Source organism: Hyphomonas oceanitis SCH89, assembly GCF_000685295.1.
GTDB classification, from domain to species: domain Bacteria; phylum Pseudomonadota; class Alphaproteobacteria; order Caulobacterales; family Hyphomonadaceae; genus Hyphomonas; species Hyphomonas oceanitis.
In genome coordinates, this window is record NZ_ARYL01000012.1 from 1 (window position 1) to 108777 (window position 108777).

General features: G+C 61.7%; 123 protein-coding genes and 1 pseudogene. 66 read left to right on the top strand and 58 right to left on the bottom strand.

Annotation, left to right across the window (positions count from 1 at the left end):
- Positions 1–124: 124 nt before the first annotated feature.
- Positions 125–1435 (bottom strand): tetratricopeptide repeat protein, encoded by a 1311-nt coding sequence (locus HOC_RS09065; protein ID WP_035537768.1) that lies wholly within the window; start codon positions 1433–1435, stop codon positions 125–127.
- Between the two features lie 204 nt (positions 1436–1639).
- Between HOC_RS09065 and HOC_RS09070 the strand changes: the two genes are divergently transcribed.
- Entirely contained in the window at positions 1640–3325 is a 1686-nt protein-coding gene (locus HOC_RS09070; protein WP_035537769.1) for a bifunctional helix-turn-helix transcriptional regulator/alpha/beta hydrolase, read from the top strand.
- Positions 3326–3388: 63 nt separating this feature from the next.
- Here the strand turns inward: HOC_RS09070 and HOC_RS09075 are convergent, their stop codons facing one another.
- The 3 genes from HOC_RS09075 to HOC_RS09085 form a co-directional block, all read right to left on the bottom strand.
- Positions 3389–4009 (bottom strand): hypothetical protein, encoded by a 621-nt coding sequence (locus HOC_RS09075; RefSeq protein WP_035537779.1) that lies wholly within the window; start codon positions 4007–4009, stop codon positions 3389–3391.
- Positions 4010–4110: 101 nt separating this feature from the next.
- Positions 4111–5310, bottom strand: coding sequence for a helix-turn-helix domain-containing protein (locus HOC_RS09080; RefSeq protein ID WP_035537781.1), 1200 nt, complete (start codon positions 5308–5310; stop codon positions 4111–4113).
- Positions 5311–5319: 9 nt separating this feature from the next.
- On the bottom strand, positions 5320–5967 hold the full coding sequence (locus HOC_RS09085) for a hypothetical protein (protein WP_035537784.1): 648 nt from the start codon (positions 5965–5967) through the stop codon (positions 5320–5322).
- 513 nt (positions 5968–6480) lie between these two features.
- On the opposite strand from HOC_RS09085, the gene rpsJ reads away from it, so the two are divergent.
- From rpsJ to HOC_RS09240, 31 genes are all read left to right on the top strand, one after another.
- The gene (rpsJ, locus tag HOC_RS09090; RefSeq protein ID WP_034738419.1) at positions 6481–6801 is read left to right on the top strand and encodes a 30S ribosomal protein S10; all 321 of its coding nucleotides are present in this window, start codon (positions 6481–6483) and stop codon (positions 6799–6801) included.
- A complete protein-coding gene (rplC, locus tag HOC_RS09095; RefSeq protein WP_035537785.1) occupies positions 6801–7562 on the top strand; it encodes a 50S ribosomal protein L3 in 762 nt (253 codons plus the stop codon). The genes rpsJ and rplC overlap by 1 nt, the downstream gene beginning before the upstream one ends.
- Positions 7562–8224, top strand: coding sequence for a 50S ribosomal protein L4 (gene rplD, locus HOC_RS09100; RefSeq protein ID WP_035537789.1), 663 nt, complete (start codon positions 7562–7564; stop codon positions 8222–8224). Before rplC ends, rplD begins: the two co-directional genes overlap by 1 nt.
- 2 nt (positions 8225–8226) lie before the next feature.
- On the top strand, positions 8227–8526 hold the full coding sequence (locus tag HOC_RS09105) for a 50S ribosomal protein L23 (protein WP_035537792.1): 300 nt from the start codon (positions 8227–8229) through the stop codon (positions 8524–8526).
- Between the two features lie 16 nt (positions 8527–8542).
- The gene (rplB, locus tag HOC_RS09110; RefSeq protein ID WP_035537794.1) at positions 8543–9373 is read left to right on the top strand and encodes a 50S ribosomal protein L2; all 831 of its coding nucleotides are present in this window, start codon (positions 8543–8545) and stop codon (positions 9371–9373) included.
- Between the two features lie 14 nt (positions 9374–9387).
- Positions 9388–9666: a 30S ribosomal protein S19 gene (rpsS, locus tag HOC_RS09115; RefSeq protein ID WP_034738424.1), complete on the top strand. Its 279-nt coding sequence runs from the start codon at positions 9388–9390 to the stop codon at positions 9664–9666.
- A gap of 2 nt (positions 9667–9668) precedes the next feature.
- Positions 9669–10058: a 50S ribosomal protein L22 gene (gene rplV / locus HOC_RS09120; RefSeq protein ID WP_034738426.1), complete on the top strand. Its 390-nt coding sequence runs from the start codon at positions 9669–9671 to the stop codon at positions 10056–10058.
- A complete protein-coding gene (gene rpsC / locus HOC_RS09125; protein WP_035537796.1) occupies positions 10058–10795 on the top strand; it encodes a 30S ribosomal protein S3 in 738 nt (245 codons plus the stop codon). The genes rplV and rpsC overlap by 1 nt, the downstream gene beginning before the upstream one ends.
- Before the next feature lie 3 nt (positions 10796–10798).
- Positions 10799–11215: a 50S ribosomal protein L16 gene (gene rplP / locus HOC_RS09130; protein WP_035537798.1), complete on the top strand. Its 417-nt coding sequence runs from the start codon at positions 10799–10801 to the stop codon at positions 11213–11215.
- Between the two features lie 2 nt (positions 11216–11217).
- Positions 11218–11418, top strand: a complete 201-nt coding sequence (gene rpmC / locus HOC_RS09135) for a 50S ribosomal protein L29 (protein ID WP_034738429.1) — start codon at positions 11218–11220, stop codon at positions 11416–11418.
- Between the two features lie 10 nt (positions 11419–11428).
- Positions 11429–11674: a 30S ribosomal protein S17 gene (gene rpsQ, locus HOC_RS09140; RefSeq protein ID WP_035537799.1), complete on the top strand. Its 246-nt coding sequence runs from the start codon at positions 11429–11431 to the stop codon at positions 11672–11674.
- The gene (gene rplN, locus HOC_RS09145) at positions 11671–12039 is read left to right on the top strand and encodes a 50S ribosomal protein L14 (protein WP_034738431.1); all 369 of its coding nucleotides are present in this window, start codon (positions 11671–11673) and stop codon (positions 12037–12039) included. The genes rpsQ and rplN overlap by 4 nt, the downstream gene beginning before the upstream one ends.
- Positions 12040–12041: 2 nt before the next feature.
- Positions 12042–12359 (top strand): 50S ribosomal protein L24, encoded by a 318-nt coding sequence (rplX, locus tag HOC_RS09150; RefSeq protein ID WP_035537805.1) that lies wholly within the window; start codon positions 12042–12044, stop codon positions 12357–12359.
- Positions 12352–12906, top strand: coding sequence for a 50S ribosomal protein L5 (gene rplE / locus HOC_RS09155; protein ID WP_034738433.1), 555 nt, complete (start codon positions 12352–12354; stop codon positions 12904–12906). Before rplX ends, rplE begins: the two co-directional genes overlap by 8 nt.
- A 19-nt stretch (positions 12907–12925) precedes the next feature.
- Positions 12926–13231: a 30S ribosomal protein S14 gene (gene rpsN, locus HOC_RS09160; protein ID WP_035537806.1), complete on the top strand. Its 306-nt coding sequence runs from the start codon at positions 12926–12928 to the stop codon at positions 13229–13231.
- 14 nt (positions 13232–13245) lie between these two features.
- Positions 13246–13641 carry a 30S ribosomal protein S8 gene (gene rpsH, locus HOC_RS09165; RefSeq protein WP_034738435.1) on the top strand — a complete coding sequence of 132 codons (396 nt, stop codon included), beginning with the start codon at positions 13246–13248 and terminating at the stop codon, positions 13639–13641.
- Between the two features lie 10 nt (positions 13642–13651).
- On the top strand, positions 13652–14263 hold the full coding sequence (gene rplF / locus HOC_RS09170) for a 50S ribosomal protein L6 (protein WP_035537807.1): 612 nt from the start codon (positions 13652–13654) through the stop codon (positions 14261–14263).
- 4 nt (positions 14264–14267) lie between these two features.
- Positions 14268–14630, top strand: a complete 363-nt coding sequence (rplR, locus tag HOC_RS09175) for a 50S ribosomal protein L18 (protein ID WP_034738437.1) — start codon at positions 14268–14270, stop codon at positions 14628–14630.
- A gap of 11 nt (positions 14631–14641) precedes the next feature.
- Positions 14642–15220, top strand: a complete 579-nt coding sequence (gene rpsE, locus HOC_RS09180) for a 30S ribosomal protein S5 (protein ID WP_034738438.1) — start codon at positions 14642–14644, stop codon at positions 15218–15220.
- Positions 15221–15233: 13 nt separating this feature from the next.
- A complete protein-coding gene (gene rpmD / locus HOC_RS09185; protein ID WP_034738439.1) occupies positions 15234–15419 on the top strand; it encodes a 50S ribosomal protein L30 in 186 nt (61 codons plus the stop codon).
- A gap of 53 nt (positions 15420–15472) precedes the next feature.
- The gene (rplO, locus tag HOC_RS09190; protein ID WP_035537809.1) at positions 15473–15952 is read left to right on the top strand and encodes a 50S ribosomal protein L15; all 480 of its coding nucleotides are present in this window, start codon (positions 15473–15475) and stop codon (positions 15950–15952) included.
- An 89-nt stretch (positions 15953–16041) separates the two neighbouring features.
- Positions 16042–17388 carry a preprotein translocase subunit SecY gene (gene secY, locus HOC_RS09195; protein WP_035537811.1) on the top strand — a complete coding sequence of 449 codons (1347 nt, stop codon included), beginning with the start codon at positions 16042–16044 and terminating at the stop codon, positions 17386–17388.
- Positions 17385–17954, top strand: coding sequence for an adenylate kinase (locus tag HOC_RS09200; protein WP_034738442.1), 570 nt, complete (start codon positions 17385–17387; stop codon positions 17952–17954). The genes secY and HOC_RS09200 overlap by 4 nt, the downstream gene beginning before the upstream one ends.
- 145 nt (positions 17955–18099) lie before the next feature.
- Complete coding sequence (gene rpsM / locus HOC_RS09205; protein ID WP_034738443.1) at positions 18100–18468, top strand: 30S ribosomal protein S13; 369 nt, start codon at positions 18100–18102, stop codon at positions 18466–18468.
- A 15-nt stretch (positions 18469–18483) separates the two neighbouring features.
- Positions 18484–18876: a 30S ribosomal protein S11 gene (gene rpsK / locus HOC_RS09210; RefSeq protein ID WP_034738444.1), complete on the top strand. Its 393-nt coding sequence runs from the start codon at positions 18484–18486 to the stop codon at positions 18874–18876.
- A gap of 57 nt (positions 18877–18933) precedes the next feature.
- Positions 18934–19977 carry a DNA-directed RNA polymerase subunit alpha gene (locus HOC_RS09215; protein WP_035537813.1) on the top strand — a complete coding sequence of 348 codons (1044 nt, stop codon included), beginning with the start codon at positions 18934–18936 and terminating at the stop codon, positions 19975–19977.
- Positions 19978–20029: 52 nt separating this feature from the next.
- Positions 20030–20452, top strand: a complete 423-nt coding sequence (gene rplQ / locus HOC_RS09220) for a 50S ribosomal protein L17 (protein WP_035537814.1) — start codon at positions 20030–20032, stop codon at positions 20450–20452.
- A 161-nt stretch (positions 20453–20613) separates the two neighbouring features.
- On the top strand, positions 20614–21975 hold the full coding sequence (locus tag HOC_RS09225) for a metallophosphoesterase family protein (RefSeq protein WP_422120050.1): 1362 nt from the start codon (positions 20614–20616) through the stop codon (positions 21973–21975).
- Positions 21976–22349: 374 nt separating this feature from the next.
- Entirely contained in the window at positions 22350–23561 is a 1212-nt protein-coding gene (locus tag HOC_RS09230) for an RtcB family protein (protein WP_035537820.1), read from the top strand.
- Between the two features lie 255 nt (positions 23562–23816).
- Positions 23817–24884, top strand: coding sequence for a hypothetical protein (locus HOC_RS09235; RefSeq protein WP_035537822.1), 1068 nt, complete (start codon positions 23817–23819; stop codon positions 24882–24884).
- Between the two features lie 386 nt (positions 24885–25270).
- Entirely contained in the window at positions 25271–26119 is an 849-nt protein-coding gene (locus HOC_RS09240) for an alpha/beta hydrolase (protein ID WP_051624683.1), read from the top strand.
- Between the two features lie 68 nt (positions 26120–26187).
- Here the strand turns inward: HOC_RS09240 and HOC_RS09245 are convergent, their stop codons facing one another.
- A complete protein-coding gene (locus tag HOC_RS09245; RefSeq protein ID WP_035537829.1) occupies positions 26188–27174 on the bottom strand; it encodes an aspartyl protease family protein in 987 nt (328 codons plus the stop codon).
- Between the two features lie 137 nt (positions 27175–27311).
- Between HOC_RS09245 and HOC_RS09250 the strand changes: the two genes are divergently transcribed.
- Entirely contained in the window at positions 27312–27908 is a 597-nt protein-coding gene (locus HOC_RS09250; RefSeq protein WP_035537830.1) for an HD domain-containing protein, read from the top strand.
- Positions 27909–27944: 36 nt separating this feature from the next.
- On the opposite strand, the gene HOC_RS09255 is transcribed toward HOC_RS09250, so the two are convergent.
- The gene (locus HOC_RS09255; RefSeq protein WP_035537831.1) at positions 27945–28307 is read right to left on the bottom strand and encodes a Kazal-type serine protease inhibitor domain-containing protein; all 363 of its coding nucleotides are present in this window, start codon (positions 28305–28307) and stop codon (positions 27945–27947) included.
- 59 nt (positions 28308–28366) lie between these two features.
- Positions 28367–29287 (bottom strand): SDR family NAD(P)-dependent oxidoreductase, encoded by a 921-nt coding sequence (locus HOC_RS09260; protein ID WP_035537832.1) that lies wholly within the window; start codon positions 29285–29287, stop codon positions 28367–28369.
- A 155-nt stretch (positions 29288–29442) separates the two neighbouring features.
- On the opposite strand from HOC_RS09260, the gene HOC_RS09265 reads away from it, so the two are divergent.
- Positions 29443–29811 (top strand): VOC family protein, encoded by a 369-nt coding sequence (locus HOC_RS09265; RefSeq protein ID WP_035537834.1) that lies wholly within the window; start codon positions 29443–29445, stop codon positions 29809–29811.
- A gap of 337 nt (positions 29812–30148) precedes the next feature.
- On the opposite strand, the gene HOC_RS09270 is transcribed toward HOC_RS09265, so the two are convergent.
- The 13 genes from HOC_RS09270 to ruvX all read right to left on the bottom strand — a co-directional run bounded on the left by HOC_RS09270 (position 30149) and on the right by ruvX (position 43595).
- Positions 30149–30745, bottom strand: a complete 597-nt coding sequence (locus HOC_RS09270) for a hypothetical protein (RefSeq protein WP_035537835.1) — start codon at positions 30743–30745, stop codon at positions 30149–30151.
- A 153-nt stretch (positions 30746–30898) separates the two neighbouring features.
- Positions 30899–31111, bottom strand: coding sequence for a hypothetical protein (locus tag HOC_RS09275; RefSeq protein WP_035537836.1), 213 nt, complete (start codon positions 31109–31111; stop codon positions 30899–30901).
- A 251-nt stretch (positions 31112–31362) separates the two neighbouring features.
- Positions 31363–32196 carry a 16S rRNA (adenine(1518)-N(6)/adenine(1519)-N(6))-dimethyltransferase RsmA gene (gene rsmA / locus HOC_RS09280; RefSeq protein ID WP_035537838.1) on the bottom strand — a complete coding sequence of 278 codons (834 nt, stop codon included), beginning with the start codon at positions 32194–32196 and terminating at the stop codon, positions 31363–31365.
- On the bottom strand, positions 32193–33182 hold the full coding sequence (gene pdxA / locus HOC_RS09285) for a 4-hydroxythreonine-4-phosphate dehydrogenase PdxA (protein WP_422120049.1): 990 nt from the start codon (positions 33180–33182) through the stop codon (positions 32193–32195). The genes rsmA and pdxA overlap by 4 nt, the downstream gene beginning before the upstream one ends.
- A 60-nt stretch (positions 33183–33242) precedes the next feature.
- The gene (locus HOC_RS09290) at positions 33243–34487 is read right to left on the bottom strand and encodes a peptidylprolyl isomerase (RefSeq protein WP_035537839.1); all 1245 of its coding nucleotides are present in this window, start codon (positions 34485–34487) and stop codon (positions 33243–33245) included.
- A 166-nt stretch (positions 34488–34653) separates the two neighbouring features.
- Complete coding sequence (locus tag HOC_RS09295; RefSeq protein WP_051624684.1) at positions 34654–36759, bottom strand: LPS-assembly protein LptD; 2106 nt, start codon at positions 36757–36759, stop codon at positions 34654–34656.
- A gap of 256 nt (positions 36760–37015) precedes the next feature.
- The gene (gene dprA / locus HOC_RS09300; RefSeq protein WP_035537844.1) at positions 37016–38128 is read right to left on the bottom strand and encodes a DNA-processing protein DprA; all 1113 of its coding nucleotides are present in this window, start codon (positions 38126–38128) and stop codon (positions 37016–37018) included.
- Positions 38125–38742 carry a glycerol-3-phosphate 1-O-acyltransferase PlsY gene (gene plsY / locus HOC_RS09305; protein WP_035537847.1) on the bottom strand — a complete coding sequence of 206 codons (618 nt, stop codon included), beginning with the start codon at positions 38740–38742 and terminating at the stop codon, positions 38125–38127. The genes dprA and plsY overlap by 4 nt, the downstream gene beginning before the upstream one ends.
- A 69-nt stretch (positions 38743–38811) precedes the next feature.
- Entirely contained in the window at positions 38812–39834 is a 1023-nt protein-coding gene (locus tag HOC_RS09310) for a glycoside hydrolase family 5 protein (RefSeq protein ID WP_162174820.1), read from the bottom strand.
- Between the two features lie 88 nt (positions 39835–39922).
- Positions 39923–41215 (bottom strand): dihydroorotase, encoded by a 1293-nt coding sequence (gene pyrC, locus HOC_RS09315; protein ID WP_035537849.1) that lies wholly within the window; start codon positions 41213–41215, stop codon positions 39923–39925.
- Positions 41212–42159 (bottom strand): aspartate carbamoyltransferase catalytic subunit, encoded by a 948-nt coding sequence (locus HOC_RS09320; protein ID WP_035537851.1) that lies wholly within the window; start codon positions 42157–42159, stop codon positions 41212–41214. Before HOC_RS09320 ends, pyrC begins: the two co-directional genes overlap by 4 nt.
- 54 nt (positions 42160–42213) lie before the next feature.
- Positions 42214–43140 carry an AEC family transporter gene (locus HOC_RS09325; protein WP_035537854.1) on the bottom strand — a complete coding sequence of 309 codons (927 nt, stop codon included), beginning with the start codon at positions 43138–43140 and terminating at the stop codon, positions 42214–42216.
- Complete coding sequence (gene ruvX, locus HOC_RS09330) at positions 43137–43595, bottom strand: Holliday junction resolvase RuvX (protein ID WP_035537857.1); 459 nt, start codon at positions 43593–43595, stop codon at positions 43137–43139. Before ruvX ends, HOC_RS09325 begins: the two co-directional genes overlap by 4 nt.
- An 83-nt stretch (positions 43596–43678) precedes the next feature.
- On the opposite strand from ruvX, the gene gatC reads away from it, so the two are divergent.
- The 6 genes from gatC to HOC_RS09355 all read left to right on the top strand — a co-directional run bounded on the left by gatC (position 43679) and on the right by HOC_RS09355 (position 49438).
- Positions 43679–43966 (top strand): Asp-tRNA(Asn)/Glu-tRNA(Gln) amidotransferase subunit GatC, encoded by a 288-nt coding sequence (gene gatC / locus HOC_RS09335; RefSeq protein WP_035537860.1) that lies wholly within the window; start codon positions 43679–43681, stop codon positions 43964–43966.
- 112 nt (positions 43967–44078) lie between these two features.
- Positions 44079–44207, top strand: coding sequence for a hypothetical protein (locus HOC_RS22820; protein ID WP_277812963.1), 129 nt, complete (start codon positions 44079–44081; stop codon positions 44205–44207).
- 83 nt (positions 44208–44290) lie between these two features.
- Positions 44291–44737 carry a hypothetical protein gene (locus HOC_RS09340; protein WP_156950440.1) on the top strand — a complete coding sequence of 149 codons (447 nt, stop codon included), beginning with the start codon at positions 44291–44293 and terminating at the stop codon, positions 44735–44737.
- A 77-nt stretch (positions 44738–44814) separates the two neighbouring features.
- Positions 44815–45594, top strand: a complete 780-nt coding sequence (locus tag HOC_RS09345; RefSeq protein ID WP_035537863.1) for an enoyl-CoA hydratase/isomerase family protein — start codon at positions 44815–44817, stop codon at positions 45592–45594.
- A 227-nt stretch (positions 45595–45821) separates the two neighbouring features.
- A complete protein-coding gene (locus HOC_RS09350) occupies positions 45822–47549 on the top strand; it encodes a M61 metallopeptidase family protein (protein ID WP_241766960.1) in 1728 nt (575 codons plus the stop codon).
- Between the two features lie 149 nt (positions 47550–47698).
- Positions 47699–49438: an AMP-binding protein gene (locus HOC_RS09355; RefSeq protein ID WP_051624685.1), complete on the top strand. Its 1740-nt coding sequence runs from the start codon at positions 47699–47701 to the stop codon at positions 49436–49438.
- Positions 49439–49441: 3 nt separating this feature from the next.
- Here the strand turns inward: HOC_RS09355 and HOC_RS09360 are convergent, their stop codons facing one another.
- Positions 49442–49825 (bottom strand): SET domain-containing protein, encoded by a 384-nt coding sequence (locus tag HOC_RS09360; RefSeq protein ID WP_035537865.1) that lies wholly within the window; start codon positions 49823–49825, stop codon positions 49442–49444.
- A 32-nt stretch (positions 49826–49857) separates the two neighbouring features.
- Positions 49858–50295 (bottom strand): DUF6491 family protein, encoded by a 438-nt coding sequence (locus tag HOC_RS09365; protein WP_035537866.1) that lies wholly within the window; start codon positions 50293–50295, stop codon positions 49858–49860.
- A 169-nt stretch (positions 50296–50464) separates the two neighbouring features.
- Here HOC_RS09365 and gatA point away from each other — a divergent pair, with 169 nt between their 5' ends.
- Positions 50465–51937 carry an Asp-tRNA(Asn)/Glu-tRNA(Gln) amidotransferase subunit GatA gene (gene gatA, locus HOC_RS09370; RefSeq protein ID WP_035537869.1) on the top strand — a complete coding sequence of 491 codons (1473 nt, stop codon included), beginning with the start codon at positions 50465–50467 and terminating at the stop codon, positions 51935–51937.
- A 10-nt stretch (positions 51938–51947) separates the two neighbouring features.
- Positions 51948–52421, top strand: coding sequence for a hypothetical protein (locus HOC_RS09375; protein WP_035537870.1), 474 nt, complete (start codon positions 51948–51950; stop codon positions 52419–52421).
- On the opposite strand, the gene HOC_RS09380 is transcribed toward HOC_RS09375, so the two are convergent.
- Entirely contained in the window at positions 52418–52786 is a 369-nt protein-coding gene (locus tag HOC_RS09380) for a hypothetical protein (RefSeq protein ID WP_035537871.1), read from the bottom strand. The two genes, HOC_RS09375 and HOC_RS09380, sit on opposite strands and share 4 nt — an antisense overlap.
- A 157-nt stretch (positions 52787–52943) precedes the next feature.
- On the opposite strand from HOC_RS09380, the gene gatB reads away from it, so the two are divergent.
- Entirely contained in the window at positions 52944–54455 is a 1512-nt protein-coding gene (gene gatB, locus HOC_RS09385; RefSeq protein ID WP_035537872.1) for an Asp-tRNA(Asn)/Glu-tRNA(Gln) amidotransferase subunit GatB, read from the top strand.
- A gap of 4 nt (positions 54456–54459) precedes the next feature.
- Here the strand turns inward: gatB and HOC_RS09390 are convergent, their stop codons facing one another.
- Positions 54460–55335, bottom strand: a complete 876-nt coding sequence (locus tag HOC_RS09390; protein WP_035537874.1) for a LysR family transcriptional regulator — start codon at positions 55333–55335, stop codon at positions 54460–54462.
- Positions 55336–55499: 164 nt separating this feature from the next.
- Here HOC_RS09390 and HOC_RS09395 point away from each other — a divergent pair, with 164 nt between their 5' ends.
- On the top strand, positions 55500–55871 hold the full coding sequence (locus tag HOC_RS09395; RefSeq protein WP_035537876.1) for a group I truncated hemoglobin: 372 nt from the start codon (positions 55500–55502) through the stop codon (positions 55869–55871).
- Positions 55872–55914: 43 nt separating this feature from the next.
- Entirely contained in the window at positions 55915–56421 is a 507-nt protein-coding gene (locus tag HOC_RS09400; RefSeq protein ID WP_035537879.1) for a GFA family protein, read from the top strand.
- A gap of 9 nt (positions 56422–56430) precedes the next feature.
- Here the strand turns inward: HOC_RS09400 and HOC_RS09405 are convergent, their stop codons facing one another.
- The 5 genes from HOC_RS09405 to HOC_RS09425 form a co-directional block, all read right to left on the bottom strand.
- Entirely contained in the window at positions 56431–56865 is a 435-nt protein-coding gene (locus tag HOC_RS09405; protein ID WP_035537881.1) for an HIT family protein, read from the bottom strand.
- A complete protein-coding gene (locus HOC_RS09410; RefSeq protein WP_035537960.1) occupies positions 56862–58025 on the bottom strand; it encodes a GNAT family N-acetyltransferase in 1164 nt (387 codons plus the stop codon). The genes HOC_RS09405 and HOC_RS09410 overlap by 4 nt, the downstream gene beginning before the upstream one ends.
- A gap of 25 nt (positions 58026–58050) precedes the next feature.
- Complete coding sequence (locus HOC_RS09415) at positions 58051–58767, bottom strand: glycerophosphodiester phosphodiesterase family protein (RefSeq protein ID WP_051624686.1); 717 nt, start codon at positions 58765–58767, stop codon at positions 58051–58053.
- A gap of 6 nt (positions 58768–58773) precedes the next feature.
- Positions 58774–59235 (bottom strand): RidA family protein, encoded by a 462-nt coding sequence (locus HOC_RS09420; protein WP_035537884.1) that lies wholly within the window; start codon positions 59233–59235, stop codon positions 58774–58776.
- Between the two features lie 69 nt (positions 59236–59304).
- Positions 59305–60600, bottom strand: coding sequence for a DNA polymerase IV (locus HOC_RS09425; protein WP_241766961.1), 1296 nt, complete (start codon positions 60598–60600; stop codon positions 59305–59307).
- Positions 60601–60724: 124 nt separating this feature from the next.
- Here HOC_RS09425 and HOC_RS09430 point away from each other — a divergent pair, with 124 nt between their 5' ends.
- The 3 genes from HOC_RS09430 (at position 60725) to HOC_RS09440 (ending at position 63768) form a co-directional block, all read left to right on the top strand.
- The gene (locus tag HOC_RS09430) at positions 60725–61114 is read left to right on the top strand and encodes a response regulator (RefSeq protein ID WP_034738512.1); all 390 of its coding nucleotides are present in this window, start codon (positions 60725–60727) and stop codon (positions 61112–61114) included.
- Positions 61111–62478 (top strand): PleD family two-component system response regulator, encoded by a 1368-nt coding sequence (locus HOC_RS09435; RefSeq protein WP_035537887.1) that lies wholly within the window; start codon positions 61111–61113, stop codon positions 62476–62478. Before HOC_RS09430 ends, HOC_RS09435 begins: the two co-directional genes overlap by 4 nt.
- Positions 62479–62541: 63 nt before the next feature.
- Positions 62542–63768: an MFS transporter gene (locus HOC_RS09440; protein ID WP_035537888.1), complete on the top strand. Its 1227-nt coding sequence runs from the start codon at positions 62542–62544 to the stop codon at positions 63766–63768.
- A 66-nt stretch (positions 63769–63834) separates the two neighbouring features.
- Here HOC_RS09440 and rpmG read toward each other — a convergent pair whose 3' ends face one another.
- From rpmG to HOC_RS09480, 9 genes are all read right to left on the bottom strand, one after another.
- Positions 63835–64002 carry a 50S ribosomal protein L33 gene (gene rpmG / locus HOC_RS09445; RefSeq protein ID WP_034738520.1) on the bottom strand — a complete coding sequence of 56 codons (168 nt, stop codon included), beginning with the start codon at positions 64000–64002 and terminating at the stop codon, positions 63835–63837.
- 86 nt (positions 64003–64088) lie between these two features.
- Entirely contained in the window at positions 64089–64823 is a 735-nt protein-coding gene (locus tag HOC_RS09450; RefSeq protein WP_035537891.1) for an NUDIX hydrolase, read from the bottom strand.
- Positions 64820–67108, bottom strand: a complete 2289-nt coding sequence (rnr, locus tag HOC_RS09455) for a ribonuclease R (RefSeq protein WP_051624687.1) — start codon at positions 67106–67108, stop codon at positions 64820–64822. The genes HOC_RS09450 and rnr overlap by 4 nt, the downstream gene beginning before the upstream one ends.
- A gap of 69 nt (positions 67109–67177) precedes the next feature.
- Positions 67178–67654, bottom strand: a complete 477-nt coding sequence (locus HOC_RS22135) for a hypothetical protein (RefSeq protein ID WP_156950442.1) — start codon at positions 67652–67654, stop codon at positions 67178–67180.
- Between the two features lie 74 nt (positions 67655–67728).
- Positions 67729–68397: a M90 family metallopeptidase gene (locus tag HOC_RS09460; protein WP_084146235.1), complete on the bottom strand. Its 669-nt coding sequence runs from the start codon at positions 68395–68397 to the stop codon at positions 67729–67731.
- A 54-nt stretch (positions 68398–68451) separates the two neighbouring features.
- Positions 68452–69132, bottom strand: coding sequence for a M23 family metallopeptidase (locus HOC_RS09465; protein ID WP_051624688.1), 681 nt, complete (start codon positions 69130–69132; stop codon positions 68452–68454).
- A 42-nt stretch (positions 69133–69174) separates the two neighbouring features.
- Entirely contained in the window at positions 69175–71775 is a 2601-nt protein-coding gene (gene topA / locus HOC_RS09470; RefSeq protein ID WP_035537897.1) for a type I DNA topoisomerase, read from the bottom strand.
- Positions 71776–71841: 66 nt separating this feature from the next.
- Positions 71842–72966, bottom strand: coding sequence for an LPS export ABC transporter permease LptG (lptG, locus tag HOC_RS09475; protein ID WP_035537899.1), 1125 nt, complete (start codon positions 72964–72966; stop codon positions 71842–71844).
- A complete protein-coding gene (locus HOC_RS09480; RefSeq protein ID WP_051624689.1) occupies positions 72963–74105 on the bottom strand; it encodes an LptF/LptG family permease in 1143 nt (380 codons plus the stop codon). Before HOC_RS09480 ends, lptG begins: the two co-directional genes overlap by 4 nt.
- 122 nt (positions 74106–74227) lie before the next feature.
- On the opposite strand from HOC_RS09480, the gene HOC_RS09485 reads away from it, so the two are divergent.
- Entirely contained in the window at positions 74228–75694 is a 1467-nt protein-coding gene (locus HOC_RS09485) for a leucyl aminopeptidase (RefSeq protein WP_035537901.1), read from the top strand.
- A gap of 155 nt (positions 75695–75849) precedes the next feature.
- Positions 75850–76326: a DNA polymerase III subunit chi gene (locus tag HOC_RS09490; protein ID WP_035537903.1), complete on the top strand. Its 477-nt coding sequence runs from the start codon at positions 75850–75852 to the stop codon at positions 76324–76326.
- On the opposite strand, the gene HOC_RS09495 is transcribed toward HOC_RS09490, so the two are convergent.
- Positions 76323–76658 carry a zinc ribbon domain-containing protein YjdM gene (locus tag HOC_RS09495; protein WP_035537905.1) on the bottom strand — a complete coding sequence of 112 codons (336 nt, stop codon included), beginning with the start codon at positions 76656–76658 and terminating at the stop codon, positions 76323–76325. The genes HOC_RS09490 and HOC_RS09495 overlap by 4 nt on opposite strands.
- Positions 76659–76803: 145 nt before the next feature.
- Between HOC_RS09495 and ndk the strand changes: the two genes are divergently transcribed.
- Positions 76804–77226: a nucleoside-diphosphate kinase gene (ndk, locus tag HOC_RS09500; RefSeq protein WP_035537906.1), complete on the top strand. Its 423-nt coding sequence runs from the start codon at positions 76804–76806 to the stop codon at positions 77224–77226.
- Between the two features lie 103 nt (positions 77227–77329).
- Here the strand turns inward: ndk and HOC_RS09505 are convergent, their stop codons facing one another.
- The 6 genes from HOC_RS09505 to HOC_RS09530 form a co-directional block, all read right to left on the bottom strand.
- Positions 77330–77710, bottom strand: a complete 381-nt coding sequence (locus tag HOC_RS09505; RefSeq protein ID WP_035537908.1) for a DUF7668 domain-containing protein — start codon at positions 77708–77710, stop codon at positions 77330–77332.
- A gap of 110 nt (positions 77711–77820) precedes the next feature.
- On the bottom strand, positions 77821–78267 hold the full coding sequence (locus HOC_RS22140) for an alpha/beta fold hydrolase (protein ID WP_156950443.1): 447 nt from the start codon (positions 78265–78267) through the stop codon (positions 77821–77823).
- On the bottom strand, positions 78210–78761 hold the full coding sequence (locus HOC_RS09515; protein WP_051624690.1) for an alpha/beta fold hydrolase: 552 nt from the start codon (positions 78759–78761) through the stop codon (positions 78210–78212). The genes HOC_RS22140 and HOC_RS09515 overlap by 58 nt, the downstream gene beginning before the upstream one ends.
- Before the next feature lie 112 nt (positions 78762–78873).
- Positions 78874–79728, bottom strand: a complete 855-nt coding sequence (locus HOC_RS09520; protein WP_035537912.1) for a formate/nitrite transporter family protein — start codon at positions 79726–79728, stop codon at positions 78874–78876.
- A 61-nt stretch (positions 79729–79789) separates the two neighbouring features.
- Positions 79790–80431 carry a glutathione S-transferase family protein gene (locus HOC_RS09525; protein ID WP_035537913.1) on the bottom strand — a complete coding sequence of 214 codons (642 nt, stop codon included), beginning with the start codon at positions 80429–80431 and terminating at the stop codon, positions 79790–79792.
- A 383-nt stretch (positions 80432–80814) separates the two neighbouring features.
- A complete protein-coding gene (locus HOC_RS09530; protein WP_035537915.1) occupies positions 80815–81249 on the bottom strand; it encodes a GNAT family N-acetyltransferase in 435 nt (144 codons plus the stop codon).
- A 280-nt stretch (positions 81250–81529) separates the two neighbouring features.
- On the opposite strand from HOC_RS09530, the gene HOC_RS09535 reads away from it, so the two are divergent.
- Positions 81530–81751 (top strand): hypothetical protein, encoded by a 222-nt coding sequence (locus HOC_RS09535; RefSeq protein ID WP_162174821.1) that lies wholly within the window; start codon positions 81530–81532, stop codon positions 81749–81751.
- On the opposite strand, the gene purN is transcribed toward HOC_RS09535, so the two are convergent.
- Together purN and purM are read right to left on the bottom strand one after the other, a co-directional pair.
- Positions 81748–82338 (bottom strand): phosphoribosylglycinamide formyltransferase, encoded by a 591-nt coding sequence (gene purN, locus HOC_RS09540; RefSeq protein ID WP_035537919.1) that lies wholly within the window; start codon positions 82336–82338, stop codon positions 81748–81750. The two genes, HOC_RS09535 and purN, sit on opposite strands and share 4 nt — an antisense overlap.
- On the bottom strand, positions 82335–83360 hold the full coding sequence (gene purM, locus HOC_RS09545) for a phosphoribosylformylglycinamidine cyclo-ligase (RefSeq protein WP_035537922.1): 1026 nt from the start codon (positions 83358–83360) through the stop codon (positions 82335–82337). The genes purN and purM overlap by 4 nt, the downstream gene beginning before the upstream one ends.
- 107 nt (positions 83361–83467) lie before the next feature.
- Between purM and HOC_RS09550 the strand changes: the two genes are divergently transcribed.
- From HOC_RS09550 to HOC_RS09565, 4 genes are read left to right on the top strand one after another with little or no spacing between them, the layout of a single operon-like run.
- Positions 83468–84496: a hypothetical protein gene (locus tag HOC_RS09550; protein ID WP_035537924.1), complete on the top strand. Its 1029-nt coding sequence runs from the start codon at positions 83468–83470 to the stop codon at positions 84494–84496.
- Positions 84497–84521: 25 nt separating this feature from the next.
- A complete protein-coding gene (locus tag HOC_RS09555; protein ID WP_035537927.1) occupies positions 84522–85205 on the top strand; it encodes a P-loop NTPase family protein in 684 nt (227 codons plus the stop codon).
- A 35-nt stretch (positions 85206–85240) separates the two neighbouring features.
- On the top strand, positions 85241–87415 hold the full coding sequence (locus HOC_RS09560) for an RNA degradosome polyphosphate kinase (protein WP_035537929.1): 2175 nt from the start codon (positions 85241–85243) through the stop codon (positions 87413–87415).
- On the top strand, positions 87412–88893 hold the full coding sequence (locus HOC_RS09565; protein WP_035537932.1) for a Ppx/GppA family phosphatase: 1482 nt from the start codon (positions 87412–87414) through the stop codon (positions 88891–88893). The genes HOC_RS09560 and HOC_RS09565 overlap by 4 nt, the downstream gene beginning before the upstream one ends.
- An 8-nt stretch (positions 88894–88901) precedes the next feature.
- On the opposite strand, the gene rnd is transcribed toward HOC_RS09565, so the two are convergent.
- Complete coding sequence (gene rnd / locus HOC_RS09570; RefSeq protein WP_035537934.1) at positions 88902–90068, bottom strand: ribonuclease D; 1167 nt, start codon at positions 90066–90068, stop codon at positions 88902–88904.
- A gap of 97 nt (positions 90069–90165) precedes the next feature.
- Between rnd and aspS the strand changes: the two genes are divergently transcribed.
- Positions 90166–91998, top strand: a complete 1833-nt coding sequence (gene aspS, locus HOC_RS09575; protein ID WP_035537937.1) for an aspartate--tRNA ligase — start codon at positions 90166–90168, stop codon at positions 91996–91998.
- Positions 91999–92129: 131 nt separating this feature from the next.
- Here the strand turns inward: aspS and HOC_RS21175 are convergent, their stop codons facing one another.
- The 3 genes from HOC_RS21175 to HOC_RS09590 form a co-directional block, all read right to left on the bottom strand.
- A complete protein-coding gene (locus HOC_RS21175) occupies positions 92130–92873 on the bottom strand; it encodes a pentapeptide repeat-containing protein (RefSeq protein WP_084146237.1) in 744 nt (247 codons plus the stop codon).
- Positions 92874–93014: 141 nt separating this feature from the next.
- Complete coding sequence (locus HOC_RS21180) at positions 93015–95255, bottom strand: TSCPD domain-containing protein (RefSeq protein WP_051624692.1); 2241 nt, start codon at positions 95253–95255, stop codon at positions 93015–93017.
- A 104-nt stretch (positions 95256–95359) separates the two neighbouring features.
- A complete protein-coding gene (locus tag HOC_RS09590; protein WP_035537940.1) occupies positions 95360–96508 on the bottom strand; it encodes an FG-GAP repeat domain-containing protein in 1149 nt (382 codons plus the stop codon).
- A 185-nt stretch (positions 96509–96693) separates the two neighbouring features.
- Between HOC_RS09590 and HOC_RS09595 the strand changes: the two genes are divergently transcribed.
- The 3 genes and pseudogenes from HOC_RS09595 to HOC_RS22680 form a co-directional block, all read left to right on the top strand.
- Positions 96694–97086 (top strand): NADH:ubiquinone oxidoreductase subunit NDUFA12, encoded by a 393-nt coding sequence (locus HOC_RS09595; protein WP_034739614.1) that lies wholly within the window; start codon positions 96694–96696, stop codon positions 97084–97086.
- Positions 97079–97789, top strand: coding sequence for an outer membrane lipid asymmetry maintenance protein MlaD (gene mlaD / locus HOC_RS21185; RefSeq protein ID WP_051624693.1), 711 nt, complete (start codon positions 97079–97081; stop codon positions 97787–97789). Before HOC_RS09595 ends, mlaD begins: the two co-directional genes overlap by 8 nt.
- Positions 97786–98139 (top strand): annotated as a pseudogene (locus HOC_RS22680) (DUF2155 domain-containing protein); the annotation flags it as partial. The gene mlaD and the pseudogene HOC_RS22680, both read left to right, overlap by 4 nt.
- A 35-nt stretch (positions 98140–98174) precedes the next feature.
- On the opposite strand, the gene aat reads toward HOC_RS22680, so the two are convergent.
- The 4 genes from aat to HOC_RS09625 form a co-directional block, all read right to left on the bottom strand.
- Positions 98175–98897 (bottom strand): leucyl/phenylalanyl-tRNA--protein transferase, encoded by a 723-nt coding sequence (gene aat / locus HOC_RS09610; protein ID WP_035537942.1) that lies wholly within the window; start codon positions 98895–98897, stop codon positions 98175–98177.
- 73 nt (positions 98898–98970) lie between these two features.
- The gene (gene accC, locus HOC_RS09615; RefSeq protein ID WP_035537943.1) at positions 98971–100341 is read right to left on the bottom strand and encodes an acetyl-CoA carboxylase biotin carboxylase subunit; all 1371 of its coding nucleotides are present in this window, start codon (positions 100339–100341) and stop codon (positions 98971–98973) included.
- A 1-nt stretch (position 100342) separates the two neighbouring features.
- Positions 100343–100819 carry an acetyl-CoA carboxylase biotin carboxyl carrier protein gene (accB, locus tag HOC_RS09620; protein ID WP_035537944.1) on the bottom strand — a complete coding sequence of 159 codons (477 nt, stop codon included), beginning with the start codon at positions 100817–100819 and terminating at the stop codon, positions 100343–100345.
- Positions 100820–100825: 6 nt separating this feature from the next.
- On the bottom strand, positions 100826–101269 hold the full coding sequence (locus tag HOC_RS09625) for a type II 3-dehydroquinate dehydratase (protein ID WP_035537945.1): 444 nt from the start codon (positions 101267–101269) through the stop codon (positions 100826–100828).
- A 63-nt stretch (positions 101270–101332) separates the two neighbouring features.
- On the opposite strand from HOC_RS09625, the gene thiS reads away from it, so the two are divergent.
- From thiS to HOC_RS09640, 3 genes are read left to right on the top strand one after another with little or no spacing between them, the layout of a single operon-like run.
- Entirely contained in the window at positions 101333–101545 is a 213-nt protein-coding gene (thiS, locus tag HOC_RS09630; protein WP_035537946.1) for a sulfur carrier protein ThiS, read from the top strand.
- Positions 101546–101600: 55 nt separating this feature from the next.
- Entirely contained in the window at positions 101601–102371 is a 771-nt protein-coding gene (locus tag HOC_RS09635) for a thiazole synthase (RefSeq protein WP_034739626.1), read from the top strand.
- The gene (locus tag HOC_RS09640; protein ID WP_035537948.1) at positions 102372–103583 is read left to right on the top strand and encodes a TIGR03862 family flavoprotein; all 1212 of its coding nucleotides are present in this window, start codon (positions 102372–102374) and stop codon (positions 103581–103583) included. It begins immediately after the preceding gene.
- On the opposite strand, the gene HOC_RS09645 is transcribed toward HOC_RS09640, so the two are convergent.
- The 3 genes from HOC_RS09645 to HOC_RS09655 all read right to left on the bottom strand — a co-directional run bounded on the left by HOC_RS09645 (position 103562) and on the right by HOC_RS09655 (position 105829).
- The gene (locus tag HOC_RS09645; protein ID WP_035537950.1) at positions 103562–104563 is read right to left on the bottom strand and encodes an amidohydrolase family protein; all 1002 of its coding nucleotides are present in this window, start codon (positions 104561–104563) and stop codon (positions 103562–103564) included. The genes HOC_RS09640 and HOC_RS09645 overlap by 22 nt on opposite strands.
- Positions 104564–104652: 89 nt before the next feature.
- On the bottom strand, positions 104653–104883 hold the full coding sequence (locus HOC_RS09650; RefSeq protein ID WP_035537951.1) for a hypothetical protein: 231 nt from the start codon (positions 104881–104883) through the stop codon (positions 104653–104655).
- Between the two features lie 4 nt (positions 104884–104887).
- Positions 104888–105829 carry an isopenicillin N synthase family dioxygenase gene (locus HOC_RS09655; protein ID WP_035537952.1) on the bottom strand — a complete coding sequence of 314 codons (942 nt, stop codon included), beginning with the start codon at positions 105827–105829 and terminating at the stop codon, positions 104888–104890.
- A 361-nt stretch (positions 105830–106190) separates the two neighbouring features.
- Between HOC_RS09655 and HOC_RS09660 the strand changes: the two genes are divergently transcribed.
- The 3 genes from HOC_RS09660 (at position 106191) to HOC_RS09670 (ending at position 108766) form a co-directional block, all read left to right on the top strand.
- Positions 106191–106460, top strand: a complete 270-nt coding sequence (locus HOC_RS09660) for an SEL1-like repeat protein (protein WP_035537954.1) — start codon at positions 106191–106193, stop codon at positions 106458–106460.
- Between the two features lie 119 nt (positions 106461–106579).
- A complete protein-coding gene (locus tag HOC_RS09665; protein ID WP_035537955.1) occupies positions 106580–108037 on the top strand; it encodes a GumC domain-containing protein in 1458 nt (485 codons plus the stop codon).
- Between the two features lie 6 nt (positions 108038–108043).
- On the top strand, positions 108044–108766 hold the full coding sequence (locus HOC_RS09670) for a P-loop NTPase family protein (protein ID WP_199285882.1): 723 nt from the start codon (positions 108044–108046) through the stop codon (positions 108764–108766).
- The last annotated feature ends 11 nt before the right edge of the window (positions 108767–108777 follow it).

Below are 108777 nucleotides of genomic sequence, written 5' to 3' on the forward strand. Positions count from 1 at the left end.
GCCGGCGTCGTCTCCGCAATCAAGAAATAAGTCCTGATCCTTTCAGGAACTGACATAAGAAAAGGCCGCCCGGATGGGCGGCCTTTTTTGCATTTGGATGAGGTTTTTCTGATGCAGGGATGGCCTAATTGCAGAGGTAGCGATTGGCGTTGTTGTTCATCGTGCAGTGGGCGTCGCGGTATTTCTCGCGTGTCTGCGCCCGTGCCTCACCCGAACTCATACCCCCGGTGGCCTGCGGTGCCGGGCCCTGCTCGATGGGGCGATAGGTCGAGGTCGACCTTGCCGCGTTGAAGCGGGCATTGGCGGACTTGATCATCTTCATGTCATTGGCCCAGGAATTGTCCTCGCCGGAGATGGCCATGCCGCGGCCGCGCAATTCCGCTCGCACGATTGAGGCGATCTGGCCGGATTGGAACCAGTGCTCCAGCACTTGCAGGTCATAATCATCGACAGCCGACATGCGGCCAGCGGCCGAGGCTGCGCGGACCGCCTGTTCGGCATAGACCGTGGAGCTGTAGACCGAGACGGCGGTGGCCACCGCACCATTATAGTCGCCAGCATTCAGCAGCGAGGCCATTTCGGCGCGGCGGGCTTCCTGCTTGGCATTCCACGCGGCCAGTTCATCAACATAGCGGCGCACGTCCTTGGCATAGTCGCAGATCTTTTCATTGCCGAGCTGGCAGGACTTTTCGTACGGCCCGACCGCGAAATCAAAGTCTTCGACAATCGCGTAGATCCGACCAAGGTTCGCGCAGGATTCCTTGACGTTCGCATCGCAGTTTATCTGTGTGAGTTTCAGCGCCTGGGTGGCATCGAAAGCCGGGGAGGATGGATCGGCATACATATGCTCTGCCGTGGCGCAAAAATAAGGGTCGACCTGCTCACACGCCTTTGCCGCGAGTGGCGCGCCGCGAACGAAATCGATGACGGTCGGGTATTTTCCTTTCAGGCCATCATAAAAGAATGACGCGCCCCAGCTGCACGCTTTCAGCGATTCGTTAGCGCAGCCCTTTTCAAAAGCCGTGAGCAGGCGGGGAATGTCCTTCTCGCCCTTCTCATCGGAACCAAGGATGGCATAGGTCGCGTTGCAGGCATCCTCATGCCCCATCGCGCAGGCTTTCTCGTAAAGGACTATGCCGCGGGCCGGATCAGCCGCGATTCCTTCAACACCATGGCGATACATTGTGCCGGTATAGAAGCAGCCATCAGGAACGCCGAGGTCGCAGGCCTTGATGAAAAGCTCGGCGGCTTTGGGCTTGCTCAGGGGCATGCTGTTGTCGCCGTTTGCATAGTCGGCAGCTGCGTAGAAGCAGGCTTCCGCGCCGCCTTTGGCACACGCGATTTCATTGGTCGAGACTGGATCTGCGCTGGCGCTTGGCGCGGCGAGGAGGGTGATAAGCGCGAGTCCGAGGGACGTCAGCGGTATGGTCTTCATCTTTCATATCCTTTGGTGTTTGGCCGGATCCCCACCCAGCCCGCAGGTCTGCAGGCATTCTCGTAGCGCGTAGCGGGATGGGGCTCATGGCCCGTAGGGGGGATAAACCCTACTTTTCTGCCTGTGACTGAAACGGGCGCTTGTGATGGGAGCGACGCAATCTAGACTAGAGGCTCGTCCAGACTTTTCTTTGCCCGAGAGCCCATGTCCCTGAACAAGCGCTATTTCGACATGCTGGGAGCCGCTTATGACGTGCCAAACGAGACGGCGCGGTTTGAAGGCTTTCTCGATGCCGCAATGGCCTACTTCTTTGATGGGGCCGAAGATGGCTTTTTGGCGGGCGATGTGCCGCGTCACGAGGGCGATGATGATACGCTTGATACGCATGGCCAGAGGGTTGGCGCGCTGGTGGATGCGGCCTCGCGGCGGGACGCTTCCAATGCGGATCGGTTCCACGCGATACTGGATGTTTCGGCCCGCAATGGGCTGGTTTCAGGCAATGCTGCGGCCGCGCAGCTGACAGGGCGGACCTTTCCGTGTCCGTTCGACGAGTTGCCGCTGGACCCGGGCGCGCTGAGTGAAATCCGCCGGGCCCTCAGGGCGACAACGGCGCAGGCGCAGGATCGGATCATCCTCGCGAATATCGAGACCGGCCCCTCAAGGGCCTGCCTCGCGCTGATCCAGCGGCCGAAGGATAGCGCCGATCTGCTGCATGTTTCGCTGTCCTATATCGACTGGTCGCCGGCCTTGATGACGCGGCTGGGCGAGGCGTTTGGGCTGACCTCCAGCGAGACGGAAATCCTTGAGGGCTATCTCGGCAATCTCAGCCAGAAGGAAATCGCGCGCGAGCGTGACCGGGCGCTGGATACGATCAAGGGGCAGTCGAAGAGCATCCTGAGGAAGACTGGCTGCGCGCGGATGTCGGATGTCGTGCAGCTTTCCGCCAGCATTGCCTATCTGATGCGGCAATTGCCGGAGCAGGCCAATCCGCCGAGCGCCGAGACCTGGGTGACGCCGAAATGCGGCCTTTCCATGCTGGCGCGGCCGGGCGGGCGGGAGCTGGCCTGGTACAAGGCGGGGGCGGGTGAAAAGCCCGTTCTGTTCATTCATGGCTATCTTCAGGGGCCGTTCTTTACCGCAGAGATGCTGGCGGGACTGGCCGGGGCGAATGTCCATTTCATTGCGCCGTCGCGGCCGGGTTTTGGCTATACGAGCCAGAGCCGTTCGCGGGCGGATTTCGACAAGACGGTCGTGGAAGATGCGGTGGCGCTGGTTGATCATCTTGGCCTGTCGAAGATCAGCCTTTGTATTCATCAGGGCGGCTCTTCGCATGGCTTCCGAATCGCAAGGGCACTGGGTGATCGGCTGGGGGATATGCTGGTGCTGGGCGGTGGAATTCCGATCGATGAGGACAGGCACCTGGCCCATATGGACCGGCAGACGCGGTTTGCGGCGATGGCCACGCGGCATGCGCCTTCGGTGATGAAGATGGTGATGTCGGTGGGCCTGCCGGTCTATCGGCGGCGGGGGACGAAGGCCTTCCTGAAGGCGCAATATGTGCGCTCGCCGGGAGACCTCGCCACGCTGGAGGTTCCGGCGCTGATGAAGGTTCAGGCCGAGGGGCTTTATCATGCGGTGGAGCAGGGGGCCGAGGCCTGGCTGCGCGATGGCGGGGCGGCGATGGCCGACTGGAGCGATGATCTTGAGGCCGTGACGGCCAAGCAGACCTGGCTTCAGGCGGAAGACTGCACGATCATTTCAGCGACTGATGTGGCCGAGCATATGGGGCCCCGCGCCAACGTGGATTTCCAGATTCTGCCGGGCCATGGCTCGAATATTCTTCACACTGCGACGGACACGATCTGCGCGCATCTGGCGAAGCTCGCCTGAGCCTGCGCCAGCGACCGGCACGCATGGCTGCGCCCGGCAAAAAGCGTGGAAAGCGGGGCGGATTCAGCCCGAGCTTTCCCATGTTTCAAGGCGCGCATTGATCATGCCGGGCAGGGCCGTGGCGACGAGGCCAAGCTCTGCGCGCAGGCGATAGGCGCCGCTGGCCGGCATGCAGACGGGGCGGGCCTCGCCCTTGCGGCGGATGCGTTCGAGGCTGCGCGCGAGGCGTTTGGCATAAGCCTCCGGCGCCGAGAGCAGGCCGTGCAGGGCGATGATGCAGGCGAAAATGGGCGCGGCAGGCACCGGGCCGGATGCCCGAACAGTCTCCGGAAAATGCCCGGAGCCTTCGGTCAGCGTCATGTCCATGGCCCGGCCCGCGAGATTGATGCGGCAGGCGGGCACGGAGGGGAAGGATTGCGTCACGTCCTCCACGCCTTGCGCAAGGGGCGTGGGCCCCGTGGCGGCGCGGGGCCGCACGGGCGCGAGCGTAAGGCCGAGCGCGATCAGCCAGAGCAGCCGCCGCACGATGGTCTCCAGGATTTTGAGCTTGGCCCGCGCCCGCTGCGCCGTGCCCCGCCGCAACGTGACCGGCGCGCGCACCATGTCGGTCAGGTTGCGCACATTGAACAGCACATAGCGCGCCTGCTCGAGGCCATGGGCAATGAAGGCGTCAGAGACTTGCATGAAGGCAAGTATGGCACGGGTGGGTTTAGGGTTGGATTGGGAGGGGGAGAGAGTTCGCTGCAGGTAACGCACTACTTAACCAGCGGCGTAGGTCAGGTGAACTACTTAAGGTCAATCGTAAGGTCATCGGATGGCGTATCGGCGAGCGATCCGTTAGGCAAACCTAAGAGAAGCTCAGCAATGCTAGGACTAAATCCAAGGCGACAGAGCAGTTCATCGCGTCGCATACGATTTTCGGCAAATACTAGTTCCGCAACTCGTCGAAGCAAAAGTGGTTCTTCCAACGGTAATCCATCTGGACCATCGAAGGGCTCCTTAGTACGCCAATTCTTGGCCGAAATTTGTTTGTAAAGATTCACACACTGGTCTTCGTCGAAGATGCCCAAGCTCTTGCAACGATATACCATCGCTTGGATCGAAACCTTCCACCGAAGTTTCAAATCCAAAAAGCTAGATAGCCGAGGAGAAAGAACCTCGGCTGGGAAGGAGCGCCGAGGAAGTAAGAATGCACCGGCGAAGTAGTCGGCCTCCTTCTCTATTTCTTTCAAGCGCGTCTTGTCGTCAATTTCATCCTGAGTAACCCAGCGATGAAGAACCAGATGCGCCAACTCATGGCATGCGTCGAAGCGTGCGCGTGCAGAACTTTCTTTGTCTGAAGCCAAGAATATAAAAGGCCGATCTCCGCTCCAGAATGAAAACGCGCTTACATTCTCACCTTTCAATATGAGCCTTCCTACCGTGACCCCATGAGTTTCGACGAGCCGAACGACATTAGAAATCGGGCCCAAGCCAAGTCCCAGATGTTCACGCGTCTTGCCAGCCAATTCTTCGATTTCGTCCCATGTATAACGGTTAGGATCGTCGTGCTCGCCGGATGGCTCAAAACTGGGGAGAGTGACCTCTGGAAGGTTTACGAAATCTGTTAGCGCAAATGTGACTTGAGAAAACCATTCTGCATACTGATCACTGGCGGCGTTCCGCCGTTTCGTATCAGGGCCATGCTTACGGAAAAAATTCGCCGTTCGCTTTCCGAATTTCGGAGCGCTAGGCGTTGCAAAATATGCCATCGGCTGTTTCAAAGCGTCAGCAATCATTCTGAGCGTTTCTGGGTCGGGATTCCTTTCGCCGCTCTCGAAGTACGAGATAGACTGCCGCTTCACGCCAACGAGCCGTGAGAGGTCGGTCTGGCTCAGCTTCTCTACTATTCGGGCTTCTGTGATTCGCTCAGGAATCAGATGCCGCCCGGAAGCTGTTTCTCGAGCGGCACTTGGAAATGGTAATATCTTCGAATTACGGTTCATGCGCTACCACTACTGATCTTTTCTCCAGCGATCGATGTCTTCTTTAAGCAACTCGATCGCGTCGAAATCGCCATCCGGTCCTTCGGGAGGTGGACCGGCTTCGGAACTAGCATGGGGAAGGTTAAAGAGATTCTCAGTTCTGTAACTAAAGTCGTAATTACAGTCAGCGCGGGGAATCGCCAAGTGCGCAAATCCATCATTCCAATAACCATGCAGCAGCAGGATATGGGGCAATCCCGTGATTTCATGATCCTCGTCTTGCATATCGACCCAGTCGAGTTGGCAATTTAGTCTTTTCGCCTGCTCGCGAAAAACCACAGTCCGAGGCTGCTTGGTCGGAGTACTGGTGAGACTAATGGTTACAACCGAATGACTTGGTCGGATTGCAAGAAACTTTCCTGTGGGTCGGTCGAAGTCTTCCCAGCTATAATCGAAGGGCAACGCTCCGTTCTCGATAGCCTGTTCAAAGCCCCGGTCCACACTCCACGACATCATACGACCCAAATTCTGCCTTGCACTGGTCGTCTGGAATATCGGCTCGTCTGATACGATGCGCCGGACTGCCTTGTAGGCGGTACTGAGTACGGTTGGCACGACCTGCTGCAAGGACACGGGGACCTGGTCGAATAGAAAATTACGAGGATGGACGTAGCGCATTCACAACTCCGATTCGGATGCCAACCGTTATATGCAACTAAATCCGATTTTTATGTAATTTTGTCAACTGGTGTAATTAGGGCCTCTGCGCATCACAGAATGTGCGCGCCCCCTTCGCACTTGGGATAAGGGATGGCAGGGCGGCATAGTGGATTGAGGATTCTCGCGACGGGGTTGGGTGGCCCCTCACCCCAACCCCTTGCTCGGGCAATCGCAGTGCGATTGCTTTTCCTCGCAAGCCCGAGAGGAGAGGGGCTTTTAAGGGGTTTGCGGCTGGGGTAGGGGTAGAGGCTTGATGCGTCCCGGCCCCTGTGCGGATTTGGTCTGCAGATTCCCTGTTTCGGCTGTTGACCTGTGCGATTCCTTCCCATAGAAGCACCAATTCGCCGGGAAGGCCGCGCTTAATTAGCGAACGCTCCCTCGAAACTGACAATTTAACCCTACCCAACCCGGGCGCTCGATGCTGACGAGCCATCGCCCTGGGCTTAAGTGTTTTGTGTGGACGGACGAACGATGGAACGACAAAATATCCGGATCAGGCTCAAAGCCTTCGATCACCGTGCGCTCGACATGTCGGCGAAAGAGATCGTGAATACTGCCAAGCGTACCGGTGCTGAAGTGAAGGGTCCAATCCCGCTTCCAACCCGTATCGAGCGTTTCACCGTGAACCGTTCGCCGCACGTCGACAAAAAATCCCGTGAGCAATTCGAGATTCGCACCCACAAGCGCATCCTCGACATTGTTGACCCGACCCCACAGACCGTTGACGCGCTGATGAAGCTCGACCTGTCTTCCGGCGTTGGTATTGAAATCAAGCTTGAGGGAGCACGCTAATGGCTCTTCCAGCCCCCCGTTCCGGCGTGCTGGCCCGCAAACTGGGCATGACACGCATTTTTGACGAAGATGGCCGCCACATCCCGGTGACCGTCCTGTCGCTTGATGGTTGTCAGGTCGTTGGCCTGCGCACCGAAGAAGAGCGCGCCGTCACCACCAAGAAGGGTGGCGAAGTCACCCGCACCGACGGCTACAAGGCTGTCATCCTCGGCACTGGCGAAAAGAAAGCCAAGCGCACGAACAAGGCTCTGCGCGGCCAGTTCGCGAAAGCCGGCGTTGCGCCCAAGTCGAAACTCCGCGAATTCCGCGTTTCGGGCGACCTGCCTGAAATCGGCGCCGAAGTTCAGGCTGACCACTATGTGCCAGGCCAGAAGGTTGACGTTTCCAGCTACGCGATCGGTAAAGGTTTTGCCGGCGCGATGAAGCGCTGGAACTTCGGCGGCCTTCGCGCCACGCACGGTGTGTCGCTCTCGCACCGTTCGCACGGTTCGACGGGTATGAACCAGGATCCGGGCCGCGTGTTCAAGAACAAGAAAATGGCCGGCCACCTCGGTACCGACCGTATCACCACACAGAACCTGACGGTTGTGCGCACAGACGTTGAGCGCGGCCTGATCCTCGTGAAGGGCGCCGTGTCCGGTCATGACGGTTCGTTCGTGGAAATCCGCGATGCCGTGAAGAAAGCCCTGCATGCCGACGCGCCTGCAGCCGGTTCCTTCAAGTCGGCAAACGCTCCTGCCCAGACAGAGGGTGCTGAATAATGGAACTCGCAGTCAAAACCCTTGCCGGTAAAGCGGCTGGCAACATCACGCTTGATGATGCCATCTTCGGCATTGCCGAAATCCGCAAGGACCTGCTTCACCGCACGGTCCGCTGGCAGCTGGCCAAGCGCCAGGCTGGCACGCACAAGACCCAGACGCGGTCTGAAGTGTCGGTCACGACCAAGAAGTCGATCCGCCAAAAAGGTTCGGGCGGCGCTCGCCACGGTTCGCGCAACGCACCTATCTTTGTCGGCGGCGGTGTGGCCCACGGCCCGCGCGTTCGCAGCCACGCCCACGATCTTCCCAAGAAGGTCCGCAAGCTGGCGCTCGCACATGCCCTGTCGTCGAAAGTTGTCGCTGACTCGATCCTGGTGATCGACGCTGCAACGCTGACCGCGCCGAAGACCAAGGAACTGGCAGCTCACTTCGCCAGCCTCGGCATCGAGAACGCGCTGATCATTTCCGGCATCACGGTTGACGAAAACTTCGCCAAGGCCGCTCGCAACATCCCGAACGTGGATGTGCTGCCTGTCGCCGGCCTCAACGTGTATGACATCCTGCGCCGCAAGACGCTCGTCATCACGAAGGAAGCCGCTGAAGGCATTCAGGCGCGCTTCGACGGCACGCTGGCCCAACCCGCAATCGCAGCAGAGGCTGAATAGTCATGGCTGATCCGAAGCAACATCACTACGACATCATTCGCAAGCCGATCATCACCGAGAAATCGACGCTGGTCGCTGAAGAGAACAAGATCGTTTTCGAAGTCGCGCTCACCGCTGACAAGAAGTCGATCAAAGAGGCCATCGAGTCCCTCTTCAAGGTTGATGTCACGGCCGTGAACACTGTGCTCCAAAAGGGCAAAACGAAGCGTTTCAAAGGTCACCTTGGTCGTCGTAACGACATCAAGAAAGCCTATGTCACGCTCGCTGAAGGCCAATCTGTCGACATTTCGACGGGCCTGTAGGGGAAGGACGTAGACCATGGCACTTAAGACATTCAATCCAACGTCCCCAGGCCGTCGCCAGCTCGTGCTGGTCGACCGTTCGGACCTGCACAAGGGCAAGCCCGTCAAGGCGCTGACCGAAGGCCTGTCCAAAAAGGGCGGACGTAACAACCGTGGCCGTATCACGGCACGCCGCATCGGTGGTGGCGCCAAGAAGCTGTACCGTATGGTCGACTTCAAGCGTAACCGCTGGGACATGCCGGCTGTTGTCGAACGTCTGGAGTATGACCCGAACCGCACGGCCTTCATTGCGCTGATCAAGTACGAAGACGGCATGCTGTCCTACATCATCGCGCCACAGCGCCTTGAAGTTGGTGACACGGTCGTCACGTCGACAACGGCTGATATCAAGCCGGGCAACACGCTGCCGCTGAAGAACATTCCTGTCGGTACGATCATCCACAATATCGAGCTGAAGCCCCAGAAGGGCGCCCAGATGGTGCGTTCGGCTGGTACGTATGCCCAGCTCGTTGGCCGTGACGGTGGTTATGCCCAGATCAAGCTGACGTCCGGCGAGCTTCGCATGGTGCTCGACACCTGCCTCGCAACGATCGGCGCCGTGTCCAACCCGGACAATATGAACCAGGTCCTGTCGAAGGCCGGTCGCAAGCGTCACATGGGCAAGCGCCCATCTGTTCGCGGCGTGGTCATGAACCCGGTCGACCACCCACACGGTGGTGGTGAAGGCAAGTCGTCCGGCGGTCGTCACCCAGTGACGCCATGGGGCAAGAAAACCCGCGGTCCGAAGACCCGTTCAAACAAAGCGACGGATCGTCTGATCATCCGCCGCCGTAACGCGAAACGCTAGAGGAGCCGCGAGACATGTCACGTTCTGTCTGGAAAGGCCCATTTGTTGACGGCTATCTGCTGAAGAAAGCCGAAGAGGCTCGCGCCTCCGAGAAGCGGACGGTCATCAAGACCTGGTCGCGTCGTTCGACAATCCTGCCCAATTTTATCGGCCTGAACTTCCAGGTCCATAACGGCAACAAATTCATCCCGGTCACGGTCTCGGAAGAGATGGTCGGCCACAAGTTTGGCGAGTTTGCTCCAACCCGTACGTTCTACGGCCACGGTGCAGACAAGAAAGCGAAGCGGAAGTAGTCATGGGTAAGACCAAGAATCCTCCGAAGCAGGCTTCCAACGAGTCGCGCGCTGTCCTGCGCATGTACCGTTCGAGCCCACAGAAGCTGAACCTGCTGGCCCAGCAGATCCGCGGCCTTCCGGTCGAGCGGGCACTGGCTGAGCTGCAGTTCTCGCCGAAGCGTCCTGCCAAGGACGTTCGCAAGCTTCTGCAGAGCGCGATCGCCAACGCAGAAAACAATCACGGTCTCGACATTGACAGCCTTGTCGTTGCCGAAGCCCACGTGGGCAAGAACCTCGTGATGAAACGTATTCGGGCCCGCGCCCGCGGCCGTGCCGCTCGCGTCCTGAAGCCGTTCGCGCAGGTTACCATTGTCCTTCGTGACACAAGCATGGAAGCGGAGGCCGCCTGATGGGTCAGAAAGTCAATCCAATTGGTTTTCGTCTGGGTATCAACCGGACGGCAGACAGCCGCTGGTATGCAGACAGCGCCGACTTCGGTCGCCTGCTGCATGAGGACCTTGCCATCCGCAAGGCCATCCGCGCGAAACTGAAGCAAGCCGGCATCTCGAAGATCATCATCGAGCGCCCGCACAAGAAATGCCTCATCACGATCCACACGGCCCGTCCGGGCCTGGTGATCGGCAAGAAGGGTGGCGACATCGAAGTGCTCCGCAAAGAGCTCGGCAAGATGACGACGGACGAAGTTCGCGTGAACCTCGTTGAAATCCGCAAGCCGGAAATCGACGCCACGCTGATCGCTGACGACATTGCACGCCAACTCGAGCGCCGGGCTTCTTTCCGCCGCACGATGAAGCGCTCGATCCAGTCCGCCATGCGTCTTGGCGCTGAAGGTATCCGTATCATGGTTGCAGGCCGTCTTGGCGGTGCTGAAATCGCGCGGACCGAGCAGTATGCAGAAGGCTCCGTGCCGCTGCACACGCTGCGCGCCGACATCGACTACGGCACAGCGGAAGCTGCGACCACCTACGGCATCATCGGCATCAAGGTCTGGGTCTACAAAGGCGAGATCATGGAGCACGATCCGATGGCGCAGGACAAGCGCCTCGAGTCTTCGGGCCAATCGCGCGCTCGTGCCAATGCTAACCAACGCGGACCGGCTACCGGTGCGCAAGCCTCCGGAGCGTAAGAGATGCGTCAGCCGAAGCGAACCAAATTCAGGAAGGCCTTCAAGGGCCGGATCAACGGCACGGCGAAAGGCGGCTTCACGCTGGCTTTCGGCGAGTTCGGCCTCAAGGCTCTCGAGCCTGAGCGTGTTACGGCACGCCAGATCGAAGCCACCCGCCGGGCTGTGACGCGTTACATGAAGCGTCAGGGCAAAGTGTGGATCCGCGTATTCCCGGATGTGCCTGTATCGGCAAAGCCGATCGAAGTGCGGATGGGTAAAGGTAAGGGTTCGGTCGACCGTTGGGTCGCCCGCGTCTCGCCCGGTCGCATCATGTTCGAGATCGACGGTGTGCCGGAAGATATCGCCCGCGAAGCCCTGCGCCTTGGCGCAGCCAAGCTTCCGATCAAGACGAAAGTCGTCAAGCGGATTGAGGGGATCTGATCATGAAAGCCTCTGATGTAAGAACCAAAAGCGCCGACCAGCTCAAAGACGAGCTGATCAAGCTGAAAAAAGAACAGTTCAACCTGCGCTTCCAGGCGGCCACCGGCCAGCTTGAGAAGACGGCCCGCGCCAAGGAGATCCGTCGCGACATTGCTCGCGTCAAGACGATCCTTCGCGAAAAGGCCGTGGCAGGTCAGGCCTAGGAGAGAGAACATGCCTAAACGTATTATGGAAGGTGTCGTTGTCTCGACGAAGCAGGACAAGACAGCCATCGTTCGCGTCGAACGGACCTTCACCCACCCGGTGATGAAAAAGATCGTTCGTCGTTCGAAAAAGTATCACGCCCACGACGAAGCCAATGTGGCTGTCGAGGGACAGATTGTAACCATCCAGGAATGCCCACCGCATTCCAAGCTGAAGCGTTGGGAACTGGTTTCCGGCGAAGGGAGTGACGCATGATCCAGATGCAATCAAATCTCCGCGTCGCCGATAACTCCGGCGCTCGCCGGGTCCAGTGCATCAAGGTGCTGGGTGGTGCTGGTCGCCGGTACGCTTCTGTGGGCGACGTTATCGTCGTCTCCATCAAGGAAGCGATCCCGACCGGCCGCGTGAAGAAGGGTGATGTCCGCAAGGCCGTCGTCGTTCGCGTCGCGAAAGACATCAATCGTGCAGACGGTTCGACCATCCGGTTCGACTCCAATGCTGCCGTGCTCATCAACAACAATGGTGAGCCAATCGGAACCCGCGTTTTTGGTCCGGTCCCGCGTGAACTTCGCGGCAAGAACCAGGTCAAGATCGCCAACATGGCGCCGGAGGTTTTGTAGTCATGGCTGCGAAGATCAAAAAAGGCGACACGGTGCTGATCATTGCTGGTCGCAACAAGGGCTCGAAAGGTGAAGTGCTTAAAGTACTCGTCGACGAGAACCGTGTTGTGGTTCGCGGCGTCAACGTCGTGAAGCGCCATCAGAAGCCAACACAGATGGATCCGGGCGGCATCAAGAATTTTGAAGCGCCGATCCACGTGTCCAATGTTGCACACGTTGACCCACGCGACGGCAAGCCCGTTCGCGTCGGCTTCAAGACAGACGAGCATGGCCGCAAAACGCGGTTTGCCAAGCGTTCAGGGGAATCCATCGATGTCTAAGGCATACGAACCCCGTCTCAAGACGAAGTACCGCGATGAGATCCGGGGCAAACTGCAAGAGCAGTTCAGCTACACGAACCCAATGCAGGTTCCGAAACTCGACAAGGTCGTGATCAACATGGGCGTAGGCGAAGCCGTCTCCGACTCCAAGAAGATCAAAGCCGCTCTTGCCGAGCTGGAACTGATCGCGGGCCAAAAGCCTGTGGCCACCAAGGCCCGCAAGTCCATCGCCGGCTTCAAGCTGCGCGAAGGCATGCTGATCGGCTGCAAGGTCACGCTCCGTCGTGATCGCATGTTCGAGTTTCTTGACCGCCTGACCAACATTGCGCTTCCGCGCGTGAAGGACTTCCGCGGCCTGAATGGCAAGAGCTTCGATGGCATGGGCAACTATGCCATGGGCCTCAAAGAACACATCGTTTTCCCGGAGATCGCTTACGATCAGGTGGAAGAGATTCGCGGTATGGACATCATCGTCTGCACCACCGCCTCAACCAACGAAGAAGCCAAGGCACTCCTCGCCGAGTGTGGCTTCCCGTTCCGGAACTAGCGCCAGGAGATCTGCTGATATGGCAAAGAAGAGCGCAATCGAGAAGAACAAGCGGCGCCAGAAGCTCGTTGACCGTTATGCGGCCAAACGTGCTGAACTGAAGGCAATCGCGATGGACGAGAACCTGACCCTTGAGGAGCGCTTCAAGGCGCGTCTCAAGCTGGCGGAACTTCCACGCAACTCGGCGCCGAACCGTGTTCGTAATCGCTGTGAAGTAACCGGGCGTCCGCGCGGCTACTATCGCAAACTTAAAATGTCGCGGATCGCGCTGCGGGACCTTGGTTCCACTGGCATGATCCCCGGTCTCGTGAAATCCAGCTGGTAAGGAGGGAGAGCTAAATGAACCTTTCAGATCCCCTCGGTGATATGCTGACACGCATCCGGAACGCCCAGATGCGCGGCATGTCTAAAGTTGTCACCCCGGCGTCGAAAGTCCGCGCCCGTGTCCTCGATGTCCTCGCTGATGAGGGTTACATCCGTGGCTACGCGGAAGTGGAAAAAGACGGCCACAAAAATCTTGAAATCGAGCTTAAGTATTACGAAGGCCAACCGGTCATCTCGGAGATCAAACGTATCTCCAAGCCGGGTCGCCGCGTGTACTCTTCGGTCTCTGACATTCCGCTCGTGCGCAATGGCCTTGGCATTTCAATCCTGTCGACTTCGCAGGGTGTTATGTCGGACAATGCTGCCCGGACGAAAAATGTCGGTGGCGAAGTGCTCTGTCGGGTATTCTAGGAGAGCGCTGATGTCACGTATTGGAAAACTCGCAATCCCGGTCCCGAATGGCACGACGGTTTCCGTCGAAGGCCAGACGATCAAGGCCAAGGGCCCCAAAGGCGAAATGACGTTCACGGTCGCGGAAGTGATCACACCGAAGTTCGAAAACGGTGAACTGTCCGTCATGCCACGCGCCGACCTGGTGAAGGCTGCCGAAGATCGCATCGCGCAAGAGAAAGCACGCGGACGCCGCCTGCCGACTTTCGCCGAAGCGCTCGACTCGACCGCTCGTACCCAGTGGGGCACGGCTCGCGCTCGCGCCGCCAACATGGTGCAAGGCGTGTCGGAAGGCTACACCAAGTCACTTGAACTCGTCGGCGTGGGTTACCGCGCGCAGATGCAGGGCAATGACCTGAAACTGGCCCTCGGCTTCTCGCATGATGTCGTTTACAAGGCTCCTCAAGGTATCACGCTGGCTTCATCGAAGCCGACAGAAGTTGTGATCACGGGCGCGGACAAGCAGTCGGTTGGCCAGGTTGCCGCCGAAATCCGCAAGTACCGTCCGCCAGAGCCGTATAAAGGCAAGGGTATTCGCTACGTCGGCGAATATGTGCGCCGCAAGGAAGGCAAGAAGAAGTAAGCCGATGAAAAGTCCACGCGAAAAAATGCAGCGCCGCGCACAGCGGGTCCGCACCAAACTCCGGAAGGTCGCCGAAGGGCGCCCGCGTCTGTCGGTTGCTCGCAGCCACAAGAACATTTCGGCCCAGATCATCGACGACGAGAAGGGCATCACGCTCGCCTCGGCGTCGACCCTGGAAAAGGATGTGCTGGGCAAGGCTAAGACCGGTGCAGATTCTGCTGCTGCCGCCCTGGTTGGCAAGACGCTCGCTGAGCGCGCCAAGAAGGCCGGTGTCGAGGACGTCGTGTTTGATCGCGGCGGCTACATGTTCCACGGCCGGGTGAAAGCCCTGGCAGACGCCGCCCGTGAGGGCGGTCTCAAATTCTAAGGAGAGGCCCTATGGCTGAAGAAAGAGGAAGAGGCCGTCGTCGCGATCGTGAGGAAGAAGTTTCCGAGATCGTCGACAAGCTCGTCGGCATCAACCGCGTTGCGAAAACGGTGAAGGGCGGCAAGAACTTCGGTTTCGCTGCACTCGTCGTCGTCGGTGACCAGAAGGGCCGCGCAGGCTTCGGCAAGGGCAAAGCCCGCGAAGTGCCTGAGGCGATCCGCAAGGCAACCGAAGAAGCAAAGCGCAACATGGTTCGCGTGCCACTTCGCGAAGGCCGCACACTGCACCATGATGGCAAGGGCCGTCACGGCGCTGGTAAAGTTGTGCTCCGCGCAGCGCCTCCCGGTACTGGCGTTATCGCCGGTGGTCCGATGCGCGCCGTGATGGAAGTGCTCGGCGTGCAGGACGTTGTCGGCAAGTCGATCGGTTCGTCGAACCCTTACAACATGGTTCGCGCCACGTTCGACGCTCTGAAAGAGCAGGCGAGCCCGCGTACCGTCGCTTCCAAGCGTGGCCTGAAGGTTCAGGACGTTGTCGGTCGTCGTACCGATGGCGCTTCCGAAGCCGGCATGGCTGACATCGTAAGCTAGAAGGACAGGCGACATGGCGAAGAAAATGCTCACCGTCCGTCAGAAGGGCAGCCCGATCGGCCGCGATCCCAGCCAGCGCAAGACGCTGATTGGCCTCGGTCTCAACAAGGTTGGCCGGACGAAGGAACTCGAAGACACTGCGCCGGTTCGCGGCATGATCCGCAAAGTGGCTCACTTGGTAGAGGTGGTTGGCGAGTAGCGCAGGTTTGCGCAGTCGGCCCTCTCACAGAATAAATATCGGAAGATAAAGCGATGAAACTCAACGATTTGTCCCCAGCAGAGGGCGCCACCAAGAACCGCATGCGCGTTGGTCGCGGCGTGGGTTCGGGCAAAGGCAAGACAGCCGGTCGCGGCGTCAAGGGTCAGAAGGCCCGTTCCGGCGTTGCCGTGAACGGCTTCGAAGGCGGCCAGATGCCAATCTACATGCGTCTTCCAAAACGCGGCTTCACGGCCCGCAACTCGAAGTCGCACGCCTGGATCAACCTCAGCCGTCTGGCCAAGGCCATTGAAGAAGGCAAACTCGACGCCAAAAACGTGACAGAGGAAACCCTCGTCGCGGCTGGCGTGGTCAACAAGCTGGGCGACGGTGTTCGCCTGCTGGCCAAGGGTGATGCCCCCAAGAACGTGACCATTACGGTGACCGGCGCCTCGAAAGCTGCGATTGAAGCAATCGAGAAAGCTGGCGGATCCGTCACGGTGACCGGGCCCAAGAAAGACACAGCTGAAGTTTAATCAGCGGTTTTTTCCTTATACCCCTTCACAAATACTGTTTCGCCGCCGATTTTGGCGGCGAACGCTTTTTCAGGGAGGCTGAACGGCCGATGGCGAATGCTGCAGAACAAATGGCCCGCAACGTCAATTTTGCGAGCTTTGGAAAAGCGAAGGATCTGCAAAACCGGATCCTGTTCACGCTTGTAATTCTGGTCCTCTACCGCCTCGGCACGTACATCCCCATTCCCGGCCTCGACCCGGAACAGTATCGCAGCCTCTTTGCCGGCCAGTCGAACGGCATTCTGGGTTCTATGAACCTGTTCGCCGGCGGCGCGGTTGAGCGTATGGGCGTCTTCGCGCTCAACGTGATGCCCTACATCACCGCTTCCATCATCATCCAGATGATGACGTCGGCCTCACCCACGCTTGAGAAACTCAAGAAGGAAGGCGAAGCGGGCCGCAAGCAGATCAACCAGTACACCCGTTACCTGACGCTGGCCTTCGCGCTGGTCCAGTCGTTCGCAATTGCCGGTGGCCTGTCGGCTGTGCGCATTGAGGGCATTGCGCCCTGGTTCTTCATCCTGACCGGCGTTGTCACGCTGACCGGCGGCACAATGCTGCTGATGTGGATGGGCGAGCAGATCACCGCGCGCGGTATCGGCAACGGTATTTCGCTGATCATCTTCGCCGGCATCGTTGCGGAACTTCCGAAGGCAATCTTCAACCTGATTACGCAGGCGCGCACGACCTCGGTCAATATTGTGTTTGTTCTTGCGATTGCGGTCATGGTTATCGCGCTGGTCGTCTTCATCGTGTTCATGGAGCGATCACAGCGAAGGCTGCTGATTCAGTATCCGAAGCGCCAGCAGTCCCATGGCTTTGCACAGGGCCAGCGCAGCTTCCTGCCGCTCAAGATCAACACGTCGGGCGTTATCCCGCCAATCTTCGCCTCGGCGCTGCTGATGCTGCCAATGACGGCAATCGGCTTCCTCGGTGGCGGCGCGGCAGATGCTGGCGGTAGCGGCATTCTCGGCTTCCTCGCGACTCACTTCTCGCCGGGCTCGTGGACCTACATCATCACCCAGGCTGGCCTGATCATCTTCTTCTGCTTTTTCTACACGTCGATCATGTTCAATCCGGAAGAGACGGCTGATAACCTGCGCAAGTATGGCGGCTTCATTCCCGGTATTCGCCCAGGCTCCAATACAGCAGCCTATATCGACTATGTTCTAACCCGCCTGACGACGATTGGTTCTTTCTATCTCGTCTTTGTCTGTATTCTTCCCGAGCTCCTGCGTCGTTATTTCCCGGAAATTCCGTTCTATATCGGTGGCACATCGCTTCTGATCGTGGTTTCTGTAACTATGGATACGGTGACGCAGATTCAATCGCATTTGATCGCGCACCAGTATGAAGGCATGATCAAGAAGTCGAAGCTCGGGGGCCGTAAGAAATGAATTTGATACTGTTCGGGCCGCCTGCGGCCGGAAAAGGCACGCAAGCCAAACGTCTCGTCGAAGAACGTGGATACGTCCAGCTCTCGACCGGCGACATGCTGCGTGCAGCGCGGGCCTCGGGTTCCGAGCTGGGCCAGCGGGTTGCGCAAATCATGGATGAAGGCGGCTTGGTCTCCGACGAGATCGTGATCGCCCTGATTGATGAGCAGCTGGAAGTGCAGGCGGGTGCGCCTGGTTTCATTTTCGACGGCTTCCCACGCACTGTGGGCCAGTCTGAGGCACTTGATACGCTACTTGAGTCGCGCGGCACCTCTGTGGATCTCGTGATCCGCATGCTGGTCGACGATGACAAGCTGCTGAGCCGTGTCACGAAACGATTCGAGGAGCAGGGGCGTAAGGACGACAATCCAACGACTTTCTCGCGCCGTCTCGAAAAATACTATGAAGATACAGCACCCTTGCTGCCGATCTATGCCGAACGAGGTGTCCTCGTTGAGATCGACGGAATGGGTGGAATTGATGAGGTCGCGTCCCAAATCGACACGGCCTTGAAACAGACCGCCTAAAGCTGGGATTCCGCTGTTGACGCGGGAATTTGTGGGGTTATAAGCCTCATCTCTTAGCTTAAGGCTTAATCGCCAGTGCGCGACGGGGCGGCATCCGCCCCTTTGCGCTCTTTATGTTTGAACAGTCGCTTCAGGAGTAACGGCTTTGGCCCGTATTGCAGGCGTTAACATCCCGACCAACAAGCGCGTCGAAATCGCGCTGCGCTATATTCATGGCATTGGCCCGGCGATGGCACGCGAAATTATTGAAAAAGTGGGCGTCGAGCCTGCACGCCGCGTCGCAGACCTGTCGGACGCCGAAGTTATCCGCATCCGCGAAGCGATTGATGCCGACTATCTCGTGGAGGGTGACCTTCGCCGCGATACGTCGATGAACATCAAGCGCCTTATGGACCTTGGTTGCTACCGTGGCCTTCGCCACCGTCGCAAGCTGCCGGTCCGCGGCCAGCGTACACACACCAACGCCCGCACCCGCAAGGGTCCGGCCAAGCCGATCGCCGGCAAGAAGAAATAATAGGATCACACCGAGATGGCCCGCGATACAACGACACGAGTCCGCCGCAGAGAGCGCAAGAACATCACTTCCGGTGTTGTTCACGTCAACTCGAGCTTCAACAACACGATGGTCACGATCACCGACGCGCAGGGAAATGCTATTTCCTGGTCGTCCTCGGGCGTCGTTGGCTTCAAGGGCTCGCGCAAGTCGACCCCTTATGCTGCCCAGATGGCTGCTGAGGACGCTGCGAAAAAAGCTCAGGAGCACGGCCTTCAGACTGTTGAAGTGAACGTGCGCGGTCCCGGTTCGGGTCGTGAGAGCGCGCTGCGTGCGCTCCAGGCCGTGGGTCTGACCGTCACGTCGATCAACGACACGACGCCGATCCCGCACAATGGATGCCGCCCGCCGAAGCGCCGCCGCGTCTAATCAAACCTCTCCAGCGGCGCACTTTGCGCCGCTTGCCGCTTTCAAGGAAAGTCGCCCATGGCTGACAAAGAACTTATCTCCGTCAACGACCGTAACTGGAAAGAACTCATCCGTCCGAACCGCCCTGTGGTTCAGGCTGGATATGACACGAAGCGTAAAGCGAAGCTGGTGATTGAACCGCTTGAGCGCGGCTACGGCACGACGCTCGGAAACGCCCTGCGCCGCGTGCTGCTGTCATCGCTTCAGGGTGCCGCCATCATTGGCGTCCAGATCGACGGCGTTGTTCACGAGTTTTCGGCAATCCCAGGCGTCCGTGAGGATGTTACGACGATCGTGCTGAACCTGAAGCAGGTCGCGATCTTCATGGAATCCGACACGCCGAAGCGCATGGTGCTGAAGGCGAAAGGCCCAGGCGAAGTCAAAGCCGGTCAGATCGAAACGCCAGCTGACGCCAAGATCCTGAACCCTGACCTCGTCATCTGTACGCTCGACGACGGCGCAGAAGTTCGCATGGAATTCACTGTTGCCACCGGCAAAGGCTACGTGCCTGCTGATGCGCACCGTCCGGAAGATGCCCCAATCGGCTATATTCCGATTGACGCGATCTACAGCCCAGTTCGCCGCGTTGGCTATCTGGTTGAAGATACGCGTGAAGGCACTGTGCTGGACTATGACAAGCTGACGCTCGACATTGAGACGGACGGTTCTGTAACGCCCGAGGATTCGGTCGCTTATGCTGCCCGCATCCTGCAGGACCAGCTTCAGCTGTTCATCAATTTCGAAGAGCCAACCCTCGAAGTGGGCCAGGCTCAGGAAGAAACCGACCTCGGCTTCAATCCCGTCCTCCTCAAGAAGGTCGACGAGCTGGAACTGTCCGTGCGTTCGGCAAACTGCCTGAAGAACGACAATATCGTCTATATCGGCGACCTCATCCAGAAATCGGAAGCAGAGATGCTGCGCACGCCGAACTTCGGCCGCAAGTCTCTCAACGAAATCAAGGAAGTTCTCGCTGGCATGGGCCTGCACCTCGGCATGGAAGTGCCGGATTGGCCGCCAGAAGATATTGAAGGCCTTGCCAAGAAATACGACGACCACCTATAGGACCCGATCAATCTGATTACCGGGGGCCTGATCACCTCCAGAGGACACGACAATGCGCCACGGACTAGCCCACCGCAAACTGAACAAAACGACCTCGCACCGTAAGGCGATGTTCGCCAACATGGCGGCGAGCCTCATCACGCATGAGCAGATCGTTACGACCCTGCCCAAGGCCAAGGAAATGGCGCCGCTCATGGACAAGCTTATCACGCTTGCCAAGAAGGGTGACCTTGCGGCCCGCCGTCAGGCAATCGCGAAAGTTCGTGACGAGGACGCTGTTCGCAAGCTGTTCGACGTGATGGGCGACCGTTACAAGGACCGCAACGGCGGTTACACCCGCGTTCTGAAAGCTGGCTTCCGCCATGGCGACAACGCACCTGTTGCTGTCCTGGAACTGGTTGATCGTGACGAAACGGCTCGCGGCGCTGCCGACAAGGCGCGTCACGCTGCTGAACTGGAAGCGATGGACGACTAGTCCTTCCGCGCCTTCACTGAAATACTCAAAGCCCCGGACGGAAACGTCCGGGGTTTTTCGTTTGGGGCAAAGGAATTCGTTGCAACAGGGGGTGGCCGAAAGAAAGTGTCATGCTGGTTTGCTAACGCCTGTCAGGCAATAGCGAGGAGGCTGCATCCATGATTCCATTCCCTTACAGTTCGGGCCGCACGACAGCGACGGCGATTTTGCTGGCTGCGTCGCTGATCAGTGCCTGTACAACACCGGCAAGTGAAACCGCTACGATAGTTATGAAAGCCGAGGCGCCGGTTGCTGATTCGGAATTCACCATTGCGGTTCTGCCCGATACGCAGAACTATCTTGATTACACGCACCAGGCCGCCGAAGGCTTTCCGTTTGAGGCCAGCGAGCTGTTCCTCAAACAGATGCAATATGTTGCCGACAATCTGGAGAGCGCTGGCGGAGAGATCGCCTTCGTTACGTCCCTCGGCGATGTCTGGCAGCACCAGACGCTGGTGATGGACGAAGACCACAAGGCGCGTGGATTCAAGGCCGTGCCAAATCCGATCATGGACAGTTTCTTTGCGCCGACGGAAAAGACGAAGACCGTCGAGATGCCAAAGGCCCATGAAGGCTTCTCGCTGATCGCCGGCAAGACGCCCTTCTCGGTCGTGCCGGGCAATCACGACTATGATTCCATGTTTACGGACTCCAAGTTCCCACCCAAGGCCACGCGTCCGCAGGAGGTGGACCCGAACGAACTGAAGAGCTCACTTGGGATTGTCCATCCGGGGGGGCTCGACAATTTCCGCTCCGTTTTCGGCGCGGATACGGCCTTCTTCAGGGACAAACCCTGGTATGTCGCCAGCCATGATGGCGGCGCGGACAGCGCGCAGATTTTCGAGGCGGGCGGCTATCGCTTCCTGCACATCGGTCTGCAATTCGATCCGCCGAACAGCTCGCTGGATTGGGCCAAGGCCGTGATGGTGAAATATCCCGGCGTGCCGACCATTGTTTCCACCCATGACTACATGGACAAGGAAGGCGCGCGCGTGCCGAACCCTATCGTCGATGGGCATGCCGTGGACCCGCAGAACAACAACCCGCAAATGGTGTGGGACAAGCTGATCAGCCAGAATGACCAGATTTTCCTCGTCCTGTGCGGCCATGAGCATGGTCAGGCCTACCGCGTCGATGACAACGCATTCGGCAACAAGGTGTGGCAGGTGCTGGCCGACTATCAGGACCGCGGGCAGACGGCCATTGATGCGGGCGTCAAATCGGCTTGGCCTGTGGGCATTGGCGATGGGTGGATGCGCCTGATGCGTTTCGACATGGCTGAGGCCGCGCCGGTCATGAGGGTGAAGACTTATTCGACCCATTACGAGAAGATGAGCCGCGATACGGCCGAGTATGCGGCCTGGTACAAGGCGGGCGAGAAGCCGAATCTCTCGGACGATGCCTTCCATGACGAAGACGACTATACCGTCACACTGACCGATTTTCGCGCACGTTTCGAAAAAATGGGACACGCGACGGAATAGACGCAAGCCCTTGGGCGATAAAGCAGTTTTGGAAAACACATCAGACCCCGGACCAATGTGTCCGGGGTTTTCTTTCTCAGGCAGGCTTGACGACGGAATCTGATTCCATCATACGGCGCATCCATTCAGCAACGGAGATACCAATGAACTGGTATACCAACCAACCAAGGGCGAAGTTTGACGCGCAGGATCTGCGCGGCGAATGCGTTCGCATGGAGGAAGCTGGATAGGGCTGATTGTCAGCCTGCAGATCGGGAAACCGGTTTTTGTCCGCCCTCCGCGCCTATCGCCCGGAGGGTTTTTTATGTCTTTCACCCAAAGGGAACCGCGGAGGGCTTGTCAGGAGGAGTTTGGAAGCACCAGACTTTGGAACGATGAGTGAATTTGACGTTTTCGAAACCAGCGCCGGTGGGCGCATCAAGGCCTGGGTAAAAGGTGTTCCCGTTGAGGAGAGCGCCCGGCACCAGCTTGAGAATGTAGCGGGCCTGCCGTTCATTCACTCGCACCTTGCCGTGATGCCGGACGTGCACTTCGGGCGCGGCGCCACCGTTGGTTCGGTCATCCCCACGAAGGGGGCGATCATTCCCGCTGCTGTCGGTGTCGACATCGGTTGCGGCATGATGGCGATTGGCACGAGCCTCACAGCGAACGACCTGCCGGACAGCCTTGCGGCCATCCGCAGTGAGATCGAGCGCAAGGTGCCGGTCGGCAACGGGCGCGCTGGCAGCCATAAGGAAGCGCCCGCACGGGCAGCCACGGCGCTGCGTAATTCCGGGCTGGTGGATCGTCTTGAGGCCATCACCAGAAAGCACAAGCGTATCCAGCGCACGGCCTTTGCCAAGCAGCTGGGCTCGCTTGGCGGCGGGAACCATTTCATCGAGCTTTGCCTCGATGAAGCGGACCATGTCTGGGTGATGTTGCATTCCGGGTCTCGCGGCACCGGGAACGTGATAGGCACCTACTTCATCCAGGAAGCCCGTGAGGCCCTGGAGAAGCGCGTGCTCGGCTATCATGTGCCCGACCGTGACCTCGCTTTCCTTGTGGAAGGAGAGGAGCTGTTTGCGGACTATATTGATGCCGTCGGCTGGGCGCAGGACTATGCGCGCCTCAACCGCGAAGTGATGATGGACCGGGTGCTGATCGCAATGCGTGAGATGCTGCCGCCTTTCACCTTGGCCAAGCAGGCGGTGAACTGCCACCACAATTATGTGCAACGGGAGCATCATTTCGGCGCCGATGTCTGGGTCACCCGCAAAGGCGCCGTGCGCGCAGGTGAGGGTGAGCTGGGCATCATTCCGGGTTCGATGGGGGCGAAGTCCTTCATCGTGCGCGGGAAGGGCAATGCGGAGTCGTTCTGTTCGTGTTCGCACGGGGCAGGGCGGGCCATGTCGCGCACGGAAGCGAAGCGCCGGTTCACGCTGGAGGACCATATCGCAGCAACAGCCGCCGTGGAATGTCGCAAGGACGCGGGCGTGATTGATGAAACGCCGATGGCCTACAAGGACATCGACGCCGTCATGGCCGCGCAGTCTGATCTGGTGGAGGTGGTGCACACGCTTCGTCAGGTCGTCTGTGTAAAGGGTTGACAGTTAACCATGTCTGGCCTTATACGCCGCACCTCACTGCTGGGCCGTCCGCTCAAGGATGGTCCGGCAGACCTAACCCGAAGAGATTTGAGATGAAGCTGAGTTGTAAAAACACAATCAGCTCCTCGCGACTGCGGGGGGCATTGTCGGCCTCCCCCGTGCTTTGGCCGGTGGACGCCTGACCTCGTATTGAACACCTGATCCGCTCGCGCTGAGGTAATGCCTCGGCGGCTGCGATTTGAAAGGAGGTGGATCATGGGCACGCCCATGACCCTGATGCATGTGCGTCCGAAAGGGCGTGCAGGCATCCAGACGCCATTGCTCGGCTTCCTGGCCGGGCCTCATGCTGACCTGATCGCTCATGCCTGGCCTGCGCCGCACAGCGGGTTCTTCACCCTGCCAACGGCCCGTCGCCATGCTGCCGCGATCCTGCTCGGTCGTGCGCCGGAGATGCGAATGGGCGAGATCATCCACGCGGTAGAGCGTGGGCGAGATCGTGACGTTGCGTGCCTCCTGATGCGGGGCGAAGCGCCGGGCGGCCTGATGAAGGCGCTCGGCCGTCTCGGCGAAGTGCTGTGGGAGGCGGGTGACTATACCCGTTTCCTCAGCCTGTTTGCTGAGGAGGAAGCGGCACGTGTGCTGCGGCACATGAAGGCCATCGGAGCTGATCGGCTCGCGCTGATCGGTAAATTGCCGATACAGCTGCGTCAGGCGGGGATCATTTCCCGGTTGCCAGCTTTGCCGGTCGCCGTGGATGACCTTGCCGAAGCGTTCCGTCTGGCCTTGCGCATTCATAGGGCAGGCGAGGCGATCGCCATGGCCAGCCGCTGGAACCGGGCGCGCGATACGCTCGCCTTGTTCGACATGGCAGCCGAGGCACTTCAGCTGGTTCGGTTCGGCAGCGTGATGGCGCTGCCGCGCCTGCCGGAGGCCTTCGTGCCGGTCAATGACCGCAAGGCACTAGTCAGTGTCGCGCTCGAGTTTCGCAATTGTTTGCGGGACTTTGCGGGCGATCTGTCCGCCGGGCGGATGGCGGTCTACACCGTGCGCGTTGCGGGTGAGCACTTGGCTGTTGCCCTGCGGCAGGATCCTGCCGGCTGGCGCTTGGCCGAGGCGCTCGGTGTGCAGAACGCGGACGCAAGTGACGCCGCGCTCCGGCACATCGTCGCTGTCCTCGACGCGGCTGGCGTTCGCACCGGGCAGTCGACGTGGGCGCTCGCCCGCCAGCTGCACGACCATGCGTGCGACAGATGCGGTCCGGCCCATATCGGCCCGCGTGAAACCTGGCGTGACCGGCTTGCACTGGGCTCGCTCTGGGATTGAGGCGTCTGATGGAATGCCCCTTCTTCCGCAAGGAAGGAGGGGCATTTTGCATATGCCATCAGGAAAGCGGACAACTGCCCGTTATTCGCCCCCGTGATGAGCGCGACAAAAGGATTACAAATCCGAAATTGTCATTGTCCCAATAAGTGCCGTAGAAGTTTACCATGTCGATTTGGAAAGCCGCGGTCATTGTTGCCGCATCTGTCAGTCTTGCGGGTTGCGGTGGTGGGGGCTCCGGCTCTTCATCAGGGCCTGTCGTTGTGCCCCCTTCGCCACCGGCGTCGCCTGCGCCCGTTTCACCAGCACCTCCGCCGCCACCCCCGCCTGCTTCACCGCCGGTGTCCCCGCCACCGCCGCCACCTCCGGCACCCGGCCCCCAGCGCTACATGGACGAGGTGTTCGCCAGCACGAACCGGACGTCCGATGTGGTGTTTGGTGAGGCGGACCGGAATGCCGGCACCCAGACGCTCCGCATGGATATCTACACGCCTGTGGGCGACACAGAGACGGATCGCCCCGTATTCGTGCTTGCTTTCGGTGGCGGATTTACGGAGGGCAGTCGCCGGAACCCCCTCATTGTCTCCGTTGCTCAGAATCTTGCGCGGCGTGGCTATGTGGCAGCCTCCATCGATTATCGATTTTTTGAAAACACACCGGCTACGGAAGATGATGCGAATATCGCAATCATTGAAGCCATGTATGACATGCGAGCCGCTGTGCGTTTTCTCCGACAGGATGCGGAAGGCGCCGATATCTATGGCACGCGAGATGATGCGGTATTTGTCGGCGGCGTTTCCTCCGGGGGCATCATGGCGTCCTTCGCTGGTGCCCTGGACCTTGGCGACGGCCTGTCGACGAATGTGCGTAATTTCCTGACGGCGCATAACGGCACAGCGGGCGACAGCAGCACGAATACGGGCATTTCCTCGGATATTCAGGGTGTCTTCAGCATTTCGGGCGGGCTGACGGATTTTCTCTGGATTGATGCGAACACGGCGCCGATCTACGCGGCGCATGAAGAGTTCGACCCAACCGTTCCGTGCCGGTATGCCATGGGCGATGCAGGCTTCAGCTTGGCGGGTGGGTGCGACATGGTGCAGATCGCGCAATCCTATGGTGTCGATGCCGAGCTCTACCTTGTGCCGGGAGCGAACACACACGTCGGCTACAGCAATGCCCAGATCGAGGAATTTATTGACGAGGCTGCAGCCTTCTTCGCGGCGCAACTTCCTTGAAGTTTAGAGGCTTCTTAGCTGATTGCATTGCCCCGATCGCAGATCGCGAATGCCAGCGCGTGAGCCGCTCAATCACCGCGAATATTCGTGCCGGTCGCATTACGGTGGATCGGCACCGTGCCACGTTTTCCATCCTGCAGAGTCAGGACAAGATAGCCCCTGCGGCGGTCAAGCTGGACCCTGAAAGCGGACAGATAGTCCAGCCCCATCACCATGGCAGGTGCATCGACAAGCCCCAGGTGCTCGAATAGGAGCGGATCAGCGACGATCATGTCGGGCCGGGAGACCGTGTGCTTGCCGAGCCGGATTTTTCGCCCCGTCGCCACCCGGACATCAATACCATTCCCGGTGATTCCTTGCAGGATATGGGTCTTCTGGAGATTGGGCGTCATGTCGGCGTCTTCAGCAAACCGGCTGTTGATATATGAGACGCTGGACCCGGTGTCGATGAGCGCCAGACCTTTGCGTCCATTGAGCTTTACCTCCGTGAACCAGAGCCCGCTGATCTGGCGCATCGGCAGGCGACTTGTTATCTGTGCCGTGTGCGTATCGGGGCGTCCATTATAGACAAGGACGCGGCCCTCTGCGAAGTCAAAGTCCACTACATCGCCCTCAAGAACCGTCAGCGGGACGATGTTCTTCACACCGGTCACCTCGATCCGCTGGTTCAGTGCGGCGGCCACATCAATAAACCGGCAATTTCCTGCTGCGATACTGTCCAGGTATACGATGGGATAGGCGCGCGTGCCCTCAAGGCCGAGGATAGTTACCATAGAGGAATCGGGTGGTTCCACGCCTGCGCGTTTGGCCGTTGCCATACCGATCATCGCATATGTTGCTGCCGTATCGATCACCCCGATGGCGGGCGTCTCGTCGTTCAAGGTCAGTTGCACGACGATATTGCCATTCATGTCTACATTGAACGGAATAGATTGGCGTTCGGTGGCATGCGCGGCAACGGAACCGACGACGCAAAAGGCAGCCAAGGCGGCCTGACGAAAGCGGCGCAGCCATTTTTCTGTCGGACTGCGTGTCGACTTTTTCCTCCCGTGCATCGCGTATCCTCGCTCTTGCACTTGCCAGAATGACACGATTTTGGCTGGTGGCCAAACGGCGGCCTCCCGCAGTCGCGCTTTCCTGTTTCCGTCGTGTGGTATATTGTAAGCCCAACGAGACATGGAGGAGACACAACATGGCCGACGGACACGACATCGAAGAGCGTGCAAAATTCCGCGAAATGCTGGAGGGCACGCAGGAAGACTGGGGTATCATCGCCACGCATGCCAAGCAGTTCAACAAGGGACTAGCCAAGCGCGTACTGGACCATTTGAGGCTGCTTGACGGTGACTATGGTGGCTTCCCTGTCGACCGTCTGACCCATTCGCTGCAGACTGCAACGCGCGCTCACCGCGACGGGCGTGACGAGGAATATGTCGTGTGCGCTCTGCTGCACGATATCGGCGATACGCTGGGCAGCATGAACCACCCGGACGTGGCTGCGGCGATCCTCAAGCCGTTCGTATCAGAGGCCAACCTGTTCATGGTGGCCAATCACGGTGCGTTCCAGGGCTATTACTTCTTTGAGTATCTTGGCCTCGACAAGAACATGCGCGAGCAGTTCAAGGACAGCCCGCACTATGAATACTGCGCGCAGTTCTGCCATCTGTACGATCAGGCCGCATTCGACCCTGATTATCAGAGCGAGCCGCTGGAATTCTTCGCGCCGATGGTTGAGCGCGTCTTTTCCAAGCCGAAGAACTCAATGTATCTGAAAGCCATGCAAGACTAGAGCGAACGGCCTCCCCTCGGGGGGGCCGTTACAGCTTCAGCCTGTGCAGGCGCCCTTCGTGGCAACACTCGTGCCGTCGGCATGGGCTTCACACGTATTCGGATAGGTCTTGCCGTTGCAGCCGCAGACGGGTGCATATTCGCGTGTGCAGGCGGGCTTAATCTTCTGGCAGGTGCCAGCATAGTCAGCCGTGCTGACGCACATGCCATCCTGCACAAGACAGAAATAGCCATCTTCGCATTGCAGGGCAGCGATGCCGCCGCAGGTCTCGCCTTCGGCGCTAATGGGTAACGCGACTGATTCTGAAGCGGGCTCGGCAGGCTCAGCGGGAGCAGGGGCGCTACACGCCGTGGCAATCAGGAAGGCTGAAAATAGAAATGTAATGGCAGTAAAACGCATGGATTCCCCTCAATAGCGTGTGAGGAGAATCCTGCGCTTAAAACTCGCCTGAAGCAACCTTAGGCCTTCACACCACCAGCTGCGACCGCGAACATGTGCTGGCCGTGTTCACCACCGGCCTTGAAGGCTGGAAGCGTTTTGGACGTATCGGTGATCTGGTCCCACTTGGCGGCAACCGCCTCAGCCGTGAGGTCGTCACCGACGCCGACGAATGCACCTTCGGTTTCAACGATGCGCGCGATGGAGAATGCGCCTGCGGCAGCCGACAGGATCACGCCGGTAGGGGCATCTTCCTTGACGAGGTTCATTACGCCGGGCGACACGTATTCAGGCTTCAGCTGTTCCAGAACGGCAGGCGGCATCAGGCCTTCCGTCATCTGCGTTGCAGCCACCGGGCAGACGGCGTTGATCTTGATGTTGTTCTTTGCGCCTTCGATCTTCAGCGTGTTCATCATGCCGACGAGGCCGAGCTTGGCGGCGCCGTAATTGGCCTGGCCGAAGTTGCCATAGAGGCCAGTCGAGGAAGTCGTTACGACGATACGGCCGTAATTCTGCTCTTTCATGATGTCCCAGGCGGCGTGGATCGGCATGAACGAGCCGCGCAGGTGAACGTCGATGACGAGGTCGATGTCGGTTTGCGTCATCTTGGAGAAAGACTTGTCGCGCAGGATGCCGGCATTGGCGATCAGGATGTCGATGCGGCCCCATTTGGCCATTGTGTCATCGATCACTTTTTTCACGCCAGCGGCGTCAGCAACCGAGGAGCCGTTGGCGATCGCTTCGCCGCCCAGGGCTTCGATTTCCTTCACGACGCCTTCAGCTGCTGCGGAGCTGCCACCCGATCCGTCCATGCTGGAGCCCAGATCGTTGACGACGACCTTGGCGCCGCGGCGGGCAAGTTCGAGGGCGTGGCAACGACCAAGGCCGCCGCCGGCGCCGGTGACGATGGCAACTTTGCCGTCAAAACGGATATCGGACATGGGAAAACTCCTGCAATTGCTACAAACGGTTCTGGTCGGTGTCACACCAGACGTTCACGTAAACGTCAAGCCGCGTCCCTGCGTCATATCTTGCCGCAAGCGCATGCCCGTGGTCAGAGTCCCAAAACGAAACGCATGAAATGGGAGGAACCGACATGCTGGCTTACGTAACCCTTGGAACGAACAACAAGGAAAAAGCCCTGACTTTCTATGACGCCGTCCTCGGTGAAATGGGCGCGAAACGCTTCTTCGCGAACGATCGCCTGCAATTCTATGGCGTCGGCCCCGGCCAGCCCATGCTGGCGATTGGTGACCCCTATGACAAGGATTCTGCCAGCTGCGGCAATGGTGTGATGCCGGCGCTGGCCTGCGCGGACAATGCAACGGTCGACAAGGTCTACAACAAGGCCATCGAACTTGGCGCCGTTGACGAAGGCGCGCCGGGCAACCGCATGCCGACCTTCTATGGCGCCTATTTCCGCGACCCCGACGGCAACAAGATCTGCGTCTGCAAGCTCGGATAGGCCTTGTTGTCGGCTGAAACGGCCCTTATTCCCGGCGCAGGCCGGGGTCTCTTGCCTTTCTTCAATTGCCTGAGGTCCCGGCGTTCGCCGGGAGCACGGCGTGTGGGGTGATCCTGAATGAGCCCCTTTGAGAGCCCCACTCACCTCCCGGGGATACCTGCGGAGGCAGGTATCCATGGACCGGGTTTTCCCGAAGCGCTGTGAGGCCCGGCCAGTCCATGGGCCCCTGCCTGCGCAGGGGCCACCGGGGGGATAGGTGGGTGTGCGAATTTGAGGATGCAGGGGCGACCGGAAACGCCTTAAAGCGCCCGGCAAAATGGTCTGATTGTGGGGGGATTTAGCCCGAACTTTCCCAGCTTTTGAACGCCGCACGCAGCAATTCCGGCAGGGCCGTGGCGATGGCGCCAAGCTCTGGCGGCATGCGGTGGGTGCGGGTCATGGGCAGCGCCATGGGGGCCGCTTCACCGGCCCTGCGCTGGCGTTCCAGCGTACGGGCGAGGCGTTTGGCGTGGGCTTCCGGGGCGGCGAGCAGTTCCTGCAGCGCCGCGAGGCGGGCGAGGATCGGGGCGGCCTGAACGGGCCCGCAGGCCCGTGTCGCGGTCGCTAACCCGTCCCCGACCATGTCCGGGCCCATGACGCGGGGCGACAGGCCGGTGAGGCGGCCCGAGGCTTTGGTTTCGACGCGCTCGGCATCCGGATGATGCCCGGACGATGCCCGAATAGTAACCGGAGGCAGCACGAGACCAAGCGCCATCAAAGTGAGAAGCCGCCGGATGATGATTTCTAGGCGCGCGAGTTCGGCCCGGGCGCGTTGGGCGAGGGTGCGTTTCAGTGTGGTGGGGTTGAGGTGCGCGTTCGTGATAACGGCGACGTTCGCCAAGGCACGCTGAGCCTGGGCGATGCCATGGGTGACGAAGGCGGACGGTTTGCTCATGGCGGCCAGTATAGGCCGGGCGGGATTGGGGTTGGATAAGGTGGGGGAGCAAAGTCCGCATCCACGGAGAAGGTCGGGACTGCGGCTGAAAAAGAAATGCGTTCCCCTCACGTGTGAGGAGAGGGGAACGCATCAATTCGGTTCAGGCCTGGATCACTCCGGGTCGGACGCCTCATCGGCGGCGTCGTCGACGGCTTCGCCTGCATTTTCAAGAGGGCCATCGGTGCGATCGACTTCACCCGTGGTGGCTTCCTCGATGGCGGAATCCATCTTCTCGCCCTGCTTCTCGGCACTCGAATTGTCGCCACATGCGGCCAGCATGAGAAGGCCGGCCAGCATGAGGCCTGTCGTTTTCAATTTCCGCATTTTACTGCTCCTGTCGTTTTGATCAGATAGTCGGACAGGGACGCATGCCCCCGGAGCCCGGTCCTGCCTGCATTGGCGAGCGTGGACTGGCACCAGCATGGTCGCATCGCCGTCGATTCGCAATGTTTGTGCGATTGTGAGGAGAAGCATGACCGTATCCCCGGCGAAGGCCGGGGTCTCCTGCGGGTGGCTTTGGTCTTCAATGGCATGAGATCCCGGCGTTCGCCGGGACTGCGGGTATGGGAGTGCGTTCAGGCCAGACTTGCCGCCAACCGCCTGAAGTCGTCCTGCGTCAGGGTTTCCGCCCGCGCTGTGGGGTCGATGTCGACGCTCTGGAGCCATTCTTCGGCTTTCATACCACGCTTCTTGGCGAAGGGTTTCAGGGCCGCGCGCATCATTTTGCGGCGCTGGCCAAAGGCGGCGCCGGTGATCTGTTCGAGCTGGTCGATATGCTGGAAGCGCTGGTCGGCGGGCAGGGGCTCCAGCACGGCGACGGCGCTGTCGACCTTGGGCGGCGGCGAGAAGGCGCCGGGCGGCAGCGTGAAGGAGATGTAGGGGCGCGTGGCCGACTGGGCGAGCACGGCGAGGCGGCCGTAATGGTCTGTGTCCGGCGCAGCGCAGATGCGCTCGGCGACTTCCTTCTGGAACATCAGCGCCATCTCGCCGCGCCAGTCACCGGCCTTGAGCCAGCCGACGAGCAAAGGCGTGCCGACATTGTACGGAAGGTTGGCGATGATCATGGCGGGCTGTGTGGCGCCGGCCTCGTTGACCAGTTTCTCGAAATTGACCTTGCGGGCATCTTTCTGGACGACGATGAGACGGCCGTCGCGGGCCGCAGGCCAGAGCGTCAACGCCTCGGCAAAGCGCGGGTCTGTCTCCACGGCGATGACGGTGCCTGCGCCTTCGTCGAGCAGGGCGCGGGTCAGGCCGCCGGGGCCGGGGCCGACTTCGATGACGACGCGGTCTTTCACCGGGCCCGCAGCGAGGGCGGCGCGGTGGAGGATGCTGGGGTCGAACAGGAAGTGTTGTCCGAGCGCCTTGCGGGCCGGCGCGTCTGTCAGTTCGGGGCGTTCAATGTCGCTCATGAGGCGTTCGCCCTTGTTTTGGCCATGGCGGCGGCGAGGCGGATGGCGGCGATGAGGCTGTCGGGGCGTGTGGTGCCTGCGGCAGCGGCGTCATAGGCGGTGCCATGGTCCGGGCTGGTGCGCACGACAGGCAGGCCGAGCGTGACGTTCACGCCGCCCCACATGTCCAGCGTCTTCACCGGGATCAGGCCCTGGTCGTGCGTCATGGCGATGACGGCGTCATAGGCGCCGCTGAGGGCTTCGGCGAAGACCGTGTCGCCGGGGCGGGCATCTGACATGTCCACGCCGGAAAGGCGCAGGGCATGGGCAGCAGGGTTGATGACGGAGATTTCTTCCTTGCCGATGGTGCCGTCTTCACCCGCATGCGGGTTGAGGCCGGTAAAGGCGATGCGCGGCGCGGCAACACCGAAATCGCGCCGAAGCGAGGCGGCAACGATCTGGCCGATCTGCACGAGGCCCGGCACTGTCAGCGCATAGCCAACGGTCATCAGCGGAATGTGGATCGTGGCGAGCGCCACACGCAGGCCGCCGCCGACGAGCATCATCACCGGCTTGGGCGGCGGGCTGTTCGGGTCGGCGCAAAGGTGCGCGACGTATTCCGTGTGGCCGGGATAGGCAAAGCCTGCGCCGTAGAGCAGGGCCTTGTTGATCGGATTGGTGACTAGTCCGGCAGCTGCGCCATCCAGGGCGTGGGACGTGGCCAGCGCGATGGATCGGATGATGGCGGGTGCGGCTTCAGCGTTTGGCTTGCCGGGCTGGATGTCCGGCACGTCGTTGAGGGCGAGCACCGGGAGGGCATCTGGGAACACCGCTGCGGCCTCTTCCGGCGAGGCAATTTCGCGGACGGGCAGGTCGGACGGATAGAGAGCCGGGGCGCTGATGGCGTAGAAGGCAAGGCTCGGGTCGGTGCGAAGCTGGCGCCAGGCCTCTGCCGTGATGGCAGGACCGCACCCGGCCGGGTCCCCCATGGTCAGAGCCAGGGGCAAAAAGGAGACATCTTCGCTCACGTGCGGAGGTGTGGTTCCAAACGCGGGATCGTGCAAGCCCTAACGATAGATGATCGTGGCTTCGCGGCGCAGGTTACGCAGCTCGCGCTCGGAAATCATGCCGAGTTCGCGGTTCTTGAGGCTGCCTTTCAGGTCGTCGCGCGAGGGCAGGGCCTCGGCGCCGTCATTGCGGGCGCAGACATACATGGTGGCAAGGCCGCCGGACGCCGCGAAGATGGCCGTGGGCTGGCCCACATCGACCTGCATGACCAGATCCTTGCCCTCGGGGCCGAGTTCATCGACATTTATCTCGTCTAGATCGGCGGCCCGCAAATTGGTCTTGGAATTGGCGACGCTCTGGACGTCATCACAGGTCTTGATCTGGTCCATGGCGGCCTGGAGGTCTTCCTCCTTGCCGTCCGTAACGAAGAGGCGCTTGAGGTTTACCTTGGTCACGGCCTGGCTCGGTTCACGCTTGTTGGCGACGAGGAGGATGTAGACGCCGTTCTCGACGGGAATGGGCTCAAGCAGGCCGGGCTTGTCGATGCCGGAGACAGCTGCGGCCAGTTCCGGCGCGAGGTCTTCCGTGGAAACCCAGCCCATGTCGCCGCCCGTTGCCGCGGTGGGCGCCGACGAGATGCGTTGCGCGGCGACGCGGAAGTCTGCGCCTTGTTTCAGCTGGTCAAGCACGGTGTTTGCGGCGGCAAGCGCCTGCGTCTTGGTTTCCTCGTCCGGGGCGAACAGGAAGATTTCCGACACGCGATACTGGGTTTTCTTTGAGGCGGAGCGCATGCGCTCCAACTGGTCGTCGACCTGGTTTTCCGAGACGCGGATACGGGAGCCATAGAGGCCGCTCATGACGCGGTTCCAGGCGATCTCGGCGCGCATCTGTTCTTCGAGGCTGGCCGGGTTGACGCCGGACTCCAGGAGCTGGGCTTTCAGCTGGTCGCCGGTTGTGCCCCCCTGACGGGCCATGTCTTCGACCGCGCCGGCAATCTCGCGGGGGTCGATCTCCATGTCGAATTCGGAGGCCTTCTCAAGCTGCAGGCTTTCGTCGATCAGCTGTTCGAGGGCCTGGCCGGTGATCTGCTGGATCTGCTCCTGGCTGGGCTGCTGGCCGCCAAGGCTGAGCAGGAGCAGACGGGCGCGCTGGCGCACGTCCGAATAGGAGATCGGCTTGTCATTGACGACGGCGGCGATGCCTTCCAGCGCGAGACGTCCGGAATCCGTGGAATCCTGCGCATTGGCGACGCCTGCGGCAGACAATGCGAACAGGGAGGCAGCGACAAGTAACTGACGGACCATGTATTTTCTCCGTTGAGCCCCCAGCCGGGCCCAAATCATTAACTGATGCGGACCATACAAGTCCTGTCGCAAGGCGCAACGGATCAGGACAGTCATGCCTGAATCGTTACAGAAAAATCAGGTTAGGCGCGATGTCTGCGGCGGGGGCGCCAACGGGCTTTCCGAATCAGTCGAACTCGCTTGAACCGAACTCCCCGATAGATTTGAGCGAGAAGCGAAACTGGATGCTCTCCGACGGGCCCAGCGTGCGGTCTATCAATTCCGACCGTTGGTAGACAAGTTCAAATCGTGAGCAGTCGTCTTCATAGGCAATGCCATATTCTTTTTGGGCATTCAGGTTTTGCACAATGTCGCGCAATTGCCCGAAAATGATGGAATAGCTTTTGGTTACCTTGAACTCGCCGCGCAGGAAGATGCCCTCATCCGGTCTATTCAGCGGGCTGACTCGCTCGTTGATATTGTAGTATTGAGCGACCGCGCGCAGGCGCTTGTAGTTCGTGCTGAGGCGCGCATCGATCCGGTTCAGCTTGTAACCATCATCATCAAGACGCATGCGCGTATCGAGGCGTAGGGCATTGCCAAAATCGGCCGAGGCAGATGCCACCCAATCCGATGATGTGCCGTCGAGGTTGCTGGCAACGTCAAAATTCGGATCAGTTCGTGAGCGCCACCGGCGTCCGAACGTGGTGGCAAACTCCGGGCCATTCCTGAAGACTGCACGCGCGGTAAGTCCCGCTGCGACTTTACCGTCACCTTCATAGAGGTCGTAATTGCCAAACCCGTTGGCCTCGAACAGGTCGCCCTCATCGAATTCGAAGAGAAGGCTGTCCTCGATCGGGATCGCTGTGCCATTCACATTCGAGAACCCCCAGGCGGCCATGACGGTGGGCTCAACCATGATGTCCACGATCTTGCCGGGACGCACCAGAGGATAGGAAACCCTCGCACCTGCATTGCCGACCGCGCGGCTGACATCGGGTTCACCCGAGACATCTTCATTCAGCGCATAATAGTCTGCGCGCATCTCTGCGAAGGGCTCGAATGTGAAACCGCCTGGCAGTACGTTGAGGTCTGACCAGTCCCCACCGACGCTGAGACGTTGGCTGTTCAGACCGTTTTCGCGCGTCAGCATTGCGGACGAGGCATTGACGGCGGCAAAACCATAATCGCCAAGATCCCAGTATTTTTCACTGAACAAGACAGGTGCAACAGTCGGCAGTGTCCGGGAATCGTCGGCGCCACGCAGGCCCTGAAAATCGAGTACAGCCACATCCGTATAGTAGCTGTCACCCTGACCCACGGCGAAGATCTGCGACAGGAGACGGCGTGGCTGGCTGGTGTACAGGCCGCGGCGTTCGCCCTGACCGTCAAGGTCATAACGGCGGTCGTAAAGGTCGTCGGACTGGGTTTCGACACCGAAGCCCCATTTCCATTCGGGACTGATGGCGAACAGGCCCTTCCCGTAAATATGTCCGCGCCACTTCTCGTCGCCAAACCTGACGCCGTCGCTATCGAAATCGGTTTCGCGGGTGATGCTTGTATTGATCTTGACGCCGCCGGAATAGAACCGCTTGCGGTAATCGAGTTCCACCATCGGGTTAACGTTCGCGCTCACCATCGGCGAGATGGTCAGGTCCTGGGACTGCGAAATGGCCCAGTAATAGGGTTGCTGGTAAAAAGCACCGAGCTTGGAGGACAGGCCTCCCGATGGCACGAGAAAGCCGGAGCGCCGCTCGGATGTGGGATCCGGGTGGGACAGATAAGGCAGGTAGAAGACCGGAATGCCGGCAACCTCGATGATCGCATCCCGGTAGGAGATCATCTGGCTTTCCTGATCAAGCACGGCGCGGCGGGCGCGTAGCGACCAGGTCGGGGTCGTGTCGTCACCGCAGAGCTGACAGGACGTATAGATGACCTGTTCAAGGGCGTTCACGCCGTTCTTCTTGCGGATTGCGGAATTGGCAACGATCGTGGCCCCTTCCGGCAGGCGGGCCGAGAAGCCGATGGCATAGCCGTCCGCGAGGTCGGAATTCACTTCGACTTCGTCGGCGAACTGCTGGGAACCATCCGTATCGACGATGACGACATTGCCCGTGGCGCGGACGCGATCCGTGGTCCTGTTGTAGATGATGCGGTCGGCGCGCAGCACGCGGCCCTCATACAGCGCCTCGACATTGCCCTCGGCAACGACGCTGTTCTCTTCGCGGATTTCATAAATATAGTCGGCTTCGAGAACGACGTGTTCCGTTGGCGCGTCAGCGGGCACGGCCACTTCCGAGGTTTCCTGTGCGTACGCAGAAAAGGGCCCGGATGACACCAGACCCAATGCCGCGGCGTAGAGAAGCCAATTCGCCAAGTCCGGATTACCTCAGTCACGTCTGCGCATTTGAATGGGCATTAAATGCCTGCGCCGGATTGTTGATCAGACAGGAGGCTTAGAGGTGATGGCGAAGGCCGTCCAGCCATAGGCGGCTTATGGCGGCATTTTCCTGCAGGACGCGGTGCTTTCGGAACACAGCCACGAGTCCTCAGACGGCGCGTGCCGCCAGCCCGCCGGGTAGCGTCAGGGCCAGGCCGGAAAGCTCCAGTTCGACAAGAATGGCTGCACATCGCGCGGCGCCAAGGCCGCAGGCGCGGGCGATTTCGTCAATCGGCATGGGATGCGGCGAGAGGGCTTCGAGAACCCGTTCGAGCTGGCCTTCCGGAAGGGAATCGCCATCCATTTCCGCGTCGTACGGTCCGTTCTCGGGATCGGAGACGTGGCCAAAGCGCAACGAGGACAGGATTTCAAGCACGTCATCGGCATGCCGTACGAGGGAGGCGCCTTGATAAATAAGGGCATTTGTTCCCGATGCCCGTGGATCGAGGGGGGAGCCCGGTACGGCCATCACTTCACGCCCCTGCTCGCCAGCCATGCGCGCGGAAATGAGCGATCCGGACCGTTCTGCGGCCTCGACGACGACCACCCCACGGGACATTCCGGTGATGATACGGTTGCGGCGGGGGAAATCCTGGGCCTTTGCGCGGTAGCCAAAGGGGCTCTCGGAGACGATGAGCCCTTCAGCGGCAATCTCGGCATAAAGGCGCTCATGCTGGGGTGGGTAGACATGGTCGACGCCGCCACCGAGCACGGCGATCGTACCCGTGCGCAATGTGGCCGCATGGGCCTCCCCGTCGATTCCGAGCGCGAGGCCGGAGACAACAACGAATCCCGCCGCGCCGAGGCCTGCTGATATGTCCCGGGCGAGCTTGCGACCGGCCGCTGAGGCATTGCGGGCGCCGACGATCGCGACTGTGGGCTGGGCCGCAAGGTCAGCGCGGCCGAGCAGTGTCAGCGTGGGTGGGGGCGGTGCCAGCGCTCGAAGCAGAGGCGGAAAGTCCGCCTCGCAACTGGCGATAATGCGGGCGCCATATTTGCGCGCTGCGGCGATCTCGTCCTCAACCGCGTCAACGGATGGCGCGATGATGGGGCGGCCACGGCCTGCCCGCCGTGCGATCTCCGGCAGGGCATCGAGCGCAGCGCCGGGCGTGCCGAAGCGTTTGACCAGCTGGGAAAAGGTGACCGGGCCGACATTCTGCGTACGGGCGAGGCGGACCCAATTACGACGCTCAGTGTCGGACAGGGGCCGCGCCGGACTCATGCTTCAGGTTTGGCCTTGGGCGTGCCGAACTTGGGTTCGGTGCCTTTGAGCAGGCGGCTCACATTGGTTCGATGCGTCCAGAACACAAGGAGCGAGAGGAGCGTCAGGCCGACCAGCACGACCGAATTATGCTCACCCAGGAGGTAAGCGCCGGGCGGCACGAGAACGGCGGCTGCGAGAGCCGCGAGTGAGGAGATGCGCGTGATGCCGAAAAGGAGGAACCAGACCGGCGCGGCGACAAGAAACCCGGGCAGCGTCGTGAACAACAGAAGGCCGGCATAAGTCGCAATGCCTTTCCCACCCTTGAAGCCCAGCCAGACAGGATAGCAATGGCCGACAAAGGCCATGGCACCGGCGACGAAGCCGACCTCGCGGCCGAAGAAATAGGAGAAGGCAAAAGCGACGAGGCCCGCCTTGAGGCTGTCGAGCAGGAGCGTTGCAAGGGCGAGGTCCTTGCGACCGGTGCGCAGCACATTGGTGGCGCCGATATTGCCGGACCCGATGCTACGGATATCACCGAGGCCAGCGGCCTTGGTGATCAGCAGGCCAAAGGGAATCGAGCCCGCGAGATAACCGCAGGCAGCCGCCGCGCCATATCCCATCCATGCCTGCATGCCGTTCTCTCCTGACGCATCCTGACAGACGGTCTACGAACCCTGCCAGCCTGCGGCAAGGGTTTCAGATCAATCGCCCAGCAGAGCGGCGCGGATCGGCTCGATCCAGGCTTCCTTCTCGGGATCGTAGACCCGGAAATTTGATGAGAATGACCAGTGGCACCAGCCGAACTCATTTGACTCAGCCAGTTCGCGGACCGCACGGGTCCACCGCGCGCGGTCTTCCATGGGCGCCGCATCATAGACCCCGAATTCGCCGAGGAGGAGCGGCTGGTGGTGCAAGTCGCGGAAGGCGGCTGCGCGGTCGAAGTCGGCTTTGGCCCGGTCCATATCGGCCTTCGTGCCCCAGTGGGTTCCGACTGGCGGCGTGGGCTTGAAGAAGTCTGCGCCCTGATGGGTAAAGCTGAACGGGTCGTAATAGTGCCAGGACAGAATGACGCGCGAATCGGCTGGCGGTGCGCTTTCCAGGAGGCCGGTGAGCGAGCCCCATTCCGCCGTTGCAAGGATGATCCAGCGATGAGGCTGGGACTGCCTGATCTGGCGGACGATGCGCTTGTTCAGGGCATCGGTCCGTTTCGCCGTCATGTTCGTGTTCGGCTCGTTGAGCACTTCGAAGATCAGCGTGTCAGGATAGGACTCGTAGTGACTTGCGAGCTGTTTCCAGATGCTTTCAAGACGGCGCTCATGCTTGGCCGGTTCCATGTTCAGATCGTAATAATGATGAACGTCGAGGATGACTTTCAGATCCTGCGACAGGGCGTAGTTGATGACCTCGTCGGTGCGGTCCAGGAGGTGGTCTTCAATCTGGTAACCGCCCCATGTTCCTGCATGGGCAGACCATTGGACGGGCAGTCGGATCGTGTCGAAGCCTGCCGCCTTTATGCGGTCTATGTCTTCCATGCGGATCGTGTAGCCCCATTCTCCCTCGTTCGGGGCTTCCAGCGCGCCACCCATATTGATGCAGCGCTGAACAGGGGAGGATGGACGCCGCAAACTGGCGGTCTCGCTGCAAGCCGCCAGCACGCTTGACGCGAGCACGAGGAAGGCGAGCGCCGATACGCTTCGCTTCATTACATGTTGTACATTATTCATGAAATGCATCTGACAGGATGTGGAAATGCGGTCAATCAGAAGTGGCTTCTGCATCCCTTTCCGCCCCCTGACGCCGCATTATCAGGCGTCAGCCCGCAGGTGCGTATTCGAATACGGTTTCACCCCCGACGAGCGTGCGGATAACGCGGCCCTGCAGGCGTCGGCCATCGAAGGGCGAGTTGGTCGAGCGTGAACGCAGATCTTCCCGCACGCACAGCCACGGCTTGCCTGGATCGAAGAGGATCAGGTCGGCCGGTGCGCCAGTTTTGAGGCGGCCCTGGGGCAGGCCGAGCAGGTCGGCCGGGCGGCAGGTGACCGGGGCGAGGGCATCCAGCAGCGGCAGGTCCGCATCGTTGACGAGGCTCATCAGCGCCGAGAGTGTGGTCTCAAGGCCGGCCGCGCCAAAGGCTGCTTCGCCGAAGGGCAGGCGTTTTTCTTCCGGGGGTTGGGGATCATGCGCGGAGACGACCGCGTCGATCTCGCCACGCTTCAGGGCGGCGATCAGGCCCTGCCGTGTGTCCTCGTCCCGGAAGGGAGGGTTGACCTTGCAATAGGTGAGATAGTCGCCGACGTCGCGCTCGTTGAAGAACAGCGTGTGGGCAGCGACAGTGGCGTGGATCTTGGCGCCACGGCCACGTGCGGCGGCGATGATCTGCAATGTGCGCTCGGTGGAGACCTGATCGACCACGAGGCGGCAGCCGGTCGCTTCGGCCAGCATCACGTCGCGGGCCGCGCCGATCCATTCGGCTTCGGGCGGAATGCCGGAGAGGCCGATGCGTGCAGCCAAGGCGCCCGCATTCATCACTCCAGATCCGGACAGCGCCCGCTCGTCCGGCCGTGACATGACAAGCGCGTTGCGGCTGGCGGCATAGGTCATCACGCGCTTCATGATCGAGGCGTTGGCGATGGGCATATCGCCATTGGTGAAGATGATCGCATCGGCATCAGCCATCAGACCGATCTCGGCCATCTGCTCGCCCTTGAGGCCGACCGTCAGGGCGCCGGAGGGATAGATGCGGGCCTTGGCGGTCTTGCGGGCCTGCTCGATGATAAAGCGCACGAGGGCGACATCATCCACAACAGGGCGCGTGTCGGGCATGACGACGAAGCTGGTGACACCGCCGGCAATGGCTGCGCGCGAGGCGGTGGCGAGCGTTTCCTTCTGCTCGTCGCCCGGCTCGCCGGTCTTGACGCGCAGGTCGATCAGGCCAGGGGCGAGGCAGAGCCCGCCCGCGTCGAGGCTTTCCTTGGCATCGCCGTGCGGACCGGACTGGCCCTTGGCGACATCCTTGATCTTGCCCTTGTCGATGAAGATCGCGCCGGGTTCGTCCAGGCCGGTGGCCGGGTCGAGCAGGCGGGCATTGTGGATCGAGAGGCTCATGGGCGTGTCCCCGCGAGAAGGTCCAGAACGGCTTCGCGTACGGCGACACCCATTTCGACCTGTTCTGTGATGACGGAGCGCGGCCCGTCGGCAATGGCGCTTTCGATCTCGATGCCGCGGTTCATCGGGCCGGGGTGCATGACCGTCGCATCCGGCAGGGCCAGCGCGAGGCGTTCTTGAGTGAGGCCGAAATAGCGGAAATATTCGCGGCGGCTTGGCAGGAAGGCGCCGTCCATGCGCTCCATCTGCAGGCGCAGCATCATGACCACGTCGGCGCCTTTGAGCGCGGCGTCGAAGTCTGTCGTCGCGCTGGCGGCGCCCCATGTATCGGTGCCGGGCGGTAGTAGGGTTTTCGGGCCGCAGAGATGGACTTCGGCTCCCAGCAGGTGCAGCGCCATCGTGGTCGAGCGGGCGACACGACTGTGAGCGATGTCGCCGCAGATGACCACTTTGAGGCCCTCGATACGGCCCTTGTGGCGGCGGATGGTGAGTGTGTCGAGCAGGCCCTGGGTGGGGTGTTCGTGGGTACCGTCACCGGCATTGATGACCGCGCAGTCGACCTTGCGGGAGAGCAGCTTGGCACCGCCGGAGGCCGAGTGGCGGATGACCAGCACGTCCGGCTTCATGGCGTTCAGCGTCATGGCCGTGTCGATCAGGGTCTCGCCCTTTTTCACGCTGGAATTGGCGACCGGCATGTTGATGACATCGGCGCCGAGGCGTTTCGCGGCGATCTCAAAACTGCTCATCGTGCGGGTGGAATTCTCGAAGAAGAGGTTCACCACCGTACGCCCGGTGAGGACCGGATCGGCGCGCTGGCCTGCGCGCGTGGCATCCGCATAGCGGTCGGCGAGATCCAGAATGTGGGTGATATCCAGAGGGTGAAGGCCTTCGATTCCCAGCAAGTGCGCGTGATCGAAGCTGTAAGTGTATCCCGCCATCGGCATGGAAGCCCTTTCGATTTGGGGCGGTTTAGGCGCGATTCCGGTCGGCGGCAAGCCTCAGGCGAGGCCGAAATGTATCGCGGTGAACCAGATCAGCGGCAGGGTGATCATGGCGAGCACGGTTTCCACAGCGATCAGGTTGGCTGAAAGCGGGCCGTCGCCGCCAAGCTGGCGGGCCAGGATATAGCCGTTGGTGGCGGTCGGCACGCTGGCACAGATGAGCATGATGGCGAGGGGCGTGCCGCTGAGGCCAATGGCGAGGCCTGCTGCCAGCGCTGCAGCCGGCAGGCCGAGGAGACGCACGAGCGCCCATGTGAAGGTACGTACGCCCGCGCGGCGCAGGGCGGCGAGGTCAACCCCGGCACCGGCGCTCAGCAGGCCGAGCGCGATTGTGCCCTGACCGAGGATGCGGAGCGTGTCGTCAAGCACTTTGGGGCTCTGGAAATGGGTGGCGGCGACGATGCCGCCAATGACGCAAGCAATGATCAGAGGGTTGGTCATCAGCGCGCGGAAGGGGCGCGGCTTGGTGCCGGGCGCGTGTTCGGCGTTCAGGATGAGGCCGTAGACCGAAAGCACATTGGCGGTCGGGATCATGGCGGCGGCGGCGATGGTGACAAGCGCCAGCCCTTCGTCACCGAAAAGGATCGAACCGAGCGAGAGCGCAACGAATGTGTTCCAGCGGACATTGGACTGGATGATCGAGCCGACAGCCGGGCGCTCCATGCCGGGCCAGAGGCGGGCGCCGAAGCCGATAGCGGCCAGCACGAGCTGGGCGATGATCAGCGCAGCAGCGAGCTTCCATGGCGCGGTGTCGAACGGGGCATTGCCGAGCGAGCGGATGATAAGCGCCGGGAAGAGGAGGATATAAGAGATGCGCTCGATGGCGCGCCAGCCTTCGGGCGTGATCCAGTTCTTCGCCGCGATCAGGCGTCCGATGGCGACGATGATGATGACGGGCAGGAGCGCGAAAATGAAGGATGTCATGGGCGGCGCTCCAGAAGGTCAAGCGTGGATTTGAGGATGATGGCGGCGGCCTGCGCGTCGATACGGTCGTCGCGGCGCTTGCGGGAAACTTCCGCTTCCCACATGGCGCTTTCGGCTTCGGCGCTGGAGAGGCGCTCGTCCTGGAAGTAGATCGGTACATCGCGCTTCTGCAGGATGTTCCAGGCGAGCGCGCGGGTAGACTGGGCGCGGCGGCCCTCGCTGCCATCCATGTTGAGCGGCAGGCCGATGATGAGAGCGACGGCCTTGCGGTCGTCGTAAATCTCGAAGAGGCGGGCGATCATGGGCCCCAGCGCCTTGCCGCGATGGATGGTCTCGACCGGGCTCGCGAGCATGCGAATGCCGTCTGTTGCGGCGACTCCCATTGTCTTGGTGCCGGGATCGATGCCGAGGAGGACGCCGGTGCGCGGCAGGGAATCGAGATCTGTAACGGCCATTGGCCGCTCACATAGCGCCTTGAAGCCTTGTTGCCTATCGCGTATTCGGGCGGGAACGAAGCCAAGCCACCGGAGCCCATAAAATGAGCGTTACCAAGGAAGACGTCCGCAAGGTTGCCCGCCTGTCGCGCATTGCGGTGCCCGAAGAGCGCCTCGAAGAGATGGCCGGCGAGTTGAATGGCATCCTCGGCTGGATCGACCAGCTGAACGAAGTCGACATTGAGGGCGTGGAGCCGATGACGTCTGTTGTGGCGACCAGGCTGCCCATGCGCGAAGACGTGGTGACTGACGGTAATATCCAGGACCAGGTTCTGGCCAATGCCCCGAGCAGCCAGGACGGGTTCTTCGTCGTGCCGAAGGCCGTCGAGTAGGACGCCCGGCGGCGCGCGCAAAACATAAGTGCGCGACCGCCTTATTTAAGCACCGGATCACCCCCACCTGTGAGACTGGACCCGTTTGGGGCCCAAACACAGGGACACGATCATGGCCAAAGGTCAGAAGAAAACGAACAAGGAAGTCCGCAAGCCCAAGGCGGAGAAGGTGAAGACCAACGCGTCGAACCCATCGGTGAAGCCGGGCACTATCAAGGGCCTTGAGCACCTCAAGCGCTAGACCCCCTCAATTTTGTCACGTGCATTGCGCCGCGAGTCCTGATGGGATTGGCGGCGCAAACGTATCGCAAGGGATGAATGGACATGATGTTTCGATCATTACTCGCCGGCGCCGCGCTCGCCGCCCTGGCCGCCTGTAATCCGGGGCCGAAGGACGCGCCGGCGGAACCTGTCGCAGAGCCAGTCGCTGCCGAGCCGGACCCGGCGGTACAGATGGAGGAAGAGCCGAAACTGCTGGAAATGATGCAGGGCACCTGGCAATCGCTGGAAGACCCGATGAATGTTTTCACGATCAGCGGTGACCAGATGAGCAGCGTCTATAATGACGAGCCCCTGGGCAACGAAACAATTACGGTCGTTGCTGACTGCACGGCGATGACGCCGGATGCGGATGGCATGTCGTTCACGCTGAAAGCGGATGGCGACGACGAAGCACGCTGTTTCAGCATCATCGATGCCGGCGCTGACAGGCTCGACTACAGCTACAGCGCACGCGGCAACACGCTGGCGCACAAGCGCATGACGCCCTGAGCCCTTACCCGACGTCGTCGCTTGTTCAGGCTGGGGTAGGGCCCGCATAGTCTCCCAAAATAACAAGGGAGGCCGCCATGACGGTAATAACCATCGAGATGAAGGACCATGTCGCGCTGCTGACGCTGCGGCGTCCGCAGGTGATGAATGCGCTGAACTATGAGCTGTACATGGCGCTGGAAGATGCCGTGCGCGACAGCGAGGCGCGGGTGATCGTGATCACGGGCGAAGGGCGCGGCTTCTGCACCGGCGACGATGTCAAAGAGATACTGAGCCAGAAAGCCAAGGGCCCTGCCGAGATGAAGGCGCGCGGGCGCCGCACGGGCGGGCTGACCCCCGCGGCGGATGCCTTGCTCTATACGGACATTCCGGTGATTGCCGCGGTCAATGGCTTTGCGCTCGGCTGGGGCATGGAGCTGGCCCTGATGGCAGATATCCGCGTGGCATCTGAGGCGGCAAAGTTCGGCGAGCTGTTCGTGCAGCGCGGGCTCTGCTGTGACGCGCCGGGCCTCGGGCGACTGGCGCAGGTCGTGGGACGCGAACGTGCGGCGGAACTTTTGTTCACGGGCGATATCATTGACGCGCACACGGCGAAGGAGATGGGCCTTGTATCGCGGGTCGTCGCTCCGGATGATCTTGTGTCGACGGCGATGGAAATTGCAGGCAGGATTGCGGCCAACCCGCCGCGCGCTGTGCAGTCGATCAAGGCAGGCCTGCGGCGCACACTGGACCCGGACTGGCGCGACGTCGGCAATTGGGCGATCAAGGAAATCCGGTCCCTGATGGAGACCGAAGATGCCGCCGAGAGTGCTGCGGCCTTCCTCGAGAAGCGAAAGCCGGTGTTTACGGGCAGATAGGGTTGGCCCAATTCGTGCCGACATAGATTATTCGTATTACCGGGCTGATATCGCCAAATGGGATGAAAATAGCCGGAGGCATCCCTTAGGCTTTCAGATGCAGGCCCCATTGGGCAATGTGTGCTGTGGTGATGTTATGCCATGTGTTGGCGTCTGGAGGTCAAATGTTTGGTCAGAACGTGTGTGCTGTCATAGGCAGAGCTTTACTGGCGACAGCGATCGGGGGATTGGTTTCGGGCTGTGCCACGACGGCCGACTCCGGGGACAAGGCAACGGAGCTGGCTATCACGCTGAAGCCGCACGCAGATCCGGATCATGGCGAGACGATTGATACGGTAGCGGTGACCCTGCACTTCTCGGGGCTGGAAACCGGGGACATAATGAAACCCGTGCTGCTGATGCCGCTCGTCGTGAGCAATGTGGACAGCGTTGCCACGACGCTGACCGACATGAAGGCAAGCGACGAGCGTGGCCCCCTCACGCTCCGCGTCAGTGATATTGACGCCCCTCTTGAGGCGGCCGGTGATGCGGAGAGCGGCGGTCCCTCCCGGGCCTGGCTGGCTGATCGGCCCATTGTGGGGCCCGTGACGGTCAGCTTCGTTGTTCCTGCGGAAGCCACTTTGCCACCGCGTGGGCCGGCCCCGCCCTTTTCCTTCAGCGCAGACGGTGGCGGCGTTTCCGCTTCCGGGCATGTCTTTCTTCCTTTGCCGCCTGGTGATGCAACATATCGCGCGAGCTTTGACTGGGATCTGACTGCGCTTCCGGCTGGGGCGCGCGGCGTCACGACCTTTGGTGAAGGGCATGTGATTGCGCCTGAGCCGCTGACATCCTCCGAACTCCGTATGACCTTCTATATGGCTGGCCAGATTGGCGCGTACCCAACCGTGGTGCCAGCAACAGGTTTCTTCGGCGCATGGCAGGGGGAGCCCGCCTTTGATGCTGCCAAGCTGCTGGCATGGACGAGCAATCTGTACGGCCATTATTCAAAGTTCTTTGGCCAGGAAACGCCTCCGCCCTATGGTGTATTCCTGCGTTATAATCCGATCAATGCGGGAGGTGGGGTCGGGCTCTATCATTCCTTCGTGACGACCTTCGGTGCGGGCGACGGGGCGGATGTTGAAAAGATCCGGATCACGCTGGCGCATGAGATGTTCCATACGTTCCAGCCTTACATCGAGTCACCGCCGGGCCTGGAATCCTCATGGTTCGGCGAGGGGCTCGCAGTCCTGTATGCGCGCCGTCTGGCCCTGCGGTTCGACAGTATCACGCCGGATGCATTCCTCGACGATCTGAACAGTGGGGCAGGGCGTTACTATACGAGCCTCATGGCAACTGAGCCGAACAGCGAGGTGCCCAAGCGCTTCTGGGCTGATACGCGCATCCGGACGCTGCCCTATGATCGCGGCATGCTGTATTTTGCGACCGTCGACGATGCGGTTCGCAAGGCGTCAAACGGGACGCGCTCGCTGGACGACCTGATGCTGGCCATGCTTGCGCTTGAGAAGAGCGGCAAGGTGACGACGAACGCTGACTGGGAGGCGCTGCTGACAGACGCGCTTGGTCCGGATGCGGTTACGGCGTTTCGCGGCTTCCTCAATGGCGACATGCCGATCCCGGCTTCGGATGCTTTCGGACCGTGCTTTGAACGAACGACCAAGCCCATGCGCCGGTATGAACTTGGCTTCGACACGGCGGTATTGGCAGAGCCCAAACGTATTGTTCGCGGCCTCGTCGCAGGATCTGCTGCGGAGCAGGCGGGTCTGCAGAATGGCGACGAGATTGTTGTTCCGGTTCCGCAGGATGGCATTCAGGGCAACCAGACAGAGATGCTGAAACTGAAAATCCGCCGCAACGGCGAGACTAGCGACATCACCTACCTGCCTCGCGGCGAGACGGTGGAGGCTTATCAGTGGCAGCGCAAGGCCGGCACGGACGATCTGGACTGCGCACTCTAAGCCGTTTTCTGCGAGCGCACCGGGTATCCTGGGCACTGACCGTCATCTATCTTCCCGATCGGTGAAATTTCATCGATCGGGTTCAGCATGTTTCAAACGCATTGTGTCAGGTTGGGACGATCCCGATTTGCCACGGGGCTGGAGAAGACATGTCTGCCGTTTTGCCAATCAGTGCCGTTCCGTATCAGGACCAGCCGGTCCCGAGATTCTATAACCGGGAAGCGGCCACCTTCCAGACACAACTGGGCGCCTATGTGCCGGGCCGCATTGAAGCCCTCATGGAGGCTGCGGCCCGCGACCATGGGCATGAGCCTTTCCTTTCCACCGCCCTGCCGAACGGCGCCAGCGCGACACTGAGCTTTGCTGATGTCGAGACGCATTCGGCGAACCTTGCACGCTACCTGCGCGACGAGCTGCGCCTGTCGAAGGGCGATGTCGTGGCGATCCAGTCGCCCAATTGCATGTCCTATGTTGTCGCCATGCTGGGCGTCCTGCGCGCCGGCCTTGTGCTGACCAATGTAAACCCGCTCTACACAGCGCATGAGACACGTCGTCAGCTGCGTGACGCGAAAGCCTGTGTGCTGATCACATCGAGCCTGTTTCCCGAAATGACGGAAGAGGCGCTGACCGGCACGCGCATTCATACCGTCGTGTCGCTGTCGCTGACCGACTTCTTCTCGCCAGTCAAAAAGGCCGCGATGGATTTCGTGCTGCAGCACGTCAAGAAAATGGGCCGGCCACTGATCGTGGATCATGTGCCCATGGCCGAGGCGCTGAAGCTCGGCGCGGCACACACGACGCCGATCGCTGACTACGCGCCAGACCGCGAGGCCGATGAGGACGCGATCTACCAGTATTCCGGCGGCACAACTGGCATCTCCAAGGGCGTGCGCCTGACCGAAGCGGGCCTCGTCACCAATGTTGACCAGTTTGCCAGCCTCTCGCCGCACATGATCGACAAGCCGGGGCAGACCATGTTGCTGGTCCTGCCGGTCTACCATGTGTTCGGCCTGTTCGCGTCTGTGATCGCGCTGCGCAATGCGGCCCACCTGGTGCTTGTGCCGAGCCCCAAGCCGCTGTCGAACCTGAAGGCGGCGTTCAAGAAATTCCGCCCGGATGTGTTTCCGGGTGTCAGCACGCTGTTTGCCAAGCTGATGGAAGAGAAATGGTTCTATGAGAACCCACCCAAGCTAACCCTGACGATTTCCGGTGCCATGGCGCTGAGCCCACAGGTCCGCTCCGAGTGGACCGGCCTTACAGGCTCCAGCGTCATTGAAGGCTATGGTATGACGGAAGCGACGACGCTGATCAGCGTCAACCCGCCTGACGCGCGCACCAAGGTCGGTTCGGCCGGCCTGCCGCTGCCCGGCACGGGCGTCGCGATCCTGCGCGAGGATGGGGGCTTTGCCAAAGCGGGCGAAGTTGGCGAGATTGCCGTGGCGGGTCCGCAGGTCATGGCGGGTTATCTCGGTCGGCCGGAGACGACGGCAGCGGCCTATCAGGCTGGCATGCTGAAGACAGGCGATGTCGGCTATCTCGATGACGAGGGCTATCTCTTCATTGTTGATCGCAGCAAGGACATGTTGCTGGTTGGCGGGTTCAACGTATTCCCAAGCGAAGTCGACGCGGTGCTGGCCGAACATAAGGGCATTGCCGAGGCCGCCGTTGCAGGCGTGACCGATGGCGATATGGGCGATGTGATGCATGCCTTCGTGGTACGTCGCCACCCGGAGCTGACAGCACAGGACGTGCTGGCGCACTGCGCCCGGCAGCTGACCGCCTACAAGCGGCCCCGGCAGGTGCATTTTGTCGATGAGCTACCGAAGTCGCCGATTGGCAAGGTCTTGCGCCGCGAACTGCGCGCGCTGGTGAATTCCGGCCAGGCCTAGGCCTCAGATAATCTCTTCGGCGAATTCCTCGTAATCGATGAGGATTTCGTCGCCGGGCTGAAGGGCGTGGCGGGCCGAGAGCGTGACGGTCTGCGCCGCGCCATCGACCACGAAATCGGCATTCGCTTGCGGGCTGTGATTGCACATCGAGATTTCACCGAAGGCGACAGCGGCGCGCATCGTGCCATCCTCGGTCTCGTCCACATAGAACACGTAATGATGCAGCAGCGTGGAGCGCACGGTGGCCGTGTCTTCGTGTGACAGGACAAGTAGTGGGTAAACAGCGATCGTCTGGCCACCTGAAATGGGTGCGACCGCGAAGAGGCCGCGGCCGTGGAAGGGGGAGGTCTTTACCTCGACGAACGAGGCCTGTGCTGGATGGGGCATGGGCACCTGTCTAGCACAGGCCAGATGCGGCGCTATTGGGATTCTTCGGCTTCTGCGGGCGCCTCTGCTTTTGCATCCCATTTATACATCGCCTTGATGGTGCAGCGCTGCACGCCGAAGCCGGTGTCACTATGTCCCGAGATGGAATCGGAGGTGATGATATGGTCACCCTTGCCGAGGCAGCCGGTTGTGGAATCCACGCCCAAGCGCTGGGCCTGGTCCAGGTTGAAGCAGCCGCCAAAGGTTTCAATGAGATAGTCGTCGCGGCCTTTTGAGAGCACGACCGTGTCATCGGTGGCATCGTGGAAGCCATCGATTGTCGAGGCGAAGCAGACCTTGTTGACCTCTTCCCCGAGCCGCGCGTCGCCGGCGAACTGGGCGACGCCCTTGGCTTTGGCTGGTGTCGGTGTGTGGCTGGCGCAGGCGGCGAGGAGGGCCGTTGAGAGGGCGAGAGTGATCAAACGCATCATGATGTCCTTTATCGGGTGTGCTGCCCTTCAAAAAAGCGGGATTCGGGGCAAATGTTCCGAAATCCATTGATGCGCCGGGCCGTCGGAACTGACAAGCACGGTCACGGAGACTTGAACTTTCCCCCCAAGCCGTCATAGCAGGCGGGCAGATTTCTTCGCGGGATTATACATGACCGATTTGACCAAACTCACCCTTGCCGCAGCGCTTGATGGCCTGAAGGCCAAGCAGTTTTCGTCGCGCGAGATTACGCAGGACTTCGTGAGTGCCATCGAGGGCGCCCGGGTGCTGAATGCCTATGTCGTGGAAACGCCGGAAAAGGCGCTGGCCATGGCGGATGCGTCGGACGCGAAACTGGCCAAGGGCGAGGGCGGGCGTCTTGAAGGCGCGCCGCTGGGCATCAAGGACCTTTATTGCACCAAGGGCGTGCGCACGACGGCGTGCAGCGGCATCCTCGGCGAGTTCACCCCGACCTATGAATCCACCGTCACGCAGAACCTGTGGGACGAAGGCGCTGTCATGCTGGGCAAGCTCAACATGGACGAGTTCGCCATGGGCTCGTCGAACGAGACCTCGCATTTCGGCAACGTGATCAACCCCTGGCGCCGTGATGGCGACAATCAAAGCCTCACGCCGGGCGGTTCATCGGGCGGCTCTGCGGCCTCCGTGGCGGCGAACCTCTGCCTCGCGGCGACGGCTTCCGACACAGGCGGCTCGATCCGCCAGCCAGCGGCCTTCACGGGCACAGTGGGTATCAAGCCGACCTATGGCCGGGCCAGCCGCTACGGCATGGTGGCGTTCGCCTCCTCGCTTGATCAGGCCGGGCCGATTGCCAAGACCGTCGAAGACAGCGCCATCCTTCTGGAAGTGATGTGCAGCCATGACGCGAAGGATTCCACTTCGCTGGACATCCCGACGCCGGACTGGCGCAGCGATGTGTCCAAGGGCGTGAAGGGCATGCGGATCGGCATTCCAAAGGAATACCGCATTGACGGCCTCTCGGACGAAATGAATGCGCTCTGGGATCAGGGCATTGCCTGGCTGAAAGAGGCTGGCGCCGAGATTGTCGAGATCAGCTTGCCGCACACGAAATACGCGCTGCCTGCGTATTATATCGTGGCGCCAGCGGAAGCCTCGTCCAACCTCGCCCGCTATGACGGCATGCGCTACGGCGCCCGCATCGAGGGCAACAACCTCGCGCAGACCTATGAAGGCACGCGCGCCGGTGGCTTTGGCGCGGAAGTGCAGCGCCGCCTGCTGATCGGCACCTATGTGCTCTCCAGCGGCTATTACGACGCCTATTACCTGCGTGCCCAGAAAGTGCGGACCAAGATCCTCAACGACTTTGTTTCCGCTTTCGAAGGCTGTGACGCGGTGCTGACGCCAACCTGCCCGAGCCCTGCCTTTGCCTTTGGCGAGAAGAGCGGCGACCCGGTGGAAATGTACCTCAACGACGTGTTCACGGTGACGGCGAACCTCGCCGGCCTGCCGGGCATTTCGGTGCCGACCGGCATGTCCAAGAGCGGCCTGCCGCTCGGCCTACAAGTGATCGGCAAGGCGCTGGACGAAGCGGCCTGCTTCCGCGTCGGCGGCGAACTGGAACGTGCAGCTGGGTTCGTGGCGAAGCCGGAGAAGTGGTGGTAAGCTGCTCCACATGAAACGTTTTCTCATTCTCTTCGCCATCATGCTCGTTGTCTCAGTCGGCCTGATGTGGGCCATGATGGCGCAAAACGGGTATGACCTGTTTGATCCCAGAATGTCCGGCATGATGCTCGTGGCTGTTCTGGTGGCCATGTATGTATCCTTCCGGATTTCGCGGATCCTCGCCAAAAGGGCAGAGCGCGCGGAAGGTGGCTCACCGCTGAAAGGCGCGCAAAAATCCAAACTGTCCGGCCTGTTCAATTCCAAAAGCCAGGCCCAGCAGGCGCGCGAGGCCCGCGTGGCGGCCCGCCGCAAGCAGCTGATCGCCGAGGGCAAGCTGGAAGAAGAGGCGCCAGCCGAGCCTGAAGTGGCGCCGACGCCAGCAGGTGAAGCCCCGACCCGCGTGCCGCAGTCTGCCTCCGTGGCAGACAAGATGGCGGCCCGCCGCGAGCGCTACAAGCGCGCCAAGGAAGAAGGCAAGATCTAGCTGGCGGTCGCGGCCTGAAGCCGTGGCGGCGCCTGATGGGCGCTGGCTGTGGCCTCAACACGCACTTTCGTGCCGCCGCCGGGGCCGTCATCCTCATCCTCCCCGCGCGACCTCTCGGTGATGCGCGACAGATAGATGCCGACGCCAACCAGTCCGCCAATCGGCCCGAATTGCAGCATCATGGCCGCGATGAACAGGATGGGCATGTCGAGCTTGAGGTTGCCGAAGGCGGCGATCACCATGAACAGGCCGACAGCGCCGACCAGAAGCCCCACCGCAAAGCCCGCGATCAGGTGCTTCAGGAAGCCCCTCACAATCGGCCGTTCATCTTCCCCGGACCCGTCGAGGATCATCTTGAACAACATGGCTTCCCTCCCGATGCGCTATTACGCTTGGCCGCATTCTTGACCAGTCCGGCGCAAAAGGGAAGTCAGAGCCCATTGAGCAGCCTTCGCGGCTCGACAGGCCGGGCCGCTTGCCGCTAAAAGAACCCAGATTTTCAACTGGATCAGAAGGCAAGCCATGTCAGCGCGCACACCCTACGTAATCAAAGGCGACACCGGCGACTGGGAAGTCGTCATGGGGCTGGAGATCCACGCGCAGGTGGCCTCGAATGCCAAGCTGTTTTCGGGCGCCTCGACGGAATTTGGCGCCGACCCGAACTGCAACGTGTCGCTGGTCGATGCTGCGATGCCGGGCATGCTGCCAGTGATCAACAGGAAATGCGTCGAACAGGCTGTGCGCACGGGTCTTGGCCTGAAGGCCGAGATCAATCTCTACAGCCGGTTTGACCGCAAGAACTATTTCTATCCTGACCTGCCGCAGGGCTACCAGATCAGCCAGTTTGCCCACCCCATCGTCGGCGAAGGCGAGATCGATGTGGACGTTGAGCCCGCTCATGGCGGCGAGGCCTACAGCTTCCCGTGCCGCATCGAGCGCCTGCACCTGGAGCAGGACGCCGGCAAGTCGATCCACGACATGGACCCGAACTCGACCTATGTGGACCTGAACCGCTCGGGCGTCGCGCTGATGGAAATCGTGTCGAAGCCTGACGTGCGTTCGCCCGCCGAGGCCGCCGCCTATGTGAAGAAGATCCGGGCCATCGTGATCGCGCTCGGCACCTGCGACGGCGACATGGACAAGGGCAATCTGCGCGCCGACGTGAACGTGTCTGTCTGCCGCCCCGGCCAGTACGAGAAATTCCGCGAGACGGGCGATTTCGGCCATCTCGGCACGCGCTGCGAGCTGAAGAACATGAACTCGTTCCGCTTCATCCAGCAGGCGATTGAGTACGAAGCACGCCGCCAGATCGAGATCATCGAAGGCGGCGGCACAGTGGATCAGGAAACGCGCCTGTTCGACCCGGTGAAGGTCGAAACGCGCTCCATGCGCTCGAAGGAAGACGCGCACGATTACCGCTACTTCCCGGACCCGGACCTGCTTCCGCTCGAAATCGAGCAGGCCTGGATCGACGAGATCAAGGCAAGCCTGCCGGAACTGCCGGACCAGAAGCGCGCGCGCTTTGAATCCGAATACGGCATCTCGCACTATGACGCCGGTGTGCTTATCGCGGACGCCGACAAGGCCGCCTATTTCGAGACCGTGGCCAAGGGCCGTGACGCGAAACTGGCTGCCAACTGGGTGACGCAGGAACTGTTCGGCTACCTGAACAAGGAAGGCCTTGAACTCGGCGATAGTCCGGTCTCGGCGGATGCGCTGGGCGGACTGATCGCCCTGATCAGCGACGACACGATCAGCGGCAAGATCGCAAAGGATGTTTTCGCGCGCATGATTGCGGGCGAGGGCGAAGCGGCGGCGATTGTCGAAAAGCACGGCCTGAAACAGGTGACCGATACCGGCGCCATCGAGAAGGTTGTCGACGAGATCATCGCGGCCAACCCCGAGCAGGTCGAGAAGGTCAAAGAGAAGCCTCAGACGCTCGGCTGGTTCGTCGGCCAGGTGATGAAGGCTTCAGGCGGCAAGGCCAACCCGAAAGCCGTGAACGAGATCCTGAAAGCGAAGCTGGGGCTTTAAGAGTCTAGCGGGTTCCGGCCCCCTCGAACAATGGGCTGATGCCAACGATTTCGCGCTGCATGTATTGGCGGAAAAGGGTCACGCGCCTGGTGTTGCGCAGGTCGCGATGATAGAGCAGCCATAGTCCGAGATCATGGTGTTTTTCCGGCTCGTGGAACCTCACCAGATGCGGATCGCTGTCGCCCATGAAGCACGGCAGGTATCCGACACCCATCCCTCCCCGGATGGCGGCGATTGTCAGTGACGTGTCGTCCACGCAGAAGGAATGATCGGCCTGTGGCCTCGCCTGCCTGGTCCAGGTTCGGTGGTATTCGCAGCAATCGACGCCGATCCACTTTTCCGCAACCTTACCGGCCTCGAGGGCGGCGCAGTATTCGGTTGATGCGTATACTGCCGAGGAGACGGTGGTCAGCCGGGTACCGATCAGTGTTTCGCCCGGCGTATTTGTCTGCCTGAGGGCAATATCGGCATCGCGTTCGGCCAGGCGGACGGAATCGTTGGTCACTTCAATATGCAGGTCAATGCCCGGATAGGCGGCGCTGAACCCGGCAAATAGCGGCATCAGTACGGTCGAGGCCATATTGGCGATGGCCGTAACACGAAGTTCCCCCGAGGGCGCGTCGCTTTGGCCTGTGCTGGCTGCCTCGAAGGACAATAACTCCCGCTCTATGCGGGTGGCGGATGTCCTCAGGTTCTCGCCCGCCTCGGTCAGGACATAGCCGGTCGCGCTGCGCTCAACCAGCGGCGTCCCCAGATCTTTTTCCAGCGTATGTATGCGCCGCGAGACGGTGGAGTGCTGGACGCCCAGCCGCTTGGCCGCAGCGCTGAATGAGCCTTCGCGCGCCAGGGCAAGGAACATCCGCGCGTCATCCCATTGCATTTGGCGTCCCCCTCAGCGTGCATTTTTGCACAACCGCTTTCGATTTCTATCGAGTTTCCAGGATCGTGTGAGAATGCGACCCAGTTGGCAACCGAAATCGGGGCGTGGTGCGGCTTCACCAAACCGGCGGAACGTATCTGGACGGTAACGAAAGGACTTCGAGAATGACGGTATCACTTTACGACCGCCTCGGCGGATATGACGCAATCGCATTATTTGCGACACAGCTTGTTGACCAGGCAAAAGCTGACGACTTGCTGGGGCGCATCTGGGCCCATAGCGGCGAAGACAGGGACGCCAGGGCTTTGCAGATGTTGATCAACTATCTCGTGCGGGAAACCGGGGGCCAGATGTATTATACCGGGCGCGACATGGCGCTGGCCCATGCCGGAATGGGGATCACGGACGTTGACTGGACGCGTTTCCTCGAGATTGTGGTTAGCGTGGCGGGCGAACTTGGCGTTGAGGCCCAGGAAGGTGGTGAGGTCATGGCGTTTCTGGACAGTCTCAAGAGCGACATTGTCACCTCATCGTAGCGGGCCGGCTATCGGCACGAAACGCCAATATGGAAGGCAGGCGATGACTGATACACTCTTCTCAGCTGAAGGTGGCTGCACATGTCGCCATGTTCGTTACAGGTTGCTGTCAAAGCCGATGATCGTGCATTGCTGCCATTGCCGCTATTGCCAGAGGCAGACCGGGGCAGCCTTTGCGCTGAATGCGCTTATCGAAGCCGATCAGGTGAAAGTGACTGGCGCCGATGTCGAGGATATCCTCGTCGACACGCCGAGCGGCAGGGGGCAGACGATCGCGCGCTGCCCCAGGTGCCGCGTTGCGGTGTGGAGCCATTATCACATGTCCGGCTTGCGGGAGCGCATAAACTTCATCCGTGTCGGGACGCTCGACAATCCTGACCTCTGCCCGCCCGATGTGCATATCTTCACGTCCGACAAGCAGCCTTGGGTGCGCCTGCCCGACGGCGCACGGGCGGTCGACATCTATTATGAGTATGAGGTCACCTGGTCGCCGGACAGCCTGCGCCGACGGGCCGCGTTGTTCGAGGCGGCGGGAATCCCCATGCCTTAGGGAGTGCTTCTACAGCGCCTCGCGAATCTTCAATGCAAGCTTCTCCAACTCGCCCATATCCGCCATGCCGCCGCTGCCGTGGCGGCCGAGGGCCTGGCCTTCGATGCGGGGGATGATGTGGAAGTGGAGGTGGTAGACGGTCTGCCCGGCGGGGGCGCCGTTGAACTGGGTGACGACGAGGCCGTCCGGCTTCAGCGCGGCTTCGACGGCCTTGGCGACCTTCTGCACGACCAGCATGTAGGGTCCGAGTTTCTCCGGCGGCATTTCGAGCAGGTTGCGTGCTTCAACGTCTTTAGGAATGACCAGCGTGTGGCCTTCGGCTTGCGGAAAAACGTCCATGAAGGCGAGGGCGGTATCGTCCTCGTAGACTTTGACGGCGGGCATCTCGCCACGCAGGATTTTCGCGAAGATGTTGGTGGAATCGTAGGTGTCGTGAAGTGTCATGAGTCTTTCTTAAAGGGTGTGCGCTCTGTGAGATAGTCCATGTCGGATTCAACCGCGTCGCGTTCGCGGGTGAGATAGTCGGCGACGGCGTTGCGCAGGCCCGGATGGGCGATCCAGTGGGCCGAGCGCGTGAGCACCGGCACATAGCCGCGCGCGAGCTTGTGGCCGCCCTGTGCGCCCGCCTCGACGTATTTGAGGCCGCGCGCGATGGCGAAGTCGATGGCCTGATAATAGCAGGTTTCGAAGTGGAGCATCGGGCGCTGGTCGCTGCAGCCCCAGTAGCGTCCATAGAGCGTGTCCGAACCGATCAGGTTCATGGCGCCCGCGATGGGCTCGCCATTCTCCATGGCGAAGACGAAGAGGAGATCATCGGGCATGCGCTCGCGCAGCAGGGAGAAGCTCAGCCGTGTGAGATACGGCGTGCCCCATTTGCGGCTGCCGGTGTCCATGTAGAACTGGAAGAAATGGTCGAGATGGTCCTCGGTGATCGCGTCGCCGGTGAGATGCACGAACTCCACGCCTTCCTGTGCCTTCGCGCGCTCCTTGCGCAGGTTCTTGCGCTTGGCCGATGAGAGCGCGCCCAGGAAGCCATCGAAGTTCTCGTAACCGTCATTCTCCCAGCGAAACTGCTGGTCGGTGCGCGAGAGGAGGCCGGTATTCTCCAGCACGTCAGCGTCGTCATGGTCGATGAAATTGATATGCAGCGAGGAGAGATCATTCTCCTCGGCGATCTGGATCGCGCCAGCGAGAAGCGCAGCCTTGAGCTGGATTTCGTCAGGACCAGGCGGCACGAGGCGGCGGCGGCCCGTAACGGGCGTGAAGGGCACGGCGGCGAGAAGCTTCGGATAATAGGAGCCGCCCGCGCGTTCAAAGGCCTCGGCCCAGCTATGGTCGAACACAAACTCTCCACGCGAATGCATCTTGGCATAGAGCGGCATGGCGGCGCGCAGGCGCCCGTCATCGCCGCGGATCAGCAAGTGGCGCGGCACCCAGCCCGTGCGCGGCGTTGCGGCGCCGCTGCTCTCCATGGCTTCCAGGAATTCCCATGTCAGGAAGGGATCGTAGCGCGCGCCCGGCGGATTGGCGACGGCGTTCCACTCATCGGGCAACACCTCGGCCAGGGCCGGGACGATGGTGATTTTGAGCGCGGTGTCGTCCATGCCCATCAATCTAGGGCGCGCGGCATCATGTTGCCAGCGGAACGGGCAGGTGTTCGAAAATGATGGCGCCGTTCAGCACATGGATGCGGCGGACATCCTCAATCGTGCGCACCGTCCAGACGACAAAGGGCAGCTTTCCGGCGAGCGACACAGCCGCGCGTTCGGCATCGGCGACATTGATCGCGAGATAGTCGACATTGCGCTCAAGCGCGCGGGCGAGCTTGGCGTCAAACTCGGCTTCGCTGGTCCGGCTGATCGGGTGGATCAGCTGGCCGCGCATCACCGCTTCGGGAATGGCGTCGACGGCGGCTTCCGAAAAGCTCATCGCGGCAGCAGGGCCGATATGGCCCGTTAGCATCTCACCCACCTTGCGGGCGAAGGCGGCGGGGTCGGTGTTGCCGTCGATCTTCATTTCGGTGAGCAGAGGCAGGTCGGTCGGCCAGATGTCGAGCAAGGCGTGCAGCGTGGGCACAGGCTGGTCCGTGCCAGCCAGCCGCACGGCCTGAAGGTCATGCGCCGTCATGTCTTCGAATACGGCCTCGACGCCCGTCATGCGGACAAGGGTGGGATCATGAAAGACCATGACCTCGCCGTCCTTCGAGGGCCGCACGTCATATTCGATGCCGAGTCCGGCATCGATGGCGGCCTCGAAGGCGGCAAGAGAATTTTCCGGATGGCCATCGGCGGACCAGAGACCGCGATGTGCATATGTAAATGCTGTCAGGTCAAAGTGCCGGGCCATCGGATACTATCCTTCGATTTCAAACACACCGTCGACTTCAACCGCGACGCCAAGCGGCAGGACCGGGCAGGCCACAGCCGAACGCGCATGCTTGCCGGCATCCCCAAAGACTTCGACCATGAGGTCTGAACAACCATTGATGACCTGCGGGATGTCGGTGAAATCGCCGGCGGCATTGACGAAGCCGCCGAGCTTCACCACGCGCTTGATGCGCGAGAGGTCGCCCACAGCGGCCTTGCACTGCGCGATCAGGTTGATACCGCACTGGCGGGCGGCATGTTGGCCAGCCGAGAGTTCCATGTCTTCGCCGAGGCGGCCCGTGATGCGGCCGGTAGGCGTGGCGCTGACCTGGCCTGAGACGAACAGCATGTTACCGGTGATCACGTAGGGCACGTAATTGGCGACGGGCACCATGGGGGCGGGCAGTTCAATGCCGAGGGCGTCGAGGCGGGCTTCTGGGGTGGTCATGTGGGGCGTGCTCCGGTGCGTGAATGACGGTGTGGGCCCTGCATGCCGTAGGTTGCGGAAGGGGGCAAGTCAGCCATCTGACTCGCGCAGTTTCGCAATGCGGGCAGCGCGGCCAGTGACGACGGCATCCGTGCCGAAGCGCGCCCGGGCGGCGTCCGAGGCGCGCTCGGCGGCGGCGCGCTTGGCAATGCTCGGGTCAAGCAGGTCGACCGTATCGGCGCGATGGTCGTCAAGGCCTGAGAGGCCAATGCCAATGAGGCGATAGCGTTCGCGGCCATTGGCTTCACGGGCCAGAAGCGGCCGACCGGCGCGGAAAATTTCCTGGGCGAGTTGTGTGGGTTCCGGCAGTGAAATGCGCCGGGTAAGCGCGCGGAAGTTCGCGGTCTTCAGTTTCAGTGTCACGACGACGCCGACAACGCCCACGGCTTTGGCGCGGTCGGCGGTTTTTACACACAGCTGCCAGAGCTCGTCTTCAAGCGCGGCGGGATCGGAGATGTCTGTCCGGAACGTGGTCTCGCTGGAAACGGATTTGCGCTCCTCGTCATTGCGCACAGGGCGGTTGTCGAGGCCGTGGGCGCGTTGCTTCAGCCACATGCCTGTCTCGCCGTAGCGCTGGATCAGTGGCTTCAGCTCGGCCTGCTGGATATCGTGGACGGTATCGAAACCGTCGGCGGCGAGTTTCTGGGCGAATTTCGGGCCGACGCCGTGCAGGAAGTCGATGGGTTTAGGGCCGAGCAGGGCTTCTGCCTCTTCCGGCGCGATGACGGCGAAGCCGCGCGGCTTGTCGAGTTCACTGGCCGTCTTGGCGAGGAACTTGTTGGACGAGAGTCCGATCGAGACAGTGATGCCGATATCACGCTCTATCTCGAAGGCGAGGCGTGCCAGGCTGACGGCAGGCGGAGCGTGATGGGTGGTCTCAGTGCCGGAAAGGTCCATATAGGCCTCGTCAATGGAGACCGGCTGGACCAGTGGCGTCAGCGCGTCCATCTTTTCGCGCATCATCGTTGCGGCTTCGCGGTACTTCCCGAAATTGGAGCTGATCACCACGGCGTCCGGGCAGAGTTTCAGCGCCTTGAACATGGGCATGGCGGACCGCACGCCATAGAGGCGGGCAATGTAACAGCAGGTGGAGACGACACCGCGCTGACCGCCGCCTACGATCACCGGCTTGTCCTTGAGACTGGGGTCGTCCCGCTTCTCGATGGCGGCGAAGAAGGCGTCGCAGTCGAGATGCGCAATGCTGAGTTGCGTCAGCGCGGGATGCGCAATGATCCGGCCCCGTCCGCAGCGCGTACAGGCTGAAACGGCACCGTTTTCCAGATGCAGGCAATCACGGCAAAGGGCGTACATGACAAGAATGTTCATGCCATGTTCCGCGACTCGCGGCAATGAGATGTGTACGCTAGTGTAAAGCCAAATTAAGTATTTGGGGTATAGCTAAAATAGATTGAATAGAATTCGGCCGAATCATTAGTCGTTACGGGGAATTATGGCGGAAAAGCGCACCAGAAAAGTGCTGGTTGTTGAGGACAATGAACTCAACATGCGCCTCTTTTGCGACCTGTTGGACGCCTACGGCTTTGCAACCTATCAGTGCCGCGATGGCGCCAAGGCGGTCGAAATTGCCCGACGCGAGCTGCCTGATCTCATCATCATGGACATCCAGCTGCCCGAAGTCTCGGGCCTCGATATCACGCGTTGGTTGAAAGATGATGACAAGGTCGCGCATATCCCTGTCCTGGCTGTAACGGCATTTGCCATGCGGGCCGACGAGCAGCGCGTTCGCGAAGCCGGCTGTGAGGGATACCTCTCGAAGCCGATCCAGATCATGACCTTCATCAAAGCGGTGGAGGCGCTGATGCCCAAGGAGCCTGCATGAGCGCCAGGATCCTTGTCGTCGACGATATTGAAGCTAACCGCCGCCTGCTGCAGGCCAAGCTGGAGGCGCAGTACTTCAACGTGCTGCATGCCGAGAATGGCAGGCAGGCGCTGGATCTCGCTCGCGCTCAAATGCCGGATATCATCCTGCTCGACGTGATGATGCCGGGCATGGATGGCTATGAAGTCTGCCAGCGCCTGAAAGCAGACCCCCGCACTTCCTTTATTCCCGTGGTTATGGTGACTGCGCTCAGCGACACTGAAGACCGTATCCGCGGGCTCGAAGTCGGCGCGGAAGATTTCCTCACGAAGCCGGTAGATGATTTCGCGCTGATGTCGCGTGTGGGCGCGCTGATGCGCTACAATGCGGTTGCCTCGGAACTGCGCCAACGTCAGGCCAGCGGCCTGAAGGCCGGTGCGGTTGAAGCGATCAGCGAAGAAGAACTGAACCGTTCCGCACGCGCTTTCATCATCGACGACAACCCGCGTACGTCGGCCCGTATTGCCACCATGATGCGCGAGGCGGGCCATTCTGCCACGACGCTTCTGGAGGCGGGCGACATGTCCAACCTCTCGGAAATGGGCGTCGACATCTTGATATTGTCGGCTGCATCAAAAGCCTTCGATGCGCTGAAACTCTGTGCCCATTTCCGGATGACCGAAGCGACACGTGCGATCTCGATGCTTCTGGTTTGTGATCAGGCGGATACGTCCAAAGCCGGTCGCGGCTTGCAGATTGGCGCGAATGACGTGATCTTCTCGCCGGTAGACCGGCTGGAGTTGCTGGCGCGTGTGCGCACGCAGACACGCCGTTCCCGCTATATCGACATGCTGCGCAAGCGGGTGGATCGCGGGCTCGAACTCTCGGTCATCGACCAGCTTACCGGCCTCTACAACCGCCGCTACATGGTCGACCAGCTCCAGCAGCTGATGCAGCGCTCGGTTATGGGCGGTAAGCCCGTTTCCGTGGTGATGTGCGATATCGACCATTTCAAATCGGTCAACGACACCTATGGTCACGATGCAGGCGATGAAGTGTTGCAGGAAGTGGCGACCCGTCTCAGGGAAAATGTACGGCCCAGTGATATTGTCTGCCGGCCGGGCGGCGAAGAGTTCATGGTCATCATGCCGAACACGGCTGGAGACCTTGCCTGCGCAGCGGGTGAACGCATCCGCCGCGCCGTTGCGAGCCGGCCCTTCAGTGTCAGCGGCGGACGCCGTGAGATCACCCTTACCATCAGCGCAGGGGTCGCCACGATCAATGGGCCGGACGATACGATGGCAGACCTGATGAAGCGTTCCGATACGGCGCTCTATCAGGCCAAGTCCGGCGGCCGAAACCGCGTTGAAAGCATTGCCGCCTGATTGACTTGGGCCACGACGCGGCGCAACTGCACGTTTTGAGCTTCCAAGGCAGGTTTTAAGGGCATGGCAGATCGTTTCGCGGCGTTCAGGCACTCGTCCTACAGCCGCTATTTCACCTCCCGTTTCATGACCGCCTTTGCGGCCCAGATCGTGTCGGTCTCGGTCGCCTGGCAGATCTATGACGAGACGCAGAACGCGATTTATCTCGGTTGGATCGGGTTGGTACAGTTCCTTCCCGCCCTGCTGCTCGTGTTCGTGACGGGGCTTGCCTCGGACACGTTTGGGCGGCGGCTGGTGATGGGCCTCGCCATCCTCGTCGAGATGAGCTGCACGGCAGGCATCCTGTTCCTGGCGGCAACAAACCAGTTCCATCCGGTCTGGGTGCTGGCCATCCTGACAGCGTTTGGCGTGGCGCGGGCCTTCCTGTCGCCGGCATCTGCCAGCCTCGCGGTGAACGTGGTGCCGCGTGAGGATTTCGCCAATGCCGTTGGCTGGAACGCCTCGGCCTGGCAGATGGCCTCCATTGTCGGGCCTGTCGTGGGCAGCCTCCTCTATGGCGTGTCGCATGTGCTGTCCTATTCCACCGCGACGGTGATGTTTGCCATCGCAGCGGTGCTGATCTTCTCGATCCCCAAGCCGCCCCAGCGCGTCTCCACAGAGCCGAAGACGCTGAGCGTGGTTCTGGGTGGGTTCACCTATGTCTGGAAGCAGAAAGTGGTGCTGGGGGCGATCTCACTCGACCTGTTCGCGGTGCTGCTTGGTGGGGCGGTTGCGCTGATGCCGGTCTATGCGCGCGACATCCTCCAGGTGGGTGAGACGGGCCTTGGCCTGATGCGTGCAGCGCCGGGTATTGGCGCGCTGATCGTAACGGCCGTGATAACGGCTTTCCCGATTCGCGAGCATGCTGGGAAGATCCTGTTCGTCTGCGTGGCGCTGTTTGGCCTGTCGACCGTGGTGTTCGGCTATTCGACGGTGGCGTGGCTGTCGATCCTGGCGCTCGTCTGCGTCGGCGCATTCGATATGGTCTCGGTCTATATTCGCGAGATATTGCTGCAGCTCTGGACGCCGGACCAGGTGCGGGGGCGGGTGAATGCGGTGAATTCCATTTTCCTTGGTGCTTCAAACGAGTTGGGCGAGGCGCGGGCCGGGTTCATGGCGGCGAAGTGGGGGGCGGTGTTTACCGTCGTGGCGGGCGGCTATGCGGCCGTGGGCATTGCGGCGGCGTGGTCGGTGCTGTTCCCGGGCATACGCAAGGCCAGCAACCTGCACGAGGGCAATCCGGACGCCTGAGGCCCATAAGCAAAAAGCCCGCTCTTGCGAACGGGCTTTTGACAAATTGCCTTTAAAAGCAGGATCTTACTTGATCTTGCCTTCTTTGAATTCGACGTGCTTTTTCACGATCGGGTCGTACTTTTTCATCACGAGCTTTTCAGTCTTCGTGCGTGGGTTCTTCTTGGTGACATAGAAGAAACCTGTATCGGCCGTCGAGTTGAGGCGAATCTTGATCGTGGTTGGCTTGGCCATAGTGTTGGCTCGCTTGTGCTAGCGTCTGAAACTGGAAAGCGGCTTAATGACGGGGCCCGAAGGGGAAGTCAAGCAGTGTTCCTGCTCTAAAGCCTGTCCGTTGTGTGACCATTCCGAGTCCATCGGAGGAACGGTGGGCCTTTTGTGGCTTGTTGCTTTGCAATCCGCTCTCCGATTTCGCCCAGCATGAAGCGTGTAACCGAGGGCAGGTCGAGGTCCAGGGCGTCGGCCAGCGTCACCCATTGCAGGTCTGACAGCTCTGCGCCGTCCACAGGGGGGCGTTCGTCAATCAGGGCATCTTCGGCATCGGCCATGAAAAATCGGGCGTCAAAGCGCTTCGGCCGGTAGGGCGGCGTGATCGCGCGGCCGATGAACTCGAAGGATTCGAGGCAGGGCATGACACCCTCGCCATAATAGCGGTGCCAGCCCTGCGGCGGTTTGCCGGTATGCGTGCCGGGGCGGCCAACGATCAGGCCGGTTTCCTCGAATGTCTCGCGGATAGCCGTCAGCGCGAAGGCGTGGGGCGCACGGCGGGTGCCGATGGCGAGCTTGGTGGCCACAGGCTCGGAGAGGGGCGTCAGCGTCGGTGCACGGGCATCGTGGGGGTCCACGCGGCCACCGGGGAAGACATATTTGTCGGGCATGAACGTGTGCCCGCCAGAGCGCTTGCCGAGCAGGACGCGCGGTGTGGCGGCATCCCTGCGGACGAGGATCAGCGTGGCGGCATCCTTGGGCCGCGGACTGCGCTGGTCGGTGACCACAACGTCACCCTCATCTTCCTTGTCGAAGGCTGATTTTATGCCCGGTACGGCCTCGCTCATCTCCTCGGTCCCTTTGACTTGCCTTTGCCCTTCGTCTTCGGAAGGGTCTTCTTGTTGAATCTAGGCTTGCCAGAGCGGGGAGGTCCACCCTTACGGCGGGGAACGTTGCCGATATCCATTTCGCGGCGGTGCTGCTTGCGGCCTTCGGGGGCCGGCTGCGGCTCGGAGAGCATTTCGAGCAGGAGGCCGCCTTGCAGGGGCGTTACTTCCTTCAGCTTCACGCGGACGATCTGGCCGAGGCTGTAGGTCTTGCCGCTGCCACGCGCATAGAGGGCCATGGCGGCCTCGTCCTGTACCCAATAGTCATCCGAGATGGTCGAGATCGGGATGAAGCCGTCGGCGCCTGTGCCGGCGAGGGCAACGAACAAGCCGGAGCCTGTGACGCCGGTGATGCGGCCTTCGAACTCGGCGCCGACCTGATCCTTCAGGAAGAGGGCAAGATAGCGGTCTGTGGCTTCGCGCTCTGCGGCCATCGAGCGGCGCTCAGTGTCGGAGATGTGCTGCGCGGTCTGCTCAAGCTGCGAGGCGGCTTCCTTGGAGAGGCCATCCGGGCCGAGCTTCAGCGACGCGATCAGCGCGCGGTGGACGATGAGGTCTGCGTAGCGGCGGATCGGCGAGGTGAAGTGGGCATAGCGTTCGAGGTTCAGGCCGAAGTGACCGAGATTCTCAGGGGCGTACACGGCCTGCGCCTGTGTGCGCAGGATCATCTGCGTGACCATCTGGTCGAATTCGGTGCCATTAAGCTCGCTGAGGAGCTTGTTGAACTTGTGGGTTTGCGGGCGTTCGCCGACATTCCATTTCAGCTCCAGCGTCTGCAGGAAGTCCGCGAAGGCGGCGATCTTGGCATCGGTCGGCGTGTCGTGGACGCGGTAGATGAGCGGGCTCTTCTGGCGTTCCAGCGTTTCGGCGGCGGCGACGTTGGCCTGGATCATGAACTCTTCGATCAGGCGGTGAGCCTCGAGGCGTTCCTTGGTATAGATGCCGTCAATCTCGCCATCTTCCTTGAACCGGATCCGGCGTTCCGGCAGGTCGAGGTCGAGCGGGCCGCGTTTGTCACGGGCCTTTGCGAGCGCGTGATAGGCGTCCCAGAGCGGGCGCAGCACAGTGTCCAGCATCTCGCCAGCCTTGCCGCCGGGCTTGCCGTCAATGGCAGCCTGCGCCTCTTCATAGGAGAGCTTGGCGGCAGACTTCATCATGCCGCGAATGAAGCGATGCGAACGCTTGTGGCCGTCCGATCCGAAGATCATCTCGACAGCCAGCGTGCGGCGCAGTTCGCCTTCCTTCAGCGAGCATTCGTCAGCCGACAGCTCGAAGGGTAGCATCGGGATGACGCGGTCTGGGAAATAGGTGGAGTTGCCGCGCTTCAGCGCCTCCTTGTCGAGGGGCGAGCCCTCGGTGACATAGGCGGCGACATCGGCGATGGCGACGATCACGCGCCAGCCATCGTCCAGCTTTTCGGCGAAGACGGCATCATCATGGTCGCGGGCATCGGCCGGGTCGATCGTGATGAGGGCGGTCTGCGTCAGGTCTTCGCGTTCGGCGGCGGCCGGTTTCGGGTCGCGGGCCTGCGCGAGGGCGGCCTCGGGGAACTCGGTGGGGATGTCGTGTGCGTGGAGGGCCAGAAGGCTCGCCGAGCGCGGGTCGGTGATATGGCCGATGATCTCGGTGATCTCGCCGAGGGCCGGGCCATGATGGCGGCGGCCCTGGGGCTTCGGCTCGGCGATCACGAGATCGCCATCCTTGGCACCCTTGGTGTCGGCTTCCTGAATCACGAATTCGCGGCGGTCCTTGCGGCTGGACGGGTTGACCCGGCCGCCACGCGCGGTGGTTGAGTAGAGGCCGACGAGACGGTCTGAGATGCGCTTCTCGAGCACCGTGATGGCGCGAGCGCGCCATTCGCCGTCATGCTCGTTGATCTTGCACAGGGCGCGGTCGCCAACGCCAGGGGCCTTGGTCTTGCCGCGTGGCTTGCCCGAGGGGCCGGCATAGGTGATGTCCGGGCCGAAGGGGCCATTGTCGCCGATCGATTTGCCGATCAGGTCACCATTCTTGTCGATCCGGGTGAATTCGACGATGCCGGTGGGCGGCGGGCGATCCGCCTGTGACCAGGCCCGTTTGCCGGTGCGTTCGAGGGCACCATCGGCTTCAAGCTCGCGCAGGATGGCGCGCAGCGTGGCGCGTTCCTCACCCTTGACCTTGAGGCCCTTGGCGATGGCTTGTTTCGTGGTGGCGGTGGGATTGTCCCGAATGTAATCAAGGACAGTTTGCTTATCTGGAAATGTCATAATCCGGCATATAAGGGATTCTTGGCCGAAATGCTTGTGGATAGTTCATGTGGCCGTTTCAGGATCGAATTAATAGTAAATCGGCTTGAAGCGTTTCTTTGTTGGTAGCTTTGATCGGTTGTGGGTGACGATGACTTCACACTCGACAATATTTTCGCCCAACTCATGAACATCAACCGGATGCTCAAATGAATGTGCTGGAGACAACGATTTGTCACAATGAGAGCTTAAAACCCAAACCATTGGTGTCGTGAAACGAGTAAACTTCCTCGCCCCCTTCTCCCTCCAGCGGAAATCTACATCGAACAATTGAATGGGTGCATTGCTGTCGTTCCGAACACGTATCCATTGCCGACCGTCATTATGCTGGTAATTTATCACCTCAATGGTGCAGGGGTTTTGACGGATAGCAATCCAAATTCGGTAGATAAGACCTATTGGATTCGGCGCATTCAAGGCACTCGCCCCCTCGCTTTTTAAGATGGTGCTATCACCAGAGTGACAAGCAATCGGTTGTGACCAATCCGACGATATCTGAAGTGACAACGTATTTCCATTTCTGCATTTGCTGCTGCAATAGAGTGAGTGCGCCCCAAACGCACGCTCAGGGCCAGGCCGCTTCAGCGTCCATCCTCGTAGAAATGCGCCAGACGGTCGTGCACGCGGCGGAAATTGTCGCGCAGCATGTCGGGCTGTTCGAAATAGGCGGTGGTGGTGCAGTTGAAGAAATCGGCCTGGCTGGTCGCGGCCTGCGGCGTCAGCGGCGTCTCGAACCCATTGGCAAGGCGCGTTCGAAGGAAGTCCAGTTCCTCGTCCATGTCGGTGCGCCATGTGTCATGGCATTCGGCGGAGTGGCTGGCGGGAAGGCCTTCCCGGAAAATGTTCCGGTTGTCGAGCCGGTGGGCCAGTTCGTGCATCGCCTTGCAGCAGCCCGGGATGGAGAGCACGCCATCCTTCATGATGCTGGACCAGCAGAGGTCCATCCGGCCCCAGCGCGAATAACGGCCCATCATCTCGGCATCGCTTGGCGGGCCGCTTTCGGTGATCACGATGCGCATGCCGAGGTCAAAACGGTCGCGCGGTCGGTTGAGCAGGAGGAGGCAGGCATAGGTGGCGAGGGTCACGCGCACACGGGAGGTGACATCAAAGCCATCAGCGCCGCGAAATTCAACATCCTGCAGGAACTGATCGACGAGATGGGTAAAACGCGCCCTGCGCCCCGGTGACAGTTTTGCCACTACGGGCGATGCCGCATCGATCATGATTTCGAGTCGGGTCGGTCCAGCCATCGACCGGCGATATACAACCAGAAAGCAAAAAAGTCTCGTAAAAAATGAATAGATTTAGTCGATAGGTGGAACAGCTAGCGCATCATTGGGGGTGAGCGCAAAGGAGCCTGCCTGCGCGCCCCAGTCGCCGGTCAGGATCTCATAGTGGAGGTGGCGCGGCACGAGGTAGCCTGCGGTGTTGCCCATGACGCCGATGATCTGGCCGGACAGGACCACGTCGCCCGCCTTGAAGCCGGAGAAACTGGCCATGTGGGCATAGCGGGTGAAGACGCCATTGCCGTGGTCGATGACCATCATGTTTCCGAAATCGTCCCGGTATTGCGCCTCGCGGATCGTGCCGTCGGCAGCGGCATAGATGGCGACGGGGTCGCGATTGTAGAGATCGACGCCGCTGTGGACCTGACCGTTGCGGGCGCCGAAGCCGGACGACACGCACCCATCCTCGACGGGAGCACGGGCGAGGGTGACGCCGTTGATCGTTATTGTCGCCGTGTAGCCGATGATGTGCAGCCCGGTATCGGTGGCGGGCGCATTGGCGACGTAGAGCTTGGGGCAGAGCGACAGCGTGACCGGGAAATCATAGATGACGGGCAGGGCAGGCTGGGGCGGCGGCAAGGGCTCGACGACTTCCTCAACCAGCGGCTCCAGCGGTGGCAGCCTTTCGATTGTAAATATCCACGTGACGCTCGCCGCGAGCAGGGCAAACGGGAACATGAGGCGGGGCGACAGGCGCATCGCGAGGGGGAGCCAGTCCGGGCCTTGCGGGCCCGGCGCGGCCTAGTCCTCTGTCTTCGCGGCAGGCGTTTTCTTCGCCGCCGGTTTCTTCTTGGCAGCAGCCTTCTTCGGCGCGGCCTTCTTCTTGGGGGCAGCCTTCTTCTTGGCCGGGGCAGCCGCCGCGCGGGTGTTCACCAGTTCCACGGCTTGTTCCAGTGTGATGGCGTCCGGCGCGATCTCTTTCGGGATCGTGGCGTTGACCTTGCCATGCTTCACGTAAGGACCGTAGCGACCGGCAAAAACCTGGATCGGTTCGCCGTCTGCATGGTTGCCGAGTTCCTTCAGCGGCGTGGCGCCACCGCGCCCCCGGCCCGGATTGGCCTTCTTGTCCTCGATCAGCGCCACGGCGCGGTTGAGGCCGATATTGAAGACGTCTGCCGGGTCTTTCAGGTTCGCATATGTCTTGCCATGCTGAACGTAGGGACCGAAACGGCCGAAATTGGCCAGGATCGGCTCATTGTCTTCCGGGTGGCGGCCGACTTCACGCGGCAGCAGCAGCAGTTCCACGGCGCGTTCGAGCGTCAGCTCCTGCGGCTTTTCTTTCTCGGCCTTGGTGAGGGAGGCGCGTTTTGGCTTCTCGCCGTTCGCCATCTCGACATAGGGGCCGAAGCGACCGGTCTTGAGATAGATCATCTCGCCGGTTTCCGGGTGGAGGCCGATCTCGTTGCCGTCCGGGTTGATCGCGGCAGCGGCATCGCCATCGGCGCTGAACTGGCGGGTGAATTTGCACTCAGGGTGGCGCGAGCAGCCGACAAAGGCGCCGAACCGGCCAAGCTTCATCGACAGTTCGCCCTCCTTGCAGAGCGGGCACTGGCGCGGGTTTTCGATCGGGTTGCCTTCGGCATCCTGACGCGGGAACACGTAAGCGCCGAGCGTTTCGTTGAGGGCGTCGAGCACGGCGGAAACGCGCAGTTCCTTTGTGCCGTCAATGTCGGCAGCGAACTGTTTCCAGAACTCGTGCAGGAACGCTTTCCAGTCGAGCTTGCCGTCGGAGATGACATCGAGCTTCTCTTCGAGACCGGCGGTGAAGTCATATTCCACATAGCGCGAGAAGAAGTTCTCGAGGAAGGCCGTCACGAGGCGGCCCTTGTCTTCGGGGATCAGCGCCTTGCCTTCGATGCGGACATAGCCCCGGTCTTCCAGCGTCGACATGGTGGACGCATAGGTCGACGGGCGGCCAATGCCGAGTTCTTCGAGGCGCTTGACGAGGCTGGCCTCGGTATAGCGCGGCGGCGGGGCGGTGAAGGACTGGTTCGCGAGTGCGTTCAGGAGGTCCGCGTGCTGGCCGGCTTCCATCTTCGGCAGGCGGCCTTCGGCGTCGTCTTCATCGTCCCCCGCGTCATGGCCTTCGGTGTAGAGCTTTATGAAGCCATCAAACACGAGGACCTGACCGGTGGCGCGCAGCGTGGCGCGCTTATCCTTGGAGGCAAGGTCGATCGTGGTGCGCTCGAACAGGGCGGTTTCCATCTGGCTGGCCACGGCGCGGCGCCAGATAAGGGTGTAGAGTTTCTTCAGGTCACCGTCGCCGTGATAGTCCTCAGGGCGCAGGTTGAAGTCGGTCGGTCGGACGGCTTCGTGGGCTTCCTGCGCGTTCTTGGCTTTGGAGGAATAACGACGCGTGTTTTCCGGCAGGTAGCGGGCGCCATAGTTCGACTGGATCATGGTGCGGGCCGCGGCATAGGCTTCTTCGGCCATGTTGACGCCGTCGGTACGCATATAGGTGATGCGGCCCTCTTCGTAGAGTTTCTGGGCGGCCTGCATGGTGCGCTTGGCGCCGAAACCGAGCTTGCGGGAGGCTTCCTGCTGCAACGTAGAAGTAATGAAGGGCGGCGGCGGGTTGCGCTTGACGGGCTTCGCCTCGACGCTGGAGACCGAATAGCCGCCGGTCTGGACGATTTCGAGTGCCTTGTCGGCGTCGCCCTTGTTGCCGAGTGTGAACTTCTTCAGCGTGTCGCCATCAAGAGCATGCAGGCGGGCTTCGAAGTCGGTCCCGTCGGGGGCACGCAGTGTGGCGGCGATGTTCCAGTATTCCTGCGGGCGGAACAGCTCGATCTCGTTCTCGCGGTCACAGACAATGCGCAGGGCAACGGACTGAACGCGGCCGGCCGAGCGGCTGCCGGGAAGCTTGCGCCAGAGGACGGGTGAGAGGTTGAAGCCGACCAGATAGTCCAGCGCGCGGCGCGCAAGGTAGGCATCAACAAGTTCCTGGTCGATCTGGCGCGGGTGTTCCATGGCCGTTGTAACGGCGCTTTTGGTGATCGCGTTGAACACGACGCGCTCGACGTGGATGTCCTTCTTGAGCGCACGACGCTTCTTCAGGGCTTCGACGAGGTGCCAGGAAATGGCTTCCCCTTCACGATCAGGGTCGGTCGCGAGAATGAGGGTGTCGGCGTCTTTCAGCGAGTTCGCAATGTCGGAGATGCGCTTGGCCGACTTGGAGTCAGCTTCCCATATCATGTCGAAATCATTGTCCGGATCGACCGAGCCATTCTTCGATGGCAGGTCGCGGATGTGACCGTACGAGGCGAGAACCTTGTAGTCCTTGCCGAGGTATTTGTTGATCGTTTTGGCCTTTGCGGGCGATTCGACGACGACAAGTTTCATGGAGGCACCTCTTCAAGGGCGGGAGTGATGGGGGGCACAAGCGCCGTATGTCAAGGCCGCAACTGGTCAGCCATCTTCCCGATAGGCGAGCCATGTGAGGGTACAGAAGAGCACAAACAAGGGGGGGCTCCATGCTGCAATTACAGCGGGAGCTGCACCCGTGGCACCGAGGCTGGACGAGAATTGGGTGAAGAAATAGAGGCCGACGGCCAGCAGTGAGCCTATGGCGAGGAGGCGCGATGTGCCGCCAAGACGCGACAGGCGCAGGCAGACAATGGCGCCGATCAGGCCCATGGCAACGAACAGAGCCGGGGTCGCCATGAGGCTGTTCCAGCGCATCTTGTAACGCGAAGCATCGAGCCCGGCGGCCTGCGTCTGGTGCACGAACCGGGGCAGGTTCCAGAAGCCGATTGTGTTTGGCGAGGCGAACTTGTCGAGCAGGGTGACGGCGTCAAGCGAGGTCGGGATGGCGAGGTTCTTCTTGCGCTCGGGCGGCAGGTTGGGGACGTTCTCGACCACATTCTCGAGTTGCCAGAAGCCGTTGCGGAGATAGGCGCGGTCGGCATCGATGCGCCGCACGAATGTATAGTCATTGGTGGGCTGGTTGCCGGCGAAGAGGCGCTCTTCCTGGATCATCTTCACCTTGATCAGCACGATGCCGCCATCTTCCACGCGGGCCGCATGGATCACGATCTGGCTGGTGTCGTCGCCCTGACGTAGCCAGACGCCGCTGTCCGAGACGGCCATGGCTTCGCGGCCATCGTTCAGCAGGCGGGCGCGTTCCAGCTCGAAGGATTCCGTCAACCGGGCCGCAAACGGGTTGAGAAGCGTGGTCGTGAAGATTCCGAGCACGAGGCCCATGATGATGACCGGGGCCAGGAAGCGCCAGGCCGAGATGCCGCTGGCGCGAATGATCGAGAGTTCCGAGCGGCGATTGAGGCGTGTGAAGGCCAGCATGCTGGCCACAAGGATGGCGAAGGGAAGCGTCTGCTCCATGATTTGGGGCAGCTTCATGAGCGACAGCCGCAGCGCGCCGCCGAGGCTGAGCTTTACGTCACCGCCAACCGTGCGCAGCTGCTCGACCACGTCGATCATCAGGATGGCGAGCAGCAGAACGCCAAGGACGAGCAAGAGGCCGGTCAGGCATTCGCGCAGGATGTAGCGTTGGATGCGGTTGAAGGTGATGTTCATGCCGGCACCGCATGATCGGGTGCGCCGCCGCCAGACCCTCGATGTGGGGCCTTGCCGATCTTTCGACCGCCATGGAAGTAAACATAACTGAGCCCGCCAATCACGCTGAGCGGCAGGATCCACTGGAGAATATTGAGGCTCGGGTCGCCCGCCGCAGCCGATTGCACCGCGAGTTGGATGATGAGGACCGTAATCGCGCCCGCCGAGGCGATTGCGATGCGCTTGCCATAGCCCTTTCGGCTAAAATCGCCGCCAAGGACGGCAAAGATCGCTATCAAGGCCATGACGATATTGAGCAAGGGCGTCGTCAGGCGGGAATGGCCTTCAGCCAGTAGCGTGTCGGCGTCCTTGGCTTCGAAATAGTTGGATCGGTCGATGAAGAAGAGCTCGTAGAGGAACTTGTCCGACGCCTTGAGGCGCAGGTCTGCGTCTTCCTTCATGAAATCACTGAGATCGAACATGTACTGGTCGAATTCGAGGATCGACAGCTGTTGGTTCTCATCGAGCTGCTGGCTGATAGCATCGCGCAGCAGGAGCGTGGGGCGGCCCTCGACCTCGACCAGTGCCGCGCTGCGAGCCAGGATGTCGGTCGGGAATTCCGGGTCGGTCATGTCCGAAATCAGCACGCCGCGCAGTTCGCCCCCGATCTGCTCGCGGGCATAGAAGGTCAGTCGTTCGCCATTGGAGGTGAACTGGCCGGGGCGGATGAGGGCTGCGGCGAGGTCTGCCCGGGCCATGGAGACGGTTTCGCGCATGGCCCTTTGGGCCGAGGGCTGGACCCAGAGGTTCACCGCGAGATGGGCAATGGCGCACAAGACCGCGAGGCGCATGAGGGGCGACGCGATCTGCCAGGGCGTCATGCCGGCGGCCTGTGCGACGACGATCTCGCTGTCCTTGTGGATGCGGTTAAGCGACCAGACGCCGGCGACGAAGAGGGCGAGCGGCGTCAAAAGGGCGATCACCTGCGGCGCACCCAGCATCACGATGTAGAAGTATGTCAGCGCTGACTGGCGGTTCTCGAGGATGAGATCCGTGCGCGCGAGGCCCTGCGCAAGGAGCGCAAGCATCGCGAGACCACCGACGATGATGAGCACGGCGCGCAAGACTTCATAGAAGAGATAGGTCTGTACTTTGCTCATATGCTCAAATTGACAGTCATTTCCGGCTAGTCTGCATCATATAGGGCATGCTTTTTTCTTAGCTAACGAGTTGCGCTGCGCGCGTCGACGTTTACTTTCCGTCACAAACGGAGATTACTCATATGAAGATTTCATTCGCCGACGCCGCCAAGGCCGACATCGTTGCCTTTATCGTAGACGAGGGCGACGGTCTGCCGGGGGCTGCAGCGGACATGGATGCGGCTTCGGGCGGCCTGCTGACCGAAGCCCTGTCGGGCGCGCGCTTTGATGGCAAGAAGGACCAGCAAGCTGTTGTGGTTCTGCCGAAAGGCGGCGATGCCCGCCGCGCCGTGCTGATCGGCGGCGGCAAGCCCAAGAAGCGCGATGCGCGCGTTTACGAGTCGCTTGGCGCCAATCTGGTGAAATCGCATGCCAAGGGCGGCTTCAAGTCGATGGCCGTGCATGTGGCCAGCGCCGAGGATGCCGCACGGGTCGCACTTGGCGCCAAGCTGGCTGCGTACCGGTTTGATACTTATTTCACGAAACTGAAGGCGGACCAGAAGCCGAGCCTGACGTCGCTGACGTTTATCGTCGACGATGCGAAGGCCGCCAAGGCCGCCTTCGCGCCGCTGGACGCCGCCGCCGAAGGCACGAACATGGCGCGCGACCTGGTAAACCTGCCGCCGAACGACCTGTATCCCGAAAGCTTTGCCGGGCGCCTGAAGGACCTCAAGGAATTCGGCGTCGAGGTGGAAATCCTTGGCGAGAAGGAAATGAAGAAGCTGGGCATGGGCGCGCTGCTGGGCGTCGGCCAAGGCTCGCGCAAGGAAAGCCAGCTCGGCATCATGAAATGGATGGGCGGCGCTGAAGGCGAGGATCCGGTGATCCTGGTCGGCAAGGGCGTCTGCTTCGACACGGGCGGCATCTCGCTGAAGCCGGGACCGGGCATGGAAGACATGCGCGGCGACATGGGCGGCGCAGCCGCTGTGACCGGCACGATCCGCGCGCTGGCCGCCCGCAAGGCGAGAGTGAACGTGGTGGGCCTCGTTGGCCTCGTCGAGAACATGCCCGACGGCGATGCGATCCGCCCCGGTGACATTCTCACATCGGCCAGCGGCCAGACGATTGAAGTGCAGAACACGGACGCCGAAGGGCGCCTCGTTCTCTGTGATGTGCTCTGGTACGCGCAGGAGCATTTCAAGCCGAAAGCCATTGTCGACCTCGCAACGCTGACCGGCGCCATCGTGATCTCGCTCGGCCATCACCATGCCGGCCTGTTCACGGGCAGCGACGACCTCGCTGACGAGCTGACCAAGGCGGGCCTTCACGAGGGCGAGCGCGTGTGGCGCCTTCCGATGGGCCCGGAATATGACAGCCTGCTGAAATCCAAGTTTGCCGACATGCGCAACATTGGCGGCCGGGCCGCGGGCTCAATCACGGCGGCGCAGTTCCTGAAACGCTTCGTCAAGGACGGCGTGAAGTGGGCGCACCTCGATATTGCCGGTGTGGCATGGGTTGAAGGCCAGAAGGCCGCGTTTGACGTGACCTGGGCATCCGGCTTCGGCCCGCGCCTGCTGGATCGCTGGATCGCGCAGAACTACGAGGACTGATGTGGACAACCAGGCGCCTTCCTTATCCTCCCCCGCCTGCGGGGGAGGTGCCCCGCAGGGGCGGAGGGGGCGTTTTGCGTCCGTGGAAGGGTTCCCCCCTCCGAGCTGCTGCGCAGCCCACCTCCCCCGCAGGCGGGGGAGGATAAGGAAGGCTCATGACTGACGCGCCTGCTTCCCCCGAATGGTGGTTCTACCATCTCTCCCGCACGACGCTGGAGCAGGCGGCGGCGCCGTTGATGGCGAAATGCCTCGAAGCCGGGTGGCGCGTGCTGGCGGTTTCGCCCAGTGCGGAGCGCCGGGCGGCGCTGGACGCCGCGCTGTGGACCTATGAGGACAAGAGCTTCCTGCCGCATGGCCAGGCCGAGGCGCCGGGGCTGGACGCCGCGCGCCAGCCGGTGCTGCTGTCAGCCAAGGCCGAGAATGTAAACGGCGCGGCGGCTCTGGTGCTGATGGACGGCGTCACCGTGCCTGTGGATGCGCCCTATACGCGCTGTATGGTGATGTTCGACGATGGCGACAGCGGCGCGCGGACCAAGGCGCGGGCGCAGTTCAAGGCCGCCAAGGATGCTGGCCTCGTGACACGCTACTTCCAGCAGACACCGAAGGGTGGCTGGAGCGAGGCAGGCGTCTAGGCCTTCTTCACGAACTCGGATTTGAGACCCATGGCGCCGATGCCGTCGATCTTGCAGTCGATGTCGTGGTCGCCATCGGTGAGGCGGATGTTCTTCACCTTGGTGCCGCGCTTCACAACGAGGGAGCTGCCTTTCACCTTCAGGTCCTTGATGACGGTGACCGTGTCGCCATCGGCGAGCGGGTTGCCGTTGGAATCCTTGATGACCTTGTCGCCAGCCTCTGCGGCCTCGCCTGCGGCCCATTCATGGGCACATTCCGGGCAGACCAGCATGGTGCCGTCTTCATAGGTGAATTCGGACTGGCATTTGGGGCAGGGGGGCAGGGCGGTCATGGCGTGGTCCTTGGGCGGCAGTGATAATCGCCCCTAAGCCGCATCCCGCTTCTGCGCAAGGTAGCCCTCTGCGCTTGCCCCGGCGGGCAGGCGCCGCTATAGGCCGCGCCAACACTCCCCTTTCCAGCACAACAGGAACTTCCCCATGGCTGTCCAGCGTACATTTTCCATCATCAAGCCTGACGCGACCAACCGTAACCTGACCGGCGCGATCAATGCCGTGATCGAAAAAGCAGGCCTGCGCATCATCGCCCAGCGCCGCATCCAGATGAGCCAGGCCCAGGCCGAGGAATTCTACGGCGTCCACAAGGAACGCCCCTTCTTTGGTGAGCTGGTCGAGTTCATGACGTCTGCACCGGTTGTGGTTCAGGTTCTCGAAGGCGAGAACGGCGTAGCTGCCTATCGCGACGTGATGGGCGCGACGAACCCTGCTGACGCGGCCGATGGCACGATCCGCAAACTGTTCGCGCTGTCGATCGGCGAAAACTCGGTCCACGGTTCGGACTCCGCAGAGAACGCCGAAATCGAAATCGCGCAATTCTTCACGGCTGACCAGATCGTCGGCTAAGCCTGCGCAGCCCTCCGGGGCAGCAGAGATTCAAGAGAGGGCCCAGCCGGAAGGCTGGGCCTTTTTTTGTTGGGATTGATGTATTTACCTGGCGGGCAAAAATTCAAGGCACATAAACGAGCCCCGGCTGAAATATGAAATCTTGACCGTTTTTCCGGACTTTCACATGCAGTACGAGGTCGCTTGTTAGGGTTGCTCCCGCTGACAGATCGACAAGTACTTCCCAATACTCTTCCATCCACCGGTAGATTGACGTGTCCCATGTGCTCGCGTCGAGCGGGGCCAAGGAATCTGGATAATCTTGAATATTGGCGCGATTGATTTTTGCGAAGTCTGGATCTTCGTACTGGGAAACTTGCGGAAGACTGCTCAGCTCAAAATCTCCCGCTGCGAGCGCATCAGCTATTTGCTTCAAGGCGGCCCGCCATTCTGTCGGGATCGGAAGTTCACGATCTCCATTTTTCTTTACGGGAACATCAGACATGGGAAGCCCTGCGGTTGTGAACGAAGTCTCGTCGATTGCGGAAATAAATCACAGCGTCAAATAGAGGGCTTTTCAAGCTTCAGAGGCGCCACCATTTCGCCCCCCTCGTATCATTCAGCCAGCAGGCTGTCGAACTCGCTGCGGAGGTCGGGGTGGTGGCCGAGGAGGAGGTGGCCGCCGTGGTCCAGGGGCAGGAAGCGGCTTTGGGGTATGCGGGCGGCGAGGGTTGATCCGACGGCGAACGGGTTCAGCCGGTCGTCGCGCGCATGCACGATCAGGACTTGGGCGCGGATGGCTTCCAGATTGTAGGTGGCGGACGGATCGACGGCGGCGCCCTCATTATTGACCCCGGCAAGGCGGCGCGAGGCGGGGAGGAAGGTATCGATCAGGTCGCGAACGAACAGCGCCTCTTCGTCAGACAGGCCCTCGCGCAGGTCGGCGCGGGCATCGAAGGCGGCCTCCAGCTGGTGGCGCGCGACCTTGGTGAGCGTCCAGTAGATCACGTCATTGCCGAGGAGCGCCGAATAGGCCCAGGTCGGGATCGGGCGATCCGCCACTTCGGGCGAAAAGGGCGTGAACGAGGCGACAGCAGCATCATGCGGTCGGTCCGTTCGGGATACATGGCGGCAAACTGGAGGGACGGGGGCACGCCGCCCGACATAGCGAGGATGCTGACACGGCCAATGCCCAGCGTATCAAGGAGATCGGCGAAGGCCTCAGCTTGCGCCGCTGTCGAGGGCGTCTCAGGCAGGGCGCTGCCGAGATAGCCGAAGCGGGAAACGGAAATCCATCTGTACCCGTCGCCGCCAATGGCCTGCGCCAGGATGCGGCCCTGATCGAACCCGCCGCCCGCGCCGTGGACGACGAGCACAGGCGGCCCTTTGCCCCAGCTGGCATATTCGATGGGGCCGTGCCGGGTTTCGGCGAGGGAGCGTTCCGCCTCCAGCGCGGTGATCCGCTGCCGCGTCTCGGCCAGTGCCAGCAGGACAATCGCCAACATGGCCAGCAGCAGGAGCGCGGCGGCGATGAGGAAGATGCGCAAGACAGTCATGTGCCGGGCCTCTCTTCGTCTTCGATCATGGTGGCGGATTGTGTGTGTGACTAGAGCGCGGGACATGCGGATCTGCAAGGGGCTGATCCGGGTGCGTGAACCGCCCCGCGCGCTAGTCCTTCTCCTCGCTCATTTCGTCGCTGACCTGGCCCCAGGCGAGCATGGCGAAGAGGCCGGTGCCGCCGAGCACGTTGTCGAGGAGAGCGGGCAGGAGGTTGATGGTGATCAGCTTGAAAATGTTCGCCTCACCGGTGACCGCCAGCAGGAACAGCTCTGCCGAGCCGACAACGACGTGGGCCATGTCGCCGAGGGCGATGATATAGGTGAAGAGCACGATCACCCAGAACTCGCTGCCCTCGGCGCTGGGCAGCATCCAGACGATGGCGGCGATCAGGAAGCCTGCGGGAATGGCCTTCACAAATGTGTCGGAGGCGCTCCACGCGGCGACATGGTGGCTGATCTCGACGGCGGCGGCGGTGACTTCCGGCGTGAGGATGCCGCCATAGGCGATGAGCAGGGCGGCGAGGAAGGTGCCAATCATGTTCGCGGTGAAGACGATGCCCCAGAGCCGCGCCGTGCCGAACATGGTACGGCGGCAGGGGTGGGCGAGTGTGGGCAGCACGGTTGTGATCGTGTTCTCGGTGAAGAGCTGCATGCGCGACAGCATCACGAGCAGGAAGCCCGACGTGTAGCCGAGATTCTCGATGAGGCCACGCCATGGTGCGTCCGGCAGGTGTGACCGGAACATCGCTTCGGTCATGAGGGAGAGGGAGATGCCTGCGCCGGCGGCGATGCCGGACCACCACATGGCCGATTGCGGGCGCTTGAGTTCGGATTCGCCCTCCTGACGGATCGTCTCGTAGACGACGCGCGATTTGAGGCGTGTGAGCTTCTTGGCTTCGACCTGCTCCTCGGCGGAGATGTGGTCGTCAGTGCCGTCTTCCGGCGGGGCTGTTGGTTCGTTCATTATGGGGACAACTGTTGGGGCGCGATAAGGTTGCCGTCAATCATGCGGTCATTTGGGCGCATCACTCCCCGAGCGCCGCAGCCCATTCCCTCGTGGCCTCGCATGTGTCCATTGCCCGGCGATAGCCGTCGCGGTCGGTGGTGCGAGCGACATAGGCCTGCTCTGCTTCCGTGAGGGGTACGCCACCAGCGCGGCGGGCGAATTGCAGCGCATAGGTGATCGAGATGTCGGCGGCGGTGAAGGCGTCGCCAGCCATGTAGCGCGCTTCGGCGAGGCGGCGGGCGACGATGGTGCGGCGGCTCTCGAAGGTCTGCATGGCCTTGCGGGCGCCCCAATTGTCTTTCTCTTCCTCGGGCGCGAGCATCTTGCTGACCACGACGAAGAACATGGAGGCAGCGAGGCCTGCCTCGCCGAGGTGGAGGAATTGCTGGTAGAGGGGGAAGGCGGGATTGTGCGGGTCGGGGGCGAGCGGCGTCGGCCCGTAACGGGCCAGCAGGTATTCCATGATGGCGATGGATTCGACCATTATGGCATCGCCGTCCTGTAGCGCGGGGATGAAGCCGGCAGGGTTGATGGCCAGGAATTCGGGATCGTTCTCGACACCGGCCAGCATGTCGACGGGGCGCAGCCGGTAGGGCAGGCCCATTTCTTCGAGCAGCCAGACGACACGGAAACCGCGGCCCTCGCCGTATACGGTGATCATTGCTGAATGCCCCTGTGCACGTTGGCTGTATCCTAATTCTACGGGAGCGTACGTGCAACGGCGATGGCAACAGCACGAAAAGCCGGACGGGCAGGAAGCCCTCCGGTTTTTAGCGATAGAAGCGAGCGGGGAAAACAGGGCCGCTGGCATGGATGGTGTTTTGGGAAGTCAGGTTGCGATCCTGCTTCCCCCGCTTGCCGCCGCCCGGTGGGGCCGGGCAGCATGAGAAGTATCGCATGGGGGCATGTGGGGTTGGGTTGGAGTGGTAGGACAGGCGGCGGGGATTGGTGCGTGGGAGCGGAAAGCCGCCTTCCTCTCCCTGCGCGGACGAACGCGAGTCGTGAGGAAGTGGGGCGCCGCCTGGAAGCGGCGCCCCGGATATGTCAGCCTTCTGATGGCGAGAATGCCAGTTTCAGCGTCTCTTGCCCGGAGGCTTCGTGAACGTATTCACCGACCTGTCGGAAGCCGTACCGGTCATAGAAGGCACGGCCGATGGCATTGGCCTTGAACACTTCCAGCGTGACGGCGCCCTTCTTCGACACCGCGAAATCCATCATGGCGCGGCCGTAGCCTTGCCCATGATGTTCGGGTTGGAGGAAGATGGCGCCGACTTCTGCATCAACGAGCGCGATGAAGCCGATGGGTATGCCTGCGCCTTCCAGCACCCAGATGTCAGCGAATTGGGGATAAACGTTCCTCACATTCTCCGCCTCCGCGTCCAGAAACGGCGTGGAGAGAAACGGATGGGCGCGTTCGCTGGCAGCACGCCAGATGGAGACCACAGCGTCAGCGTCGTGGTCAGTATAGGGCCTGATCATTGTCAGAGACCTCTTTCATGGTTTGCGGCCCGGCGAATGCCGGGCGCGTGTTTTCGGGATTTTGTGGATCAAGTCAAAGGGCTCAGCGTGGCGAGGCACGGCGAGACTGATCTTCTGCAACTTGTTTTGGCCGCACCATGCGCGCCAATATTATCGGGACATAAAATCTCCGGTTCGATGTGGGGATCATACCGCATCAGGCCCCTGTTTCCAAGAGTTGACCCATTGGGCCCTGTTTTGACGCCTCTTCCTTGAGTCACCTGATCAGCGAGGGAAGGCCGTGCCGAATTTACCACATGTACCGATGCCCAAATGGACCTGCGCCAAGTGCGGCGCCGAGAACAATATCAACGTGTCGCGCTGTTCGAATTGCGACGAGATGCGCGCTGCGGGGCAGGCGTTCAACAATGGCGCGACATCGGTGAATGCGGCGTTGCGGCAGGCGATTGATGATGCGAAGGCCGAAGCGATGAAGAGCCTGAAGAAGCCGCCGGGAGCTTAGCGGCGCACCTTGATCGCGGCGCAGGCCTTGGCCAGTGCATCCGGGTAAAGTTGGTGCTCAATGGGCAGGAGGCGGGCGGCGAGGCTGTCGGCGGTGTCGCCGGGCAGGATGGGGAGGCTGGCCTGCTGGATGATCTCGCCATCGTCGACGCCGGGGCTGACCCAGTGCACCGTGGCGCCAGCTTCGGCATCGCCCGCGTCGATGGCGCGCTGGTGGGTGTCGAGGCCCTTGTACTTGGGCAGGAGCGAAGGGTGGATGTTGATCATCCGGCCCTGCCATTTGTTGACGAACCAGGGCGTCAGGACGCGCATGAAACCGGCTAGGGCAATGATCTCGGTGCCAGCTTCCGTGAGGGCCTGGTCCATGGCGCGCTCGAAGGCTTCGCGGTCCTTGCCAAAGGGCTTGTGGTCGATGGCAAGGGCTGAAATGCCAGCATCCATTGCAGTTTCGAGGCCCTTTGCGTCCGGGCGGTTGGCGAGGACGAGGACGGGCTTGGCCGGATAGTCCGGGGCGGCGGCGGCCTTGAGCAGCGCCTCCATGTTCGAGCCGCGGCCGGAGATCAGGATCGCAAGGTTTAGCGGGGTCATTTCGCGGCGAGATGGCCAAGGATGACGGGCATTTCGCCCGCGTCTGTGAGCTGGGCCATGGCGGCGTCAGCGTCTTCAGCAGCGACAGCGAAGATGAGACCGATGCCCATATTGAAGGTGCGGTGCATCTCGTCTTCGGTCACATTGCCGGCTTCCTGCAGCCACTGGAAGACCGGGAGCGGGGTCCAGGCGGACCGGTCGATGACCGGCTTGAGGTGTTCGGGGACCATTCGCGGGGTATTCTCGGTGATGCCGCCGCCCGTGATGTGGGCGAGGCCTTTAACGAGGCCGGACCGGATCAGCGGAAGGGCAAGGTGCGAATAGAGCCGCGTCGGGGTCAGCAGGGCCTCGCCGAGCGTCTGGTTGCTAAAGGGGGCCGTGGACTCATAGTTCAGCCCTTCGCGCTCGACGATGCGGCGGATGAGGGAATAGCCGTTGGAATGGGGCCCGGAGGAGGCCACGCCGATCAGCACATCGCCTTCGACCATGTCGTCCATGCGGGGCAGGACCTTGGTGCGATCGACAGCACCGACGACGAAGCCGGCGAGATCGTAATGGCCCGGCGGGTACATGCCGGGCATTTCGGCCGTTTCGCCGCCGACAAGGGCGCAGCCGGACTGGCGGCAGCCTTCGGCGATGCCGGAAATAACCGCTTCGGCAATGCCGCCTTCAAGTTTTCCGGTGGCAAAATAGTCGAGAAAGAACAGCGGCTCTGCGCCCTGGGCGAGGACATCATTGGCGCACATGGCGACAAGGTCGATGCCGACCGTATTGTGCTGGCCGACGTCGAAAGCGAGCATCAGCTTGGTGCCGACGCCGTCCGTGCCGGAGACGAGGATAGGGTCGTCGTATCCGGCTTTCTTCAAATCAAACAAGGCGCCAAAGCCGCCGAGGCCGCCCATGACGCCCGCGCGGGACGTGGCCTTGGCCATGGGGCCAATGGCGCCAACGAGGCGTTCGCCTGCCTCAATATCGACACCAGCGTCACGGTAAGAAAGGGGAGTTTTTGGCGTTTCGGTCATGATGTCTCGCGCGTTAGCATGGGGAAATCGCCTTATCCAGTGCTGCTTGCGGTTCCAGCCGCCGCATCAGCTTGCTACAAGGAAGGCTGACAGGGAGGTCGTTGACCATGATTCGTTTGCTTCTCGCCTCGGTATTCCTCGCCTGTATGGCATCCCTGCCAGCCATGGCAGATACCCGTGATGTTTACACCGTCCGCAATATCGAAGTCGATGAACAGGCTGCCAGTGTGATCGAAGCGCGCAATGCGGCCATGTCCGTTGCGCGCCAGAAAGCGGCGCGGCGCCTGCTCGACAAGATCACCCTTGCGTCTGACCGGGCCGCTGTCGGCGGACTGCCGGTGGATTATGCACTGGCCGAGCGCCTTGCGGCAGCTGTGGACGTGCAGGAAGAGAATGCGGGCGCCGGGCGCTATCGCGGCGTCCTCTCGGTTGTACTCAATCCGCTGATGGTACGCGCGCATCTCGATCAGAAAGGCGTGCCCTATGTGGACACGCAGGGGCCCCTTAGCCTGATGGTGCCGCTGGCAGCGGACTACCAGGCGCAGGAAGCCTGGCGGGCAGCGCTGGGCCCACGCAATTCCACGGCGCTGACACCCTATGTGACGGCAACGGACCCTGGCTATTCCAATTATTCCGACTGGTCGCAGGTTTCGACCGAAGCGGCGACCGTCAATGCGCGGCGCGGCGTGCTGGCTGAACTGGCTGGCAGCGAGGGCGCCTATCGCGTGACGCTGTCGACCGTGACGGCAGCCGGGACCGAACTGGTTGGCACGACGAATTCAGTACCGACGCTGGCGGATGCCGCAGCCGCAGCCTCTGCCCTGATGGACGAGAACTGGAAGCAGCTGTCGATCATCCGTGGTGGCTCGCGGACCACCACCAGTGCGAGCGTGCGCTACACGTCGCTTGCCGAGTGGAACACGCTGCGCGGGGCGCTGGCCCGTTCCCCGCTCGTCTCGGATTTCAAGATCACGGCGATTGCCCGCGATGGCGCGCTGGTGACCTTTGCCTATGCGGGCGATGAGCCACGGCTGCAGAATGACTTGTTGCAGCGCGGTGTGTCGCTGGCCGCAGCGCCGGATGGTGAAGACGGCCTCGTGCTCAGCTCTGCCGTGTCTGCCACGGCGAGGCCGTGAGCCAGAGTATCCTGACAGGCCCGGCATGCCCGACCAGTTGAGTTTTGGATTTCCCGCCACGGGGCTCGGCTTCGCCGATCTGGTGGTTTCCCCCGTCAACGAGAGCGCCCTGCGCATCGTGCAGCGGCCAGAGAACTGGCCGACGCCGGTGCTGTGCCTCGTGGGCGCTCCAAAGTCGGGGCTGACCACGATTGCCCATGCCTGGGCGCAGCGCTTTGGCGGCGATGTGTTCGAGGCGAAGGCCTTTGCCAGCCTGAAGGCGCGGGACGTGGATGCGCGGGCGGCGGCTTTCACGGCGATCGACGGGGCAGACCGCGTGCCCGCAGGCGACAAGGTGCTGTCGCTGATCAACCTCATTTCCAGCGGGGCCGGGCGGATGCTGCTGACCGCCAACGTGCCGCCGCCGCAATGGCAGGCGCCTTCGGCGGACCTGAAATCGCGCCTCAATTCCATGCCCGTGACGGAAATCGACCCGCCGGATGAGGCGATGATGATGGGACGGCTGAAGGCGGCTGCGGTGCGGCATTTCCTCAAACTGGAGCCGGATGTCCTCAAATATCTGGTTCCGCGGCTTGATCTCTCCTATGAGGCCATTGAGACCTTTGCCGAAAGGCTGAGCGATGGCGTAACCGACCTTGGCCGGGCGCCCAGCGTGCCGCTGGTGAAGGAGGTGCTCGATGCAATGCAGGATCGGGCGCCGGACGGCTGAGTCGTGATACTGAACTGAAAGCTGACGGGGCAAACATGGCAGACGGAACGACGCGAACCCAAAAGGCGCTGAAGGCGTCGCCTGACAGGTTCCTCAACCGGGAACTGTCCTGGCTGGAATTCAACCGGCGTGTGCTGGAAGAGACGGCCAACAAGGCGCACCCCCTGCTGGAGCGTCTGCGCTTCCTGTCCATCTCGGCAAGCAACCTCGATGAGTTCGAAATGGTGCGCTATGCGGGCCTGCGTGAGCAGGTGCGGGCCGGTATCGTCAAGCCTAGCCAGGACGGGCTGAAACCCTCCGAACAGGTCGAGCAGATCGAGAAGGCGTCGCTGCGCCTGATCGCAGACCAGCAGGAACAGTGGCGCATCCTGAAAGAGGAAATGGCGGCGGAGAATATCCACGTCCTTTCGGCCGCCGCGCTGACCAAGAAGGAACGCACTGACCTCGAGACCTATTTCCGCAACAATATCTTTCCGGTGCTGACACCGCTGGCGGTGGACCCGGCGCACCCGTTCCCGTTCATTCCGAACCTTGGCTTTTCGATTGCCGTTGACCTTGCCTCCCGTTCGGGCGGCGAAGGGCATGTCGGCATCGTGCCGCTGCCGGCCTTTGTGCGCCGCTTCATCCGGCTGCCGAAGACGACCAAGGGCCATATGCGGTTCATCGCGCTGGAAGACGTGATCGGCCTGTTCCTGGAGGAATTGTTCCCCGGTTTCGTGGAGAAGGACCGGTGCCTTTTCCGCGTTGTGCGTGACAGCGATATCGATATCGAGGAAGAGGCCGAAGACCTGATCCGCGAGTTCGAGGTGATGCTGAAGCAGCGGCGCCGGGGCCGTATCGTGCGCCTCAGGATGCAGTCGAGCGCGCCGGACAAGCTGCGTGAATTCATTACCCATGAGATTGGCGCCGAACAGGCCGATACGGTTCTGTATGATGGCATTCTGGGCATGGCGCAGCTGTCTGAGTTGATCGTCGACGACCGACTGGACCTGCAATTCCCGCCTTATGAGCCGCGCTATCCCGAGCGCATCCGCGAGATGGGTGGCGATTGCTTTGCAGCGATCCGGGCAAAGGACATTCTGGTCCACCACCCGTTCGAGAGCTTTGATGTGGTGGTCCAGTTTATCCGGCAGGCCGCAGCGGACCCACAGGTCGTGGCCATCAAGCAGACGCTGTATCGCACGACATCCAACTCGCCGGTTGTGGCGGCGCTGATCGAGGCGGCAGAGTCCGGCAAGAACGTGACCGCGCTGGTGGAGATCAAGGCGCGCTTTGACGAGGAGGCGAACCTGCGCTTGGCGCGCGACCTGGAACGGGCCGGTGTGCAGGTGGTCTACGGGTTTATCGAGTACAAGACGCACGCCAAGGTGTCGCTGGTGGTGCGGCGTGAGGGGACGGAGCTTCGTTCGTATACGCATTTCGGGACGGGGAACTATCATCCGATCAATGCCCGTATCTATACGGACCTTTCCCTGTTCACGGCTGATGCGGCGCTGGGGCGCGATGCGAACCGGCTATTCAACTTCGTGACCGCCTATCGCGAGCCGCCGGATGTTGGCCCGGTGCTGGAGAAGATTTCCATGTCGCCGCTGACCCTGCGGTCGAACCTGATCAAGATGATCGAGGCGGAAGCGGCGGCCTCCAGGAAGGGCCAGCCTTGCGGCATCTGGGCCAAGATGAACTCGCTTGTGGACGGCGAGGTGATCGACAAGCTTTATGAGGCGAGCCAGGCGGGTGTGCCGATCACGCTGGTGGTGCGGGGCATCTGTTGCCTGCGTCCGGGTGTGCCCGGCCTGTCGGAGACCATTGCCGTGAAGAGCATTGTGGGCCGCTTCCTGGAGCACTCGCGGATCGTGTGCTTCGCCAATGGTGAGACACTGCCATCGCCGAATGCCAAAGTGTTCATCTCGTCGGCTGACTGGATGCCGCGCAACCTGACGCGGCGCGTCGAGGCGCTGGTGCCGATCGAAAACCCGACCGTGCATCGCCAGGTGCTGAACCAGATCATGGTGGCGAACCTGAATGACGAGACACAGAGCTGGATCATGGAGGCGGATGGCGACTATCGCCGCGTGAAGCCGGAAAACCGCGAGACGGCCTTCGAGGCGCACCAGTATTTCATGGACAATCCAAGCCTTTCCGGGCGAGGGAGTGCCCTTGAAGTCAGCCTGCCCCCGCGCCTGTCGCACAAGGGCGGCAAGTCGGCATGATGTTCCCGAAATCAGAACGCGCCGGCATTATCGATATCGGGTCGAACTCTGTTCGTCTTGTGATCTATGACGTGCTCGGATCGTCGATCCTGCAGACCTTCAATGAGAAGGTGATGGCGGGGCTGGGCGAGGGACTGATAAAGCGCGGGACTTTGTCACCCACCGGCCGGGAGGCAGCGCTGGGGGCACTGAGCCGGTATCGGGCGATCCTGAAGGCGCTGAACCTGCGTAATTATACCGCCGTCGCCACGGCGGCCGTGCGCGAGGCGAGCGACGGGCCGGACTTCGTGAAGAAGGCTGGGCGCGTGCTGGGGCGTCCGGTGAGGGTGTTGTCGGGCGCGGACGAGGCGCGGCTATCGGCGCTGGGCGTGGAGGCGAGTTTCCACCAGCCCAAGGGCGTGATGGGCGACCTTGGCGGATCAAGCCTGGAATTCCAGCGCATCGGTTATGGCAAGGCGCTGGGGGAGAGCCTGCTGCTGGGGCCGCTGTCACTGGCCGAGGACGTGATGGACCTGCGCGAGCTGCGCAAGAAGGTGAAGGCCGAGCTGAAGAAGTCGAAGGCCTTGCCGGGGGCGCAGGGCCGTTTCTATGCGGTGGGCGGCGCTTGGCGCTCGTTCGCGCGGCTGAACATGGATGTGGAGGATTATTCCCTCCACGTGCTGCAGGGCTATCAGATGAATGAGGGGCAGGTGGCGCGCGCAGCGAAGCTCTGCTTCGACAGCGTGACCAACCCGGCAGCCCGCAGCGTGATCGAGAAGGTGGACCGGCGCCGGGCGAAACACCTGCCGATTGCGGCGATGATCCTGGAAGAAGTGCTGGCGAGCAGCCAGCTGGAGGGCGTGACGATATCGTCCGGCGGCCTGCGCGAGGGCGTGCTGCGCGACCTGACGGGCGCGGCGGTGACCGATCCGCTGCTGGATGGCGTGATCGCCTTCGGGCGGCTTGACCATAACCAGATCGCTTTCGGTCAGGCGCTGCATGAATTCGTCAGCCCGGCCTTCGGTCCGGAAGCGGACCTGTTCGGCTCACCGGCGGCGGATGCGCGGATCGAGAAGGCGGCCTGCATGATGGCCGACAGCGCAGGGCGCTTCCATCCGGACCACCGCTCGCTGCTGGCCTATGAACAGGCCCTCAGGGCGCCCTATGCGGGCGTGAGCCATGCGGAGCGGGCGATGATCGCCTATGCGATCGGCTGTCGCTACGAGAAGGATTTCAAGCGGCCGAGCGAGTATCTCGACCTGACGACCGATGAGCAGGCTGACCGGGCCAAGCAGCTGGGCAGCGCCATGCGGCTCGGTGCGGTGTTTTCGGGGCGCTCAGGGCCGATCCTGCAGCGGGCCAGCCTCGCGCGGAAAGGCGGCGACCTGGAACTGCATGTGCTGAAAGTGGATGCGCCGATGGTATCGGACACGGTGTTGCGGCGCCTGTCGCAGACGGCGAACCAGCTGCGGCTGAAGCCGAAGGTCGTCGAGGTCTAAGACTGGGCCTAGACGTCGAAGAGGCGGACCTGACCACCCTGGAAGGAGACGGCGAGCTGGCCGTTGAGCAGGGCCTGCGCCTTCTTGCCGAACATATCATAGCGCCAGCCGGTCATGGCCGCGATGTCTTCGGTCGTCTCGCCACGGGCAATGCGGTCGATATCGGCCGCATTGGCGATCAGGCGGGGCACGACATTGTGCTCGTCGCTGACATGCTTGAGCAGCACTTTGAGCAATTCCGGGGCGCCGGCCGGGATTTGCGCATTCTGCACGCGCGGCTCCAGTTCGGGGGCGAACTTGTCCGGATTGTCGATGGCCTCGATCACGGCTTCCATCAGGCCCTGGCCATGCTTGGAGCGGATGAAGCCCGAGGGCACGGCGCGCAGCTGGTTGTAATCGTTCTCGTTACGCGGCTTCTGGGCCGCGATTTCCTGAATCGCGTCATCCTTGAGGATGCGGCGGCGCGGCTTGTCCAGTTCCTGCGCGAGGCGTTCGCGCCACGCGGCGACGGCCACCACGATGGCGGCATAGTCCTTCTTGGGCTTGCGCAGTTTCAGGCGCTGCCAGGCATTCATCGGGTCGGTGTCGTATTTGGCGGGATCTTCCAGATCGGCCATTTCCTCACGAACCCAGTTCATGCGGCCGGATTTTTCCAGCTCTTCGCGCATGATCAGGTAGATGTCGCGCAGGTGCGTGACGTCTCCGAGGGCGTAGATCAGCTGTTTCTGGCTGAGCGGACGGCGCATCCAGTCAGTGAACTGGCTGGATTTGTCGATCTGGCGGCGCACGACGCGCTGGACCAGATTGTCGTATGAGATCGAGTCGCCATAGCCGAGGGCCATTGCAGCCACCTGGGTATCGAAGATCGGGCCGGGCGGATGGCCGATCAGGCGATTGAAGATTTCGATGTCCTGCCGGGCGGCGTGAAACACCTTTACCCGGTTATCCATGGCGATCAGGTCAAGGAAGGGACCGATGTCCAGATCCTCGGCCAGAGGGTCAATAAGGCCCTCGACCCCCGGTGCGGAGGCCTGCACGAGGCAGAGTTCCGGCCAGTAGGTCGTTTCCCGATGGAATTCGGTATCGACGCAGATGAAGTCCGATTCGGCCAGTTTGCCGCACAGGTCTTCGAGCGCCGACTGCTCAGTAATGGGAGTCAAGGTGTTGTCAGTCATCGCGGGCTTGCGTATCGCAGGCCCTTGACAAGTGAAAGGGCTTAAATGCCCTTGCGCCCCTGATTTATAATGAATGCCTTTCCGGAGAAACGATCCGATGCACGCCTATCGCACCCATACATGCGGTGAACTTCGCAAGTCCCACGTGGGCGAAACCGTCAAATTGTCCGGCTGGCTGCACCGCCGCCGCGAACATGCCGGCGCCCTGTTCATCGATCTGCGCGACCATTATGGCCTGACGCAGGTCGTGGTCCACCCAGGCGCGCCTTTCTACGAGGACGCCAAGCGCGCCTCGGCCGAAAGCGTGCTGACCGTGACCGGCAAGGTAATCTCGCGAGAGGCAGAGGCGGTTAATGCCGAACTGCCCACAGGCGAGGTGGAATTGCCCGCAGACACGCTGATTATCGAGAGTGCAGCTGAAAAGCTGCCGCTGCCTGTCTTTGCGGAGCCGGACTATCCGGAAGATATCCGCCTGAAGCACCGCTATCTCGACCTGCGCCGCGAGACGCTGCACAAGAACATGATCCTGCGCAGCCAGGTCATCGCCAGTCTGCGCCAGCGCATGATTGCGCAGGGCTTCATGGAATACCAGACGCCCATCCTGACGGCCTCCAGCCCGGAAGGCGCCCGCGACTTCCTCGTGCCGTCGCGCCTGCATCCCGGCGAATTCTACGCGCTGCCGCAGGCGCCGCAGCAGTTCAAGCAGCTGCTGATGGTGTCCGGCTTTGACCGTTATTTCCAGATTGCGCCGTGCTTCCGCGACGAAGACGCGCGCGCTGACCGGTCGCCGGGTGAGTTCTACCAGCTCGATATCGAAATGAGCTTTGTCACGCAGGATGACGTGTTTGGCGCGATTGAGCCTGTCATGCGCGGCGTGTTCGAGGAGTTTGCTGACTGGGAAGGCAAGGGACGCTCCGTCCCGGCTGAACCGTTCGTGCATATTCCCTACGCTGAATCGATGGCGAAATATGGTTCCGACAAGCCAGACCTGCGCAACCCGCTGGAACTCTGCGATGTGACCGATTTCTTTGCGGATGAAAGCAAGACCGGTTTCAGCATCTTTGCGAAGATCATCAAGGGCGGCGGCAAGGTCATTGCCATTCCGGCGCCGAAGGCTGCGGCTGAAAAGTCCCGCAAGTTCTTCGATGACATGGATAAGTGGGCCAAGAAAGAGATGCAGGCGCCCGGCCTTGGCTATGCGCGCCTGAAGGAGGCTGATGGCGGCGGTGTGGACAGTCAGGACCCTGTGCTCAAAGGCTTTGAGGCGGGCCATCTGGCCGATCTGCTGGCTCATATGGGGCTCGGCGCTGGCGACGGCGTATTCTTCTCGGCAGGCGCAAAGAGCGCGGCCTACAAGCTGGCGGGCGCTGCCCGGAACGAGCTTGGCAAGTCGCTTGAGCTGATTGAAGAGGGCGTGTTCCGGTTCTGCTGGATCGTCGACTTCCCGATGTTCGAATATGACGAAGACAACAAGAAGATCGACTTCAGCCACAACCCGTTCTCGATGCCACAAGGCGGCATGGAGGCCCTGACCGCAGCCAAGACCGAGGAAGAGATCCTCGACATCAAGGCCTTCCAGTATGACATCGTCTGTAACGGTATCGAACTGTCATCGGGTGCCATCCGGAACCACCGCCCTGACGTGATGCTCAAGGCCTTCGAGATGGCGGGATACGGCCCTGAAGTCGTCGAGGCCGAGTTTGGCGGCATGCTGAACGCGTTCCGCTATGGCGCCCCGCCGCATGGCGGCATCGCACCGGGCGTCGACCGGATCGTCATGTTGCTGGCGGATGCCGAGAATATCCGCGATGTCACGCTGTTCCCGATGAACGGTCAGGCACGCGACCTGCTGATGGGGGCACCGAGCCCTGTCGACGACAAGCAGCTGAAAGAGCTGAACATCCGCATGGCGCCTCAGGTTAAATCCTGAGGCGATAGCGGCTTACCATCCATACGTATCCCCGGCGAAAGCCGGGGTCTCATGCGGTTTGGCTGAATTGGTTTCTTCAATTGCCTGAGGTCCCGGCGTTCGCCGGGACTGCGGAGCTTTTGGATACGGGCTTATTGAGCCGTGGCGCTCGCCATGATGACGTCGCCGCAGAGGGGCAGCAGCAGGCCCGGTGGCATCAGCGTGTCGATCGAGCTGCAGGCGCCCTCGAAATTGGCCAGATCGTGATGGGTCATGCCCGAAAGGTCAGCCCCAATGAAGCGTACATCGCGGAACGAGGCGCCGGCCACGTCTGCGCCTGTCATGACGACGCCGGTCATGTTGGCGCCGTTGAGAACGGTGGCTTTCATCACGGCCTTGTCGAACTTCGCGCCGCTGAGGTTTGCGCCGGAGAGGTCGGCTTCATCCAGCTGGGTTTCGCCGAGGTCGGCATCGGAGAAATTGGCGCCGACCATAAGCGCGCCTTGCATGTTGGCACCGCGCAGGATGGATTTGCGGAATTCCGCGCCTGAGGCCTGAACGCCCATGAGGCGGGCATTGGTGAGGATGGCATCGGAGAAGTGGGCGGCCGTCAGCAGGGCGGTGCGCAGGTCAACGCCCGCGGCATTGGCGCCCTCGAAATTGGTGCTGGTGGCCTGGATGCCGCGCATGAAGGCGAATTCGAGATTGGCTTCGCGGTAGTTGGCGCCGCTGAGCGTCCAGCCGGACATGTTGCGGCCAGCGAGGTTGCAGCCCCCGCACGAGCCGACATAGCCGGGCTGCCATGCGACGGGCTTGCTTTGTGCGACAGCCGGAAAGGATGCGCCAAGTAGGGCGATCACGGCAGGCAAAATCAGGCGAAAAGGCATACCAGTCATGTATCCGGGATATCGCTTTGTGGTAGCGAGCTATACTGAACAAACTGTAACAACTGCAGATGCGTCCCAAGTGTTGCCGGATTGTCGCGGAAGTGTTTCCGCTGCGTAAGCCCCTGAATACTGGTTGAAAAAGAGGGAATGCTACCGCGACAGGCGGCCTTCTTCCCCACATGTGTCACAGGCTGTGTCGCCATCCTCACCCACGGCGAAGAGGGTGAAGCTGCCGCATGCTTCGCAACCCTGTTCGAGGTAGGGCGGCGGAGCGAGTTCCTCGGATTCGTCGTCCAGGTCTGATTCGGCCTGCTTCTCGGCGCGGCGCTTGTCGAGGATGACGATATTGTCGGGCAGCTGGCCCCGCGAGAAGCCGCGCGAGATAATCTGGGCGGCTTCCTCGGTGAACGGGGCAGGCTCGCGGGTGGCATCGCCTGCGCCGCGACCGAGGCCGTCATGGGTGACGTCAGCCTCGGCGAGGTCGTCGCGGCCGAGATAGGAGACGGCGAGTTCGCGGAAGATATAGTCGAGGATGGAGGTGGCGCGCGTGATGCGGTCATTGCCGGTGACCTGCCCGGCCGGTTCGAAGCGTGTGAACACGAAGGCGTCGACGAATTCTTCCAGTGGCACGCCGTATTGCAGGCCGATCGATGTGGCGATGGCGAAATTGTTCATCAGGCTGCGAAAGGCGGCGCCTTCCTTGTGCATGTCGAGGAAGATCTCGCCGAGCTGGCCGTCATCGAATTCGCCTGTGTGCAGGTAGACCTTGTGGCCGCCGACAGTGGCTTTCTGGATATAGCCCTTGCGACGGTCCGGCAGGCGCGTGCGGGCGGCGCTGCGCGCCTCTGTGAACTCGGGCGTGGCTTGTGGTGTGTCAGCCTCCTCGGCCAGTTCCTCGGCGAGGGAGAGGATATGCTCCATCCGGTCGCGCACATCGTCGCCGGGCGGGGAGCGGTGGCCCATGAGGTGCGCCGAGAGGCCGTCTGCGGTGATGGCTTCGGCCATGTCGAGACCAGCGCGGGCGCTGACCGGGACCGTCACACCGCCGCCGAGCACCTTGTTACAGGCGGCGGCAAAGCGGATCTCGTCCTCGGCGGAGACATCCAGCACGAAGCCGCATTCCTGCAGGGCGCGCGAAGCGAGGGCTTCACCAGCGCCATCAATGGCGGCTTCGGCCTTTGCGATGTCCGCGCGCGAGAAACCCATGGCCGAGAGAACGCCGCGTCCGTCGGCATCAAAGTTTTCAGGCGTGAGTTTCAGATCATGCGAGATGATCTCGTCGCCGAGTACCCAGCGGGAGAAGGCAGCATTGAGCGGCAGGCCTTCGCCGAGGGCGCGGCTGACACGGTCCAGCGCGGCTTCGGTGAAGCCACGGTCGCGCAGGCGGGCGGTGCCGAGCGATGCTTCGAGGTCCTGCGCGCCGGCATGGCTGATCTGGTCGAGCACGCCGGGCAGGGCCTCAGGCGCGCGGGCAGCGAGGCCGAGGCGGGCTGCGCGAGTGAGGCTGGGGGCGTCGTCGCCATAGGTGAGGACGGCGCGGACGGGGGCGGCCGCATCGCTCTCGCATTCCGGCAGGGCCACCATCGGGTCGACAATGGGCAGGATCAGGACCTGGCAAGGGCGCTTGGTGGAGGCTTTGCGGGCCTGCAGGCCGAGCGGCTTGGCGTGCGCGGCACCGAAGGCCGCGCCCGTCGCAGCTGAACGGACAAGGGCCGTGAGCGCGGCGCCAGCGGCAATGCCATCCTCAGAGCCATAGTCGAGGCCGAGGGCCATGACGGCGGCGCCAAGGCCTGTGAGGAGGATGACGCCCTCCTTCATCTGTGCGGCAGCGGCCTCAATGGCGGAGACGAGGAAACCGTCTTCGAAACCATCCGGGCTGACGGCCTGGGCCACATCCACCACGCGCGCAGGCGTTGCAGCGGCGGGCAGGGCGGACTGCAGGAAGAAGACTTCGCCGCCTTCGCGCAGGGCGGCGAGGAGCGAGGGCTCGAGCGCAACATCCACGGGCGCGGCGGTGAACACGGCAGGGGGCGGGGCAGGCGTATCGACGGCGGCGGCGCGCAGGGCGTCTGCGGTGCGCAGGATGCCGCCGGGCAGGCGCAGTGCCTCTTCCAGCAGGTCCTGCGGTAGGCCGGAGGCGAGCGCTTCGGCCAGTTCGGCATTGCGCGGGGCAGGGCCGAGGCGTTCGAGCATTTCAGCGAGGGAGAGTTGCGACACGCTCTGAAGGCTCGCGACGGATGCGGCGGAGGCCAGATGGTCGAGCGCGTGAGGCGTCATGTCCTGAGGCGCGAGACCGGCGGCGCGGCAGAGCCGTCCGAAGGGCATTTCGGCGGAGATCAGGCCGTCTGATTCGGCCGCTGAGAGGATTTCGTCGAGGCTCTGGTCAGGCATAAGCGGCTCCTTCGCGAATCACTTTCTGCCAGCGTGACCCTTGGAAGGTCAGGCTTCAACGTCAAACGTCGGCAAATACAGGGATCGGTCCGAAATTTGCGCGATTATTTTTGCCGCCGTGCGGTCATAACCATGTTGGGCGCCTCGGAATTGGCGAAAACAAGGTCGGGTATGCCATCGCCGTCCATGTCGCCTATCGCGACCCCATATGTGTCCTCAGCCTCGTCATCGAGCGGGAGCGCGGCGAACGTGCCGTTTCCGTCATTGAAATAGACGGCATTGGAGGTTTCGCCAGCCCCGACGACGATATCGATATCGCCGTCGCCATCGAGGTCTGCTGCCGCGAGCGCCTGTGTCACCTCGCTTGCCGAGCCAACGTGTCCGCCAAGGGTGAAATTGCCCGTGCCGTCGCCGACGAAGAGGGGGTTTTCCGCGCCTATGGCTGAGAGCAGCAGATCCACGTGGCCGTCGCCTGTCAGGTCAGCGAGGACGGCCTGGCGATGGTCGCCGCGGCTGTTCGGCAGCGGGCGGGCCGTGAATTCCGCCGCGCCGTCATTCAGCAGGATCAGGCTTTCATTGTCGTCACGACGGGCAAAGGCGAGGTCCACGTCGCCGTCTCCATCAATATCAGCCGCCGCAAGACCGGTGGCGCCGTCCTCAGGCCCTTCGAGTGATGTGGCGGCCTCGAATGTGCCGTCGCCCCGGCCCAGCGCCAGCAGGTTTGTCCCGCCGCGACGGGCAATCACAATATCGAGGGTCTGATCCTTATTGAGGTCGGTCAGGATCGCATTGCGTGCTGCGCCGCCCGTGCCCTCGACGAGCCCGGCGAAGGAAAACCTTCCTGTGCCGTCATTCATGAACGATTGAGCGGGCAGGACATCGCGAATCATCACGGCGTCCATGTCTCCGTCGCCATCGATGTCGCCCGCGAGCACGATGTAGGAGGGGCCCATCGTGTCGCCAATTGGCCGGGCTTCAAGCAGGCGTCCATTACCGGCGTTCAGGTAGACATAATCCTGCTGTGCCCAGTGGCGTCCATTGGCCACCAGCACGTCGAGATCGCCATCATTGTCCACGTCGGCCAGTCCGATATTCGCACTGAAACTGTCGGGACTGTCGAACATGAAAAATGGCGAATTGCGATAGGTCAGTTGCGGGGCATCTGCAGTCGTATCTGCGGTTGCTGGTGCGCTGGTACACGCGACTGACAGGAGCACTGCGAACAGTCCAGCGGCCTTGAATGATCCGTACATTGGCGGCCCTTTCACAGTCTTGGCGTTATCCAGACGCTATCCGACATCGGCCCTGTCGTCACCCATGGCAGGCCTCAATGCGGTGCAATCCGGCCATGCGGCGCATTGCCTGCCGCGGCGGTCTGGATTAACAGGCCGACTGGCGCCATATTGCCGCCATCAAGTCACGTCAGGACAGGCCTACGATGCTGAAGCACATTTTCACCTGGTGGAACGGGAATACCGTCGGCGCCAATTTCGACATCAAGCGGCGCAGCGGCTATGTCGGCACCGATGAGTATGGCAACAAGTATTTCGAGGAGCGCAAGACCTCGCTGGAAGGCCGCCATCGCCGCTACGTGATGTATGAAGGCCTCGCCGAGCCGTCGAAAGTGCCGGCTGACTGGCACGGCTGGCTGCACCACACCGTGGACCAGCCGCCGACCCATATGCCGCTGGAGCGGCGCGACTGGGAAACGGATCACACACCGAACATGACCGGCACCCCTTATGCCGTGAAGCCGAAAGGCAGCGTGGGCGCCAGCGGCGTTCGCCAGAAGTCTGACGGCGACTATGAGGCATGGACCCCAGATGCGTGAATCGATCTTTGAAACACTCGTCGGGGCAGTCGTTGTCGCGGTTGCGGCCGTCTTCCTCTGGTTCGCGCTGGCCGTAGGCGGCGATGCCGAAGCGAGCGGTGACCAGTACACCGTGATTGCGCGCTTCAACAATGTGTCCGGTATCTCGCGCGGCTCCGATGTGCGCATCGCGGGCGTGAAGGCCGGCGTTGTGAAATCCATCGAGGGCGACCCCAAACGTTTCGAAGCCGTGCTGACACTGGCGCTCGACAAGAAGTGGGAGCTGCCGGACGACACGGATGCGCGGATCTCGACCGATGGCCTCCTCGGCGGCAGCTATATCGGCCTCGAGCCAGGTGGCGGTTATGATGTTATCCCGCAGGATGGCACCGGTGAAATCCAGTATACGCGCGGTAGCGTGGACCTGCTGACCCTGTTCGCTTCGTTTGCGGGTGGTGGTGGTGGTGGTGGTGGTGGTGGTGGTGGTGGTGACAATGCCGATGCGGCTGAAGCGCCTGCTGAGCCTGCGGAAGCGGCTCCTGAGCCCGCAGCAGAGCCAAAGCCTGCGCCGAAGAAGCAGCCTGCGGCTGAAAAAGCGCCTGAGCCTGTGAAGGCGGAGCCTGCCACGGCACCGGAAACTGACAGCGAGCCTGAAGCAGCTGACCCTTATCCCGCCCCGGCGGATGATCCTTATCCTGCGCCTTCTGGAGATGATGGCCAATGATCCGATTCCTCGCCGCAACGGCTCTTGGCCTTGGCCTCATCGGCGCAGCTCATGCTGCGACCTATGCGCAGAAGGACAGGGCGACCTTGCGGGCGCTGGACAAGATCACCGGCCGGTCGACGGATATCGAAGTGAAGGTGGGAGAGCCGGTCGTATTCGGCTCGCTGAAGGTCGAGCTGAAAGCCTGCTATCAGACCCCGCCTGAGGAGGCGCCCGAAAGCGCGGCGTTCCTGAAGATCCATTCGACCCAGCCAGTGGCTGTCGAGACGATGGAAGCCGCTGTTGATGCCAGCGAGGTTGAAACGTCTAGTGACGAGAACCCGGAGCTTTTCTCCGGCTGGATGTATGCCTCATCGCCGGGCCTCAGCGCGCTTGAGCACCCTGTCTATGACGTCTGGGTGATCCGCTGCACGGCGCCTGATCCGGTGAAACTGCCTGAGCGCAACGCCGCTTCGTCGGACGAGCCGATGGTCGAAGACGCGCCGCCGGTAGACGACACCGAGCCGACACCGGAATAGAAGTTCCCCTCGATTGTCAGGGCTGCGCGGAGGCGGGCCTTGAAATCCGCACGTGGGATTTCGATCAGGCCGAACTGTTCCAGATGCGGATTGTGGAACTGCGCATCGAGCAGCGTATAGCCACCAGCGATCAGACGCGCCGCCAGATGAACCAACGCGATCTTTGACGCGTCCGTTGCGCGCGAGAACATGCTCTCGCCAAAAAACGCTCCTCCCACCGACACGCCATAAAGCCCGCCAACGAGGTGGTCACCGTCCCAGCATTCGATGGAGTGGGCGTGTCCTTCGCGGTGCAGCGCACTGTAAAGATTGAGGATTGCGGAGTTTATCCAGGTGCTTTCGCGCCCGTCTGTTTCTTCGCCGCAGAACTCCATGACGCGCGTGAAGGCGGTGTCTGCGGTAACACGGAACGGGTCCTTGAGGACCGTCCGCTTCAGGCGGCGGGGTATATGGAAGGCGTCCAGAGGGAGGATGCCGCGCATGTCCGGGTCGACAAGGAACAGGTTCGGATCGTCGCGCGAGTCCGCCATGGGGAAGACACCCCGGCGATAGCAGGCGAGCAGGTCCTGTGTTCCAAAGCGCGAAGACATGGCCGGAATATGAGTCCCTCAGGCCCGCCTGTCCATGGGGCAGACGGCGCCAGCTGTGGACAAGCCTTGCGACCTATTCAGCGGTGATCTTGTTCTCGGCGAGGAATTTTTCCAGCCAGTGGATGTTGTACTCGCCGGCAAGGACATCATCATTCTCGACGAGGCGACGGTGCAGGTCGAGCGTGGTGAAGACGCCCCCAACAACCATTTCCGACAGGGCTCGGCGCAGGCGCATGATGCATTCGCGGCGCGTCCGGCCGTGCACGATGAGCTTGCCGATCAGCGAGTCATAATAGGGCGGGATGCGATAACCCGCATAGGCCGCGCTATCGAGGCGCACGTCGGGGCCGCCCGGCGCATGGAAATCCGTGATCAGGCCCGGCGAAGGGACGAAGGTTTCCGGGTGCTCGGCATTGATGCGGCACTCGATGGCGTGGCCGACCAGCATGACATCCTGCTGGCTGAAGGACAGTTTCTTGCCTTCGGCGATGCGGATCTGCTCGCGCACAAGGTCGATGCCGGTGATCATTTCTGTGACCGGGTGTTCGACCTGCAGACGGGTGTTCATTTCGATGAAGTAAAACTTGCCGTCTTCATAGAGGAACTCGATCGTACCGGCGCCGCGATAACCCAGCTTTTTCATGGCCTTGGCGCAGATGTTGCCGATCTCTTCGCGCTGGGCCTGATTGAGGGCTGGCGAAGGGGCTTCTTCGAGGACTTTCTGGTTGCGGCGCTGCAGGGAGCAGTCGCGTTCCCAGAGGTGGGCCACGTTGCCGTGGGTGTCGGCAATGATCTGAACTTCGATATGGCGCGGGCCTTCGAGATATTTCTCGAGATAGACGGCGTCATCGCCAAAGGCGGCCTTCGCCTCGGTCTTGGCGGTTTTGACCGCGTTTTCGAGGTCCGCCTCGGTGCGGGCCAACTTCATGCCGCGGCCACCGCCGCCGGCAGAGGCTTTTACGAGAACCGGGAAGCCGATTTTCTTGGCGGCCTTCTTGGCCTCCGCAATGGAGGTCAGCGCGCCTTCGGAGCCGGGCACACAAGGCACGCCAGCTTCGATCATCGCGACCTTGGCGGCGATCTTGTCGCCCATGATGCGGATATGCTCGGCCGTCGGGCCGATAAAGGCGAGACCGTGGGCCTCAACCATTTCCGCAAACTGGGCGTTCTCGGACAGGAAGCCATAGCCGGGGTGGATCGCGTCGGCGCCGGTGATTTCGGCAGCTGCCAGGATCTGGGACTTCTTGAGATAGCTCTCGGACGACGGCGGCGGGCCGATGCAGACGCTTTCATCGGCCAGGCGAACGGCCATGGCGTCGCGGTCAGCCGTGGAATGCACGACGACCGTGGACAGGCCCATTTCCTTACAGGCGCGGTGGATACGCAGGGCAATCTCACCGCGATTAGCGATGAGGACCTTCTTTATCGTGCGGGGCTCAGTCATGCTATTCGATCAGGGCTAGCGGTTCGCCGAATTCGACCGGCTGGGAGTCGGTAACATAGAGGGCCGTGAGCGTGCCGGCCCGGTCGGCCTCGACGGGGTTGAAGGTCTTCATGGCTTCGACCAGCATGAGCGTGTCGCCCTTTTTGACCTTGTCGCCGATATTGAAGAACTGTTTCGCGCCGGGTTCTGGGGCGAGATAGACGGTGCCGACCATGGGCGACTTGATCGCATTGTCGGAAACGGCCGGTGCTGCGGGCGCTGCAGCGGCAGCAGTCGGTGCGGCAGCAGCCGGTGCAGCGGCGACAGGCGCCGGTGCAGCGGCGTACTGGGCCGTTTGCATCACGGGCGCGGCGGGCTTGCTGACGCGGATGCGCAGGCCTTCGTGCTCGATTTCAACTTCGCCGAGGTCGGCTTCCCGGAGGATGGCGGCCAGCTCCCGGACGAGGCCGGTGTCGAGTTTTGTCTTTGCAGTGCTCATGGGGTGCTAATTATCTCCTTGGCCCGTCAGGGACTTGGCTGCCAGAAGCGCGAGCTCATAACCATAGGCACCAAGGCCCGCAATTGTAGCTTTTGCAACAGGCGCAACATAATTCACTTGGCGGAAGGCTTCGCGCGCCGCCGGATTGGACAGGTGCACTTCAATGACCGGTACTTTGCAGGCCCTGAGGGCATCATGCAAGGCCACAGATGTGTGTGTATAGGCGCCAGCATTGAGAATGACGGCTGAGCCCTTGGCCGAAGCCTCCTGAACCCAGTCGACAAGTTCGCCCTCATGGTTGGTCTGGCGCGCCTCAAGGGGCACGTCGCCGGAGAGGCTGCGCAGGCGGGTATGGATACCCTCGAGGGTTTCGTGGCCATAGATCTCCGGCTCGCGCGTACCGAGCAGGTTGAGGTTTGGCCCACCGAGAACATATATCGGTTTTGACATGGACCCCGTCTTGCTCTGGAACGCCCGGCAAGGCAAGGGGGCACAAACGGGAGGCGAGTAGACATGCAGATCACCCTGAATGGCGAGCTACGGCAGGTGAACCCGGGAATGACCGTCGCGATGCTGGTGGAAGAGCTGTCAGAGCTTACTGGGCGCGACCCGCGCGGCGTGGCCGTGGAGCGCAATCTGGAGATCGTGCCGAAGTCCGAACATGCCTTTACCGTGCTGGAAGAGGGCGACCGGCTGGAACTTGTACAGTTTGTGGGTGGGGGATAAGCCGAAAGGCCGCTAAAACCCGTCAGAGAAGCCCTTCAGGAACCGTTGGAAGCCCATGTCAGACCCGTTGATCATCGCCGGAAAAACCTACAACTCGCGCCTCATCGTGGGCACGGGCAAGTATGCGAGCTATCAGCAGAACGCCGATGCTGCGCGCGCGGCGGGGGCCGAGATTGTTACCGTGGCGCTGCGCCGGGTGAACCTGTCGGACCCCGGCAAGGAGATTCTCACCGATTTCGTGAAGCCGGACGAGTTCACCTACCTGCCCAATACGGCGGGCTGCTACACCGCTGACGAGGCCGTGCGCACGCTGCGCCTAGCGCGTGAGGCCGGCGGCTGGAACCTGGTGAAGCTGGAAGTGCTGGCCGACCAGAAGACGCTCTACCCGAACATGCCGGAGACGCTGACCGCCGCGAAGGCGCTGATCGCGGACGGGTTCGAGGTGATGGTCTACTGCTCGGATGACCCGGTTTACGCGAAGATGCTGGAAGAGGCGGGCTGTTGCGCGATCATGCCGCTTGGCAGCCTGATCGGTTCGGGACTTGGCATCATGAACCCGGTGAACATCCGCCTGATCGTTGAGCAGACCCGCGTGCCTGTGATCGTCGACGCGGGCGTTGGCACACCATCGGATGCTGCCATGGCCATGGAACTCGGCTGTGACGGCGTGTTGATGAACACCGCGATTGCCGCCGCCAAGGACCCGATCCTGATGGCGAGCGCGATGAAGCATGCCGTGATCGCCGGACGCGAGGGCTATCTCGCGGGCCGTATGCCGAAGAAGATGTATGCCGATCCAAGCTCGCCCCTTGCCGGGCTGATCTAGTTGCGCGCTGCCATCATTGGCGCGGGACCGGCTGGCCTGATGGCCGCCGAGGCGCTGTTGGCGCGGGGCGTTGGCGTCGATATCTATGACGCGATGCCGAGCTTTGGCCGCAAGTTCCTGATGGCGGGCAAGAGCGGACTCAACATCAGCCACGCTGAAGACATCGACGTTTTCCTGTCGCGCTATCGGAGCGATGCGCGATTGCAGGACATGGTGCGGGCTTTCGGGCCAGCTCAAGTCGTTACCTGGATGGAGGCGCTTGGCATTGCCGCGCATACCGGGCCGACGGGGCGCGTGTTTCCGGAAATGATGAAGGCCTCGCCGCTGTTGCGGGCCTGGCTGGTGCGGTTGCAGGACGCGGGCGCTGTGTTGCATCCGAAGCATCGCTGGAAGGGATGGAACGCGGATGGCGCGCTGGTGTTTGATGCGCCGCAAGGCACGGTGACAGCAGCGCCCGATGCGACGGTTCTGGCGCTGGGCGGTGCGAGCTGGAAACGTCTTGGGTCGGATGGAGCGTGGGCGTGTTTGCTGGACGCAAAAGGCGCTCGGACAGTGCCGTTCGGTCCTTCGAATTGCGGCTTCCTTGCGGATTGGTCAAACCACATGAAGGAGAAGTTTGCGGGCGCGCCGGTCAAGTCGGTCCGTCTGTCAGTGGGCGGACAGGAGACGCGATCCGAGTTCGTGATAACGCAGCGCGGTGTTGAGAGCGGGGGCATCTACACACTGTCTTCAGCGCTGGTCGAGGGCTTGCGCCGGGACGGGGCGGCGACGCTTTCAATAGACCTGCTGCCGGACATGGATGTGCCAGCTATTGTCGCCAAAATTGAGCGACCACGCGGCAAGCAATCCATGTCGAACCATCTGCGCAAGAGCCTCGGCATATCCGGCGTGAAGCTCGCCCTGCTGCACGAGGCGGCACGCGGCGTGCTGCCGGACCATAAGGTGACACTCGCCCGGCTCATCAAGGCCGTGCCAATCAAGGTTACCGGCACGGCGCCGCTGGACGAAGCGATTTCGACAACTGGCGGTGTAGCCTGGGATGCGCTGGATAATGCGCTGATGCTGCGCGAACTGCCCGGCGTGTTCTGCGCGGGCGAAATGATTGATTGGGACGCCCCCACGGGCGGCTATCTGATCACGGCGTGCATGGCGACCGGCAAGGCCGCAGGCGAGGGCGCAGCCGACTGGCTTCAGACGGCGTCGAGCTTGTAGACCTTGCGCGCGGTGCCGCTGAACATGGCGGTCTGTTCGGCCTCGGAATAATCGGCGGCAATTTTCTTCAGACCATTCCATAGCGTGCGATAACTGATCGACAGGCGGTCGACCGGGAAATTGCTTTCGAACATGCAGCGCTCAGGCCCGAAGCACTTGATGGCGTGATGGTAGTACGGCGCCTGCGCGTCGACGAACTCATCCGACGTGGGCGGCGTGGCGCGCGTGTTCCAGCCGAAGCCATTGTCGGGCATGGCGAGGCCGCCAATCTTGGCGAAGACATTCTTGTATTCGGCTACGGCGGCGATGTCGTCTTTCCATCGGGCGAAGTTCTCGTCGCGCTTGCCTTCATAGGGGCCAACGCCCAGCGGCGTGCCGAAATGGTCGAGGATCATGGTCGTATCAGGCACGGCTGATGCAAGTTCTGCAAAGTCCGGGATCTGGTGGTGATAGTTCCAGGTGTCATAGGTGAAACCGCGCTCTCTCAGGCGGGCGACGCCGCGCCGGAAATCATAGTCGCGATAGAGCCCTTCGGGCGCGCGGCCCGGAATAGCGAATCCGGCGCTGTCCTTGTCGAAGGCGCCAGCGTGGCGAATGCCCCGAAAGAGGCCATTGGCGGCTGCGATATGAGCGTCGAGAACTTCATCGAGATTATCGAGGCGGAGGTCTGCATGGCCAACAAAGCCGGCAATGGTGGCCTTGTCCGGATCAGCAGCTGAGCGAGCGGCAGCGGCGGCGATGAACTCGGTTTCGCCGATGGGCTTGAGGCGTTCCGGGCCGTCCTTGCGATAGGAGGAGCCGCATTCCATGAAGACGGTCTGGACCACGTTGTGACCGTCTTCGGTGTCGGACCAGAGTTCCTCAAGGTCGTAGCTGAGGAAAGGTTTGGGCCAGAGATGATGGTGCGGGTCGACGATCTCGCGATCGGGGTCGATCACGTCTTCGCGGACCTGTGCGAGCCATTCTGTATTGTTGAACATGCGCGTCCTCCTGCCTTGCCGTCAGCCTCTGCTGAGCTGTGTCCCTATTCAGGGCGCAATGCGGCGGCGAGGCAAGGGGTGGCGCAAGGTTAGCTTAGATCCGTGTCTTCAAACCTGAAGCCGATGCGAAACAGGCAGTAGCCCATTTCGTCAATTGCAGCGACGACGTCAGGATTGGTATCCTCCTCGGACCGCGTTCGGGTGTGGGCCCAGTTTTCAATCCGGCTCTGCGATGGAAAAGGAGCGCCTTGCAGCACTGTCAGCCGGAAGTCGGATTCCGTTTTGTGCACGTAGAACTCATACGTCCGCACCTCTGACATAGTTCTATGCCTTTACGAGGCCGATCTCGCGGAGGCGTTCCATGAGATAGTCCTGCGCCGTGATGGGTGGCTGGGCCGTGCCGCCTTCGGCGACGCATTGGGGCAGGGCTTCGATGACGACATCCTGGTTGAAGTGCAGGAAGAAGGGCGTCGAGTAGCGCGGGAACTTTGCGCGTTCGGGCGCCGGGTTGACGACGCGGTGCGTGGTGGAGGGCAAGACGCCCGCCGTGAGACGCTGTAGCATGTCACCGCAATTGATGACGAGGGCGCCGGGTGGCGGGTTGACCGCGAGCCATTCGCCGGAGCGGTGCTTCACTTCAAGACCCGCCTCTTCGGCGCCGAGGAGGAGCGTGATGACGTTGATGTCTTCATGCGCACCGGCGCGCACTGTGCCCTCGGGCGGCGGGTTTTCCTGTGGCGGATAGTGGAGCAGGCGCAGGATGGAATTGCCCATCTCGACGCGGTCTTCAAACCACATCTCGTCGAGTTCCAGATGGAGGGCGATGGCCCGCAGCAGGTCGCGGCCCATCTCGTCGAGTGCGTCGAACAGGGCGCGGGTGGCGCGGTCGAAATCCGGGATCTCGCCAACGCTGGGCGTGTCCGCCATGGTCTCGCGATAGGGGGACTTGGGCGGCAGGTGTCGGCCCGTGTGCCAGAATTCCTTGAGGTCGGCCTTGGCGGCGCCCTTGGCATTCTCGGTCGCAAAGGCGGTGTAGCCGCGCTGTCCGCCGCCAGCCTTGCCGTCATAAGCGAGCTTCGCAATGTCGGGCATGGCGAAGAAGGCCTTCGTGGCGCGCAGATTGTCGTCGATCGTACGCTGGTCCACAGGGTGCCCAGCGATGACGGCAAAGCCTGTTTCGCGGAACGATGTGCCCAGCGCCTCGGCGAAGGCGGCCTTGTCTTTGCGCCAGAGCGCATAGGGGATCGGTTTGAAATACTCGGTCATGTCTTAAATCTACCGCGAAGCTGCCAGCGTGAAAATGCGGCCAAGTCGTCACCTTGGGCCGAATTGCGGGGCGCGCAAGGATTTCCGGGCATCGTTCGGGCTTTATCCGGGCTGTTTTCGGATAGCGTTCGGGCACTGATTCACGATTTCGGGCCTATTGGGCCTGAAACCAGAGGTAGGGTTAACGCAATGCGCGCAGGGCTTAACGCTCTGCCCCTTTGGGGGGCTCCCTGTTAACCATAACGCAAATCTCTGAGCCCAATCTGTACCTATCGCCGGACATGGCGGGTGGTGGTTGCCAGAGCAGGACACGGGAATGATCCCGGCGATGCGACGGCAAGGTGAAAACAGGAATAAGACAATGCCTTTTGCAGATTACTCAGTCGACCTTGCAACGATGCTTCATTCGGAGTCCGCTCCGGAAGAACTTTACCAGGCGGGCCTCGTCTATGCGACGGGTCTCAATGTGGAGATCGACCTGATCGCCGCGCACAAATGGTTCAATCTGGCCGCCCTACGCGGTTCGGAAGAGGCCAAGGCTCAGCGCGCTGAAATGGCCGAAATGATGAGCACCGACGAGGTCAAGCAAGCCCTTCAGGCAGCCCGCGAGTGGCTGAAACTGATGAACTAGGCGGCCTTGGCGGCCGGGCGGGGAACGAGCTGCCTGCATGTCGCTGTTAAGGTTAATGAAATATCAAATGCCCGCGTGCGAATCTAATGGCTTATGCGCCATGAGGAGCCGCAAACGACATGCCTGTGACCGAGGCCCCCAGCCGAGATCCGGAGGGTAATGGGCTGGTGCGGACATCCGCGCCGCGCCTGCGCCTCGGTATGGCTGACGTCCTGGTCCAGTTCTGGCGCGCCAAATGGTTGATGTTGCTGGTTTTTGTGCCGGTATTCGCCCTCGGCCTGGCGGCCGCCCTGTCGCGGCCTGACCTGTATGAGGCGCGGACACGGCTGATCGTGACGGGCGCCAGCGTGTCAGAGCCGAAGGCGCTCGTGGCGCCTGAGTTGGCGTTCCTGCGCAGTCCTGTGGTTGCGACGCGCGCGCTGAACCTGTTTCCGATGTCGCGCCTCTATCCCGAAATCAATGCAGCTTGCGAGGCGCGCAGCCGTTCCCTTCGCGGGGACGCCGAGGCCCTTTCCCGGCTCGCTTCAGAGTGCCGACAGATGTGTGTTGAGGCCCTTCAGCGGGACTTCCGAGTCCATTCCGAGTCCAGTGCGCCCGTGATGACCGTGAGCTACCGCAATTCCGACCCCGAAGCGGCGGCCGAAGTGCTGAACGCCATGGTCGGCGTGTACCTAAAATATCGTTCCGACGTGCTGGCGCGGCCGGAGGCCGATGAGGCCCCTGCGCCAGACCGGACTGTGCTGGAGCGCAGCCTGCTGAAATCGGAAACTGATATTGGCGCCTTCCTGGAGACAGAAGGGCTAAGCAGCTTCGAGGCGGAGCGCGACACGGTGGCCGGTCTCTACAAGGCGGCGAGTGAAGACCTGCTGGCGACGGATTCCCGGTTGCGGCAGGTGGAGAGCCAGCTGACAGCCTATCGCCGCCAGATCCGCTCGATTCGGCCGAAGCAGGAGATATTCGTCGAGGACACGACGGGGCAGACCCTGCTGGACATGAAGCTGGCGCGCGAGGCGCTGCTGGTGACCAGCCTGCCCGGATCAGCCGAGGTGATCGAGATGGATCGGCGGATCGCGCGGGCTGAGGCCTTTATCGCGACGCTGGACCAACCGGTTGGCACCACGCGGACGGGACCGAACCCGCGTTACGAACAGATGCTGACGACGATAGACGACCTGAAAGCCGAAGCGGCGGCGCTGACGGACCAGCAGGCGGCCCTGGCCCGGCAGATCGCGGCGTTCAAGGAGCGCCAGGCGAAACTGGCCGCGCTGGCGCCGCGCTACAATGAGCTGAAGCGCAAGCGCGATATGCTTGAGCAGGAGATGATGACATCATCCGTTGGCGATGAGCGCACAGGCCGCTGGCAGGGCGAGGATGTGCGCGTGCTGGAACCGGCAACAGTGCCCACCGAGCCTCAGCCGACACGGGCTGTGCTTGCGGCACTGGCCTTTGCGGCGGCTCTTGGCGCGGCCCTGTTCGCAGGGCTTCTGAAAGCGCTGACGCGGACAGGTTTTGCGACGCGGCGATCGGTGGAGCGCACGCTGGACCTGCCGGTGCTCGCAACCGTGCGGGAGGTGTGACCGCATATGCGTGACCTGAGGCCTGATCTTGCAACGCTCTGGCAGTCTGTTTCGCGCCTGCGGTCTGCGCGTGGCGCGCGCAGCGTGATGTTCGTGGCAGCGCGAAGCGGCGAGGGAACGAGCAGCATGGCAGCGTCGTTCGCGCTGATGGCTGCCGAGCATGCGGCGCGCACGGCCTGGCTCGTGGATCTCGATCTCGGGGTGAATGAGGCGTTTGGCGGGTTCGATACAGGGTTTGCGGGCGGCGTGGCGCGGCCCGCGCGGGCCTACGACGCCGCGCTTGGGTGTGAGCCGATCTATGAACTCGTCCCGGCCCCGCTGGGAGGCGGCAGCAAAATGCTGACGGTGCATCCCGTGGAGGGGACGCGCCTGCTCGTGACACGGTTCCGCACGGAGCGACTGGCTGCGGGGCAGAGTGTTCGTTTACGTACACAGCCTGACTGGTGGCAGGCGCTGCGGCGGTCAACAGACTGGATCATCATGGACGCGCCTGCACTGGACCGGTCTGACGTGGCGCTGGATGTGGCGGCGGAAGCCGATGGCGTGGTTCTTGTGGTGCAGGCGGAGACGACTGGCGCCGAGGAAGTGGCGCGCCTGCAGGCCGGTATTGAAGACCAGGGCGGACGCGTGATCGGCGTGGTGTTGAACCGCATGCGGGCCGATGCTCACCTTGCCGGACGTTTTGGCGGGCAAAATTCGAGGCGCCAATATGAAGGCAGGCGGCGCTGATATCAGCGCCG

Coding starts and splice junctions, on each gene's coding strand:
- HOC_RS09065 (WP_035537768.1), bottom strand. CDS start 1,435: ATGAAGACCATACCGCTGACGTCCCTCGGACTCGCGCTTATCACCCTC.
- HOC_RS09070 (WP_035537769.1), top strand. CDS start 1,640: ATGTCCCTGAACAAGCGCTATTTCGACATGCTGGGAGCCGCTTATGAC.
- HOC_RS09075 (WP_035537779.1), bottom strand. CDS start 4,009: ATGCAAGTCTCTGACGCCTTCATTGCCCATGGCCTCGAGCAGGCGCGC.
- HOC_RS09080 (WP_035537781.1), bottom strand. CDS start 5,310: ATGAACCGTAATTCGAAGATATTACCATTTCCAAGTGCCGCTCGAGAA.
- HOC_RS09085 (WP_035537784.1), bottom strand. CDS start 5,967: ATGCGCTACGTCCATCCTCGTAATTTTCTATTCGACCAGGTCCCCGTG.
- rpsJ (WP_034738419.1), top strand. CDS start 6,481: ATGGAACGACAAAATATCCGGATCAGGCTCAAAGCCTTCGATCACCGT.
- rplC (WP_035537785.1), top strand. CDS start 6,801: ATGGCTCTTCCAGCCCCCCGTTCCGGCGTGCTGGCCCGCAAACTGGGC.
- rplD (WP_035537789.1), top strand. CDS start 7,562: ATGGAACTCGCAGTCAAAACCCTTGCCGGTAAAGCGGCTGGCAACATC.
- HOC_RS09105 (WP_035537792.1), top strand. CDS start 8,227: ATGGCTGATCCGAAGCAACATCACTACGACATCATTCGCAAGCCGATC.
- rplB (WP_035537794.1), top strand. CDS start 8,543: ATGGCACTTAAGACATTCAATCCAACGTCCCCAGGCCGTCGCCAGCTC.
- rpsS (WP_034738424.1), top strand. CDS start 9,388: ATGTCACGTTCTGTCTGGAAAGGCCCATTTGTTGACGGCTATCTGCTG.
- rplV (WP_034738426.1), top strand. CDS start 9,669: ATGGGTAAGACCAAGAATCCTCCGAAGCAGGCTTCCAACGAGTCGCGC.
- rpsC (WP_035537796.1), top strand. CDS start 10,058: ATGGGTCAGAAAGTCAATCCAATTGGTTTTCGTCTGGGTATCAACCGG.
- rplP (WP_035537798.1), top strand. CDS start 10,799: ATGCGTCAGCCGAAGCGAACCAAATTCAGGAAGGCCTTCAAGGGCCGG.
- rpmC (WP_034738429.1), top strand. CDS start 11,218: ATGAAAGCCTCTGATGTAAGAACCAAAAGCGCCGACCAGCTCAAAGAC.
- rpsQ (WP_035537799.1), top strand. CDS start 11,429: ATGCCTAAACGTATTATGGAAGGTGTCGTTGTCTCGACGAAGCAGGAC.
- rplN (WP_034738431.1), top strand. CDS start 11,671: ATGATCCAGATGCAATCAAATCTCCGCGTCGCCGATAACTCCGGCGCT.
- rplX (WP_035537805.1), top strand. CDS start 12,042: ATGGCTGCGAAGATCAAAAAAGGCGACACGGTGCTGATCATTGCTGGT.
- rplE (WP_034738433.1), top strand. CDS start 12,352: ATGTCTAAGGCATACGAACCCCGTCTCAAGACGAAGTACCGCGATGAG.
- rpsN (WP_035537806.1), top strand. CDS start 12,926: ATGGCAAAGAAGAGCGCAATCGAGAAGAACAAGCGGCGCCAGAAGCTC.
- rpsH (WP_034738435.1), top strand. CDS start 13,246: ATGAACCTTTCAGATCCCCTCGGTGATATGCTGACACGCATCCGGAAC.
- rplF (WP_035537807.1), top strand. CDS start 13,652: ATGTCACGTATTGGAAAACTCGCAATCCCGGTCCCGAATGGCACGACG.
- rplR (WP_034738437.1), top strand. CDS start 14,268: ATGAAAAGTCCACGCGAAAAAATGCAGCGCCGCGCACAGCGGGTCCGC.
- rpsE (WP_034738438.1), top strand. CDS start 14,642: ATGGCTGAAGAAAGAGGAAGAGGCCGTCGTCGCGATCGTGAGGAAGAA.
- rpmD (WP_034738439.1), top strand. CDS start 15,234: ATGGCGAAGAAAATGCTCACCGTCCGTCAGAAGGGCAGCCCGATCGGC.
- rplO (WP_035537809.1), top strand. CDS start 15,473: ATGAAACTCAACGATTTGTCCCCAGCAGAGGGCGCCACCAAGAACCGC.
- secY (WP_035537811.1), top strand. CDS start 16,042: ATGGCGAATGCTGCAGAACAAATGGCCCGCAACGTCAATTTTGCGAGC.
- HOC_RS09200 (WP_034738442.1), top strand. CDS start 17,385: ATGAATTTGATACTGTTCGGGCCGCCTGCGGCCGGAAAAGGCACGCAA.
- rpsK (WP_034738444.1), top strand. CDS start 18,484: ATGGCCCGCGATACAACGACACGAGTCCGCCGCAGAGAGCGCAAGAAC.
- HOC_RS09215 (WP_035537813.1), top strand. CDS start 18,934: ATGGCTGACAAAGAACTTATCTCCGTCAACGACCGTAACTGGAAAGAA.
- rplQ (WP_035537814.1), top strand. CDS start 20,030: ATGCGCCACGGACTAGCCCACCGCAAACTGAACAAAACGACCTCGCAC.
- HOC_RS09230 (WP_035537820.1), top strand. CDS start 22,350: ATGAGTGAATTTGACGTTTTCGAAACCAGCGCCGGTGGGCGCATCAAG.
- HOC_RS09235 (WP_035537822.1), top strand. CDS start 23,817: ATGGGCACGCCCATGACCCTGATGCATGTGCGTCCGAAAGGGCGTGCA.
- HOC_RS09240 (WP_051624683.1), top strand. CDS start 25,271: ATGGACGAGGTGTTCGCCAGCACGAACCGGACGTCCGATGTGGTGTTT.
- HOC_RS09245 (WP_035537829.1), bottom strand. CDS start 27,174: ATGCACGGGAGGAAAAAGTCGACACGCAGTCCGACAGAAAAATGGCTG.
- HOC_RS09250 (WP_035537830.1), top strand. CDS start 27,312: ATGGCCGACGGACACGACATCGAAGAGCGTGCAAAATTCCGCGAAATG.
- HOC_RS09255 (WP_035537831.1), bottom strand. CDS start 28,307: ATGCGTTTTACTGCCATTACATTTCTATTTTCAGCCTTCCTGATTGCC.
- HOC_RS09260 (WP_035537832.1), bottom strand. CDS start 29,287: ATGTCCGATATCCGTTTTGACGGCAAAGTTGCCATCGTCACCGGCGCC.
- HOC_RS09265 (WP_035537834.1), top strand. CDS start 29,443: ATGCTGGCTTACGTAACCCTTGGAACGAACAACAAGGAAAAAGCCCTG.
- HOC_RS09270 (WP_035537835.1), bottom strand. CDS start 30,745: ATGAGCAAACCGTCCGCCTTCGTCACCCATGGCATCGCCCAGGCTCAG.
- HOC_RS09275 (WP_035537836.1), bottom strand. CDS start 31,111: ATGCGGAAATTGAAAACGACAGGCCTCATGCTGGCCGGCCTTCTCATG.
- rsmA (WP_035537838.1), bottom strand. CDS start 32,196: ATGAGCGACATTGAACGCCCCGAACTGACAGACGCGCCGGCCCGCAAG.
- HOC_RS09290 (WP_035537839.1), bottom strand. CDS start 34,487: ATGGTCCGTCAGTTACTTGTCGCTGCCTCCCTGTTCGCATTGTCTGCC.
- dprA (WP_035537844.1), bottom strand. CDS start 38,128: ATGAGTCCGGCGCGGCCCCTGTCCGACACTGAGCGTCGTAATTGGGTC.
- plsY (WP_035537847.1), bottom strand. CDS start 38,742: ATGCAGGCATGGATGGGATATGGCGCGGCGGCTGCCTGCGGTTATCTC.
- HOC_RS09310 (WP_162174820.1), bottom strand. CDS start 39,834: ATGAATAATGTACAACATGTAATGAAGCGAAGCGTATCGGCGCTCGCC.
- pyrC (WP_035537849.1), bottom strand. CDS start 41,215: ATGAGCCTCTCGATCCACAATGCCCGCCTGCTCGACCCGGCCACCGGC.
- HOC_RS09320 (WP_035537851.1), bottom strand. CDS start 42,159: ATGCCGATGGCGGGATACACTTACAGCTTCGATCACGCGCACTTGCTG.
- HOC_RS09325 (WP_035537854.1), bottom strand. CDS start 43,140: ATGACATCCTTCATTTTCGCGCTCCTGCCCGTCATCATCATCGTCGCC.
- ruvX (WP_035537857.1), bottom strand. CDS start 43,595: ATGGCCGTTACAGATCTCGATTCCCTGCCGCGCACCGGCGTCCTCCTC.
- gatC (WP_035537860.1), top strand. CDS start 43,679: ATGAGCGTTACCAAGGAAGACGTCCGCAAGGTTGCCCGCCTGTCGCGC.
- HOC_RS22820 (WP_277812963.1), top strand. CDS start 44,079: ATGGCCAAAGGTCAGAAGAAAACGAACAAGGAAGTCCGCAAGCCCAAG.
- HOC_RS09340 (WP_156950440.1), top strand. CDS start 44,291: ATGATGTTTCGATCATTACTCGCCGGCGCCGCGCTCGCCGCCCTGGCC.
- HOC_RS09345 (WP_035537863.1), top strand. CDS start 44,815: ATGACGGTAATAACCATCGAGATGAAGGACCATGTCGCGCTGCTGACG.
- HOC_RS09355 (WP_051624685.1), top strand. CDS start 47,699: ATGTCTGCCGTTTTGCCAATCAGTGCCGTTCCGTATCAGGACCAGCCG.
- HOC_RS09360 (WP_035537865.1), bottom strand. CDS start 49,825: ATGCCCCATCCAGCACAGGCCTCGTTCGTCGAGGTAAAGACCTCCCCC.
- HOC_RS09365 (WP_035537866.1), bottom strand. CDS start 50,295: ATGATGCGTTTGATCACTCTCGCCCTCTCAACGGCCCTCCTCGCCGCC.
- gatA (WP_035537869.1), top strand. CDS start 50,465: ATGACCGATTTGACCAAACTCACCCTTGCCGCAGCGCTTGATGGCCTG.
- HOC_RS09375 (WP_035537870.1), top strand. CDS start 51,948: ATGAAACGTTTTCTCATTCTCTTCGCCATCATGCTCGTTGTCTCAGTC.
- HOC_RS09380 (WP_035537871.1), bottom strand. CDS start 52,786: ATGTTGTTCAAGATGATCCTCGACGGGTCCGGGGAAGATGAACGGCCG.
- gatB (WP_035537872.1), top strand. CDS start 52,944: ATGTCAGCGCGCACACCCTACGTAATCAAAGGCGACACCGGCGACTGG.
- HOC_RS09390 (WP_035537874.1), bottom strand. CDS start 55,335: ATGCAATGGGATGACGCGCGGATGTTCCTTGCCCTGGCGCGCGAAGGC.
- HOC_RS09395 (WP_035537876.1), top strand. CDS start 55,500: ATGACGGTATCACTTTACGACCGCCTCGGCGGATATGACGCAATCGCA.
- HOC_RS09400 (WP_035537879.1), top strand. CDS start 55,915: ATGACTGATACACTCTTCTCAGCTGAAGGTGGCTGCACATGTCGCCAT.
- HOC_RS09405 (WP_035537881.1), bottom strand. CDS start 56,865: ATGACACTTCACGACACCTACGATTCCACCAACATCTTCGCGAAAATC.
- HOC_RS09410 (WP_035537960.1), bottom strand. CDS start 58,025: ATGGACGACACCGCGCTCAAAATCACCATCGTCCCGGCCCTGGCCGAG.
- HOC_RS09415 (WP_051624686.1), bottom strand. CDS start 58,767: ATGGCCCGGCACTTTGACCTGACAGCATTTACATATGCACATCGCGGT.
- HOC_RS09420 (WP_035537884.1), bottom strand. CDS start 59,235: ATGACCACCCCAGAAGCCCGCCTCGACGCCCTCGGCATTGAACTGCCC.
- HOC_RS09425 (WP_241766961.1), bottom strand. CDS start 60,600: ATGAACATTCTTGTCATGTACGCCCTTTGCCGTGATTGCCTGCATCTG.
- HOC_RS09430 (WP_034738512.1), top strand. CDS start 60,725: ATGGCGGAAAAGCGCACCAGAAAAGTGCTGGTTGTTGAGGACAATGAA.
- HOC_RS09435 (WP_035537887.1), top strand. CDS start 61,111: ATGAGCGCCAGGATCCTTGTCGTCGACGATATTGAAGCTAACCGCCGC.
- HOC_RS09440 (WP_035537888.1), top strand. CDS start 62,542: ATGGCAGATCGTTTCGCGGCGTTCAGGCACTCGTCCTACAGCCGCTAT.
- rpmG (WP_034738520.1), bottom strand. CDS start 64,002: ATGGCCAAGCCAACCACGATCAAGATTCGCCTCAACTCGACGGCCGAT.
- HOC_RS09450 (WP_035537891.1), bottom strand. CDS start 64,823: ATGAGCGAGGCCGTACCGGGCATAAAATCAGCCTTCGACAAGGAAGAT.
- rnr (WP_051624687.1), bottom strand. CDS start 67,108: ATGACATTTCCAGATAAGCAAACTGTCCTTGATTACATTCGGGACAAT.
- HOC_RS09460 (WP_084146235.1), bottom strand. CDS start 68,397: ATGGCTGGACCGACCCGACTCGAAATCATGATCGATGCGGCATCGCCC.
- HOC_RS09465 (WP_051624688.1), bottom strand. CDS start 69,132: ATGCGCCTGTCGCCCCGCCTCATGTTCCCGTTTGCCCTGCTCGCGGCG.
- topA (WP_035537897.1), bottom strand. CDS start 71,775: ATGAAACTTGTCGTCGTCGAATCGCCCGCAAAGGCCAAAACGATCAAC.
- lptG (WP_035537899.1), bottom strand. CDS start 72,966: ATGAACATCACCTTCAACCGCATCCAACGCTACATCCTGCGCGAATGC.
- HOC_RS09480 (WP_051624689.1), bottom strand. CDS start 74,105: ATGAGCAAAGTACAGACCTATCTCTTCTATGAAGTCTTGCGCGCCGTG.
- HOC_RS09485 (WP_035537901.1), top strand. CDS start 74,228: ATGAAGATTTCATTCGCCGACGCCGCCAAGGCCGACATCGTTGCCTTT.
- HOC_RS09490 (WP_035537903.1), top strand. CDS start 75,850: ATGACTGACGCGCCTGCTTCCCCCGAATGGTGGTTCTACCATCTCTCC.
- HOC_RS09495 (WP_035537905.1), bottom strand. CDS start 76,658: ATGACCGCCCTGCCCCCCTGCCCCAAATGCCAGTCCGAATTCACCTAT.
- ndk (WP_035537906.1), top strand. CDS start 76,804: ATGGCTGTCCAGCGTACATTTTCCATCATCAAGCCTGACGCGACCAAC.
- HOC_RS09505 (WP_035537908.1), bottom strand. CDS start 77,710: ATGTCTGATGTTCCCGTAAAGAAAAATGGAGATCGTGAACTTCCGATC.
- HOC_RS09515 (WP_051624690.1), bottom strand. CDS start 78,761: ATGACTGTCTTGCGCATCTTCCTCATCGCCGCCGCGCTCCTGCTGCTG.
- HOC_RS09520 (WP_035537912.1), bottom strand. CDS start 79,728: ATGAACGAACCAACAGCCCCGCCGGAAGACGGCACTGACGACCACATC.
- HOC_RS09525 (WP_035537913.1), bottom strand. CDS start 80,431: ATGATCACCGTATACGGCGAGGGCCGCGGTTTCCGTGTCGTCTGGCTG.
- HOC_RS09530 (WP_035537915.1), bottom strand. CDS start 81,249: ATGATCAGGCCCTATACTGACCACGACGCTGACGCTGTGGTCTCCATC.
- purN (WP_035537919.1), bottom strand. CDS start 82,338: ATGACCCCGCTAAACCTTGCGATCCTGATCTCCGGCCGCGGCTCGAAC.
- purM (WP_035537922.1), bottom strand. CDS start 83,360: ATGACCGAAACGCCAAAAACTCCCCTTTCTTACCGTGACGCTGGTGTC.
- HOC_RS09550 (WP_035537924.1), top strand. CDS start 83,468: ATGATTCGTTTGCTTCTCGCCTCGGTATTCCTCGCCTGTATGGCATCC.
- HOC_RS09555 (WP_035537927.1), top strand. CDS start 84,522: ATGCCCGACCAGTTGAGTTTTGGATTTCCCGCCACGGGGCTCGGCTTC.
- HOC_RS09560 (WP_035537929.1), top strand. CDS start 85,241: ATGGCAGACGGAACGACGCGAACCCAAAAGGCGCTGAAGGCGTCGCCT.
- HOC_RS09565 (WP_035537932.1), top strand. CDS start 87,412: ATGATGTTCCCGAAATCAGAACGCGCCGGCATTATCGATATCGGGTCG.
- rnd (WP_035537934.1), bottom strand. CDS start 90,068: ATGACTGACAACACCTTGACTCCCATTACTGAGCAGTCGGCGCTCGAA.
- aspS (WP_035537937.1), top strand. CDS start 90,166: ATGCACGCCTATCGCACCCATACATGCGGTGAACTTCGCAAGTCCCAC.
- HOC_RS21175 (WP_084146237.1), bottom strand. CDS start 92,873: ATGACTGGTATGCCTTTTCGCCTGATTTTGCCTGCCGTGATCGCCCTA.
- HOC_RS21180 (WP_051624692.1), bottom strand. CDS start 95,255: ATGCCTGACCAGAGCCTCGACGAAATCCTCTCAGCGGCCGAATCAGAC.
- HOC_RS09590 (WP_035537940.1), bottom strand. CDS start 96,508: ATGTACGGATCATTCAAGGCCGCTGGACTGTTCGCAGTGCTCCTGTCA.
- HOC_RS09595 (WP_034739614.1), top strand. CDS start 96,694: ATGCTGAAGCACATTTTCACCTGGTGGAACGGGAATACCGTCGGCGCC.
- mlaD (WP_051624693.1), top strand. CDS start 97,079: ATGCGTGAATCGATCTTTGAAACACTCGTCGGGGCAGTCGTTGTCGCG.
- aat (WP_035537942.1), bottom strand. CDS start 98,897: ATGTCTTCGCGCTTTGGAACACAGGACCTGCTCGCCTGCTATCGCCGG.
- accC (WP_035537943.1), bottom strand. CDS start 100,341: ATGACTGAGCCCCGCACGATAAAGAAGGTCCTCATCGCTAATCGCGGT.
- accB (WP_035537944.1), bottom strand. CDS start 100,819: ATGAGCACTGCAAAGACAAAACTCGACACCGGCCTCGTCCGGGAGCTG.
- HOC_RS09625 (WP_035537945.1), bottom strand. CDS start 101,269: ATGTCAAAACCGATATATGTTCTCGGTGGGCCAAACCTCAACCTGCTC.
- thiS (WP_035537946.1), top strand. CDS start 101,333: ATGCAGATCACCCTGAATGGCGAGCTACGGCAGGTGAACCCGGGAATG.
- HOC_RS09635 (WP_034739626.1), top strand. CDS start 101,601: ATGTCAGACCCGTTGATCATCGCCGGAAAAACCTACAACTCGCGCCTC.
- HOC_RS09645 (WP_035537950.1), bottom strand. CDS start 104,563: ATGTTCAACAATACAGAATGGCTCGCACAGGTCCGCGAAGACGTGATC.
- HOC_RS09650 (WP_035537951.1), bottom strand. CDS start 104,883: ATGTCAGAGGTGCGGACGTATGAGTTCTACGTGCACAAAACGGAATCC.
- HOC_RS09655 (WP_035537952.1), bottom strand. CDS start 105,829: ATGACCGAGTATTTCAAACCGATCCCCTATGCGCTCTGGCGCAAAGAC.
- HOC_RS09660 (WP_035537954.1), top strand. CDS start 106,191: ATGCCTTTTGCAGATTACTCAGTCGACCTTGCAACGATGCTTCATTCG.
- HOC_RS09665 (WP_035537955.1), top strand. CDS start 106,580: ATGCCTGTGACCGAGGCCCCCAGCCGAGATCCGGAGGGTAATGGGCTG.
- HOC_RS09670 (WP_199285882.1), top strand. CDS start 108,044: ATGCGTGACCTGAGGCCTGATCTTGCAACGCTCTGGCAGTCTGTTTCG.